The 115,343-nt window shown below is 71.7% G+C and carries 86 protein-coding genes and 2 pseudogenes (2 of these 88 running past the window's edge); 39 read left to right on the plus strand and 49 right to left on the minus strand.

Annotated features, from left to right (window positions below; translation table 11 throughout):
* Together OHB04_RS10265 and OHB04_RS10270 are read right to left on the minus strand one after the other, a co-directional pair.
* A protein-coding gene (locus tag OHB04_RS10265) for a S8 family peptidase (protein ID WP_326687362.1) crosses the window boundary here: on the minus strand, window positions 1–1,029 show its 5' portion. Its footprint begins 192 nt before the window's first position; 1,029 of the gene's 1,221 nt are visible here — the first part of the coding sequence; the start codon lies at window positions 1,027–1,029; its stop codon lies beyond the left edge, outside the window.
* A gap of 377 nt (window positions 1,030–1,406) precedes the next feature.
* Window positions 1,407–2,642 (minus strand): S8 family peptidase, encoded by a 1,236-nt coding sequence (locus tag OHB04_RS10270; RefSeq protein WP_326687363.1) that lies wholly within the window; start codon window positions 2,640–2,642, stop codon window positions 1,407–1,409.
* A gap of 284 nt (window positions 2,643–2,926) precedes the next feature.
* Here OHB04_RS10270 and OHB04_RS10275 point away from each other — a divergent pair, with 284 nt between their 5' ends.
* Complete coding sequence (locus tag OHB04_RS10275) at window positions 2,927–3,370, plus strand: helix-turn-helix transcriptional regulator (protein ID WP_326687364.1); 444 nt, start codon at window positions 2,927–2,929, stop codon at window positions 3,368–3,370.
* A gap of 10 nt (window positions 3,371–3,380) precedes the next feature.
* A complete protein-coding gene (locus tag OHB04_RS10280; protein WP_326687365.1) occupies window positions 3,381–3,791 on the plus strand; it encodes a VOC family protein in 411 nt (136 codons plus the stop codon).
* Window positions 3,792–3,841: 50 nt separating this feature from the next.
* On the opposite strand, the gene OHB04_RS10285 is transcribed toward OHB04_RS10280, so the two are convergent.
* Together OHB04_RS10285 and OHB04_RS10290 are read right to left on the minus strand one after the other, a co-directional pair.
* Entirely contained in the window at window positions 3,842–4,369 is a 528-nt protein-coding gene (locus OHB04_RS10285; protein ID WP_326687366.1) for a DUF1697 domain-containing protein, read from the minus strand.
* A gap of 145 nt (window positions 4,370–4,514) precedes the next feature.
* Window positions 4,515–5,717, minus strand: a complete 1,203-nt coding sequence (locus tag OHB04_RS10290; protein WP_405807573.1) for an SAV2148 family HEPN domain-containing protein — start codon at window positions 5,715–5,717, stop codon at window positions 4,515–4,517.
* A gap of 301 nt (window positions 5,718–6,018) precedes the next feature.
* Between OHB04_RS10290 and glgX the strand changes: the two genes are divergently transcribed.
* Entirely contained in the window at window positions 6,019–8,175 is a 2,157-nt protein-coding gene (gene glgX / locus OHB04_RS10295) for a glycogen debranching protein GlgX (RefSeq protein WP_326807327.1), read from the plus strand.
* Between the two features lie 78 nt (window positions 8,176–8,253).
* Here the strand turns inward: glgX and OHB04_RS10300 are convergent, their stop codons facing one another.
* The 4 genes from OHB04_RS10300 to argG form a co-directional block, all read right to left on the minus strand.
* A complete protein-coding gene (locus tag OHB04_RS10300) occupies window positions 8,254–9,585 on the minus strand; it encodes an exo-alpha-sialidase (protein ID WP_326807328.1) in 1,332 nt (443 codons plus the stop codon).
* A 166-nt stretch (window positions 9,586–9,751) separates the two neighbouring features.
* Entirely contained in the window at window positions 9,752–12,187 is a 2,436-nt protein-coding gene (locus OHB04_RS10305; RefSeq protein WP_326807329.1) for a hypothetical protein, read from the minus strand.
* Window positions 12,188–12,296: 109 nt separating this feature from the next.
* Entirely contained in the window at window positions 12,297–13,730 is a 1,434-nt protein-coding gene (locus OHB04_RS10310; protein WP_326807330.1) for an SWIM zinc finger family protein, read from the minus strand.
* A gap of 137 nt (window positions 13,731–13,867) precedes the next feature.
* Window positions 13,868–15,316, minus strand: coding sequence for an argininosuccinate synthase (argG, locus tag OHB04_RS10315; protein WP_326687371.1), 1,449 nt, complete (start codon window positions 15,314–15,316; stop codon window positions 13,868–13,870).
* Between the two features lie 199 nt (window positions 15,317–15,515).
* Between argG and treY the strand changes: the two genes are divergently transcribed.
* Window positions 15,516–18,131, plus strand: coding sequence for a malto-oligosyltrehalose synthase (gene treY / locus OHB04_RS10320; RefSeq protein ID WP_326807331.1), 2,616 nt, complete (start codon window positions 15,516–15,518; stop codon window positions 18,129–18,131).
* On the opposite strand, the gene OHB04_RS10325 is transcribed toward treY, so the two are convergent.
* Complete coding sequence (locus OHB04_RS10325; protein ID WP_326807332.1) at window positions 18,106–18,984, minus strand: LysR family transcriptional regulator; 879 nt, start codon at window positions 18,982–18,984, stop codon at window positions 18,106–18,108. The two genes, treY and OHB04_RS10325, sit on opposite strands and share 26 nt — an antisense overlap.
* 104 nt (window positions 18,985–19,088) lie before the next feature.
* On the opposite strand from OHB04_RS10325, the gene lpdA reads away from it, so the two are divergent.
* Window positions 19,089–20,576, plus strand: a complete 1,488-nt coding sequence (gene lpdA / locus OHB04_RS10330; RefSeq protein ID WP_326807333.1) for a dihydrolipoyl dehydrogenase — start codon at window positions 19,089–19,091, stop codon at window positions 20,574–20,576.
* Window positions 20,577–20,598: 22 nt separating this feature from the next.
* On the opposite strand, the gene OHB04_RS10335 is transcribed toward lpdA, so the two are convergent.
* Complete coding sequence (locus tag OHB04_RS10335; RefSeq protein WP_326807334.1) at window positions 20,599–20,832, minus strand: helix-turn-helix domain-containing protein; 234 nt, start codon at window positions 20,830–20,832, stop codon at window positions 20,599–20,601.
* A gap of 376 nt (window positions 20,833–21,208) precedes the next feature.
* Here OHB04_RS10335 and treZ point away from each other — a divergent pair, with 376 nt between their 5' ends.
* Window positions 21,209–22,978 carry a malto-oligosyltrehalose trehalohydrolase gene (gene treZ, locus OHB04_RS10340; protein ID WP_326807335.1) on the plus strand — a complete coding sequence of 590 codons (1,770 nt, stop codon included), beginning with the start codon at window positions 21,209–21,211 and terminating at the stop codon, window positions 22,976–22,978.
* 54 nt (window positions 22,979–23,032) lie between these two features.
* Here treZ and OHB04_RS10345 read toward each other — a convergent pair whose 3' ends face one another.
* From OHB04_RS10345 to OHB04_RS10360, 4 genes are all read right to left on the minus strand, one after another.
* Window positions 23,033–24,562 (minus strand): MFS transporter, encoded by a 1,530-nt coding sequence (locus tag OHB04_RS10345; protein WP_405807571.1) that lies wholly within the window; start codon window positions 24,560–24,562, stop codon window positions 23,033–23,035.
* Window positions 24,563–24,978: 416 nt separating this feature from the next.
* Entirely contained in the window at window positions 24,979–26,571 is a 1,593-nt protein-coding gene (locus OHB04_RS10350) for a nickel transporter (RefSeq protein ID WP_326807336.1), read from the minus strand.
* A complete protein-coding gene (locus tag OHB04_RS10355) occupies window positions 26,568–27,992 on the minus strand; it encodes a tetratricopeptide repeat protein (protein WP_326807337.1) in 1,425 nt (474 codons plus the stop codon). The genes OHB04_RS10350 and OHB04_RS10355 overlap by 4 nt, the downstream gene beginning before the upstream one ends.
* Window positions 27,989–29,455 (minus strand): DUF4331 domain-containing protein, encoded by a 1,467-nt coding sequence (locus OHB04_RS10360; RefSeq protein ID WP_326687379.1) that lies wholly within the window; start codon window positions 29,453–29,455, stop codon window positions 27,989–27,991. Before OHB04_RS10360 ends, OHB04_RS10355 begins: the two co-directional genes overlap by 4 nt.
* 480 nt (window positions 29,456–29,935) lie before the next feature.
* Between OHB04_RS10360 and OHB04_RS10365 the strand changes: the two genes are divergently transcribed.
* Complete coding sequence (locus OHB04_RS10365; protein ID WP_326687380.1) at window positions 29,936–30,652, plus strand: hypothetical protein; 717 nt, start codon at window positions 29,936–29,938, stop codon at window positions 30,650–30,652.
* A gap of 131 nt (window positions 30,653–30,783) precedes the next feature.
* On the opposite strand, the gene msrB is transcribed toward OHB04_RS10365, so the two are convergent.
* From msrB to OHB04_RS10385, 4 genes are all read right to left on the minus strand, one after another.
* Window positions 30,784–31,191, minus strand: coding sequence for a peptide-methionine (R)-S-oxide reductase MsrB (gene msrB / locus OHB04_RS10370; protein WP_326692662.1), 408 nt, complete (start codon window positions 31,189–31,191; stop codon window positions 30,784–30,786).
* A 47-nt stretch (window positions 31,192–31,238) separates the two neighbouring features.
* The gene (gene murC, locus OHB04_RS10375; protein WP_326687381.1) at window positions 31,239–32,654 is read right to left on the minus strand and encodes a UDP-N-acetylmuramate--L-alanine ligase; all 1,416 of its coding nucleotides are present in this window, start codon (window positions 32,652–32,654) and stop codon (window positions 31,239–31,241) included.
* Between the two features lie 122 nt (window positions 32,655–32,776).
* Window positions 32,777–33,244: an indole-3-glycerol phosphate synthase gene (locus OHB04_RS10380; RefSeq protein WP_326687382.1), complete on the minus strand. Its 468-nt coding sequence runs from the start codon at window positions 33,242–33,244 to the stop codon at window positions 32,777–32,779.
* A 121-nt stretch (window positions 33,245–33,365) separates the two neighbouring features.
* Window positions 33,366–34,169, minus strand: coding sequence for a pyrimidine reductase family protein (locus tag OHB04_RS10385; RefSeq protein WP_326687383.1), 804 nt, complete (start codon window positions 34,167–34,169; stop codon window positions 33,366–33,368).
* A 64-nt stretch (window positions 34,170–34,233) separates the two neighbouring features.
* Between OHB04_RS10385 and zapE the strand changes: the two genes are divergently transcribed.
* On the plus strand, window positions 34,234–35,373 hold the full coding sequence (gene zapE, locus OHB04_RS10390) for a cell division protein ZapE (RefSeq protein ID WP_326807338.1): 1,140 nt from the start codon (window positions 34,234–34,236) through the stop codon (window positions 35,371–35,373).
* A gap of 89 nt (window positions 35,374–35,462) precedes the next feature.
* A complete protein-coding gene (locus OHB04_RS10395; RefSeq protein WP_326687385.1) occupies window positions 35,463–36,857 on the plus strand; it encodes an alkaline phosphatase PhoX in 1,395 nt (464 codons plus the stop codon).
* Window positions 36,858–37,166: 309 nt separating this feature from the next.
* Here OHB04_RS10395 and OHB04_RS10400 read toward each other — a convergent pair whose 3' ends face one another.
* Both OHB04_RS10400 and OHB04_RS10405 read right to left on the minus strand, forming a co-directional pair.
* Window positions 37,167–37,835 carry an ABC transporter gene (locus OHB04_RS10400; RefSeq protein ID WP_326692663.1) on the minus strand — a complete coding sequence of 223 codons (669 nt, stop codon included), beginning with the start codon at window positions 37,833–37,835 and terminating at the stop codon, window positions 37,167–37,169.
* A gap of 5 nt (window positions 37,836–37,840) precedes the next feature.
* Entirely contained in the window at window positions 37,841–38,776 is a 936-nt protein-coding gene (locus OHB04_RS10405; protein ID WP_326807339.1) for an ABC transporter ATP-binding protein, read from the minus strand.
* 155 nt (window positions 38,777–38,931) lie between these two features.
* Between OHB04_RS10405 and OHB04_RS10410 the strand changes: the two genes are divergently transcribed.
* The 3 genes and pseudogenes from OHB04_RS10410 to OHB04_RS10420 all read left to right on the plus strand — a co-directional run bounded on the left by OHB04_RS10410 (window position 38,932) and on the right by OHB04_RS10420 (window position 43,012).
* Window positions 38,932–39,618: a peptidyl-tRNA hydrolase gene (locus OHB04_RS10410; protein ID WP_326692664.1), complete on the plus strand. Its 687-nt coding sequence runs from the start codon at window positions 38,932–38,934 to the stop codon at window positions 39,616–39,618.
* Window positions 39,619–39,766: 148 nt separating this feature from the next.
* Window positions 39,767–41,033: pseudogene (locus tag OHB04_RS10415) on the plus strand (DUF692 domain-containing protein).
* 290 nt (window positions 41,034–41,323) lie between these two features.
* Window positions 41,324–43,012 (plus strand): alpha/beta hydrolase, encoded by a 1,689-nt coding sequence (locus tag OHB04_RS10420; protein ID WP_326687387.1) that lies wholly within the window; start codon window positions 41,324–41,326, stop codon window positions 43,010–43,012.
* A gap of 73 nt (window positions 43,013–43,085) precedes the next feature.
* On the opposite strand, the gene hemQ is transcribed toward OHB04_RS10420, so the two are convergent.
* Window positions 43,086–43,802: a hydrogen peroxide-dependent heme synthase gene (gene hemQ, locus OHB04_RS10425; protein ID WP_326687388.1), complete on the minus strand. Its 717-nt coding sequence runs from the start codon at window positions 43,800–43,802 to the stop codon at window positions 43,086–43,088.
* Between the two features lie 4 nt (window positions 43,803–43,806).
* Window positions 43,807–45,288, minus strand: coding sequence for a protoporphyrinogen oxidase (gene hemG / locus OHB04_RS10430; protein WP_326807340.1), 1,482 nt, complete (start codon window positions 45,286–45,288; stop codon window positions 43,807–43,809).
* A gap of 124 nt (window positions 45,289–45,412) precedes the next feature.
* Between hemG and OHB04_RS10435 the strand changes: the two genes are divergently transcribed.
* Window positions 45,413–46,858: an FAD-dependent oxidoreductase gene (locus tag OHB04_RS10435; RefSeq protein ID WP_326807341.1), complete on the plus strand. Its 1,446-nt coding sequence runs from the start codon at window positions 45,413–45,415 to the stop codon at window positions 46,856–46,858.
* A 129-nt stretch (window positions 46,859–46,987) separates the two neighbouring features.
* On the opposite strand, the gene hemE is transcribed toward OHB04_RS10435, so the two are convergent.
* Window positions 46,988–48,103: a uroporphyrinogen decarboxylase gene (gene hemE, locus OHB04_RS10440; protein WP_326687391.1), complete on the minus strand. Its 1,116-nt coding sequence runs from the start codon at window positions 48,101–48,103 to the stop codon at window positions 46,988–46,990.
* 74 nt (window positions 48,104–48,177) lie between these two features.
* Between hemE and OHB04_RS10445 the strand changes: the two genes are divergently transcribed.
* From OHB04_RS10445 to OHB04_RS10465, 5 genes are all read left to right on the plus strand, one after another.
* Window positions 48,178–48,849, plus strand: coding sequence for a DUF3000 domain-containing protein (locus OHB04_RS10445; protein ID WP_326687392.1), 672 nt, complete (start codon window positions 48,178–48,180; stop codon window positions 48,847–48,849).
* A 313-nt stretch (window positions 48,850–49,162) separates the two neighbouring features.
* Window positions 49,163–49,840, plus strand: a complete 678-nt coding sequence (locus OHB04_RS10450; protein WP_274045401.1) for a LuxR C-terminal-related transcriptional regulator — start codon at window positions 49,163–49,165, stop codon at window positions 49,838–49,840.
* A 97-nt stretch (window positions 49,841–49,937) separates the two neighbouring features.
* Window positions 49,938–51,200, plus strand: coding sequence for a ribonuclease D (locus OHB04_RS10455; RefSeq protein WP_326687393.1), 1,263 nt, complete (start codon window positions 49,938–49,940; stop codon window positions 51,198–51,200).
* 291 nt (window positions 51,201–51,491) lie between these two features.
* Window positions 51,492–52,706, plus strand: a complete 1,215-nt coding sequence (locus OHB04_RS10460; protein ID WP_326687394.1) for a thiolase family protein — start codon at window positions 51,492–51,494, stop codon at window positions 52,704–52,706.
* Window positions 52,707–52,708: 2 nt separating this feature from the next.
* Window positions 52,709–54,832, plus strand: coding sequence for a 3-hydroxyacyl-CoA dehydrogenase NAD-binding domain-containing protein (locus tag OHB04_RS10465; RefSeq protein ID WP_326687395.1), 2,124 nt, complete (start codon window positions 52,709–52,711; stop codon window positions 54,830–54,832).
* Between the two features lie 109 nt (window positions 54,833–54,941).
* Here OHB04_RS10465 and OHB04_RS10470 read toward each other — a convergent pair whose 3' ends face one another.
* The 5 genes from OHB04_RS10470 to dxs all read right to left on the minus strand — a co-directional run bounded on the left by OHB04_RS10470 (window position 54,942) and on the right by dxs (window position 62,035).
* On the minus strand, window positions 54,942–55,448 hold the full coding sequence (locus OHB04_RS10470; protein WP_326687396.1) for a hypothetical protein: 507 nt from the start codon (window positions 55,446–55,448) through the stop codon (window positions 54,942–54,944).
* A gap of 34 nt (window positions 55,449–55,482) precedes the next feature.
* Entirely contained in the window at window positions 55,483–57,810 is a 2,328-nt protein-coding gene (locus OHB04_RS10475; protein WP_326687397.1) for a hypothetical protein, read from the minus strand.
* Window positions 57,807–58,259, minus strand: a complete 453-nt coding sequence (locus OHB04_RS10480; RefSeq protein ID WP_326687398.1) for a hypothetical protein — start codon at window positions 58,257–58,259, stop codon at window positions 57,807–57,809. The genes OHB04_RS10475 and OHB04_RS10480 overlap by 4 nt, the downstream gene beginning before the upstream one ends.
* A 141-nt stretch (window positions 58,260–58,400) precedes the next feature.
* Complete coding sequence (locus OHB04_RS10485; RefSeq protein WP_326687399.1) at window positions 58,401–59,930, minus strand: ArnT family glycosyltransferase; 1,530 nt, start codon at window positions 59,928–59,930, stop codon at window positions 58,401–58,403.
* A gap of 185 nt (window positions 59,931–60,115) precedes the next feature.
* On the minus strand, window positions 60,116–62,035 hold the full coding sequence (gene dxs / locus OHB04_RS10490) for a 1-deoxy-D-xylulose-5-phosphate synthase (RefSeq protein WP_326687400.1): 1,920 nt from the start codon (window positions 62,033–62,035) through the stop codon (window positions 60,116–60,118).
* A 327-nt stretch (window positions 62,036–62,362) separates the two neighbouring features.
* Here dxs and OHB04_RS10495 point away from each other — a divergent pair, with 327 nt between their 5' ends.
* Entirely contained in the window at window positions 62,363–62,644 is a 282-nt protein-coding gene (locus OHB04_RS10495) for a hypothetical protein (RefSeq protein ID WP_326687401.1), read from the plus strand.
* Between the two features lie 230 nt (window positions 62,645–62,874).
* On the opposite strand, the gene OHB04_RS10500 is transcribed toward OHB04_RS10495, so the two are convergent.
* The 10 genes from OHB04_RS10500 to ngcE form a co-directional block, all read right to left on the minus strand.
* Window positions 62,875–64,317 (minus strand): sugar ABC transporter permease, encoded by a 1,443-nt coding sequence (locus OHB04_RS10500; protein WP_326807342.1) that lies wholly within the window; start codon window positions 64,315–64,317, stop codon window positions 62,875–62,877.
* On the minus strand, window positions 64,314–65,102 hold the full coding sequence (locus OHB04_RS10505) for an ATP-binding cassette domain-containing protein (protein WP_326687403.1): 789 nt from the start codon (window positions 65,100–65,102) through the stop codon (window positions 64,314–64,316). The genes OHB04_RS10500 and OHB04_RS10505 overlap by 4 nt, the downstream gene beginning before the upstream one ends.
* Before the next feature lie 175 nt (window positions 65,103–65,277).
* Window positions 65,278–66,393 (minus strand): substrate-binding domain-containing protein, encoded by a 1,116-nt coding sequence (locus OHB04_RS10510; protein WP_326687404.1) that lies wholly within the window; start codon window positions 66,391–66,393, stop codon window positions 65,278–65,280.
* Between the two features lie 174 nt (window positions 66,394–66,567).
* Window positions 66,568–67,755, minus strand: a complete 1,188-nt coding sequence (locus tag OHB04_RS10515; protein ID WP_326692665.1) for an ROK family transcriptional regulator — start codon at window positions 67,753–67,755, stop codon at window positions 66,568–66,570.
* 191 nt (window positions 67,756–67,946) lie between these two features.
* Window positions 67,947–68,810, minus strand: coding sequence for a carbohydrate ABC transporter permease (locus OHB04_RS10520; RefSeq protein WP_326687405.1), 864 nt, complete (start codon window positions 68,808–68,810; stop codon window positions 67,947–67,949).
* On the minus strand, window positions 68,810–69,748 hold the full coding sequence (locus OHB04_RS10525) for a carbohydrate ABC transporter permease (protein ID WP_326687406.1): 939 nt from the start codon (window positions 69,746–69,748) through the stop codon (window positions 68,810–68,812). Before OHB04_RS10525 ends, OHB04_RS10520 begins: the two co-directional genes overlap by 1 nt.
* 50 nt (window positions 69,749–69,798) lie before the next feature.
* Window positions 69,799–71,058 (minus strand): extracellular solute-binding protein, encoded by a 1,260-nt coding sequence (locus OHB04_RS10530; RefSeq protein WP_326687407.1) that lies wholly within the window; start codon window positions 71,056–71,058, stop codon window positions 69,799–69,801.
* A 169-nt stretch (window positions 71,059–71,227) separates the two neighbouring features.
* The gene (locus OHB04_RS10535) at window positions 71,228–72,145 is read right to left on the minus strand and encodes a carbohydrate ABC transporter permease (protein ID WP_326687408.1); all 918 of its coding nucleotides are present in this window, start codon (window positions 72,143–72,145) and stop codon (window positions 71,228–71,230) included.
* Window positions 72,146–72,163: 18 nt separating this feature from the next.
* Window positions 72,164–73,087 (minus strand): carbohydrate ABC transporter permease, encoded by a 924-nt coding sequence (locus OHB04_RS10540; RefSeq protein ID WP_326692667.1) that lies wholly within the window; start codon window positions 73,085–73,087, stop codon window positions 72,164–72,166.
* A 190-nt stretch (window positions 73,088–73,277) separates the two neighbouring features.
* Window positions 73,278–74,705, minus strand: coding sequence for an N-acetylglucosamine/diacetylchitobiose ABC transporter substrate-binding protein (gene ngcE, locus OHB04_RS10545; RefSeq protein WP_326687409.1), 1,428 nt, complete (start codon window positions 74,703–74,705; stop codon window positions 73,278–73,280).
* A 513-nt stretch (window positions 74,706–75,218) separates the two neighbouring features.
* Here ngcE and OHB04_RS10550 point away from each other — a divergent pair.
* Window positions 75,219–78,656: a GH92 family glycosyl hydrolase gene (locus OHB04_RS10550; protein ID WP_326807343.1), complete on the plus strand. Its 3,438-nt coding sequence runs from the start codon at window positions 75,219–75,221 to the stop codon at window positions 78,654–78,656.
* Between the two features lie 37 nt (window positions 78,657–78,693).
* Here the strand turns inward: OHB04_RS10550 and OHB04_RS10555 are convergent, their stop codons facing one another.
* A complete protein-coding gene (locus tag OHB04_RS10555) occupies window positions 78,694–79,626 on the minus strand; it encodes a LysR family transcriptional regulator (RefSeq protein WP_326687411.1) in 933 nt (310 codons plus the stop codon).
* 98 nt (window positions 79,627–79,724) lie between these two features.
* Here OHB04_RS10555 and OHB04_RS10560 point away from each other — a divergent pair, with 98 nt between their 5' ends.
* The gene (locus OHB04_RS10560; RefSeq protein ID WP_326687412.1) at window positions 79,725–80,846 is read left to right on the plus strand and encodes a diaminopropionate ammonia-lyase; all 1,122 of its coding nucleotides are present in this window, start codon (window positions 79,725–79,727) and stop codon (window positions 80,844–80,846) included.
* A gap of 102 nt (window positions 80,847–80,948) precedes the next feature.
* Here OHB04_RS10560 and acnA read toward each other — a convergent pair whose 3' ends face one another.
* Window positions 80,949–83,669 (minus strand): aconitate hydratase AcnA, encoded by a 2,721-nt coding sequence (gene acnA / locus OHB04_RS10565; RefSeq protein WP_326687413.1) that lies wholly within the window; start codon window positions 83,667–83,669, stop codon window positions 80,949–80,951.
* A 408-nt stretch (window positions 83,670–84,077) separates the two neighbouring features.
* Between acnA and OHB04_RS10570 the strand changes: the two genes are divergently transcribed.
* The 7 genes and pseudogenes from OHB04_RS10570 (at window position 84,078) to OHB04_RS10600 (ending at window position 93,059) form a co-directional block, all read left to right on the plus strand.
* Complete coding sequence (locus OHB04_RS10570; RefSeq protein WP_405805930.1) at window positions 84,078–84,809, plus strand: TSUP family transporter; 732 nt, start codon at window positions 84,078–84,080, stop codon at window positions 84,807–84,809.
* A 228-nt stretch (window positions 84,810–85,037) separates the two neighbouring features.
* Window positions 85,038–86,336: an APC family permease gene (locus OHB04_RS10575; protein WP_326692669.1), complete on the plus strand. Its 1,299-nt coding sequence runs from the start codon at window positions 85,038–85,040 to the stop codon at window positions 86,334–86,336.
* A gap of 75 nt (window positions 86,337–86,411) precedes the next feature.
* Window positions 86,412–87,155, plus strand: a pseudogene (locus tag OHB04_RS10580) (MFS transporter); the annotation flags it as partial.
* A 109-nt stretch (window positions 87,156–87,264) separates the two neighbouring features.
* Window positions 87,265–88,794, plus strand: coding sequence for a helix-turn-helix domain-containing protein (locus tag OHB04_RS10585; protein ID WP_326687414.1), 1,530 nt, complete (start codon window positions 87,265–87,267; stop codon window positions 88,792–88,794).
* Between the two features lie 443 nt (window positions 88,795–89,237).
* Window positions 89,238–89,768, plus strand: a complete 531-nt coding sequence (locus tag OHB04_RS10590) for an EF-hand domain-containing protein (protein ID WP_326687415.1) — start codon at window positions 89,238–89,240, stop codon at window positions 89,766–89,768.
* 12 nt (window positions 89,769–89,780) lie between these two features.
* The gene (locus tag OHB04_RS10595; protein WP_326807344.1) at window positions 89,781–91,643 is read left to right on the plus strand and encodes an acyl-CoA dehydrogenase family protein; all 1,863 of its coding nucleotides are present in this window, start codon (window positions 89,781–89,783) and stop codon (window positions 91,641–91,643) included.
* 57 nt (window positions 91,644–91,700) lie between these two features.
* The gene (locus tag OHB04_RS10600) at window positions 91,701–93,059 is read left to right on the plus strand and encodes a cytochrome P450 (RefSeq protein WP_326807345.1); all 1,359 of its coding nucleotides are present in this window, start codon (window positions 91,701–91,703) and stop codon (window positions 93,057–93,059) included.
* An 85-nt stretch (window positions 93,060–93,144) separates the two neighbouring features.
* Here the strand turns inward: OHB04_RS10600 and OHB04_RS10605 are convergent, their stop codons facing one another.
* Both OHB04_RS10605 and OHB04_RS10610 read right to left on the minus strand, forming a co-directional pair.
* Window positions 93,145–93,819, minus strand: coding sequence for a response regulator transcription factor (locus OHB04_RS10605; protein ID WP_326809426.1), 675 nt, complete (start codon window positions 93,817–93,819; stop codon window positions 93,145–93,147).
* A gap of 137 nt (window positions 93,820–93,956) precedes the next feature.
* On the minus strand, window positions 93,957–95,315 hold the full coding sequence (locus tag OHB04_RS10610; protein ID WP_326687418.1) for a sensor histidine kinase: 1,359 nt from the start codon (window positions 95,313–95,315) through the stop codon (window positions 93,957–93,959).
* Between the two features lie 256 nt (window positions 95,316–95,571).
* Here OHB04_RS10610 and OHB04_RS10615 point away from each other — a divergent pair, with 256 nt between their 5' ends.
* On the plus strand, window positions 95,572–95,733 hold the full coding sequence (locus OHB04_RS10615; RefSeq protein ID WP_326687419.1) for a hypothetical protein: 162 nt from the start codon (window positions 95,572–95,574) through the stop codon (window positions 95,731–95,733).
* A gap of 117 nt (window positions 95,734–95,850) precedes the next feature.
* Here the strand turns inward: OHB04_RS10615 and OHB04_RS10620 are convergent, their stop codons facing one another.
* Window positions 95,851–97,170 (minus strand): MFS transporter, encoded by a 1,320-nt coding sequence (locus OHB04_RS10620; RefSeq protein WP_326807346.1) that lies wholly within the window; start codon window positions 97,168–97,170, stop codon window positions 95,851–95,853.
* A gap of 59 nt (window positions 97,171–97,229) precedes the next feature.
* Here OHB04_RS10620 and OHB04_RS10625 point away from each other — a divergent pair, with 59 nt between their 5' ends.
* The 3 genes from OHB04_RS10625 to OHB04_RS10635 all read left to right on the plus strand — a co-directional run bounded on the left by OHB04_RS10625 (window position 97,230) and on the right by OHB04_RS10635 (window position 101,904).
* Window positions 97,230–97,832 (plus strand): CGNR zinc finger domain-containing protein, encoded by a 603-nt coding sequence (locus tag OHB04_RS10625; protein ID WP_326687421.1) that lies wholly within the window; start codon window positions 97,230–97,232, stop codon window positions 97,830–97,832.
* 322 nt (window positions 97,833–98,154) lie between these two features.
* Window positions 98,155–98,499 carry a trypco2 family protein gene (locus OHB04_RS10630; RefSeq protein WP_326687422.1) on the plus strand — a complete coding sequence of 115 codons (345 nt, stop codon included), beginning with the start codon at window positions 98,155–98,157 and terminating at the stop codon, window positions 98,497–98,499.
* 15 nt (window positions 98,500–98,514) lie between these two features.
* Window positions 98,515–101,904, plus strand: coding sequence for an NACHT domain-containing protein (locus tag OHB04_RS10635; RefSeq protein ID WP_326807347.1), 3,390 nt, complete (start codon window positions 98,515–98,517; stop codon window positions 101,902–101,904).
* 39 nt (window positions 101,905–101,943) lie between these two features.
* Here OHB04_RS10635 and OHB04_RS10640 read toward each other — a convergent pair whose 3' ends face one another.
* The gene (locus tag OHB04_RS10640; protein WP_326807348.1) at window positions 101,944–102,354 is read right to left on the minus strand and encodes a RidA family protein; all 411 of its coding nucleotides are present in this window, start codon (window positions 102,352–102,354) and stop codon (window positions 101,944–101,946) included.
* Complete coding sequence (locus OHB04_RS10645) at window positions 102,351–103,520, minus strand: acyl-CoA dehydrogenase family protein (protein ID WP_442814808.1); 1,170 nt, start codon at window positions 103,518–103,520, stop codon at window positions 102,351–102,353. The genes OHB04_RS10640 and OHB04_RS10645 overlap by 4 nt, the downstream gene beginning before the upstream one ends.
* A gap of 236 nt (window positions 103,521–103,756) precedes the next feature.
* Between OHB04_RS10645 and OHB04_RS10650 the strand changes: the two genes are divergently transcribed.
* Window positions 103,757–105,469, plus strand: coding sequence for an AMP-binding protein (locus tag OHB04_RS10650; RefSeq protein ID WP_326687425.1), 1,713 nt, complete (start codon window positions 103,757–103,759; stop codon window positions 105,467–105,469).
* Window positions 105,470–105,474: 5 nt separating this feature from the next.
* The gene (locus OHB04_RS10655; RefSeq protein ID WP_326687426.1) at window positions 105,475–106,317 is read left to right on the plus strand and encodes a PaaX family transcriptional regulator; all 843 of its coding nucleotides are present in this window, start codon (window positions 105,475–105,477) and stop codon (window positions 106,315–106,317) included.
* A gap of 116 nt (window positions 106,318–106,433) precedes the next feature.
* Here the strand turns inward: OHB04_RS10655 and OHB04_RS10660 are convergent, their stop codons facing one another.
* The 4 genes from OHB04_RS10660 to OHB04_RS10675 form a co-directional block, all read right to left on the minus strand.
* The gene (locus OHB04_RS10660; protein ID WP_326687427.1) at window positions 106,434–106,796 is read right to left on the minus strand and encodes a DUF3099 domain-containing protein; all 363 of its coding nucleotides are present in this window, start codon (window positions 106,794–106,796) and stop codon (window positions 106,434–106,436) included.
* Window positions 106,797–106,861: 65 nt separating this feature from the next.
* Window positions 106,862–107,602, minus strand: coding sequence for a hypothetical protein (locus OHB04_RS10665; protein ID WP_326687428.1), 741 nt, complete (start codon window positions 107,600–107,602; stop codon window positions 106,862–106,864).
* Window positions 107,603–107,903: 301 nt separating this feature from the next.
* Window positions 107,904–110,225, minus strand: coding sequence for a bifunctional salicylyl-CoA 5-hydroxylase/oxidoreductase (locus OHB04_RS10670; protein WP_326807349.1), 2,322 nt, complete (start codon window positions 110,223–110,225; stop codon window positions 107,904–107,906).
* Window positions 110,226–110,285: 60 nt separating this feature from the next.
* The gene (locus OHB04_RS10675; RefSeq protein WP_326687430.1) at window positions 110,286–111,113 is read right to left on the minus strand and encodes an enoyl-CoA hydratase family protein; all 828 of its coding nucleotides are present in this window, start codon (window positions 111,111–111,113) and stop codon (window positions 110,286–110,288) included.
* Window positions 111,114–111,320: 207 nt separating this feature from the next.
* On the opposite strand from OHB04_RS10675, the gene OHB04_RS10680 reads away from it, so the two are divergent.
* The 5 genes from OHB04_RS10680 to mmuM form a co-directional block, all read left to right on the plus strand.
* Window positions 111,321–112,658 carry an ATP-binding protein gene (locus tag OHB04_RS10680; RefSeq protein ID WP_326687431.1) on the plus strand — a complete coding sequence of 446 codons (1,338 nt, stop codon included), beginning with the start codon at window positions 111,321–111,323 and terminating at the stop codon, window positions 112,656–112,658.
* Window positions 112,655–113,044, plus strand: coding sequence for a nucleotide pyrophosphohydrolase (locus OHB04_RS10685; protein WP_326687432.1), 390 nt, complete (start codon window positions 112,655–112,657; stop codon window positions 113,042–113,044). Before OHB04_RS10680 ends, OHB04_RS10685 begins: the two co-directional genes overlap by 4 nt.
* 105 nt (window positions 113,045–113,149) lie before the next feature.
* Complete coding sequence (locus tag OHB04_RS10690; RefSeq protein ID WP_326807350.1) at window positions 113,150–113,608, plus strand: DUF6099 family protein; 459 nt, start codon at window positions 113,150–113,152, stop codon at window positions 113,606–113,608.
* 133 nt (window positions 113,609–113,741) lie between these two features.
* Complete coding sequence (locus OHB04_RS10695; RefSeq protein WP_326687434.1) at window positions 113,742–114,665, plus strand: LLM class F420-dependent oxidoreductase; 924 nt, start codon at window positions 113,742–113,744, stop codon at window positions 114,663–114,665.
* Window positions 114,666–114,725: 60 nt separating this feature from the next.
* Window positions 114,726–115,343 carry the 5' portion of a homocysteine S-methyltransferase gene (gene mmuM / locus OHB04_RS10700; RefSeq protein WP_326687435.1) on the plus strand. Its footprint extends 327 nt past the window's final position, so the window shows 618 of its 945 coding nt (coding positions 1–618); the start codon lies at window positions 114,726–114,728; its stop codon lies off the right edge, out of view.

Below are 115,343 nucleotides of genomic sequence, written 5' to 3' on the forward strand. Positions count from 1 at the left end.
GGTGTCGCTCTTGTTGCTGGCCGAGACGATGTTGACGCCGGGCGCGTACAGGTCCACGAGCTTGCCGTAGTTGGAGAACGACGCCTGCTTGTCCGTCTTGTCGCTGGCCGCGACCGTCAGCGCCTGGGGGACGCGGGCCGGGGAGGCGGTGTTGGAGTCGGCGCTCTCGTTGCCCGCGGAGACGGCGTAGGTGACCCCGGAGGACACCGAGCGCTTGACGGCGGCGTCCAGCGCGGCGTCCTTGTTGCCGCCCAGGCTCATGTTGGCGACCGAGGGGCCCTTGTGGTTCTTGGTTACCCAGTCGACGCCGTCGACGGCCAGCGCGGTGGTGCCCGATCCGTTGTTGTCGAGCACGCGCACGCCGACGACCTTGGCCTTCTTGGCGACGCCGTACTTCGTTCCCGCGACGGTGCCCGCCACGTGGGTACCGTGCCCGTTGCCGTCCTGCGCCGTCTTGTCCTTGTCCACGGCGTCGTAGCCGTAGGAGGCGCGGCCCCCGAAGTCCTTGTGGCTGATGCGCACGCCGGTGTCGATGACGTACGCGGTCACGCCCTTACCGGCGCCGGCCGGGTAGGTGTACTTCTTGTTCAGCGTCCGGGACTTCTGGTCGATGCGGTCCAGGCCCCAGGGCGGGCTGGTCTGGGTGCCGGTGGTGTGGATGCGCTGGTTCTGGTAGACCTTCGCGACCTTGTCGTCCGCGGCCAGACGGCGGGCCTCCTGCGCGGTGAGCCCGGCGGCGTGGAAACCGTGGACGGCCGAGGTGTAGGTGCGCTTGACCGCGCCGCCGTACTCCTTGGCCAGGCCCTTGCTGTCGCTCTCGGCCTGGACGCCGGTGCCCTGGCCGCCCTTGAGCATCACGATGTAGCTGCCCTTGACCGCGTCCTTCGCACCCGCCCCGACGACCGTGCCCTCGGCGGGCGCCGCGCCCGCGGGGAGAGTCAGAAGCGTCGCGCCGCCCGCGACGGCCACCGCCGCTCCGATGGCCAGGGATATCCGGCGCTTCTTGTTACGGGACACGTGAGTTGCCATGCCGAGGGAGCCTCTCGTGGAGATGTGTGGGGGAATCGATGATCCGTTCAAGGATTCGTTCGAAACCCTGGCGGATTGGCGCGCGCAGCTCAAGTTCTCCCGCAGGTTGTGATGTACGCAACGCGCGTCGCCTGCATCAAGACCACCCAAAGGCGACGGATCCCCATGCTTCGCGCCCTGAGAGGCGCCCGGGGTGGCGGGGGTTGAGGTGGCCGGCGCCCGGGGTGGCCGGCGTTCGAGGCGGCGGCGTTCGAGGCGGCGGCGTTCTAGACGGCGGCGTTCTAGACGGCGGCGTTCGGCGAGAGAGAACCGCGCCGCCCCCGTGCGGGAGCGGCGCGGTCAACGCGCGTTCAGATCGGTGCGCGGTGCGCGCCGGCTCACTTCACGACGCGCACCAGCTTGTTCGGGGTGCCCGGGGTCGCGTTGGAGATGGCACCCGAGGTCGCGCCCTTGGTCAGCGCGGCGGCGACCTGCGCGGGGGTGGCCGTCTTGTGCTCGGCCAGGTAGACCGCGGCGGCGCCCGAGACGTGCGGCGCGGCCATCGAGGTGCCGTAGCCCGCCATGTAGGCGGTGTCGCTCTTGTTGCTGGCGGAGACGACGTCGATGCCCGGCGCGTAGAGGTCGACGATCTTGCCGTAGCTGGAGAAGCTGGTCTGCTTGTCCTTCTGGTCGCTCGCCGCGACGGTGATCGCCTCGGGGACCCGCGCGGGGGAGCCGGTGGCGGCGTCGTTGCTGCGGTTGCCCGCCGAGGCGACGCAGGTGATGCCCGACTTGACGGCGTTCTTGACGGCAGTGTCCACCGCGTAGTCCTGGAAGCCGCCGATGCTCATGTTGGCGACGGCCGGGCCCTTGCCCTTGGCGTGCTTGGTCATCCACTCGACACCGGCGACGACATCCGCGTTGGTGCCCTTGTTGTCGTTGCCGAGCACGCGCACCGCGACGACCTTGGCCTTCTTGGCGATGCCGTACTTGGTGCCGGCGATGGTGCCGGAGACGTGCGTGCCGTGGTTGGCGCCGTCCTGCGCAGTGGCGTCGTCGTCGCGCACGTCGTAGCCGTAGGAGGCGCGGCCCCCGAAGTCCTTGTGGCTGATGCGCACGCCACTGTCGATGACGTAGACGGTGACGCCCTTACCGGCGCTGTCGGGGTAGGTGTACTTCTTGTTCAGCGTCTTGGACGTCTGGTCGACGCGGTCCTGGCCCCAGGAGGGCGGGTTGGTCTGGGTGGCCTGGCCGCTGAACTCCTTGACCTGGACGACCTTGTCGACCTTGTCGTCGGCGGCGAGACGGCGGGCGTCCTGGGCGGAGAGCCCCTTGGCGGAGTAGCCCTTGAAGACGGACTGGTAGGTGTGGTCGACGTTGCCGCCGTACTCCTTGGTGAGGCTCTTGGCCTGGGTGGTGGCCTGGATGCCGGCGCCCTTGGTGCCGCCGCCCTTGAGCATCACGATGTAGTTGCCCTTGACGGCACCCTTCGCGTCGGCCCCGATGACGGTGCCTTCGGCAGGGGACGCACCGGCGGGGAGCGTCAGCAAGGTCGCCCCTCCGGCGACGGCGACAGCCGCACCGACCGCGAGGGATATCCGGCGCTTCTTGTTACGGGACACATGGTTTGCCATGCCGAAGGGGCCTCCGAAGTGTACGAATGAAAGATCCCTGCGGGATCGATTCGAAACCCTGTCGGATTGCCGTGCACGGCTCAAGCCGGGTGAGCGACTGTGACGCTCACAACATCAAAAGGTGACACGGGTCTCCCATCAAACGGGAGAAAACACCCACCTCGAAGACAACTTTCATCACAGAAACCCCACTTGCGGAATGCCGTCCTGCGCGGCGGACGGCGCTGAACCCGCCGCCGCACGTGCGCTGGGCAACTCCGGCGCGCCGTGGCACGATCGCTCAGGTGACCAGCAGACCGGCTCCGGCGCAGCATCTGCGCGACCTCGCGCGGCTGCGCCGCGTCCGTGACCGGATGGACCGGGAGTACGCGCAGCCGCTGGACGTCGAGGCCCTCGCCCGTGGCGTGAACATGTCGGCCGGACACCTCAGCCGCCAGTTCCGGCTCGCCTACGGCGAATCGCCGTACGGCTATCTGATGACACGGCGGATCGAGCGCGCGATGGCGCTGCTGCGCCGTGGCGACCTGAGCGTCACCGAGGTCTGTTTCGCGGTCGGCTGCTCGTCGCTGGGCACCTTCAGTACTCGCTTCAGCGAGTTGGTCGGCGTGCCGCCCAGCGTCTACCGGCGCCAGGGGGCGGACGTCACGGCGGGGATGCCGCCCTGCGTGGCGAAACAGGTGACCAGACCGGTCAGGAATCGAGAAGCCTCCGCCACGCAGCCGCACTAGCTTGAGCGCCATGGACATCACCATTCACGCAAGCGTCCTCCCGCAGGACGACCCGGACGCCGCCCTGGCCTTCTACCGCGACACTCTCGGCTTCGAGGTGCGCAGCGACGTCGGAAGCGGCACGATGCGCTGGATCACCGTCGGCCCCGCCGACCAGCCTGGCACATCCATCCTGCTGGCACCGCCGGCCGCCGACCCCGGGATCACCGACGAGGAGCGCCGCACCATCGTCGAGATGATGGCCAAGGGCACCTACGGCTGGATCCTCCTGGCCACCAAAGACCTCGACGCCACCTTCGAGAAGGTGCAGGGCAGCGACGCCGAGGTCGTCCAGGAGCCGACCGAGCAGCCGTACGGCGTGCGCGACTGCGCCTTCCGCGACCCGGCCGGCAATCAGATCCGCATCCAGCAGCTGCGCTGAGCCGTGCGCGCCGGAAGCCCTCCCGTCACCAACGAGCCGGGACAACACGCCTAGCTCGTCAGCTCGATCAGGCGCTCGACCGTACGCCAGTTGCGGCCCGTCATGGTGAGCCTCGGCCGCACGGCGGCCAGCGCGTCGGCCAGCTTGCTGCGGCCCATGCCACCGGGGAAGTAGCAGTAGACGGCCCGGCCCACGTGCCGGAACTCATCCGGCGCGTAGGCCGCCGCGTCGATCCCGGCGAAGTGGTCGGGCGCCGGCTCCTCCTCGATGAAGAGCACCAGCACCTTGGCCGGATCCAGCCCCGAGACCGGAAGGGGGCAGGCGGCGGCGACGGCGCGCAGCTCGTCCGAGGTGCGCACCAGACAGGGCACCGTGAAGCCGAAGTGCTCGGCGACGGCGCTCTCCAGCGTGGGGCCCGGGTCGGCGTCGTCCGTGCTGAAGACGGCGTTGCCGCTCTGGAGGTAGGTGCGCACATCGCTCCAGCCCAGCCCGGTCATGACCGCACGCAGCTCGGCCATGGGGACCTTCTTGTGTCCCCCCACATTGATCCCGCGCAGCAGCGCCGCGTAGCTCGTCATGTCCGACAAGGTACGGGTCCTCCCCCACGCCGACCACCAGCCGGCCATCAGCCGGCCGCTTCGGGGACCCGGCTGGGCTAGGTCCTGTCGTCACATTCCCGCCTGCCCCGCCCTCGGGGCGACGATGGGAATGTGACGACAGGGCCTAGGACACCGGGCGGGAGTCCGCCCAGAAGGACTCGAATTCCTCGCGGTAGACGGGGAAGAGCCCGCTGTCGGCCTCGTCCCGCGCCTTGTGCACCAGCTCCCGGCGGGCCCCGCGCAGCACGAGGACGGGCGTCTCCATGCCGCGCGCGTGGCGCAGATACGACTGGACGACCGCCAGGCCGTCGGCCCCGTCGGCGTCGACCATGTAGGCGGTGAAGCGCGGCGTCTCGTCGAACACGTGGATCTCGAAGGCCCCGGTGTCCCGCAGCCGCGAGCGGACCCGGCGCATGTGGAGGATGTTCGTCTCCACGGAGCGCGCCAGCTCCCCCTTTTTCAGGCCCAGTTCGCGCTCGCGCCGGCGCACCGCGCTGCTGGCGGGGTTCAAGAAGAGCAGCCGCACCCGGCAGCCGGACTCGGCCAGCCGCACCAGGCGCCTGCCGCTGTAGTTCTGCACCAGCAGGTTCAGCCCTATCCCGATGGCGTCCAGGCGGCGCGCGCCGCCGAACAGGTCCTCGGCGGGCAGCTGCCGCTGGAGCCGTACGCGGTCGGCGTGCACCCCGACCACATCGGCGAAGCGGTCCCCCACCAGCTCCTCGACGGCGTCGGCCGGCAGCCGCTCGCCCGAGGGCGCGCCGTCGGCCGAGGCGCCCAGCAACTCCAGCAGCCGGTGGCACATCCGCTCGGCCTGCGCGAGCACCGTCTCCGACAGCGCGCGGTTGCGGGCGACGGCGCTGCGCGCGACCTCCAGCTCGTCCAGGGCGAGTTCGACCTCGCGGCGGTCCTCGAAGTACGGCTCGAAGCACGGCCAGTGCTGCACCATCAGCTCGCGCAGCTGCGGCAGCGTCAGGAACGAGAGGATGTTGTCGTCGGCCGGGTCGAGCAGATAGCCCTTGCGGCGGCTGACCTCCCGTACGGCGACGGCCCGCTGCACCCACTCCTGGCCGGCGGGCCCGGCGGCGGCGATGACCCACTCCTCACCGTGCACCGGCTCATAGATCGGCCGCAGGACGGCGGCGACGACGGAGCGCGTGCGCTGTTCGACCAGGTTCAGCCAGACATAGGCGCGGCCCGCGCGCTGCGCCCTGGTGCGTACCTCCGCCCAGGCGTCCTCGCTCCAGCCCAGGTCGGCCCCGATCTCCATGGGGCGGGCCAGCGGGACGGTGCCCGGCTGGAGACCGGCCCGCTCGCCCAGCCCGTCCACCGGCTCGCCGGCCGTGCCGGTCTCCCCGGCGACGCCGCCGTCCGGCCCCGGCCCCTCGCCACCGTCTCCTGGGGGGAGTTCAAGCCCTCCCGCACCCAACTGCGCACCGCCTTCCACACCCCGGTGTTCGATCAAGGAAGACTACTGCGGCCATACGGGCGGTGCACCCGGAACCCCTGTCAACTTCCCTCCCCCGCCCCCGCGCGCGGGGGAAGATGACTTCCGGGTCCGCCACTCGCGCGGCGGACCCGTGAGGGGCATACCGACACGAAGACCACGACGACCGGGAAGAGACATCCCTATGCAGGTCTGGCCGGGACACGCGTACCCGCTGGGAGCGAACTACGACGGCGCCGGCACCAACTTCGCGGTCTTCTCCGAGGCCGCCGAGCGGGTCGAGCTGTGCCTGCTGCACGAGGACGGCTCCGAGACGGCCGTGGAGCTGCGCGAGTCCGACGGATTCGTACGGCACGCCTATCTGCCCGGGGTGCTGCCCGGCCAGCGCTACGGCTTCCGCGTCCACGGCCCGTACACCCCCGAGAGCGGCCAGCGCTGCAACAGCGCCAAGCTGCTGCTGGACCCCTACGCCAAGGCCGTCAGCGGAGCCGTCGACTGGAACGAGGCCGTCTACGGCTACCACTTCGGCGCCCCCGAGCAGCGCAACGACCTGGATTCCGCGCCGCACACCATGACCTCCGTGGTGATCAACCCGTACTTCGACTGGGGCGATGACCGCAGCCCCCGCACGGACTACCACCACACGGTGCTCTACGAGGCCCATGTGAAGGGTCTCACCATGCGTCACCCCGAGCTGCCCGAGGAGCTGCGCGGCACATACGCGGCGCTCGCCCACCCGGCGGTCATCGCCCACCTGACGGAGCTGGGGGTCACGGCGCTGGAGCTGATGCCCGTGCACCAGTCCGTCACCGACCACCGGCTCGCCGACCAGGGCCTGGTCAACTACTGGGGCTACAACACGATCGGCTTCTTCGCCCCGCACAACGCCTACGCCTCCTGGGGCGAGCGCGGGCAGCAGGTGCAGGAGTTCAAGCACGCGGTGCGCGCCCTGCACCAGGCGGGGATCGAGGTCATCCTCGACGTCGTCTACAACCACACGGCGGAAGGCAACCACCTCGGTCCCACGCTCTCCTTCCGGGGGCTCGACAATGCCTCGTATTACCGCCTCGCGGACGATCCCCGCTACTACACGGACACGACCGGCACGGGGAATTCACTGCTCATGCGCAGCCCCCACGTGCTCCAGCTCATCATGGACTCGCTGCGCTACTGGGTGGCCGAGATGCATGTGGACGGCTTCCGCTTCGACCTGGCGGCCACCCTCGCCCGGCAGTTCCACGAGGTGGACCGGCTCTCCTCCTTCTTCGACCTCGTCCAGCAGGACCCGGTCGTCAGCCAGGTCAAGCTGATCGCCGAGCCGTGGGACGTGGGCGAGGGCGGCTACCAGGTGGGCAACTTCCCGCCCCTGTGGACGGAGTGGAACGGACGCTACCGCGACACCGTGCGCGACCTGTGGCGGGGCGAGCCGCGTACGCTCGCCGAGTTCGGCTCGCGGCTGACCGGCTCCGCCGACCTGTACCAGGACGACGGACGGCGCCCCCTGGCCTCCATCAACTTCGTGACCTGCCACGACGGCTTCACCCTGCGCGACCTCGTCTCGTACGACGAGAAGCACAACGAGGCCAACGGCGAGGGCAACAGGGACGGCGAGAGCTACAACCGCTCCTGGAACTGCGGGGCCGAAGGCGAGAGCGACGACCCCGAGGTGCTGGCCCTGCGCCACCGCCAGCAGCGCAACCTCATCGCCACCTTGATGCTGTCCCAGGGCGTGCCCATGCTCAGCCACGGCGACGAGTTCGGCCGCACCCAGCGCGGCAACAACAACGCGTACTGCCAGGACGGCCCGCTCACCTGGGTGCGCTGGCCCGGCGACGAAGCCTCGGAGCACGGCGCACCGGCGGACGCGGATACGGGCGGGCCCGACCAGGCGCTGTGCGACTTCGTCCGCGCGATGGTGCGGCTGCGCCGCGACCACCCCGTCTTCCGCCGCCGCCGCTTCTTCCACGGCGGCCCCACCGAAGACATGCACGACGAGCTGTCGGACATCGCGTGGTTCACGCCCCAGGGCGAGGAGATGAACCCGGGCGACTGGCAGGAGGCCCAGGCCGGCTCCCTGACGGTCTTCCTCAACGGCAACGCGATCTCCGAGCCCGGCGAGCAGGGCGAGCGCATCACCGACGACTCGTTCCTGCTGCTGTTCAACGCCGAGGCCGAGCCTCTCGACTTCGTGATCCCGGTCGACCACGGCCGCGAGTGGGAACTGATCGTGAACACCGCCGAGGAAACCGTCCACCCGGCGGGAGCCCGCCCGAAGATCCCCGCCGGCGCCCACCTCCCCCTCCCACCCCGGGCGATGGCACTGCTGCGGCGCCCGCAGTAGACCTCGCCGCCCGGCCGTCACGGCAGAACGTGGGCCGTCAGCCGTCAGCCGTCAGCCGTCACGGCAGAGCGTGGGCCGTCACAGCACACGCGCTCCGACGTAGGGCATGCACTGGCCTCCGACCGTGTCCGTGGCCACTTCCAGGACCTGGCTGCCGTCGGACGACGGCAGCAGGCTGGAGCTGTAGTTGGGGCAGGGGCCGAGCTTGGTGGTCTTCACGGAGACCGGCGCGGGGATCTTTCGCCACGGCCCCCGGCCGCCCTTGCTGTTGGTCCAGATCACCCGGCCGCTGTCCGGAGCTCGGCTGCCGTCCGCCCGGTACATCGCCTGGCCCACCAGGAACAGCTTGCCCTGGGGGTTCCCCTTCTCGGGGGCCCAGGCCAGCGTGGGCGCGTGTTTGAAGTATTCGCCGTCCGCCGTCTCGGGGCGGAACCCCAGATGGGTGGGGTCGCCCCAGTTCCATCCGTCGGAGGACGTGCGGTAGTGCGTCACACAGTCGAACTGCCCCGCCGGAGCACAGATCTCGTACGTCATCAGATAGCTCCCGCCCGGCAGCCGGCGCACCACCGACATTCCGGGCCGGTCCGCGTGCGGAGTGCTGGCCACGGTGTCGCGCGGCCGACTCCACGAGACGCCGTCCTCGGACCGGGCAGCGACGAGTTTCTGGCTGTGCGCCGGGTCGGTCTCGTCGGAGTAGTGGCAGACCAGGTTCCCCTCGGCGTCCACGGAGAACTCCGGCTCCCACAGCCCACCGGTGCCGGAGGCGGTGGCCACGGTGGACACATAGGACCAGCTGCGGGCCAGGTCGGTGCTCTTGAAGACCCGGACCGACATACGGCGGTCCTTCTCATCCTGCCCGAACGAGGCTGCCCACAGCAGCGTGCCGGCCGGCATGTCCCCGATCCGCTGCGGCAGTTCGTACAGCGTGGCGCAGCACAGGCCCCGGCCCTTCGCCGCCTTCGGGTCGGCGAGGGTGCCCGCCCGGTGGAAGCGGGCGCCGTCGTCGGTGCTCTCCTGGAAGTCCCCGAGCGCGTCGCCGCCCGGGTGGGTCACGGTGGAGACCAGCACCCGCCCGTTGTCCCGGCCGTTGTGCTCAAGACGGATCGCTCGGGGGTACATGGCGCTGCCCTTCTGGAGCAGGGCCCGCCCGGGTCCGGGCAGCTTCGGAGCGGGCTTGTCCTTGCCTTTGTCCTTGTCCTTGGAACGTTTGTCCTTGTCCTCGGGCCGCTGGGAAGCTCCCTCGTCGTTGTCCTTGTGCCGTTGGGATGCGCCCTGATCCTTCTTGCCGTCGGACGGGCCGTTCGTTCCGAGTGTGATGAACAGGACCCCGGCAGCGAGCAGGGCCAGCAACAGCGGCAGGATGACCACGGGTCTGCGAAGGCCTGGGGGGAAGGGGAGTCTCCCGAGCATGGTTCTTCCTGATCTGTGGGGGGCTTGTCCACAACGCCGTAGGGCGCCGCGAACCTGGTCATAGCCTGCAACAGCGGCCGGAGGCCTGAGCCGGCGGGTTCCGGTCCGGGGCGACGGGGAGCCCCTCCACCGCCGAGGACGGGGGCGCCGCAGCGCCCCCGGTCTGTCATCCGTCCAGGACGTCGCGCAGTCGGCGGGCCTCCTTCACCAGGCGGGACTTCGGCGGCCGGGACGCCACCTCCGCCAGGCCGGGTATCTCCCCGCACGCCCCGGCTCGGGCGGCGATGTCCGTTGCCAGCGCCAGCAGATCGCTCAGGCCGTGGATGCGCGCGCCGGACTCCAGCAGCCGCGGCAGCAGCCCCGACAGCACCGGCCACACCACTCTCACCCCCACCGCCGCCGAGGCGTCCCTCAGCCCGGACGCGAGGCGGGAGGCCACCGGCACCCTCAGCTCATCGAGGGCCGCCGTCAGCCGCGCCGAGTCCAACTCCCCGCGCGAGACCATGACGACCAGCGCGTCCACCGCGGCCGTCCGGTCCTCGCGGCGGTCCTCGTTCAGCCCCTCGGCCAGTACGCGGTGCATGGCCTCGCCCTTGATGCCGGGCAGCGCCGCAACCCGCTCCAGCCTCCGGCAGTCCACACGCGCGCCGCTGCGGCGCACGCGGTACCACGCCCACTCGGCCTGGACCTCCGGGTCGCAGGGGAGGTCCTCCGGGCCGCAGGGGAACACCGAGGGGGCTTCGACGGGGCTGCGCCCCTCGGTGGGGCCGGGTCCGGCCAGCAGGGCGGCGAACGGCTCGGGGTAGGCGGCCGGATCCGTGTCCCGTCCGCCCGTCCGGAGCCGGTCCGCGAGGCGGCGCCCCGCGGACGAGGCCAGCGCGCCGGCGGCCTCCCGCACGCCCGGATCGTCCTCCGGGGCGACCCGCAGCAGCGCCTGCGCCAGATCCACCGGCCCGGGCTCCACCTCCAGCCGCTCGTACTCGGCGATCCGGGCGACGAGTTCGGCCGCCGCCACCGTGCCGTTGTCGTGTGTGGCGGTGGCCAGCAAGAACGGGGTCGGGGCACTCCGCTGGAGCCGGCCGACCAGCTCCCGGCCCCGCATCTCCATCAGCGTGTCGTAGATCGACGGCCCGCCCGGATACCGCACCCCGCACACGACCGCCGCGACCCCCAGGAGGTTCCACGGTTCGTGCCCGGCCTGGGAGAACCAGTCGAGGTGATCGGCGATCCCCGCCCGCAGCGCGTCCGCGAGCCCCTCGTGGTCCCGGTGGGCGTGGCGCACCAGGCGGTCCAGCAGGGCGTCCTCGAACGGGCCGTCGTCCTGGTGGCGGCGCCACCAGACGCGGAGGGCCGCGGCGACGTCCTCCGGGGTGTCGTCCTCCGGGCCCTCCAGCCGCGCCGCCTCCGGCGGCGGGGGCGGGGCGATGTCGGGCTCGCGCTCCGGGCCCGCGGACGGCGCGGGCGCCTCGGCGCTCCGCGGCAGATGACGGGCGATCAGCCGATCGATCCGCTCCCGCAGCGCCGCGTCCTCCAGCGCGTCCCGTGCCTCCGCCAGCGCCTCGACCGCGGCGCCCGCTGTCGCCGGCTCCTGTCCGACAGCCCGGCCCAGCCAGGCCAGTTGGGCCCGGACCAGCTTCTTCTCCGGGCGGAGCAGCACATCGCGCGACACCTCGACGACCCGGGCGGGCGCCAGCACCCCGCCCAGCACCTGCTGCGCGTGGGCTGCGACCGTGGACGGGCCGTCCAGCAGCAGGCGGACGTAGTCGTCCTCGTACTTCGCGCACTCCTCCGCCGAGGGCGCGAGCTTCTCCAGCGTCCACAGCCGGAACCGGACATCCGCAGCCGCTCCGGTGCCGCGGACCAGCGAGGCGAGCACGGCGTCGTGGAGGCGGCCGGCGTCGAGGGTGCCGTCGGCGGCGAGCGCCGCGAGCGCGGCAGGCCAGGAGTAGTCCGGATCGTCGCGGGGGGACGGGCTCAGACTCGAATAGCCCCGCACCCCGTCGATCTCGAACAGGCGGTGGGCGAGGGGCCGCAGGAACGGGTCGTCCGCGAGGATGACGGCGAGCGGACGCTCGTCCCAGGTCGGCGGGGTGGTGTCGATGTTGTAGCGGCCGGCCGCCTCCCGGACCCACGTGAGGACGAACGCGTCCGTGGCCGGGACGGGGCAGCCGGAGCGCCGGATCAGCTCGACAACCAGGTGGTAGTAGGGCAGTTCACCCTCATCGAGGCGGCCGTCGGCGATCCGGCGGACGAGTTCGGCCTGGAAGCCGGTGTCGCGGGTGTCGGGCCCGTCGGCGAACAGACAGGCGATCAGGGCCGCGTCGGGCCGCCAGCCCGGGATGCTGGGGACCCGGGTCTTGCCCTTGAGCAGCCACTCGGCGACGGCCGGAGCGGTGGCCAGGCACCCCGCGCCGGCGAGCTGGACCGCGATGCGGCGCGGGTCGTCGTAGGTCCACAGGGTGACCCTGCTGAGCGACGCGCGGGCGGCCTTCAGCTCGGGAACGGCGGCGCGGCGCTCGGCCGCGGTCATGGCGGCCAGGGCATCGGGAACGGCGCGGTAGTCGCCGTTGTCGATGAGCGTGAACAGCGGGTGGTCGGACATGTGCGGTGGCACTCCCCCGTGCGGTGGTTCGGTATGTGATCGGTGAGGTGGGGCGGATCGTGGTGGGACGGTGCGCGCCGGGCGCGCACCGCGCGGGTGCGTCAGGTGGTCAGCGGCCCTGGGCCGCTCCGGTGCTGCCGGGGGCGGTCGCCCCGGTTCCCGCGCCGTCCGCGGCGATGCGCACGGCGAGGGCGTGGCTACAGGGCCCGCGGCTGCCCTGGTGCTCGGCCCACCACTGGCACGTACACGACGGCACCCTCCGCGTGGTTCCGGCGGCGCCCCGCACCCGGTGCGTGCGCCCGTCGGCCGCCGTGACCTCAGCGAGGGCCGGGCCCAGGCCGCGCACGCCGCCCGCGGCGACGATCGCGCGTGCGGCCCGCAGCCGCGGGTTGTGATCCTCGGCCCGGCCGGGGACGAACGGCAGCTCGCGGTGGAAGTACGCAGCCGCGGCGGGGTCGTAGCCCACGCGGCCGTCCGCTCCGAGCCGGGTGAGCGCGGCGCGGGTGCGTTCGACCGTCAGCCCTGCCTCGGCAGCCAGCTCGGCGGTGTCGATCCGGGAGTCCCAGGCGAGCAGGACGGACAGCAGCTCGGCGTCGGCCTCGACGTCCGGCCCCGCGAGATCGTCCAACACCGCTCCCTCCCCCGAGAACCCCCGGCCCGTCTCGGGCGACAGCGTGAGCGTCAGCCGGAGACCGGCCGGGAGGGATATCTCCCACGCCGCGGCCTGCGTGGCGCTGCGGGCGGTCACCGGCGGCCCGTAGAGGCGGAGGCCGCGCGCGTGGCGCAGCACGCGGCGCAGCGCGGTGAGGCGCTGCGGTCCTGACAGGCACACGGCCCCCGGCACGGGCCGGGACGTGGTGCGCAGCCGCCCGTGGTGGGCGACGACCCACTCCGCGCCGCGCGAGGCGTTGCCGGAACCGGCCCGCGGGAGGGTGCGCAGGAAGCGGAGCGCCTCGGCGGCGGGCAGCTCGGCGCGGAGGTCGAACCGGGAGGCGATGACCTGGGTCTCGGCGAAGCCGCGTATCCAGCGGTCGGGCAGCGGGACCTTCTTCTCGACGATCCGGTCGCCGCCCGTTCGGACGGCGAGTTCGTCGGGACCGACGGTGAGGCCAAGCGGCTCACGGGCGGTCAGCCGCCCGAGGGCGTCCCGCAGCGGGAGGTTCACGTCGACGTTCGTGGTACCGCGGCCGACCTCCCCGCCGTCCAGCCCGGCCGGGGGCACGTCCAGCCGGGCGTGCACGCCGCAGCAGCCGGAGAACGACTCGAACCGCAGCCGGCCGCCCCCGGCCGTGACCACGGGATCGAGGCTCGCGGCCCCGCTCAGCCGCGGATCGTAGTACCGGGCGGCGGCCACGTCGGCGACGGCGAGCAGCGCCACGGCGGACGCCTCGGGTTCGGTGAGGGCCCCGTCGAAGAAGCGGGGGTTCGCGGCGGCGGCCCCGGCCGGGGTGCGTCCTCCGCTGGTCTGTAGGGCGAGGGCGTGCACCGCGGCGTCGAAGGCGGACGGGGCACGGTAGTTGTACGTCGTGGTAGCTGCGGGCATGTGACGGAACATTAAACCCGGGCTCTGACACCCCCGTTGCCCGCGCCCACCGTCCCACGCCCGAGCCGCCACTGCCCGGCGCACCGGCGCACCGCCCGGGTACCGGCCGCCCAGGTGCGGACGGCCGGTGCCCGGTCTCAGTCCGTGCCGGACTCCATCGCGGCGCGGTCCAGCATCGACTCCTCGTCCGTGACCTCGCCGCGCGAGGCGATCGCCTGCGCGTCGCCCACGTCCATGGCGCCGATCAGGCCGGTCGAGGCCGCCTGCGCGGCGCCGATCAGCGTCGGGTGCGCTGTGCCGACCATGCCCAGGCCCGCGTACTGCTCGAGCCGCTCACGGGAGTCGGCGATGTCCAGGTTCCGCATGGTGAGCTGGCCGATCCGGTCCATCGGGCCGAACGCCGAGTCCTCGGTGCGCTCCATGGAGAGCTTGTCCGGGTGGTAGCTGAGCGTCCGGCCCCGGGTGTCGAGGACCGAGTAGTCCTCGCCGCGCCGCAGCCGCAGGGTCACCTCGCCGGTGATCGCCGCGCCGACCCAGCGCTGGAGCGACTCGCGCACCATCAGCGCCTGGGGGTCCAGCCAGCGGCCCTCGTAGAGCAGCCGGCCGAGCCGCCGGCCCTCGTTGTGGTACGCGGCGACGGTGTCCTCGTTGTGGATCGCGTTGACCAGGCGCTCGTAGACGATGTGCAGCAGCGCCATGCCGGGCGCCTCGTAGATGCCGCGGCTCTTGGCCTCGATCACCCGGTTCTCGATCTGGTCGGACATGCCCAGACCGTGCCGGCCGCCGATCGCGTTGACCTCCATGACGAGGTCGACCGGAGAGGCGAACTCCTTGCCGTTGACGGTGACCGGGCGGCCCTGGTCGAAGCCGACCGTCACATCCTCCGGAGCGACCTCCACCGACGGGTCCCAGAACCGCACGCCCATGATCGGGTCGACCGTCTCGATGCCGGTGTCGAGGTGCTCCAGGGTCTTGGCCTCGTGTGTGGCGCCCCAGATGTTGGCGTCCGTGGAATACGCCTTCTCCGTCGAGTCGCGGTACGGCAGCCCGTGTGCGAGCAGCCACTCCGACATCTCCTTGCGGCCCCCGAGCTCCGTGACGAAGTCCGCGTCCAGCCAGGGCTTGTAGATCCGCAGGTGCGGGTTGGCGAGCAGCCCGTAGCGGTAGAACCGCTCGATGTCGTTGCCCTTGAACGTGGAGCCGTCGCCCCAGATCTGCACCCTGTCCTCGAGCATGGCCCGCACCAGCAGCGTGCCGGTCACGGCACGGCCCAGCGGCGTGGTGTTGAAGTACGGGCGCCCACCGGACCTGATGTGGAACGCGCCGCACGCGAGCGCCGCCAGCCCCTCCTCGACCAGCGCGGCACGGCAGTCGACGAGCCGGGTGATCTCGGCGCCGTACGCGGAGGCACGGCCGGGCACGGAGGCGATGTCGGGCTCGTCGTACTGGCCGATGTCGGCGGTGTACGTGCACGGGACGGCGCCCTTGTCGCGCATCCAGGCGACGGCGACCGAGGTGTCGAGCCCGCCGGAGAAGGCGATGCCGACGCGCTCGCCGGCGGGGAGGGAGGTGAGGACCTTGGACATGGCAAGACTATGCAACATTACGCATGATCATGCAACATCGGGAGGTGAGACGGCTACCCCGGGGGGGGCCGAGCACCCCGGAGCCGGGGTGGCGGGGGGCCGCCGCTGCTCCGGCCATCGCCTGGGATCACCTCTTTCGGATCACCGCCCGGCACGGGCAGAAGGCAAGAATGGGCTCCGCCGGGGTACGTACGTTCGCATGACACGTGAGGGCACCGTTCCCGCACATCCGAGCCCGTATCCCCGCCCACCCGTCACCCCCACCGCGACCTACCGCCTCCAGCTCCAGCCCGGCTTCCCGTTCGCCGCCGCCGAGCGCGCCGTGCCGTACCTGGCCCGGCTGAGGGTCTCGCATCTGCACCTGTCCCCCGTGCTGAGGGCGGTGCCGGGCTCCACGCACGGCTACGACGTCACCGACCACGGCACGGTGCGCGAGGAGCTGGGCGGGGAGCGCGGGCTGCGGGCGCTGTCGGCGACGGCCCGCGCGCACGGGCTGGGCCTGGTCCTGGACATCGTGCCGAACCACATGGCCGTCCCCGAAGACCTGCGGCTGAACCACCCGCTGTGGGAACTGCTGCGCGAGGGCCCGTCCTCCCCGTGGGCGCGCTGGTTCGACATCGACTGGGCGGCGGGCGGCGGACGTGTCCTGCTGCCGGTACTCGGGGAGCGGCTGCACGAGGCGCTGCCCCGGATGCGGGTCGAGGCGGGCACCCTGCGCTACGGGGAGCAGGTCTTCCCGTTGCGCGGGGGCACCCAGCACCTGCCACTGCCCGAGCTGTGCGAGGCACAGCACTACCGCCTGGCGTGGTGGCGGCTGGGCAGGACGGAGCTGAACTACCGCCGCTTCTTCACCATTTCGGGTCTCATCGGAGTGCGGGTGGAGGACCCCGCGGTCTTCACCGCGACCCACCGCAAGGTCCTCCAGCTCCTCCACGAGGGCGTCGCCGACGGGCTGCGTGTCGACCATCCGGACGGCCTCGTGGACCCGGGCGGCTATCTGCGGCGGCTGCACGAGGCGACCGGCGGGCGCTGGACCGTCGTGGAGAAGATCCTGGCCGACGGCGAGACCCTGCCCGCCTCCTGGCCGGTCGCGGGCACGACCGGGTACGACGCGCTGCGGCACCTCGACGGCCTGTTCACCGACCCGGCGGGCCACGCGCGTCTGACGGGGCAGTTCCGCGACTTCACCGGGGTGCGCGCGGACCGGGGCGGCGAGTGGGAGGCGACGCGCAGCCGCTGCGCCTACCGCGTCGTCGTACACGATCTGGCGGCGGAGACGGAGCGCCTCACCCGCGCGGCCGTCCGCGCGTGCGCCGCCTCGCCCGCCCTGGCACAGCGCGATCACGCGCCCTGGACCCTGCGGGCCGCGCTGCGCGAGCTGCTCGTACGGCTGCCGGTCTACCGCCCGTACACCGCGCACCGCCGCCCGCCGGACGAGGTCGACGCCGCGCTGCTGGAGCGGGCGGCGGAGGGGGCGCGTACCGCGTTCCGGGTGCCGGAGGAGGCGGCGGCCGTCGAGGCGGTGCGGGAGCTGGCGCTGGGCACCGTGGAGGGCGGCCCTGACGCGGCGGAGTTCCCCGCGCGCTTCGCACAGCTCTCCTCCGCGCTGCGCGCCAAGTCCGAGGAGGACGCCGCCTTCTACCGCCATGTGCCGCTGCTGTCGGCCTGCGAGGTCGGCGGGGATCCGGGGCGGCCCGCGCTGCCGCCCGAGGAGTTCCACGCCTACTGTGCGCGCACCCAGCGGGACCGGCCCACGGGCGCGACCGTCCTCTCCACGCACGACACCAAGCGCAGCGGCGACGCGCGCGCGGCGCTCGCGGTGCTGAGCGAGTGCCCGGAGCGGTGGGCCGAACTGCTGCACGAGGCGGAGACGGCCCCGGAAGAGGCGGAAACGGCTCCAGCGGGGGAAGCGGCGGCCGTCCCCGAAGCCCCCGACCCGCACACGGCGTGGACGTACTGGCAGACCGCGCTCGCCCTGGGCACCCACCCGCCGCCGCCCGAACGGCTCGCGCCCGCGCTGCTGAAGGCCGTACGGGAGGCCGGGCTGCGCACCAACTGGACCGAGGGCGACGCCGATTACGAGCGGGCCGTCACCCGCTTCGCCGAGACCGCCGGGCAGGGCCCGGGAGCGCGGGCGCTGGCGACGCTGGCCACCGACCTCGCGCCGTACGTGCGGGCCAACGTGCTCGGCGCGACGCTGCTGCACCTGACGATGCCCGGCGTGCCCGACCTGTACCAGGACACCGAGCGCGTCTACCGGGCGCTCGTCGACCCGGACAACCGCTCCCCCGCGACGCTCGACGGCGACGGGGGCCCGGAGCGGGACGGCGCGCGGCAGAGCGGCTCCGAGCGGGAGGGCCCGGGTCGAGAGAGCGACGCCGACGCCGAGAAAGCGCGGCTGACGGCGGCGGCACTGCGGCTGCGCGCCCGGCGCCCGGAGCTGTTCGGGGACGCGGCGTGGTACGAGCCGGTGCACGCGCGGGGCGCGGCGGCCGAGCACTGTGTGGCGTTCGTGCGCTCCGGCGCCGTCCTCACCGCCGTCACCCGGCTGTCCCTGCGGCTGACGCGGGGCGGCGGCTGGGACGACACCCATGTCGATCTCCCGCCGGGCAGCTGGCACGACCAACTGCCCCTGGGGACAGGCGTCCCCGGACGGACGCTGACCGGGACCGTCCCCCTGTCGCGGCTCTTCGAGACGGCGCCGGTAGCCCTCCTGACCCGCGCGCAGCCGCCCACGGATGCGGAGCCGCCCACGGAAGGGGCGCTGTCCACGGAAGAGAACGGCGCCCTCAAGGGTCCGTCAGCAGCCGGATGAACGCCTCGGCGGCGCCGGTCGGCTCGGAGCGGGCGTAGGCCGTCAGGGGGCGGCGCCAGGGCGGGCCGATCGGCACCAGCTGGGCCGAGGGCACGATCGCGGGCGCCAGGAACGCCGACATCAGGCAGATCCCGGCGCCCGCCGCGGCCAGCCGGGCCGCCGTCGTCGGGTGCTCGACGCGCACGGCCGTACGGGGCACGAAGCCGGCCTGTGCGCACACGTGGTCGAGGAACTGCCGCCCGTCCACCCACGGCTCCATCCCGCACCGCACCCAGCCCCGGTCGGCCAGCTCCGTCAGCTCCACCGGCTCGTCGGCCGGCCTGCCGCACAGCGGGTCGTCGGCCGGGACCACCAGCGCGATCTCCTCCTCCCCGACCTGCCACGAGGGGCCGGGCCAGCGCGCCGGGCGGTAGCCGACGGCCAGGTCGGCGATGCCGCGCGCCATGTGTTCGCGCAGCTCCTCCTCGGTGGCGTACTCGCGCAGCCGCAGCGTCACCTCGGGGTACCGCCGCCGCATCCGCGCGACGGCCTCGGTCAGCACGCCGACGGCCAGCCCGTGCACCGTCGCGATCTCCAGCTCGCCGCCGTCCACGCCCGCCGCCGCGCGGGCCGCCCTGCGGGCCTGCCGGGCGCTGCGGACGGCGAGTTCGGCATCGGGAAGAAAGGCCCGGCCCATCGGCGTGAGCCGCACCCCGCGCGGCAGCCGCTCCAGCAGCGGGCCGCCCACCTCCCGCTCCAGGGCCTTGATCTGGTGGGAGAGCGCGGACTGGGTGACGTGCAGCGCCTCGGCGGCGCGGGTGAAGGAGGACTCCTCGATGACGGTCACGAGGTATTCCATCTGGCGCAGGCTCACGCTCTCACTCCCCCACTCCCTCCCCCGTGGCATGAAGAACGTTCATCGCTTTCATAGAAACATTGTGTTGGACTCATCGCGCGGGCGGGGCGGACGCTGGCCCCATGAGCGAGAACAGCACGGATGTGATCGTCATCGGCGGCGGAACAGGCGGCTACAGCACGGCACTTCGCGCCGCCCACCTGGGCCTGGATGTGACGCTCGTGGAGCGCGACCTGGTCGGCGGCACCTGTCTGCACCGTGGCTGTGTGCCGAGCAAGGCGATGCTGCACGCGGCGGAACTCGTCGACGGCGTCGCCGAGGCGCGCGAGCGCTGGGGCGTCAAGGCGACGCTGGAGGGCGTCGACTGGCCGGCGCTGACCGCCACCCGCGACGACATCGTCTCCCGCAACCACAGGGGCGTGGAGGGCCAGCTCTCCCGCGCGGGCGTCACGGTCGTGCGCGGCACCGCCACGCTCACCGGGCCGCGCGGCGTCCGGGTGACGGACGCGGGGAGTACAGGCGGCGCGGGCGTCCAGGGGTGGACGGCGCGGCGCGGCATCGTGCTGGCGACCGGGTCAAGGCCGCGCACCCTGCCGGGACTTGAGCCGGACGGACAGCACGTGGTCACCAGCGACGACGCCCTCTTCGCACCCGGTCTGCCGAAGAGCGTGCTGGTGCTGGGCGGCGGCGCGATCGGCGTCGAGTACGCCTCCTTCCACCGTTCCATGGGCGCCGAAGTCACCCTCGTCGAGGCGGCCGAGCGGCTGCTGCCACTGGAGGACGAGGACGTGAGCCGCCAGCTGACCCGGGCCCTGAAGAAGCGCGGCATCACCGTGCTGACGGGCGCCAGGATGCTGGACGCGCACCGCGTGGACGCCCGCCGCGCGGACGCCCGCCGTGTGGACGCCGCAACCGGAGGCGGGCCGGGCATCGAGGCCAGGGTGCGCCCGGCGCGCGGCGCCGAGACGGTGATCGCCGCCGAGCGGCTGCTCGTCGCGGTCGGCAGGGTGCCGGTCACCGACGGCCTCGGCCTGGCGGCGGCCGGGCTCACCACCGACGCGCGCGGGTACGTACCGCCCGCCGACCTGTCGACGCTCAGCACGGCGGTACCCGGCCTCCACGTCGTCGGCGATCTGCTGCCGCCGCCCTCGCTGGGCCTGGCGCACGCCTCGTTCGCCGAGGGCCTGCTGGTCGCGGAGACGCTGGCGGGGCTCCCGTCCCGGCCGGTCGACTACGCGGCCGTCCCCCGCGTGACGTACTCCAGCCCGCAGACCGCCTCGGTGGGCCTGAGCGAGGCCGAGGCGCGGGCCGCGGGGTACGAAGTGGCGGCCAACGTCATGCCGTTGACCGCCACGGCGAAGGGCATGGTGCACGGCCAGGGCGGCATGGTGAAGGCCGTCGCCGAGCGGGGGGCGCAGGGGCGCGTCCTCGGCGTCCACCTGGTCGGGCCGCATGTCTCCGAGATGATCGCCGAGTCCCAGCTGGCGGTGGCCTGGGACGCCTCGCCCGCCGACATCGCCCAGCACGTGCACCCCCACCCGACGCTGAGCGAGGCCGTGGGCGAGACCTTCTTGACCCTGGCGGGCCGAGGACTCCACCAGCACGCCTGACCTGTACGCGGCGTCCGGCTCGTCAGTTGCGCCGCGCCCGGAACCGCTGCTCCCTGGCGCGGAGCGCGAGCGCGATGAGAGCCGCGTCCTCGGGGCGGCGTACGTCGCGGCCGGTGAGCTCGTGGAACCGGTTGAAGCGCTGCTGCACCGTGTTGCGGTGGCAGTACAGCGCGGCGGCCGTGTCCACGATGGAGCCGCTGCCGGCCAGATGCACCTGTACGGTCTCCAGCAGGCGCGTGGTCTCGACATCGGCCACACCGACAGCGTTCAGCCCGGCCCAGCACGTCCTGGGCGAGTTCGCCGCTCAGCTCCTCGGTCCGGTGGACCAGTACGTCCAGCCAGCTGTCCTCCAGCTTCCGCGGCCCGGATTCGCCCGCCGGAAGCACCCTCGCCGTGGCGGTGGCGAGCTGCACCGCGCGCGGTACGGAGGCCAGCCCGTCCACCACGGGGGACACCCCGCACGCCACGTCGCTCAGCTGGGCCAGCACGTTCTGTGGTGTGACCCGGCTGCAAGATCCCCTTCCTCGTCCTCATGCGCCAGTACTGGCGCCGCGGTGAGGTCGTCATGCCGCCCATGAGCCGGGCCCCGTCGCGCCCCTCTCAAAGCGCCGCGCACGCTCTTTAATGGAAGCATGCTGTTCGAGGTGTGGGCACCACACGCGGAGACCGTCACCCTGCACATCGCGCCCGGCCGCACCCACGCCATGGCGCACTCGCCCACACACCAGGGCTGGTGGCAGACCGAGGCGGCGGCCGGGGACGGAAGCCGCTACGGCTTCGCGCCGGACGGCGGCCCGGCACTGCCCGACCCGCGCTCCCGCCGCCAGCCCGACGGGCCCGAGGGGCTGAGCGCGGTGGTGGACCACGACGCGTACACCTGGCGGCACCCGTGGCGCGGGCTGCCGCTGCCCGGCGCCGTCCTCTACGAGCTGCACGTGGGCACCTTCACCCGCGAGGGCACCTTCGAGGCCGCCGCCGAACGGCTCGGGCACCTGGCGGGGCTGGGCGTCACCCATGTCGAACTGATGCCCGTCTGCCCGTTCCCCGGCACGCACGGCTGGGGCTACGACGGGGTCGCGCTGTGGGCGGTGCACGAGCCCTACGGCGGGCCCGAGGGGCTGAAGCGGTTCGTGGACGCGGCACACGGGCAGGGACTCGGCGTCGTCCTCGACGTCGTACACAACCACCTGGGGCCCTCCGGCAACCAGCTGCCCGCCTTCGGGCCGTACTTCACCGAGCGCCACCAGACACCGTGGGGCGCGGCCGTCAACCTGGACGCGCCCGGCTCCGACGAGGTGCGCTCCTATCTGATCGGCAGCGCCCTGGCCTTCCTGCGGGACTACCAGCTCGACGGGCTGCGGCTGGACGCGGTGCACGCGCTGGCCGACACCCGCGCCCAGCACTTCCTCGCAGAGCTGTCCGAGGCGGTGGACACGCTGGCCGCGCACACCGGACGGCCGCTGTTCCTGATCGCCGAGTCCGACCTGAACGACCCGCGCACCACGGCCCCGCGCAGCGTCAACGGCCACGGGCTGCACGCGCAGTGGAACGACGACTTCCACCACGCGCTGCACACCGCCTTGACGGGCGAATCCCACGGCTACTACGCGGACTTCGCGCACGCCCCGCTCACCGCGCTCGCCAAGACACTGACCGGGGCCTTCTTCCACGACGGCGGACACTCCACCTTCCGGGGCCGCCGGCACGGCCGCCCGGTGCTGCGCCCGGGAGCCGCGGGCGTCCCCGCGTACCGCTTCCTGGCGTACGCGCAGACCCACGACCAGATCGGCAACCGCGCGCTGGGCGAGCGGCTGGCCGCCCTCGCCACCCCCGGGGCGCTCGCCTGCGCCGCGGCGCTCGTCCTGCTCGCACCGGGGACGCCGCAGCTGTTCATGGGCGAGGAGTGGGGGGCGCGCACCCCCTGGCAGTACTTCACCGACCACCAGGACCCCGAGCTGGCCGAGGCGGTGCGGCAGGGGCGGCGCAGGGAGTTCGCCGCGCACGGGTGGCCGACGGAGTCGGTGCCCGACCCGCAGGACCCGGCGACCCGCGCGCGCTCGTGCCTGGAGTGGAGCGAGCCCGAACAGGCCCCGCACGACCGGCTCCTGGACTGGCACCGCACCCTGATCCGGCTGCGGCACGCCCACCCGGTGCTGGCGCACCTGCCGCTGGGCGAGGCGCGGGTGGAGCATCCGGGCCCGGCGGTGGAAGCGGAGACAGAGCGGTGGCTGCTGCTGCGCAACGGCCCGCTCCACGTCGCCGCGAACCTCTCCCCGGATCGCGGGGCCCACATCCGGCTCCCCTCGCCGCACCCGGTGCTCCTGGCGTCCTGGGACGCGGAGGCGCGGCTGGCGGACGGGACGCTGAGCCTGCCGCCGGAGTCGGCGGCCGTGCTCGGATAGCGCGGCGGGGGCGGGCCGTCGCCTTCCCCGCCCCGTCACACGGCCGGGGGTCCGCTACCCGCGCCCGTCCACGACCAGTTCGGTGGCGGCCCGCTCCCCCTCGTCCGCATGGCCTTCCTGCTGGCCGCCCCGCTGGACCGGCTGCGTGCCGGTGGGCACCTGCTGGACTCCTGGACCGGTGGAGGACGGCAGGAAGGCGGCGATGAGCAGGCCGACGACGGCGGCTCCGGCCGCGATCAGGAAGGCGGTGCGGAAGCCCTCCAGGCTGGGCACCTGCGTGGGGCCGAGCGGGCTGCTCATCTTGGCCAGGACGACGCCGACGACGGCGCTGGAGGTCGAGGTGCCGATCGACCGCATCAGCGTGTTCAGGCCGTTGGCGGCGCCCGATTCGGACGGGTCGACGGCGCCGAGGATCAGCGCGGGCATCGCGGAGTAGGCGATCCCGATGCCGACCCCGATCAGCACGGCCAGTACGACGGTCTGCCACACCGCGCCCACCAGCAGCGTGCCCAGCAGATAGGAGCCCGCCAGGATCACCAGCCCGGTCATCAGCGACACCTTGGGCCCGCGCGCGGCGGACAACCGGGCAGAGAAGGAGGAGACGAGCATCATCGCGATACCCATCGGCGCCACGCACAGCCCGGAGACGACCATGGACTGGCCCAGCCCGTAGCCCGTGGACCTCGGCAGCTGGAGGAGCTGCGGGAGGACGAGCGTGAGCGCGTAGAAGGCCAGCCCGACCATGATCGAGGCGAGGTTGGTGAGCAGCACCTGACGGCGGGCCGTCGTCCGCAGGTCCACCAGCGGGTCCTGGAGCCGCAGCTCCAGCAGCCCCCACAGCACGAAGATCACGGCGGAGGCGCCGAACAGCCCCAGCACCAGCGGGCTGCCCCAGCCCCAGTCGCCGCCCTTGGAGATCGGCAGCAGCAGCGTCACCAGCCCCGCCGTCAGCCCGAGGGTGCCCAGCACGTCGAAGCGGCCGGGCGTGCGCAGCGGCGACTCGGGCACCAGGAAGCGGACGAGCGCCATGGCGAGCAGACCGATGCCTGCGGCGCCGAAGAAGAGGACGTGCCAGTCGGTGTACTGCGCGACGTACGCGGCCAGCGGCATTCCCAGCGCACCGCCGACACCCAGCGAGGAGCTCATGAACGCCATGGCCGAACCGAGCCGCTCGGGCGGGAGTTCGTCCCGCATGATGCTGATGCCCAGCGGGATGGCCCCCATGGCGAACCCCTGCACGGCCCGTCCCGCGACCATGGGCACCAGCTCGGAGGTGAGGCCGCAGATCAGCGAGCCCAGCACCATCATCCCCAGGCTGAAGAGCACCAGCCGCCGCTTGCCGTACAGATCGCCGAGCCTGCCCATGATCGGGGTCGCGACGGCACCCGACAGCAGGGTGGAGGTGATCACCCACGAGGCGTTGGAGGTGGACGTGCCCAGGAGCGAGGGCAGTTGAGCGATGATGGGCACGATCAGGGTCTGCATCACGGCGACGGAGATGCCCCCGAAGGCCAGCACCGGCACGAGCCACCGCCCGCCCCGCTCCGCGCCCTTCTGGCGGGCCCCGCCCACGGCCGTGCCTATGCCACCGGAACCGTCAGTGGTCTCTCCCACGCTCTCCCCCACGCCCTTTCCTCATGTTCTGCTGTTGTTCGACGTTCTTGTCGAAGTTCTTGTCGACGTTCTCGCACTGTCCGAAGCTCTCGGCGGCTCACAGCCCACGGCCCACAGCGACGCCGCCCACACACACCACACCCGGCGCACACCGCCACAGCCATCTTCATGCAGCCTACAAATGAACTGTCCCCGCACGGCCGGTATTCCGCCATGAGAGATGAGGCGCACAAAGGCATCCTTGACCGGGCCTCGCACGCTCCTAGACCCAAGGCCGCCCCGCGCACGACCGGCGCACCCGATGCCAGCCGCGGCCAGGGCGTGGCCGGGCAGTGGTCAGCAGCGCAGCACGCAGCGGGACGGACCGCCCGGCCCGGACCACTCTGTCAGAGGGCAACCAGACTGCGCAGAACCAGGCCCAGGCCGACAAGGAGCACCGCCAGCGCGGTGAGGAGAGTGCCGTAGCGCATGTAGCGGCGCAGCGCGGGAAGTCGGCGCTCCCCCAGCATGGCGAGTCGGCTGCCGCCCCCGGAGAGCAGCAGTCCGGCGGCCGTGAGGGTGGTGGCCATGCCGAGGCCGTAACCGAGGACGAGCAGCACTCCGAAGAACGTACGGCTCAGGGCGACGGCGCCGAGCAGGACCACGAGTGCCGACGGGCTCGGCACCAGTCCGCCCGCCAGTCCGACTCCGAGAAGCGAGGACAGCCGGAGGCCGCGCGCGCCGTCGCGGGTGTGACCGTGCATGCGGTCGGGCTCATGGGAGTGGTCGGGTGTGTGAGCGTGCTCCCGCGCATGGCCGTGGCTGTGATCATGGCTGTGTCCGTGGTGCCGGTGGCCAGGGCCGGGGTGCCTGTGAGTGTGTCCGTGGTGGTGCCGGCCGGCCGTCGGGGCGTCGGCGCTGAGGGCGCGCGCTGCGGTTATCACGAGTCCGGTGCCGATGGCCGCGATGATCACCCCGCTGATCGCGCCCAGCCAGCCCAGCAGCTGTTCGCCCAGCAGGCCGCCGGAGACGGTCAGCACCAGTCCCACCGCCAGCACACCCGCTGTGTGGGTCGCGGTCACCGTCGCGCCGACCGTGAGGGCCGCGCGTACCCCGCCCTCCCGGCGGGCCAGGCACGCGGCGACGGCGAGCTTGGCATGGCCGGGGAGCGCCGCGTGGCCCGCGCCGAGGAGCACGGTCAGCAGGATGGCGAGCAATCCCACTGGAGGGGTCAGGTCGTGTCCGGTGGCAAGGGAGGTGAGCCGCTGCTCCAGCGCGGGGAAAAGGACGGCGCCCTCGGCCTGCGAGGGGGCCGCGCCCGGCTCGGCGTCCTCTGTTGCGGTCCCGCCGCCCTTGCCGTCCGGAACCGTCTTGAGGCTGGCGCCGGTCTGATTCAGCGGCTCGTCGGCCGCGTCGGACGGGTAGTCACGCAGCCCGTCGCTCGAACTCCGGGCCGGAACATCGGACTTGGCGAGGTTCACACCCAGCCCGGTGGCGGTGATCTCCTTCCAGCCCGTCCGCGCCGCCTCGGCGCCGGAGGTGAAGGTCACCTCGGCGGAATCCGACAGGTCGGCGACGGCACGCAGTCGGCAGGTCAGCCGGGTGATGGGCAGGCCGGCCGCGCCCTTCCTGTAGAGGAGTCGGCTGCCGCGCACCTGCCACGGCCGACGCTCCCCGTCCACCGACAGGTCCATCGCGCGGGCGAGCCGGGTGCAGCGGACCTTCGCCGAGTGTGCCGCCTCGGCGCGCGAGACGGTGCCGTCGCCGTTCCGGTCGGCCGTCTCGCGGTTCTGCGCGGTGGGAATCTCCGCGCTGTCGACGACTGCCACGTCCTCGACCCGGTCAGGGAACAGCCGCAGCCCGTCATGGTGGTTGAGGCTGAAGTTGCCCAGGGGGTGTGCGTGCGCTGCCGGTGCGGCGGACGTACCGAGCAGCAGCGCGGTGAACACCACCATGACGCAGCGGGCGGCCCGGGGTGCCAGGCGGAAGGGGCTGATCAACTGTGGTCACCCTTCTCCGCGCCGCGCGCCTGCGCATCGCGGCCCGGTCCGTCCTGCGTCTTCCCGGGACACACCCGCGCGCACGCCGCGCTCTCCCGTCCGCCGAGCATCTTGACGGCCTTGGGGGCGTGGTAGGGCGAGAAGTGCGGGTTGAGCGCCAGGGCCTGGCGGAGGTGACGGTCGGCCTCCGGTCGTCCGAGCGCATGCTCGATCGCGCCCCGGTGGTAGCGGAACAGCGCGCTCTTCCACCCCGTACGGGCCGCCTGCCGGGCGTAGGTCAGGGCCTCCTCGTCGTGCCCGGCTCGGTGCAGCGCCCAGCCGAGCGCGTCGGCCACGATGACGCCCCGGGAGCGTTTCCACTCGTCACGCAGCAGCCCCACGGCCCTGCCCGGGTCGCCGTGGTCGGCCTCGTACAGCGCGAGGTGCGGGTCGACCGTGCCGCCCTGGTCGCGCACCATCTTCAGCTGCGCTTCGAGCGCGGCGTGCTGCCCTGCACCGACGCGCTTGCCCCGCTGCCCGCCGGGGTGTTCGGCCAACCGCAGCTCGGTGGCCTCGGCGAGGAACTGCGGCAGCGGCGTCCGCGCGGCCAGCCGGTCGTAGAGGGCCAGCGCCCTGTCGGTACGACCGTGCGCGGCGTGCACCCGCGCGAGGCCGGAGGCGCCGTACGGGTGGCCGGGCACGACTCGTACGGCGCGCCGAAAGTGCCGCTGGGCACGCACCACTTCCCCCTGCGACCAGGCCAGCTCGCCGAGCCTCGCTTCGGCGAACGCGGTCTCGCCCGGTGTCTCGGCGCTCCGCTCCGCCCGGCGGAGCGCCACCGCCGCGTCTCGAACCCGGCCGTGTGTCTCCAGGTCGTAGGCGGCCCTGCTGTACGCGGCGGCGGTCGGAGCCAGATCGAGCATCCGCTGCACGGCGGTCCGCGCGGCGCGGTAGTGGCCGAGCTGGATCTCGGCGTCGGCCAGTACCCCGTAGCCACCGGGGCGTTCGGGCGCCATCCGGGTGCCGCGCAGCCCGTACGCGCGCCCTTCGGTGAACTCGTGGCGGGCATTGGCGAGTTGCCCGTTGCCGGTGACGGCCGCGTAGTTGTCCTCGGGCCGGAGCGCGAGGGAGCGGCGGAGAGCTTTGCCCGCGGCGTCCAAGCGCCCGGTGTCGAGGGTGGTACGTGCCCGTTCGATTTCGGCCTGGGCCAGTCCGGACCAGGCCACGGGGTCCTTCGGGTCCCGGTCCACAGCCCGCTGCGCGGCGCGGACCGCGCTGTCCGCGTCCGGCGACGGTGGTGCGCCCGGCCCGGCGCGTCCTGCGCGCGGACCGGCGCCGTCGGTGGTGTCGCCGGTGAGGCCGCCGGGCCCGAGAGCCAGGAGTCCCAGGACGCACACGCCGACGGCTGCCGCTCCGCCCGCGGCGGCTGTCCTCCGCCTCACAGTGCCGCGTGTGGGGAGTTGAGGTACGGGAAGGTGTCCTTGGCGTCGGCGGGCTGGAGCTTCAGGCTCGGGGTCGGCAGCAGGTGCTTGGCCGAGGGGCCGGCGGGTTCACCCTCCAGCAAGCGGATCAGCGGGCCGTCGATGGTGTCGTTCAGCCGGCGGCCGTTGGGGAAGCCCTGCCGGTCACCATCGAGGACACCATCCGGCTTCGGGTTCCGGGAGACCGGTGTGGTGAGGTTGAGCCGCAGTTCCTCGGCCGGGACGATCTTCGACGAGTCGGCGTCGGCGTTCATCGTGTGGGTGTTCAGGTCGTAGCCGAACGTCGCGCCGTTGTCCTTGCCGATACCGCGCAGGAAGAGCGCCTCGATGTCCTTGCGTGGAGCCACGGGCGCCTTGAATCCCTCGGCGCGCTCGATGCGGTGTGGCGGGACCGGGTCGTTGACGGCGTCGAGGAAGTCCTGTTCCAGGTGGTCGTCCTTGGGCTCGCGCTGCTGGAAGCGGTCCTCGGGGCCGCCTGGCTTGGCCAGACCGATGGTGGAACCGAAGACGCCGAACGCCACGTGCGGATGGCCCTGCCGGGACACCTGGTGGAAGGGCGCGTTCTGCCGGGACAAGCTCTTGTCGAGGTTGGCGCCCGGACGGGAGACCGAGGCCCACACGCCCACCACCGGGTTGCGCCGCGGGTCCTCGCTCAGTGCGATGTCTTCCTTGGGCACCTGGAGGACGAGGCTGTTGACGTTGAGCACGGACAGCGGCTGTGCGTCGGGGAGCCAGCCGCGCACTGGCCCGGCCGAACCGGCCGTATAGAGCCCGAAGGTTTCGCTGTCGGCCTTGAACGCCTCGGCGGACTGGCCCGCCAGCGTCCGCCCGCCACCCGGCAGGTCACGGGTGGCTTCCCTGCGCAGCTTCGCGTAGTTGGGCATGAGCACGTTGCCCGCGTGCGTGGGGGCGGCGATGCCGTCGCGGACCAGTGTCTCGGGTTCCTTGTTCCCGCGAATCCGCTCCAAGACATACGTCTGACGCACGCCCAGCGAGCGGTCCTCGAGCGACCGCACCGGCATCGGACCGACCTTGGGCTGGCCGGGGAACCTCCGCCGATCGTCCTCCTTGAACGTCCAGCGGTATGCGGTGTCCGGCTTCCCGTCGCCGTCCGCGTCCGTGTTGATCTCGTAGCGAGCGCCGTTCGCGAAGGGGTAGTCGGCCACGGAGTTGGTGGCGTTGCCCGGGAGTTGGAAGGGACGCACGTTGGCGATGAGGGTGACCGCGTCCTGCGCGTCCGGACTGGTGAACGCGTAAACATCGGTGATGTCGGCGGCAGTGTCGGCCACCGACGAGGGGGCGTCGACATGGCCGCCCGCCCGGCTGCTGGGGATGAGCGGGCCCGCGAGGGCGGCGCCGGCCACGGCGGTGGCAGCACCGACGACGGCGAAGCGGCGGCGAGAAGCTCTGCCGGTCCGGAACATACGGCACTCCATTCGGTGGGGTGAGAGAAGGGCGATGAGCCACAGCGTGGCGTGCATAACGATCCGCTCGCTATGCACACCGCGTTCTAGCCATACAAACCGTCCGAACGGGGGAATTCCAGCGTGGCGCGTGTACCGACGCGCGGCACTTCGAGGAGACCAACTCGACGGATTTAAAGGCGACTTGCACATCGAGCGGTCGCGCGTCAAGGCGACGATAACCCACTCGGATGATGAGCTTCCCCCAACGTGTCACGTTTCCGCGCACGGCTATCGCACTGCATAAGCATGCGGTCATCCTCGTGGACCATGCAGGCTGGCGATGGCGGCGGCGCGACCCACGCGTCGTGTCGGAGCCCGTCGGCTCACGGGCGTGGTGCCTGGTCGGGATCAGGCACAGCTCCGGCTTCGCGGGCCCCGGGGCCGGACACCACGACCACCCCGTACGTCTTCCCGCTCTCTCGTTCCGGAAGGGATTTCATGTCCAAGCTCGGATTCCGCCGTCTCGTCGTCCTGGCCGCCACCGCCGCCCTCGCCCTGCCGCTCGGTCTCGCGCAGGCCGGCGCCGCCACCCCGGCAAAAGCCGAAGCCGCGCGCTCCTCGGCACCGGCCGCCCCGTTCCCCGGCGCGTACCTCTCGCCCTGGGGCGACGCCGACGTCGCGATCGCACCGCAGGCCCAGAAGTGGCTGGAGCGAGAGGGCATCACCTTGAAGGCGATCAGCCCCTTCAAGATGCACGCGGACGGCAAGGGCTTCAGCATGCCGATCGGCGCCACGGCGGGCGACGGACTCGACTCCAAGGGCCGCATCTTCTATCCGGGCGGCCTGAAGCTGCACCATGCCGCCTCCGGCCAGACTGTCACCCTCAAGCCGACCTGGATCCGCGTCATGCCGCGCCCTGGGTACGCGGCGGGCGTGGAGCTGAACGGAAGGACCATCTCGGAGGAGACACAGATCGCCGACACCCACTACGACGAGGTGATGACGAGCGCCCGTCCCAGCCCGACTGGCTGGCGCCTGGAGAAGGTGCCCTTCTACTTCACCCAGGACGCCAAGGACCTGATCGAGAAGTACAGCGACATCAACGCACCGGAGCCCGGCACGCCGTTCGGCACACTGTCGCCGAACTTCGACTACATCCCCACCAAGTCGTCCTCGGACATGCCCGGCCCCAGCCTCCCGGGGCTGCCCGGCTGACCTTTCGCTGACCGCCGCCAGCCCCGGGCGAGGGCGCCCACCGACCGTCCCGGAAGCCGGATCCAATCAGGCGGGTGCCCTCGCCCCCTGCCTGCCCGAACCACATTCGACAGGCCCGCGCCGGATGCTCGCTAATCTCCGTCTGAAACCAGCTTCAGGGAGACCGAGTTGATGCAGTACCGCTGGTCCGTGGGTGTGGCGTAGCCCTCGCCCTCGAAGACGTGGCCGAGGTGGGAGCCGCAGCGGGCGCAGCGTACCTCTGTGCGGATCATGCCCATCGACCGGTCCGTCAGCAGCTCGACGGCCTCGGACCGGGCCGGGTCGTAGAAGCTGGGCCAGCCGCAGTGGGAGGCGAACTTGGTGTCGGAGCGGAACAGCTCGGCGCCGCAGGCCCGGCACGCGTAGGCGCCCGTGGTCTCCGTGTCCGTGTACTCGCCGGTGAAGGCGCGCTCGGTGCCGCCCTCGCGCAGCACCTGGTATTCCTCCGGGCTCAGCTCCGCGCGCCACTGCTCCTCGGGCTTGTCGATCTCGTATGCCATCTCGGCTCCTCCGCGCTCGTTGCCGTCCAGGGCCGCCGTCGGCGGGGTCACTCCGCCAGCCTGCCGAGAATCCTCGGCCCCAGCTCGGTGACGTCTCCGGCTCCCATGGTGAGAACGAGATCGCCCGGCCCCGCCATTCCCACGACCGCCTCGACGGCCTCATCGGGTGCCCCGGCGGCGCTGACCGCCGCCCCGGCCGCGCGTGCGGCCTCGGTGATCAGGGCGCTGGTCACGCCCGGGATCGGGTCCTCGCGGGCGGGATAGACGGGCAGCACGACGGAGCCGTCGGCCAGCGCCAGGGCCTGGCCCATCTCCTTGCCCAGCTCCTGGGTGCGGCTGAAGAGGTGCGGCTGGAAGAGCACCAGCACGCGCCCCCCGGCGGCGCCGCCCCTGATGGCCTCCAGGTCGGCGGCCATCTCGGTGGGGTGGTGCGCGTAGGAGTCGATGACCTGCACGCCGCGCGCCTCGCCCTTGAGCTGGAGGCGGCGCTTGACGCCGGTGTACGAGGCGATCGCGCCGGCCAGCCCGTCGGCCGGCACACCCAGCGCGGCACCGGCCGTGAGCGCCGCGACGGCGTTGAGGGCGTAGTGCCTGCCGGGCACGGACACGCCGAAGGTCAGCTCCTGGCCGTCGAGGAGGACGGTGACCTCGCTGGTCAGTCCCTTCGGGGTGATCTTCAGGACCCGTACGTCGGCGTCGTCCGCCTCGCCATACGTACGGACGCTGAGCGCGCGGGTACCAGCGGCGTCCCGCACCCGGCGGGCCAGCTCGCGGGCGCCCTCGTGGTCGGCGGAGATCACCAGGGTGCCGCCGTCCGCGATGCGCCCGGCGAAGATCTCGAAGGACTCGTAGATCTCTTCCATGGACGCGTAGTTGGCGTGGTGATCCAGCTCGACGTTGAGGACGACGGCGACCTCCGGCGCGTACTTGTGGAAGCTGCGGTCGCTTTCGTCCGCCTCGGCGACGAAGATCTCGCCCGTGCCCTGGTGGGCGTTGGAGCCGGGGCCGTCCAGGTCGCCGCCGATGGCGTACGAGGGGTCCAGGCCCATGGACCCGAGGCTGACCGCGAGCATGGAGGTGGTCGTCGTCTTGCCGTGCGTCCCGGCAACGGCCAGCGGCCGGAGGCCGTCCATCAGCCCGGCGAGCGCGTCCGAGCGGTGCACCACGGGCAGGCCGCGCCGCCCCGCCTCGACGATCTCCGGGTTGTCCTCCCGGATGGCGCTGGAGACGACGACGGCGGTGGCGTCGGGGGCGAGGTGCGCGGCTTGGTGGCCGATGTGGACGGTGACGCCCAGGTCGCGCAGCGCCACGGCCGTCGCCGACTCCCGCGCGTCGCTGCCCGCGACCGTCGCCCCGCGCCGCGCCAGGATCTTCGCGATCCCCGACATCCCCGCTCCGCCGATCCCGATGAAGTGCGGCCGTTCCATGGCGGGCGGCAGGGCGGGGGTGGCGGCGGCGGTCATACGGGCGTCTCCAGAACTCGGCGAACGGCTGAGGGGGTGCGGCTCACCTTATGCGGTCGGCCGCCCCTCTCCCCAGCTCCCCGGTCCGCGAGCGCCGGTCCGTGCGCGCCGGTCCGTGCGCGTCAGTCCGTGTGCGCGAACAGCTTCAGCACCGGGACGCCCACCTTGTGGCGGGCGCGGGAGGCCCAGTCGCGGTGGAAGAACTCCTCCACCAGGTGGGGCGCGGTCAGCACGATGACCTCGTCGGCGTCCGTCTGCTCGGCGACGGAGGTGAGCAGGTCGAGGGGGTGCTCCTCGATGATCTGGCCGACAGCCTCGCAGCCGGCGTCTCTCAGACGTTTGAGCGACAGCTCCAGTGCCTGCTCGGCGGGCCCGAGCGCCTCGCCGCCCTCGGGCTCCTCGCCCTCGCGCGCGGCGTCCTCCAGCTCGCCGAGCGCCACGTCGTCCAGCGCCCGCAACAGCAGGTCCTGGTCGCCGCGCGGCTGCATGAGCACGACGAAGGAGACGGTCTCCTCGCCGTGCAGCGTCGTCACCAGCTCGACGTCGGCGGACACCAGAGGCTTCTCGATCATCAACACGGTCGTGATCACGACGGGTGTCCTTCCTGTCTGCGTGAGTGGGGGTCTCGGCCCCGGAAGAGAAACCATCCTGCCCCGTGTGCACAGGGGCCTGCGCTTGTCAGTCTGCCCAGCGGGGGGTAAGCGGAACGTGTCATTCCGCTGATTGCCGGTAGCGACGGTAACGCGTGAAGAGGAAGCCGTCCTCCTCCAGGACCCCGTCGAGCGTGAACTCGTCGGGCACCGGGAGGACCGGCCCCTTGGTGATCCGCGGGGCGTCGCCGACGGTGATCCTTGGCGCAAGGGAAAGACATAGCTCGTCGAGTACCCCGGCTGCGGCGAAACCTCCCAGCAGAGTCGGGCCCCCCTCCGTCAACTGCCGCCCCAGGCCCCGCGCGGCGAGGGCCTCGGGCACCCGCGCCGGGTCCACCGCGGCGCCCTCACCCGCGAACACGACCTCGGCACCCGCCTCCCTCGCCAGCGCGAGCCGCGCCGGCGGCGCGCTCACGCCGGTCACCAGCAAGGTCGGCACCACGGGCTCGGTGAACAGCGGCAGCGAGAAATCCAGCTCCAGACCGGCGCTCACCACGGCGATGGCGGGCGCCGGGGGCTGCCCGGCAGCGGCCCGCCGCTCGGCGAAGGCCGCCCGGGGCTTGGCGGGACGGTAGCCCTCCTGCCGTACGGTCTGGGCGCCGACCACGACCACATCGGCGAGCGCCCGCAGCACACCGAAGATCCCCATGTCGGCCTTGGAGGAGAGGGGCTGGGAGCGCCCGCCGTGGTGGATGGCGCCGTCCAGTGACGCCACCATGTTGCCGCGCAGCCACGCTCCGGAGGCACCCGAGGCGCCCGCGGCACGCTCCTCCAAGGGCGGGTAGGCGTACTCCTCGGCGATCTCCTCAAGGCTCCACTCGGGCGCCGGTGCGGGGGCTGAGCTGGATGGGAACAGGCGTCGCATAGGCCGCAGTGTGGCACGGAGCACGCCCGGTGGGCGGGGCACCCGCAGGGATGGGCGGACTAGCATGACAATCGTGTCAACCACCGAAGCGCGCGTGCCCGCCCCCGGATCCGGCCCGGACTCCCCCTCACACCGAGACGGCCGAGGCGAGGCCCCCGTGGCGCTCGGTGCCCGCGAGCCGCTGGTTCCCGCGGACCGGCTCGTGGCCGAGATGGTGCCGCCCCCGCGCTTCGACGGCGTGCGCTTCTCCACGTACATACCCGACCCGGGGCAGCCGAGCCAGACCGAGGCGGTACGGGTGCTCAGCGCCTTCGCCGAGGGCCTGGGCGGCGGCACCGGGGCACCCCGGAGCAGCCGGAAGCGATGGTTCCGGCGCGAGCCGAAGGCCGTCGCACCCGCCGGGCCGCGCGGCGTCTACCTGGACGGCGGCTACGGCGTCGGCAAGACCCACCTGCTGGCCTCCCTGTGGCACGCGGCATCGGCGGCCCCCGAGCGCAAGGCGTTCGGCACCTTCGTCGAGCTGACCAACCTCGTGGGCGCCCTCGGCTTCCAGCAGACGGTGCGCACCCTCAGCGGCCACCAGTTGCTGTGCATCGACGAGTTCGAGCTGGACGACCCGGGCGACACGGTGCTCGTCTCCAGCCTGCTGGCACGCCTGGTGGAGAACGGGGTCGCGCTCGCGGCCACCTCCAACACCCTGCCTGGCAAGCTGGGCGAGGGCCGCTTCGCCGCCGCCGACTTCCTGCGCGAGATACAGGGCCTCTCGGCGCGCTTCCGCCCCCTGCGCATCGACGGCGAGGACTACCGGCACCGGGGACTGCCCGAGGCCCCCGAGCCCTACAGCGACGACGAGGTGACCGCCGCGGCGCGGCGCACACCGGGCGCCTCCCTCGACGGCTTCCCCGCGCTCCTCGGCCACCTCTCCACGGTCCATCCGAGCCGCTACGGCGCGCTCGTCGACGGCGTCGAGGCCGTGTGCCTGACGGACGTCACGCCGGTGCCCGACCAGTCGACGGCGCTGCGGCTGGTGGTGCTGGCCGACCGGCTCTACGACCGCGAGGTGCCGGTCCTCGCCTCCGGGGTGCCCTTCGACGAGCTCTTCAGCGAGGAGATGCTCCGGGGCGGATACCGCAAGAAGTACTTCCGGGCCATATCCCGGCTGACCGCCCTCGCTCGGGACGGCAAGGAACTGGTCAGGGCATAACGCCGAGTTGTGTCGCGGGCGGTGTGCGCCCGCCCCGCTGCGTGGTACACACACCGGGTCACCTGTCCGCCAACAGGGAAGAGTGCCCGATGACCACGACACGACGTCAAGCACTGGCGAGAGCCGGCGCCGCGGGGGCGGCCGTCGCCTTCAGCGGCGCGCTCTCCGAACTGTTCGCGGGGACCGCCGCGGCCCAGGCCACCGGCGGCAGCGCCGGCTACGGCCCGCTCGTCCCCGACCCCGACGGCCTGCTCGACCTGCCCAAGGGCTTCCGCTACAAGGTGCTCTCCCGCGAGGGCGACCCGCTCCCCTCCGGCGAGGGCAAGGTACCCAGCAACTGCGACGGTATGGCCGCCTTCGCCGCGTCGCGCTCGCACGACGACCGGCACGGCAAGGGCACCACCTGGCTGGTGCGCAACCACGAGAACCGGATGGACGGGCGGGTCCCCGTACCCACCGTCAAGGGCCTCACCTACGACCCGGCGGCCAAGGGCGGCTGCACCGTCCTGGAGCTGGACCGGCACAACAACGTGCTGACCGAACGCGTCGGCATCGCGGGCACCTCCACCAACTGCGCGGGCGGCCCCAGCCTCTGGGACACCTGGCTGACCTGCGAAGAGACCGAGTTCAAAGCCGGGGAAGAGGGCCATACCAAGGACCACGGCTACATCTTCGAGGTCGGGTTCGACCGCCGCCGCCCCACCTCCGTCGAACCCCTGACCGCGATGGGCCGCTTCCAGCACGAGGCCGTCGCCTTCGACCCGCACACCGGCGTCGTCTACGAGACCGAGGACGCCTTCGAGAAGCCGTTCGGGCTCTTCTACCGCTTCCTGCCCAAGAAGCCCAAGGGCGGCTACGGCTCGCTCCACGCGGGCGGCAGGCTGGAGGCCATGCGGGTGCCGGGCGTGCCCGACCTGTCGGCCGTCACCGAGACGGGCAAGACCTTCGACGGCGTCGAATGGGTCGAGGTCCCCGACCCGCTCGCCAAGGAAACCCCCGTCCGCCTCCAGGACTTCGGCAAGGGCGGCATCACCCACGCCCAGAAGCTGGAGGGGGTCTACTGGGGCGGCTCGTGCGTGTACTTCGTCTCCAGCTACGCGCGCAGCGCGGAGGGCTCGCAGGGCGACCACTTCGGGCAGATCTGGCGCTACGACCCGAAGCGGCGCAGCCTCACGCTGGTCATCCTCTTCGGCCCCGGCACGGACCTCCAGCTTCCCGGTGAGGAGCCGGACAACATCTGCCTCGCCCCCAGCGGCGGCCTGATGGTGTGCGAGGACGGCGCCGGAGCGCAGCACGTCTTCGGGCTCACCCGCCAGGGGAAGGTCTACGCGATGGCCCGCGGCGCGCAGAACCTCGGCACGCCGGAAGAGCCGGAGTGGGGCGAGTTCGCGGGCGTCACCTTCTCCCCCGACCACCGCACGATGTACGTCAACTGCTACACCCCCGGCACGACCTTCGCCATCACCGGCCCCTGGCACCACTGACCGCTGCGCGGTCGTTTTCCCGCTGAATGGTTGCCCTCCCCCTTGAGACCGGGGGGAGGGCCCCCTGTCCCCGGCGGACGATGGGCAGGCCGCGGTGACGGCGGAGAGGGCACGCGGCGCGTGGCCGCCGTGACGGCGGAGAGGGCACGCGGCGCGCGTGGCCGCTCGCCGTCCCGGCGGAAGAGGGTCTTTCCCGCCTCAACGGCGCCCGCTCCCGCGACGACGGTCCGGCGGCACGACGATCCCGCCGAACCCCCGCCATCCCGGCCGCCCGCCGTCGCGGCGGGAAAAGGTCGCGGCGGGAAAAAGCTACGCGCGGTGGCGGGTCGTCAGGGCGGCTGCTGTGGCGGTTGTCAGGGCCAGGGCCAGGGCGGTCAGGAGGGGGAACCACGGGGCATGGGGGGTGCCTTCGGATGAGGCTCGGACCAGGCCGGTGACGGCCGCGTTCGCGGGGGACGCACCGAGGGCGAGGGTCAGGATGGTGCCGAGCAGCGTGGTGCTGACGGCCCGGCCGGGCGACCGCACCAACGGCCGGTTGCACAGGGTGCCGACCGCCACTCCGGCGAACACACAGGTGAGCACCGCGCACAGCCCCGCGACGGTCGCCATCGCGACCGGCACGGAGGCGGTGCCGTTGGTCGTCTTCGGGGCGCTGATCGCGACGACGACCCCCACCCCCGCACAGCCGAGCACCGCCGCGAACACCCCGCCTGCGGCGACCGCGGCCAGGTGCGCACGGGTGGGCCCCGCCGCGGCCGACGCGCAGTGCCGCGCCGCGTCGGGCTCACTCGTCACACAGATCCGTACCAGCCAGGCGGCGGGCGGCAGGAGCAGGGCGGCGACGAGGCCGAGCGAGTCGAGCAGCGGTTCTCCTGGCCGTACGCCGACCGAGAGCAGCCCCGCGTACAGCAGCAGCGGTGCCAGCCACCGCTGGGACCGCAGGAGCAGGGCGAGTTGATAGCGCACGAGCGCACCCATGACGGTCACGCCTGCCCCCTCGCCCCGCGCACGGGGTGTACTGAGCGCACATGCCAGGGCGGCCGGGCCCCCAGCAGGGCCCGCAGCGCCGCGTCGGACTCCGTGGCGGGCACCGTCAGCGACAGCAGTCCGTCCGGATGCAACGTGCCCCGCGCACCATCCGGCAGTGCGCCGGGCACTCCGGCTCCGGGCGCCCCCTCTGCCTCGATACGCGTCAGCGCGATCCCTCCAGCGCCCCCCATACCTCCCATATCCACCGTGCCCCTCGCGCTCCGGGCGTTCCCCGCGTTTCCCACGCTTCCCGTGTCCCCCGCGCCCGGCACGGACGCGGAACGCCCCTCTTTGATGCGCAGCGAGGCATCCGGCTCGCCCGCGAGGCGCCGGGGGTCGTGGTCGACGAAGACGACGGCGCCGCCGTCCGCGACCCGTTCGCGCACCGCCTCGTCCAAGGTGGCGCGCGCGGGCTGGTCCAGCCCGGTCCACGCCTCGTCGAGCAGCAGCAGTCCGGGGCGGCCGAGCAGCCCCTGGGCGACGGCGACCTTCTGGCTGCTGCCCTTGGACAGCTCGCGCAGTCGCGTGTGCGCGTACTCCTGGGCGTCGAACCGTTCGAGGAGCTCCCGTCCGGCGTCGGCCGCCGCGCGCGAGCGCAGCCCGCGTACCCGGCCGAGGTGCGTGAGGTAGGCGAGCGCGGTCAGCGGCAGCGCGGCGGGAAAGCGCTCCGGCACATATCCGCGTGCTGGCGCCCGGCCGCTGATGCGCCCGGCGCTGGGCGCGTCGATGCCCGCGAGCAGCCGCAGCAGAGTCGACTTCCCGCTTCCGTTGCCGCCTTCGACGCGCAGGAGTCCGCCGCCGCGCAGCTCCAGATCGACCTCGCGCAACACCCAGGGACCGCCGCGCCCGTAGCGGCGGCCGACGCCTTCAAGTCGTATCGCCCAGCTCATGAGGGCACGTTAGCCGCTGGCAGACTGGACGTGTGACCGATTCCCCTGCCACACCGTCCACTCCGCCCGACTCGTCCGACGCGTCGCATCCGACCGACGCGTCGCATCCGACCGACGCGTCCGAAGCATCCGACCCGTCCGACCCGTCCGACCCGCTGGCACAGCCCGACCAGTACGCGCTGCCGCTGGTGGTCCGCGTCGAACGCGGCACGCCGCCCGCGCGTACGGACGCCATGGAGACGGCCGCCCGCGCCGTGCTGAGCCTGCTCGCCGATCCGCGTACCACCGAGGAGACCGGCGCGTGGCACAAGCGGGTGCGGCTGTGGGAGGAGCGCGCCATCCGGAAGGTCGTACGGCGGGCGCGCGGCGCGGAGTGGCGGCGCGCGGAGCCGTTGGAGGGGCTCACGGTGACGGGCGCCTCGGCGGAGGTCCGGGCCTTCCCGCCGGTGCCGCTGGACGGCTGGCCCAAGGAACTGGCGCGGCTCCAGGTCTCGGGCACCGACCTGACGGACCCGGAGCCTCCGGGTCCGCCCGCCGAAGGTGTTCCCGTCCTGTGGCTGAACCCCCGTCTGGAGATGTCCGCCGGCAAGGCGATGGCCCAAGCCGCACACGGCGCCCAGCTCGCCTGGTGGCGGCTGGACGGCGCCCGTCGCGCGGCCTGGCACGACGCGGACTTCCCCCTCGCGGTGCGCCCCGCACGCGACGACGCACACTGGGCCGCACTGGTCGGCAGCGGGCTGCCGGTCGTACGGGACGCGGGCTTCACGGAGATCGCCCCGGGATCGTGCACGGTCGTCGCCGAACACCCGGCGGACGACGCGGACGGACCGGGGCAGGAGTAGAGGCCCAGGCCCAGGCGGGGCCAGGGCCGAAGTCGGGGCTGAAGCTCAAATCGCCCTCTGAACCGCGCCGTACGAGGATTCGTCTCCTGTGAACAGAGCAGGAGCACTGGCATCCGTGCGCGGCGGCGAAGGGAAGGGCGACATGGACATGGTCCGCCAAGGGGAGCGGCTGGGGCGGCTGGGCACCGGTATCGGCTGGCGGCCCGAGATCGCGGACGCCATCGAGGACCCGGACACGCTGCCGGGCATCGAGTGGGTCGAGGCGGTCGCCGAAAACCTCTGCCCCGGCCATCTGCCCGACTCCCTCCAGAGGCTGCTCGCCCGGGGCACGACCGTCGTCCCGCACGGCGTCTCCCTCGGCCTCGGCGGCGCCGAGCGGCCCGACCCCGGCCGGCTGCGGGCCCTCGCCGAGTGCGCCGAGGCGCTCGGCGCACCGCTGGTGACCGAGCACATCGCGTTCGTCCGCGCGGGCGGACCCGGGACCGGCGCGCCCCGCATGGAGGCCGGGCACCTGCTGCCGGTGCCCCGTACCCGCGACGCGCTGGACGTCCTGTGCGAGAACGTACGCATCGCCCAGGACGCGCTCCCCGTACCGCTGGCCGTCGAGAACATCGCCGCGCTCCTCAACTGGCCCGACGAGGAGATGAGCGAGGGCGCCTTCCTCGCGGAGCTGGTGGAGCGCACCGGCGTCGGACTGCTGATCGACGTCGCCAACCTGCACACCAACCACGTCAACCGCAGCGAGGACCCCGCCGCCGCACTCGACCGGCTCCCGCTGGAGGCGCTCGCCTACGTGCACGTCGCGGGCGGTGTCGAGCGGGGCGGCGTCTGGCACGACAGCCACGGGCACCCCGTGACGCAGCCCGTGCTCGACGTGCTGGCCGAGCTGTGCGCCCGCACGGTGCCGCCCGGGGTGCTGCTGGAGCGCGACGAGGACTTTCCGCCCGCGACGGAGCTGGCCCGCGAGCTGGCGACGATCCGCGCCACCGTGGAAGGCGCCGCGCATGTCTGAGCCCGCCTTGGGGCCCGCCGCTGTGCCCGCCTCCACCGATGCCGCGCGCATGCGGCTGGCCGAGGCACAGACCGCGCTGCTGAGCGCACTGGTCGCCGGGGCCCCGGCGCCGGACGGCTTCGACCGCGTCCGGCTCGACGTCCAGCGCAGGGCGCTGGGCGCCAAGCGGGCGGACGTCGTCGCCAAGGTCGCCCCCGAACTGCCCGTCATCCTCGGCGAAGCCGAGTACCGCACGGCGTTCGCGGCGTACGCCGCGGGCCGCCCCATGACCGCGAACTACCGCTGGGACGCCCTGCATTTCGCCGCCCACGTCTTGCGGAATGTCCGCCTCCCCCGCGCCCGACGCAAGCTCTTGAAACGCTGGCACGCGGAAAGAGCCGCCCCCACCCCACCCCGCTCCTGAGAGACCCTCTTCCCGCTGCGGCGAAAAGGTGCGGGCCCCACCCAAGAGGTGCCCCGACCATTGATCGTGAGGCTCGCCCGCTGATCGTGAGGCTCGCCCGCGCGGCCGGCGCGAGGCACAAAATGGGCCGCTCCGCAGGTTGGGGAGGGCGGGTGGAGGAGGTGGAGGCTCTTACGGGGGGTCCCCCGCGACATCTTCGGGCGGTGCTTTACATCGCCTGATAAGCGGATGAGCATCCAAATCGGCGTGCCCTCCGGCACAGCTGACGGTGCGACGAACGGGGAGCCCCAGTGCGCGCAGCAGCGATCCACGCAGCGATCCATTCGACAGCCGGCGCCCTGGCCCTCACGCTGGCGGCGGCCGTCCCCGCCGGAGCCCTGTCCGGGACGCCGGAAACGCCAGGAACGCCGGCGCCACAGGCACAGGCACAGGCACTCGGACCGCAGGCGAGCCCTCCCGACAGCGCCCCGCAGTCGCTGGGCGTGCTGACGGCCGCCGCCCAGGCCGCCGAGGCGGGCATCAACTGGACGAAGTGCCCGGCCACCGAGCACCTCCCCCAGCCCATCGAGTGCGGCACCGTCTCCGTACCGGTCGACTACGCCGCGCCGCACGGCGACAAGATCGCCCTCACGGTGAGCAGGGCCAAGGCCACCGGCGAGGCCGGGCAGCGGCTGGGCCCGCTGGTGTACAACCCGGGCGGACCCGGCGGCAACGGGATGAGCTTCCCGCTGTACGGCAAGCTCGTCGGCGGCGTATGGAAGCGCCTCAACGCCCGCTACGACTTCGTGGGCTTCGCGCCGCGCGGCGTCGGCCGCTCGGGACCCCTCTCGTGCCAGGACCCCAAGCGTTTCCTGACGTCGCCGAACGTCTCGCCCCGGCACCCGTCGTCCGCGTTCAAGCAGAAGATGAACAAGCAGGCGGCGGCGTACGCGCAAGGCTGTGCCCGGACCCAGGGCAGCCGGCTGCCGCACTACACGACGCCGAACAACGCCCGCGACCTCGATGTGCTGCGCGCCGCGCTGGGCCAGCGGAAGCTGAACTATCTCGGCGTCTCCTACGGCACCTACATCGGCTCGGTCTACGCCACGCTCTTCCCCGGCCATGTGCGCCGCCTGGTGCTGGACAGCGTCGTCAACCCGTCGCCGGACAGCGTCTGGTACCAGGCGAACCTGGACCAGAACCGCGCGTTCGAGACCCGCTGGAGCGACTGGAAGCAGTGGGTGGCCCAGCACGGGGCGACCTACGGGCTGGGCAGTACGCCACGGCAGGTGCAGCGGGCCTTCGACGAGGTCAGGGCCGCCGTCGACCGCAAGCCGGCGGGCGGCAAGGTGGGGTCCAAGGAGCTGGTGGCCGCCTATCTGGACACCGGGTACGCCGACTCGACCTGGGCACCGGCCGCGAGCGCGCTCTCCCGCTTCCGCAAGGGCGATCCCAAGCCGCTGGTGAAGATGGCGGCGCCGCAGCCGGCGTCGGCGAAGGGCGAGGAGAACGGCAACGCCGTCTACAACGCGGTCGAGTGCCAGGACGCGCCCTGGCCGCGCGACTGGGAGCGCTGGGAGCGGGACAACACCGCGTCTGCGAGGATCGCGCCGTTCAACACCTGGGAAAACGTCTGGATGAACTTGCCGTGCGCCTATTGGAAGACCACGCCCTCCCAGCCGCTGGATGTGCGCACACAGCCGGGCCAGCTGCCGCCGGTGCTGCTGGTGGCCGCGACGCGTGACGCGGCGACGCCGTACGAGGGCGCGGTGGAGACCCACCGGCGGCTGCCGGGCTCGTCCCTGGTGACGGAGAACGGCGCGGGCAACCACGGAGTGACCGGCGGCAACAAGTGCGCCGACGAGCACGTGGAGCGCTATCTGCTGGAGGGCAAGACGCCGGGCGACCAGGCGGAGTGCCCGGCGCGTCCGGCACCCCGCCCGAAAGCGAAGCAGCCCGTCAAGATGAAGCCCGTCTCCAACGCCAGGGCGTCCCGCTAGCCCGGGCGGGCCGGGCCGGCGGGTCGGGTCGGGTCGGCGGATCGGGCAGCGGGGGCAGCCGCCGGCCCAGGCTCTAGGCCAGCCCGGAGACCAGCTCGGCGAGCGGCTTGCGGCGGCCGGTGTAGAACGGGATCTCCTCGCGTACGTGCCGCCGCGCCTCCGAGCCGCGCAGGTGCCGCATCAGGTCGACGATGCGGTGCAGTTCGTCGGCCTCGAAGGCGAGCACCCACTCGTAGTCGCCCAGCGAGAAGGCGGGCACGGTGTTGGCGCGTACGTCGGGGAAGCCGCGGGCCATCTTGCCGTGGTCGGCGAGCATCCGGCGGCGATCCTCGTCGGGCAGCAGGTACCACTCGAGGGAGCGCACGAAGGGGTAGACGCTCACATAGGCGCGCGGCTCCTCGTCGGCGAGGAAGGCCGGGATGTGCGACTTGTTGAACTCGGCGGGGCGGTGCAGCGCCATGTTCGACCAGACGGGCTCCAGGGCACGGCCCAGCCTGGTGCGGCGGAAGCGGTTGTACGCCTCCTGGAGCGCCTCGGACTCCTCGGCGTGCCACCAGATCATCACGTCCGCGTCGGCGCGCAGCCCGGAGACGTCGTAGGTGCCGCGCACCACCACGTCCTTGGCGGCGAGCTGGCCGAACAGCTCTTCGACCTCGTCCGCGTATCCGGCGCGGTCCTCGGGCAGGACGTCGCGCAGCCGGAAGACCGACCACAGCGTGTAGCGGATGACCTCGTTGAGGTCCTTGGCCTTCTTGCCCGCGTTGGCGGGCTTCTGCGGTGTCTCGGTCATGGCGCTATTCTCGCTCGCTCTTCTCCCCCGCCCGCGCGAGGGTCGCCTCTGTGGTCCCGGTCAGGAGGTGACCGGCTGCTCGCCGCCCGCTCGCGACGCAGGCCGGGATGCCCACGCCCGCGTAGGCGGCCCCCGCCAGGGCCAGTCCGGGCACGGCGGCGACGGCGGCGACGGCGGCCTCGATGTCCGCGACCCGGTCCAGGTGCCCGACCGGGTACTGCGGGAGGCCGTCGTACCAGCGTGTGACGACGGAGTCGACGGGGGTCGCCGCCAGCCCGGTCGCGGTGCGCAGGTCGCCCAGGGACAGCTCGACCAGTTCCGCGTCGTCGCGGGCCAGCACCGCTTCCTCGCCGAAGCGGCCCAGCGAGGTGCGCAGCACGAACAGCGAGGGGTCCTGGGCCGCGACCCAGCCCCACTTGTGGGTGGAGAAGGTGGCCGCCTTGATGGAGCGGCCGTCGACCGGGGGCACCAGGAAGCCACTGCCGTCGGGGAGTTCCCCGGCCTCGGACCTGCGGAAGGCCAGGGTGACCAGGGCCATCGAGGCGTACTCGATCCGGTCGAGTTTCGCCGAGGCCGTAGGGGCCGCCGGGGCCAGGAGCCGGGCGGCGGCGGGCGCGGGTACGGCCACCACGACGGCGTCGGCGCTCACCGTCCCGTGGTCGGTCACCGCCGTCCAGGCCGCCGGTCCGGCGGACGTCGCGCCGCGCGGTTCGCGTACGGGGGTGCCGCGGCGCAGCTCGCGTACGGGGGTGCTCAGGCGGATGTCGGCGCCCCGCGCCGCACACGCGTCCGCCACGGCCCCGGGCAGCCGGCCGATGCCGCCTTCGAGGCCCATGAAGACCGGGCCCTGGGGCGCGCGGGCCGTGCGCTGCACCGAGGCGGCGCGCTCCTGCACGGCGCGCACTCCGGCCAGCAGGGAACGCTTGTCACGCGCGGCCTCGAAGAGCTGCGGTACGGCGGCGCGCATCGAGATGCGGTACGCGTCACCCGCGTACACCCCGCCCAGCAGGGGCTCCACGAGCCGGTCGACGACCTCGCGGCCGAGCCGCTCGGCGACATAGGCGCCCACCGCCACATCGTCACCGATCTCGGTGCGGGGCAGCCGGCCGTCCTCGGCGATGCGGGCGAGCCCGTCGGGCGAGAGGACGCCGCCGAGCGCGGCGGGGTCACCGGGGACGCCCATCACATGCCCCTTGGGCATGGGGCGCACGGCGCCGCGCGTCCACAGGGCGCCGCCGGAGACCGAGGGCGGCTGGAGCTGGTCGCCGAGCCCGACGGCGCGGGCGAGTTCGACCGCCTCGGGGCGCCGCGCCAGCATGGACTCCGCACCCAGGTCGACGGCGGCGGTGCCGGCGACGCTCCCGGCGTGCAGCTTGCCGCCGAGCCGTGCCGATGCCTCCAGCAGGGTCACCCGCGCGCCGTCCGCCAGCAGTTGGTGCGCGGCGGCCAGGCCGGAGATGCCGCCTCCGATGACAAGTACGTGCATATGGGCAGTCTCGCAGAGTGGTACGGCCCGGCGTCCGCCGCCCCGGTCGACGCCCCGCGTTCCGGCATCCGCGCTTAGCGTGTGCGGTGGCAGAGCGTTCGATCCGGCGAAGGGAGCATCCGGGATGGCGGCAGCGGAGCGGATGGTGGTCATCGGCGGCGATGCGGTGGGCATGTCCGCCGCGTCCCGGGCACGCAGGCTCAAGAAGCCGGAGGAGCTGGAGATCGTGGCCTTCGAGCGGGGCCGGTTCGCCTCGTTCTCCGCCTGCGGCATTCCGTACTGGGTGGGCGGCCAGGTGGGAGCTCGCGACGACCTGATCGCGCGCACGCCCGAGGAGCACCGCGCTCGCGGCATCGACCTGCGGATGCGCACCGAGGTGACCGAGCTGGACGTGGCGGGCCGGCGGGTGCGCGTGGTGGAGCGGGACGGTGACGGCGGCGAAGGTGGGGGCGGCGACGGGCGGTGGGTCGGCTACGACCACCTCGTGCTGGCCACCGGCGCCCGCCCGGTGCGCCCGCCGCTGCCCGGCATCGACGCGGAGGGCGTCCACGGCGTCCAGACGCTCGACGACGGCGAGGCGCTGATCGCCACGCTGGAGGGCGCGGAGGCACGCCCGGGCGCCGGCGCCGGCGCCGCCGCCCGGAGCTACGGTGACGGCAGGCGCCGGGCCGTGGTCGTGGGCGCCGGCTACATCGGCGTGGAGATGGCGGAGGCGTTCGTCAACCGCGGCTATCACGTCACGGTCGTCGACAAGGGCGAGCAGCCGATGTCCACGCTCGACCCGGACATGGGCGAGCTGGTGTACGAGGCGATGTGCTCGATGGGCATCGAGACGGTGCGCGGCGCGACGGTCACCGAGATCCTCACCGACGAGCGCGGCCGGGCCCGGGGCGTGGCCACCCGGGACGCCGAGTACCCGGCCGATGTGGTGGTGCTGGGCCTGGGCGTACGCCCCGAGACGGAGCTGGCCCGCGCGGCGGGGCTGCCGCTGGGCGAGTCCGGCGGACTGCTGACGGACCTGGCGATGCGGGTGCGGGGCCAGGAGAACATCTGGGCGGGCGGCGACTGCGCCGAGGTCCTCAACCTCGTCTCGGGCCGCACCCAGCACGTGCCGCTGGGCACGCACGCCAACAAGCACGGCCAGGTCATCGGCTCCAACATCGGCGGGGACTACGCGACGTTCCCCGGAGTGGTGGGCACGGCGGTCAGCAAGGTGTGCGACCTGGAGATCGCGCGCACCGGGCTGCTGGAGCGTCAGGCGGCGGCTGTCGGGCTGCGGTTCGAGAGCGTCGTCATCGAGTCGACGACCCGGGCCGGCTACTACCCTGGCACCAAGCCGATGCGGGTCAAGATGATCGCCGAACGCCGCTCGGGCCGCCTGCTCGGGGTGCAGATCGTCGGCAGGGAGAACGCGGGCAAGCGCGTGGACATCGCCGCCGTCGCCCTCCACACCGGCTTGACGGTCGAGCAGCTGACGGCACTGGACCTCGGCTACGCCCCGCCCTTCTCCCCGGTCTGGGACCCGGTCCTGGTAGCGGCCCGCAAGGCCTCATCGGTACTCCGCACGTGACGCCCCTTCCTTCCCGCCGCAACGGCGAACACCCCGACGCCGGAGCCCGGCGGTGCCCCCCGCAGGTGTCTTCTATTCCGCCGGACCGCCGTCGTGGCGGGCCGCCGCTGCGGCGGGGAGATGTGCGGGTCAGCGAGCGGCCGTGTGCTCGTGAACGTAGGACACCAGGTCCGTCAGGGCCTGGGGGTCGGTGTCGGGGAGGACCCCGTGGCCGAGGTTGAAGATGTGGCCCTCCAGGTCGCGCGCCGAGTCCAGAACGCGCCCGGCCTGCCGCTCGACGGCCTCGCGCGGGGCGAAGAGGACTGCGGGGTCGAGGTTGCCCTGGATCGCCTTGCCGGGGCCGACGCGCCGGGCCGCCTCGTCCAGCGGCACCCGCCAGTCGGCGCCGACGACGTCGGCTCCGGCCTCGCCGAGCTGTCCGAGCAGCTCGCCGGTGCCGACGCCGAAGTGGATACGGGGCACGCCGTAGGAGGCGACGGCGTCGAAGACCTTCGCGGAGGCGGGCCGGACCAGGCGGCGGTAGTCCTCGGGGGCGAGCGCGCCCACCCACGAGTCGAAGAGCTGCACGGCGGAGGCGCCCGCCTCGATCTGCACCTTCAAGAACGCCGCGGTGATGTCCGCGAGCCGGTCGAGCAGGTCGGCCCACAGCTGCGGGTCGCCGTACATCAGCGCCTTGGTGTGCTCGTGGTTCTTGGAGGGGCCGCCCTCGACGAGATAGCTGGCCAGTGTGAAGGGCGCCCCGGCGAAGCCGATGAGCGGGGTGGCACCCAGCTCCCGGGTGAGGATGCCGATCGCCTCGGTCACATAGGCGACGTCCTCGGGCTCCAGCTTCCGCAGCCGCTCCAGATCCGCGCGGCTGCGGATCGGCCTTTCGACGACGGGACCGACGCCCGGCTTGATGTCGAGATCGACGCCGATGGCCTTGAGCGGAACGACGATGTCGCTGAAATAGATCGCCGCGTCCACTCCGTGCCGCCGCACGGGCTGGAGAGTGATCTCGGCGACGAGATCGGGCCGCATGCACGAGTCCAGCATCGCGATGCCCTCGCGCAGCTTGCGGTACTCGGGAAGCGAACGTCCCGCCTGCCGCATGAACCACACCGGGGTATGCGGCACGGGCTCACGGCGGCACGCGCGAAGAAACACGGAATCCCGCACACCCGGGGCATTTCGCACCTGCTGTGCCCCCGAGGGCGCGTCCTGTGTCTGCGTCGGCTGGCCCGTCGGGCGGTCGTTTCCACTCACGCCCTGAAGTCTCCCACGGCCGAACGGGGTGTCCCTACCGCCCTGAAGCACGGCCTCCGCCTACTCTTCGGCCCATGACAGCGGCTCGGACGGCGAAGGCGGGAGGCTCCGGCGGAGTGGAAGGTACGGAGGGGACGGGCAGCTCTGGTGGCGGCGGTGGGGAGTCCTTCCCTCCCACTTTCCGTGTGGCGGTCACAGCGTTGAGCGAGGCGCGCACGCGCCCCGAGATCCGCATCGCGCCGCTGCCGGCGCCACGGCGGCTGGCGCCGTACGCCTTCGCGCTGGAGGCGGCCGTGACCGAGCCGGAGGACGCGGGGCAGGAGCTGGCCGACGGCCGCTTCGTCCTGCTGCACGACCCGGAGGGCCAGGAGTCCTGGCAGGGCACGTTCCGCGTGGTCACCCTGGGCCGGGCCGAGTTGGAGGCGGAGATCGCGAGCGACCCGCTGCTGCCGGAAGTGACCTGGACATGGCTGACCGGGGCGCTGGAGGCGCGCGGCGCGGGCTACGCGGAGCCGAGCGGGACCGTGACGCGCTCCAGCTCGGCCTTCTTCGGCGGGCTCGCCGAGCGCACAGCCGAGGAGGTGCTGGAGATCCGGGCGAGCTGGACCCCCGAGGGGGGCACGCCGGATGCCGCCGCGCATCTGGCCGCGTGGTGCGAACTCCTCTGCCAGTGCGCCGGGTTGCCCCCGGAGTCGGGTGACGCGTCCTCCGTCGTCCAGCTCCCCCAGCGCCGGGGCCCGCACTAGACCCGCACGTCTTCGCGGACACCTGAGCCGCGGCAGCGAGAGAAGATCTCGCTGCCGCGGCTTTTCCGTTGCCGGTTCCATGCCATGCGGGTCTCTGTGTAGACAAATGTCACGACGGTCTCTGTGTAGACAAAGGAATGTTTCTGCCCCGGGAAATGACTCAAGAAACGGGAATCAAGAAATCCGGGTCACTAATTCGTGATCTTTCTCTAAAGCCATGCGGAGGAGCTGCCGAAGGAGTCTGTGACCCTTCCACGCGGAATACCCGACTCGCTCGGTTCCGTCCCCCCAGCCCCTCTCCTCAGGAGGCCCGGTGTCTGTTCTCCTTGAGCACCCCACAAGCCTGGTCGCCTACCGCCCGAACAAGCCGACGGCCATGGTCGTCGTTGCCGACCCCCGCGTCCGTTCGACCGTGACCCGCCACCTGTGGGCTCTCGGTGTGAGGGACGTGATCGAGGCGTCGTCGATCGCGGAGGCCCGTCCCCGAGTCGGCAATCCACGTGACATCTGCGTGGCCGACGTACATCTCCCCGACGGATCGGGGCTCAGTCTGCTGTCCGAGACCAGGGCGGCGGGCTGGCCGAACGGCCTGGCGCTGTCGGCCGCCGACGACATCGGTGCCGTACGCAACGCCCTGGCGGGCGGCGTCAAGGGCTATGTCGTCACCGGTACCAGAACCAACCTGGGCGGCCCGATGCCCACCCGGCACGGCGCGGCCCCCATCGGCGCGGCGGCTGCCCGTATGCACCGCAGGCCGGGCGGCGGTCCCGGCGGCCCCGGGCACCCCGGCGGCTACCGCGAGCTGTCCGGCCGCGAGGTCGAGGTGCTGCGCCTGGTCGCCGAAGGCCAGTCGAACAAGGCCATCGGCGTCTCGATGGGCCTGTCCGCACTGACCGTCAAGAGCCACCTGGCGCGCATCGCCCGCAAGCTGGGCACCGGTGACCGCGCCGGGATGGTGGCCGTGGCTCTGCGCACGGGCATCATCCACTGACCCTTCCGTTTTCCCTCCGGGGCAGCCGATGCGCCCGCCGACGTAACGTTCCGTCGGTGGGCGCTTGGCATTGCGTGCTCGCGGATACCCTTGACTGGTGACCGACGCCCAAGAGACCGCATCAGCGACCGCAGCTCAGGACCCCTCCCAGGACTCCGGTCCGGCGCCGGTCCCTCTCTTGGAGCCACGCGAGGGCATCCCACCCGTCACCGTGACGGAAGAGGAGCTGGCGCGACTCACCGCGGCCTTCGCCGAAGGTACGGGGCCGCTGGCCGTCGACGCCGAGCGCGCTTCCGGATACCGCTACGGGCAGCGCGCCTATCTGGTGCAGCTGCGCCGCCAGGGTGCGGGCACCGCGCTGATCGACCCCGTGGCCTGTCCCGACCTGTCGGGGCTGGACGCGGCGCTGGCCGGCACCGAGTGGGTACTGCACGCGGCCAGTCAGGATCTGCCGTGTCTGCGTGAGATAGGTATGCGGCCCACCAGGCTGTTCGACACCGAGCTGGCCGGGCGCATCGCCGGGTTCGCGCGGGTGGGCCTGGGCGCGATGGTGGAGAACGTCCTCGGTTACGCCCTGGAGAAGGGCCACTCCGCCGTCGACTGGTCCACCAGGCCGCTGCCCGAGCCCTGGCTGCGGTACGCGGCGCTGGATGTGGAGCTGCTGGTCGACCTGCGCGACGCGCTGGAGGCCGAGCTGGAGGGGCAGGGGAAGCTGGAGTGGGCCCGCGAGGAGTTCGCGGCGATCGCGTCGGCTCCCGCACCCCCGCCGCGCAAGGACCCCTGGCGGCGCACCTCGGGCATGCACAAGGTGCGGCGGCGCAGACAGATGGCCGTCGTACGGGAGCTGTGGCTTGCGCGCGACACGGTCGCGCGCAAGCGGGACGTCTCCCCGGGCAAGGTGCTCACCGACGCGGCGATCGTGGAGGCGGCGCTGGCGATGCCGCCCAACGCCCGTGCGCTGTCCGCCCTTCCGGGCTTCGGGCAGCGGATGGGGCGCAAGCAGCTGGAGCAGTGGCAGGGCGCGGTCGAGCGGGCTCGGGCGCTGCCCGAGTCGGAGCTGCCGCAGCAGAGCCAGGTCCTGGGCGGACCGCCGCCGCCGCGGTCGTGGGCCGACAAGGACCCGGCGGCGGCGGCCCGGCTGACCGCGGCGCGCGCCGCGGTCACCGAGCACGCCGAGGAGCTGAACCTGCCGCAGGAGAATCTGCTGACGCCGGATACCGTGCGGCGGCTTTGCTGGGAGCCGCCGGGTGAGCTGTCGCTCTCGGCTGTCGCCGAGGCGTTGCGGGGGCTTGGCGCGCGGGAGTGGCAGATCTCGCAGACGGCAGAACTGCTGCGGGCAGCTCTGACCGTTTCCGAGTAGGTTGCCTCACCCTGATGGGTGCTGTGCCCTTTCTGACCCGCCCCTTTGAGGGCTTCGCCCTCTAACCAATGGCCTCGCCGGCCGGGCGTTGGGGCGGAGCCGCCCGGCCGGCGAAGCCAAGGGGGTTGGGGGGCGAAGCCCCCGACAACGGCGGGGACCCAAGGGGCGAAGCCCCAAGACGGGGCACAGGGGCGAAGCCCCGAAGAGAGGGAGGGGCACCCTCTTGCCAAGAGGTTACCCACAAGTAGCATGGGGTCGACAGACCCCGCCCGCACCTGGAGGAGAGCCAACGTGCCCCGTACCGCAAGGGACGTCGTCTTCGTCGACGGCGTTCGCACACCGTTCGGCAAGGCGGGCCCCAAGGGCATCTACCACGAGACCCGCGCCGACGACATGGTCGTCAAGTGCATCCGTGAGCTGCTGCGCCGCAACCCTGACCTGCCTCCGGAGCGCATCGACGAGGTCGCACTCGCCGCGACCACCCAGATCGGCGACCAGGGCCTGACCCTGGGCCGTACGGCCGGGATCCTGGCCGGGCTGCCGCAGTCGGTGCCCGGATACTCGATCGACCGGATGTGCGCCGGCGCGATGACGGCGGTCACCACCACCTCCGGCTCGATCGCCTTCGGCGCCTACGACATCGTGGTGGCCGGCGGCGTCGAGCACATGGGCCGGCACCCGATGGGCGAGGGCGTGGACCCCAACCCGCGCTTCGTCTCGGAGAAGCTCGTCGACCAGTCGGCCCTGTTCATGGGCATGACCGCCGAGAACCTGCACGACCGGTTCCCGCACCTGACCAAGGAGCGTGCCGACGCCTTCGCGGTCGCCAGTCAGGAGAAGGCCGCCAAGGCGTACGCCAACGGCCACATCCAGGCCGATCTGGTACCCGTCTCCATCCGGCGCACCACCCCCGAGGGCGGGGAGACCGGCTGGGGGCTGGCCACCGCGGACGAGCCGATGCGGCCGGGCACCACGCTGGAGAACCTGGCCGGGCTCAAGACTCCCTTCCGTGCGCACGGCCGGGTCACCCCGGGCAACGCGGCGGGGCTCAACGACGGCGCGACCGCCTCGCTGGTCGCCGCCGAGGACGTGGCCCAGGAGCTGGGCCTGCCGGTCAAGATGCGGCTGGTCTCCTACGCCTTCGCCGGGGTGGAGCCGGAGGTCATGGGCATCGGCCCGGTCCCCGCCACCGAGAAGGCGCTCGCCAAGGCCGGGCTGTCGATCGACGACATCGGCCTGTTCGAGATCAACGAGGCGTTCGCCGTCCAGGTCCTCTCGCTGCTGGACCACTACGGCATCGCCGATGACGACCCGCGCGTCAACCAGTACGGCGGCGCCATCGCCTTCGGGCACCCGCTGGCCTCCTCCGGCGTGCGGCTGATGACGCAGCTCGCCCGCCAGTTCGAGCAGCAGCCGCACGTCCGCTACGGCATCACCACCATGTGCGTCGGCTTCGGCATGGGCGGGACCGTCATCTGGGAGAACCCCCACTGGGAGGGCAAGTAAGCATGAGCACCACCGCTGAGCTGCTGAGGGGCGCGGCCGAGCTGTTCCCGGACGAGGTCGTCACCGAGGCGCACGTACGCCATCTCGACCTCCCCTACGGAGCGGGCAGGTTCGCCCTCATCACGCTGGACAACGGGCTGGACCACACCAAGCCCACCACCTTCGGCCCGCAGTCGCTGGCCAACCTGGACGCGGCGATCGACCAGGTCGAGAAGGAGGCCGCGGACGGGCAGATCAACGGCGTCGGCATCACCGGCAAGCCGTTCATCTTCGCCGTCGGCGCGGACCTCAAGGGCGTGGAGATCCTGGGCCGCCACGAGGACGCCGTCGCCATCGGCAAGGGTGGCCATGATGTCTTCAAGCGCCTCGCCGACGTCGCCGTCCCCACCTTCGCCTACTACAACGGCGCGGCGATGGGCGGCGGCGTCGAGGTCGGGCTGCACTGCACCTACCGCACCGTCTCCGCCGCGCTGCCGGCCTTCTCGCTGCCCGAGGTCTTCCTCGGCCTGGTGCCCGGCTGGGGCGGCTGCGCGCTGCTGCCGAACCTGATCGGCGCCGACCGCGCGGTCAGCGTCATCATCGAGAATTCCCTCAACCAGAACCGCCAGCTCAAGGGCCAGCAGGTCTACGAACTCGGCATCGCGGACGCGCTGTTCGAGGGCGCGGACTTCCTGGAGGAGTCGCTGCGCTGGACCGCGGCCGTCCTCAAGGGCGAGCTCGAGGTCGTACGCCCCGAGGTCGACCGCGGTGAGGCGTGGGACGCGGCTGTCGAGCGCGGCAAGCAGATCGCCGACAGCAAGGTGCACGGAGCGGCGCCCGCCGCCTACCGGGCGCTGGAGATCATCGCCGCCGCCAAGAGCGGCGACCTGCGGCAGGGCTTCGACGCCGAGACGCAGGCGCTCGCCGATCTCATCATGGGCGGCGAACTGCGCAGCGGGATCTACGCCTTCAACCTGGTGCAGAAGCGTGCCAAGCGTCCGGCGGGCGCCCCGCCCAAGGACCTGGCACGGCCGGTCACCAAGGTCGGCGTCGTCGGCGCCGGGCTGATGGCCTCCCAGCTCGGGCTGCTGTTCGCCCGCCGTCTGGAGGTGCCGGTCGTGCTGACCGACATCGACCAGGAGCGGGTCGACAAGGGCGTGGCCTACTGCCACGAGGAGATCGACAAGCTGCTGCTGAAGGGCCGCGTCAACCAGGACAAGGCCAACCGCCTCAAGGCGCTGGTGACCGGTTCGCTCGACAAGGCGGCGGCCTTCTCCGACGCGGACTTCGTCATCGAGGCCGTCTTCGAGGAGATGGGCGTCAAGCAGAAGGTGTTCGCCGAGGTCGAGGCGGTCGTGCCGGAGCACGCCATCCTCGCCACCAACACCTCCTCGCTGTCCCTCAGCGAGATGGCCTCCCAGCTCAAGCACCCCGAGCGGGTCGTGGGCTTCCACTTCTTCAACCCCGTCGCGATCCTCCCGCTGCTGGAGATCGTGCGCGGCGAGAAGACCGACGACGCCTCCCTGGCCACCGCGTTCGGCGTGGCCAAGAAGCTGAAGAAGACGGCCGTGCTGGTCAAGGACGCGCCCGCCTTCGTCGTCAACCGGGTGCTGACCCGGTTCCTCGGCGAGGTGCTGCGCTCCATCGACGAGGGCACCCCGGTGGAGGTCGCCGACCGCGCGCTCGCGCCGCTCGGGCTGCCGATGTCGCCGATGGTGCTGCTGGAGCTGGTGGGTCCGGCCGTCGCGCACCATGTCGCGGGCACGCTGCACGCCGCGTACCCGGACCGCTTCGCGGTCTCGGACAACCTCGGCCGGGTCGTCGAGGCCGGCAAGCGCAACCTGTACGTGCCCGGCACCCAGGAGCTGGACGCGGCCGTCTCAGCGCTGTTCGAGGTCGGGGACGTGGTCCTCACCGAGGAGCAGGTACGGGACCGGGCGCTCGACGCGATCGCCGAGGAGATCCGGCTCATGCTGGACGAGGGCGTCGTCGCCGAGGCCCAGGATGTCGACCTGTGCCTGATCACCGGCGCCGGGTGGCCGTTCCACCTCGGCGGCGTGACCCCCTACCTCGACCGCGAGGGCGTCAGCGAGCGCGTGACGGGCCACCGCTTCCTGCCTCCGGGAGTCGCCAGCGTTCCGGAGTGATGCCGCTCCCCCTGTGCCGGAGGGGCTGATTTTCAGCCCCTCCGGCGCTTGAGGAGCGGGGGTTTGGGGGCGGAGCCCCCAAAAGAAACAGGAAGGGGCGGGGCAGGGGCTAATCGCAGTGCAGCTCGCGAGCCATCCGCTCGGTCACCGCACGGAGGACCTTCATTGCGGCACGGGCGCGAGGCGCGTCCGCGACATCCGCGTGAGTGTCCGTGTAGGGCACGCGAATGTGACCCGCAAGTGTGAACCCGCCGCACCCGAAGGGCAAAAGCGCCTCCGCCGGGGCGCTGCGTTCCCGCGGAGTGAGGCTGCGCTCCGGGTGGACGTACTCCACCTCGAAGAGGGGGTCCTGCTCGGACCCGCCGGAGGCGTAGACCCGGCACACCAGGCTCCGTGACGTAGCCGTGTCCGCGTGCCGACGCACCTTCCGCGCGGCCTCCGCGAAGGACAGGCGCGGGGTCTGCCGGTAGACCTCGTCGCGGCTGAGGTCGTCCAGGGCGCGGACGGCGCCGGAGTCCAGCGAGCCTCCGCACAGCTCCTTCGCGGGCGTGCCCCCGTCGTCCGGCGACGACGACGAGCAGCCGGCGAGGAGAGCGAGGGCAAGAGCCAGCGGCACGCCCGCACACCCCGCGAGCCGCGCCCGGCGCCGCTCAGCCCGGGTAGGGCGCACGGCCTTCGAACGCGTTGCCCTGCGGGCCGATGGCCAGGTATTTGCCCTTGATGTCGTCGGCGAGGTCACCCTCGGGGTCCATTCCCTGTCCGCTCGCCGGCAGGTTCTTGCCTGCCAGGTACTGGTCGGCCGCGGCGCCGAGATCGCGCTCGCCGCGGGCGAAGAACTGGTCCTTGTCGGTGGGCGGCTGCGGCGTGTCGGGGCCGCCGAAGACCGCGTCCTCGTGGAAGAGCTTGGTGAACTCCACGCCTCCCGCCTGGGCGATGGGCACCACCACGCCCCAGGGCCCGCTCCTGCCGACGACGCTCAGCACGCCCTGGGCGACGGCCGGGGCTCCGGCGCTCATGCCGACCCGGGTCCAGTTCGCCGACTGCTGGTAGGAGTCCTGGGCTTCCTTGGAGTCGGCCGTGTACTGGGCCTCGATCTGCTGGACGCGGGCGTGGTCGAGAGTGCCGCGGGCCTCCGCCTCGGTGAGCAGCACCCGGCGTCCCGTTGCCCAGTCCTCGGGGCTCTCGGACGGTGGGCGGTCGCTGAACCGGTCGAGGGTGTAGAGGTGTTCGGCCTGGTTCATGACGGCGTGCGAGGTCTCGTTCTGGCCGAGGACGCTGAGGAAATCGACGGCCTGGTCCCTGCCGAAGTCGGCGTGGCCCTGGTAGGCGGGCGGGAACGCGTCGGTGTGCTGGAGGCCGTCGCCGACGCCGGAGATGCCGCGGTTGATGTCGTCCACGTAGGCGCCGCCCATCGCGCCGAGTCCGGCGGCCATCGCGGGCTGGTCGTGCAGGAGCTTGGGGCCGTCCTCGCCGCCGTAGACGTGGACGACCTGCTCCATCACCCCGGCGGTCGCAGCCGTGCGCCGGTCGCCGCCGTGCTCGAACAGCTCCGGGTCCTTGCCCGCGAGCACCTGGTCGTCCCAGGCGTAGCCGGTGGTGGCGGCGGTGAGGGCGTGGCTGAGGGCCTCGTGTCCTGGCAGCTGGCGGGGGGCGGCTGCCGTGTTGCCGTCGAAGATCCAGTTGCGGTCCTGGGTGAGGTACTTGAAGTGGTCGTTCAGCTCGCTGTCCCGGTCGACCACGCCGTCTCCCCCGGCGGGGCGGCCGAAGAAGTCGGTGGATGCCTCCGGGTTGTGGCCCAGGCCCTCCAGGAAGCCGGTCATCGCGTCGTGGCCGGTGTCGCCGCGCTTTCCGAGGAGGTTGAGGGAGTCGGTGTCGGCGGAGTTGGCCCAGTAGGCGAAGCCCTCGCGGGTGTTGAGCTTCTTGTCCCAGGCGGTGAGCTTGTCGCCGTAGTCGTTGAGGAAGCCGGAGTCGTACTTCCCGGAGCGCATCAGGTTGCTCATGACCTGGAAGCCGTAGGGGTGGGTGGTGCCGCCGCTCTCCAGGCGCTGGTCGCCCAGCTTGATCATGTCGTGCTGCCACTGCTTCATGGCGGGGGTGCCGGAGTTCGTGGCGGTGGCCAAGGTGGTGCCCAGCTCCTCCTGGAGCACCTTGGCCGACTTCCGCCACGCCTTGTCGTCGATGTCGGTGTCCGGGTACAGCACGTTGTGCGGGTGGGTGGCGTTGTACCAGAGCTTGAGGGTCTTCTCCGGGCCCAGCCGGGTGGAGAACTCCTCGGAGAAGAGCGGGTCCTGGCTGTGCCGGGCCACCAGTGCGGTGAGCCTGGTCAACTGGCCGGTGTCCATGCGGCCGTTCTCGGTCCGGGCCAGGCGCAGCGCCTCCTTGAGGTCCCTGGCGGACTGCTTACGGGCCGCTTCCAGGCTGTCGTACGCCTTGTCGTTGAAGCCGCGCTCCGTGCCGTTGACGTCGGTCGTCAGGGCCTGGGCGAGGTCGGCGTCGGCCTGGGTGGCCCGCTCCAGAGCGGCGCGGGTGCGGTCCCGGTAGGAGGCGAAGGTGTCCTGGTACGCCTTGTTGAGCTCGGCCTCGTGGCCCGCCTCGTCCTCGCCGGTCTCCAGATAGACCGAGCCGTCGTGCTTGTTGAGCCGCAGGTATTTGTGGCCCGCCAGCTCGTCCTCGATGTCCTTGAGGGCCTTCTTGGCCGAGCGGAACTTCTCCAGGCCCTGGCTCAGGACGGTGTGCACCCGGCGGGCCTCCTCCTCGGCGGCCAGCAGCTGCTCCCTGACCTTGCCGAACCTGCGCCCCGCGGCGTCGGCCGCCTCGCCCTCGAACTGGGAGCCGGCCAGGCCCTTGGTGACCTCGGTGCCGAAGTTGGTGCCGACCTGCTCGAACTTGCCGGGCGCCTGCTTCCACTTGGCGACGGCCTCGCTGAGCGGGGTGAGGTCGGCGTGCCGTACGTCCGGGTAGCTGAGCCGTTCGCTCATGAGCGGGCGCCCTCGCCTGCGCGGCTCACCTCGTGGGCGCGCTTGTGGTCCTCGGTGGTGAAGCTGTCGGCGGCCGTGCGCAGGGCCGCCGCGGTGTGGGTGAACTGCTGCCTGGCGTGGGCCATCTGGTCCTTCCAGCGCTCCTGGAAGGTGGCGATGGCGGCGTCGGTCAAGAAGCCCTTGAGGCTGCCGGTGATCTGCCCGGTCTCCCGCGTCACCTCGTCGTCGGCCTTCATGAACTGGCCCCGTACGGTCTCGGCCCGTCCCGCTCTGGTACGCAGCAGTGGCGCGGTGACATGGAGCTTCTTGTGCCTGCCCCCGGGGCCACCGCCGCTCCCGCCCGTGCCGCAGGAGCCGGAGCCGCCCGCGCCCGCGAGGCGCATGAAGGTGGACTCCTCCGGCACATACGCGGCCTTGAGCCCTGCCCACTCCTGCTCGAAAGACACCATGACCTCCCCCGGTCCTACTGCTGTTGGCGCGCAGCCGAATCTATGCGCCGAGGGGAAACATCAGGTGATCAATCAGCGTGGCGGAGCTGTCCGGCTCGGGCCCGGTAGGCATCCTGACCGCTCAGTGAGGTGAACGCGCCGTCAACGAGGTGAACGCGTGGTGCGCACGTAGAAGTCGCTGCCGTCGATGGTCGCCACCTTCTCGTAGTGGCGGCCGATGTGCCGCCGCAGGGTGGGCATGCGCTCGGTGCCGTAGTTCTTGTCGCGTGAGTCGTCGACGATCAGCTCGGGCGGACGGTGCCGCAGCTCGCGCCGGAAGTGCGGCCAGGCGCCCGTCATCGCGTACTTCTCCCCCACCCGCGCCCCGTCGCGGCCCCCGCTGAAGTTGGTGAGGAAACCGGCGGTCAGATAGCGCGAGGCGGGGGCGCGCTCGGCCAGCCAGTACCCCTCCGGGTGCATGCCCCACAGCAGCACCCGGTCGTCCCGTCCGGTGTACGCGCGCACCGTGTCGGCGACCCGGTGGGCGTGATCGAGTTCGGTACGGCTGGCGGTGAAGCCCCAGCCGACATAGGCGCAGGCGAGGAACGCGGTGGCCGTCAGCGCCGCTGTCGCGGCCCGCGCGCCGACCTCGTGCAGCGCGGCGGCGCCCAGCAGGGCGAGCGCGGGGACGAGCTGGAGGAAGTAGTGGCCGAAGAACTGGAGCCCCACCATGGCCGCCGCCAGCGAGGCCGCCAGCCACAGCCACAGGTCCGCGGCGTTCGAGAGGCGGCGCGCGCGTCCTCGGGAGAAGACGACGGAGACCAGCGCGATCAGCAGCGGCAAGAACGCCAGCGTCAGCAGTCCGAGCCCGCCGAGCGCGCGCAGCAGCGGGTTCAGGCCCGCTCCGTCGGCGGAGAGGTAGGAGCCGGAGCCGGTGGCGATCCAGTACACGAACCGTCCTGGCCCGAACGCGAGAGCGGCGCTCGCGACCGGGAGCACCGCTCCGGCGGTCAGCCGCGCGAAGGCGCCCCAGCCCGCGCGCGTCTGCCACCACAGCAGCAAGACCGGCAGCAGCACGGCGCCGCCGGTCTGCTTGGAGAGCACCGCTCCGGCGAGGGCGAGCCCCGCGCCCGCCCACCGCGCGCGCTCCGCGCACCAGATCGCCGCCACGGTCCACGGCAGCATGAACACCTCGAACGTGGCGGCCTGGGTGTCCTCCGGAACGAGCCCCACCGACAGCAGGACGTAGCAGATGCCGGCGCGCCAGGCCGCGCGCTCGCCCCAGCGGCGGAACGCGATCGAGGCGACGAGCCCGGCCCCCACCAGCACGGCCACCAGCGCCGCCACCCGCACCGGCCACAGCGAGTGGCCCCCGAAGAGGCTGAAGGCTCCTTGGTAGAGCCAGGGCACGAGGGGTGGTTTGCGGTCCACGACGGTGTCGTAGAGGACGCCACCGTCGGCGAGTTGGCGTGCCTGGGTGGCGAGGAAGCCCTCGTCGGGGTTCCAGAGGGTTCGGGTGAAGGAGGGAAGGCGGGTGAGGACGGTGATGAGGGCGAGGACGGGGAAGAGCCGCGTCCAGAAGGCGGGGATCCCCGCGTGGTCCGGCGCCGTGTCGGCCGCGCGGGGCCGCGGTGACGGAATCCGGGCTTCCCTTTTACCCGGTGCGTGGCGCTCGGCGGAGGACTGCGACATACGCCCCAACCTAGCGGTCGACCCCACACGATGGGCCTCGGCCCCGGGTCCGGCCCTCAAGTGCCGGACGGGCTGATTTCAGCCTGTCCGGGACTTGAGGACGAGCGCGAGCGATCAACGCACGACGGCGCGGAACTCGCCCACGAACAGCAACGGACAACAGCGAGGGCGCCCCTCAAAAGCGGTCAATCGCGGGCCACTTGGGCCCGCTCCGCGTCGAAGCGGCCGTCGAGGCGGGCGACCAGGCCCGTGACCTGGCGGGCGATGTCCGGAGCCGTGAGGCCGATCTCGGTCATGATTTCCTGCCTGGTCGCGTGGTCCAGGAACCGCTCGGGGATGCCGAAGTCACGCAGCGGCACGTCCACGCCCGCGTCGCGCAGGGCTTGGGCGACCGCCGAGCCGACGCCGCCGGCGCGGCTGTTGTCCTCGACGGTGACCACGACGCGGTGCTGCTCGGCCAGCGGCGGCAGCGACTCGTCGACGGGCTTGACCCAGCGCGGGTCCACGACGGTGGCCGAAATCCCCTGCTTGTCGAGCAGGTCGGCGATCTCCAGGCACATCGGTGCCAGCGCGCCCACGGAGACGAGCAGCACGTCCGGCCGCCGCACCTCGGCGGCCGGCTCGCGCAGCACATCCATGCCGCCGACGCGCCGCAGGGCGGGTACGGCGGGGCCGACGGCGCCCTTGGAGTAGCGCACCACGGTGGGGGCGTCGTCCACCTCGACGGCCTCGCGCAGCTGGGCGCGTACCTGGTCGGCGTCGCGCGGAGCTGCCAGCCGGAGGCCGGGCACGCACTGGAGGAGGGACATGTCCCACATACCGTTGTGCGAGGCGCCGTCCGAGCCGGTGATCCCGGCGCGGTCCAGCACGAAGGTGACCCCGCACTTGTGCAGCGCGACGTCCATCAGGAGCTGGTCGAAGGCGCGGTTGAGGAAGGTGGCGTAGACGGCGAAGACCGGATGCAGGCCACCGGTGGCGAGCCCGGCGGCGGAGACCGCTCCGTGCTGTTCGGCGATGCCCACGTCGTAGACCCGCTCGGGGAACTCCTGCGCGAAGGCGTGGAGTCCGACGGGCCGCATCATCGCGGCGGTGATGGCGACGATGTCCTCGCGCTCCCGCCCGAGCTTGACCATTTCCTCACCGAAGACCGAAGTCCAGTCGGCACCCGAGGACTTGACCGGCAGCCCGGTGTCGGGGTGGATGACCGGAACGGCGTGGAACTGGTCGGCCTCGTCCTGACGCGCGGGCTGGTAACCGCGGCCCTTCTCGGTGAGGCAGTGCACCAGCACGGGCCCGCCGAAGCGCTTGGCGCGCTGGAGCGCGGATTCGACGGCGGCGATGTCGTGGCCGTCGATGGGGCCGACGTACTTCAGGCCGAGGTCCTCGAACATGCCCTGCGGCGCGATGAAGTCCTTGAGGCCCTTCTTGGCGCCGTGCAGCGTCTCGTACAGCGGCCTGCCGACCACGGGGGTGCGGTTGAGCATGTCCTTGCCGCGGGCCAGGAAGCGCTCGTAGCCGTCGGTGGTGCGCAAGGTGGCCAGGTGGTTGGCGAGGCCGCCGATGGTGGGCGAGTAGGAGCGCTCGTTGTCGTTGACGACGATCACCAGCGGACGGTCCTTGGCCGCGGCGATGTTGTTCAACGCCTCCCAGGCCATACCACCGGTCAGCGCCCCGTCACCGATGACCGCCACCACATGGTCCCCGGCACCGCGCACCTCGTTGGCCTTGGCCAGACCGTCCGCCCAGCCCAGCACCGTGGAAGCGTGGGAATTCTCGATCACATCGTGCTCGGACTCCGCACGCGAGGGATAACCCGACAGCCCGCCCCTCGCCCGCAGCTTGGAGAAGTCCCGCCGCCCCGTCAGCAGCTTGTGGACATAGGACTGGTGCCCGGTGTCCCACAGGATGCGATCGGCCGGCGACTCGAAAACCCGGTGCAAAGCGATGGTCAGTTCGACCACGCCGAGGTTCGGACCCAGGTGGCCGCCGGTCTTGGCGACCGCGTCGACCAGGAAGGTGCGGATCTCCTCGGCCAGCGTCTCAAGCTGCTCCGGGCTGAGCCGGTCCAGATCGCGTGGTCCCCTGATGCCGGTCAGCAACGCCACCCGTACCTCCTTGCTTCAAGCGTGATCGAACGCTATCGAGCCGTCTTCACCGAACCGTGCCGATCCGTCGAGTCTAATGTTCCACCGGCGTCCGGGTTCACCGGTGGGTGCCATCTCAGTCACACGATTGCCCTCCCCTGCCCGGGAGCGCGACCCACGAGCAACGAGGGTACGGGTGTCCGGACCAGGTGCACCCGTTCGGTGACGCAGGAAGGGCCGTGGATTGCGGGCTTACGGCGAGCATGCTCGGATCTGGTACAGATGCCTATAAAACGGTCATCGATTTCGCCCGTTATGCCGGAAACATTCGAACGCTCAGGAGGTTCTATGCGGAACCGACTCACCCGCTTCATCGCGATCGCGGCCCTGTCCGCCGCGCCCCTCGCGATGACGTTGCCCACCGCACAGGCGCAGGACGCCGCCCCGGCCTCGGTCGCCGACGACAAGCCCGAGAAGTCGGAGAAGTCGGAGAAGAAGACAGCGAAGAAGACGGCCAAGAAGGAGAAGCCCGACCCCGCGTGGAAGGAGGCGTACGAGCGGCTGCACGAGCCGAGGGAGAAGTCCGAGCAGATCGAACTCGCGCGGGAACGCAAGCAGGCCGGGCGTTAACGGCCGTCGGGCCTGGGGCTGACGCCGTGCGTCAGCACCAGGCCCGACCGGTACGCCCCCTTCGGGGCTGTGTCATACATGCGGCTCCGCCGCGATGGGGATCCCCCCTGTTCTGGGGGGGGTACCTCCCTGCCCGAAGAGCTTGGGGGCGCAGTCGCACCCGCAGCCGCAGCCGCACGACGGAGCCTCTCCGCACTCCCCGCGGAGCGTCCGCACTCCCCTCGGAGCGCTTAGGCGCGGCCCGCCGTCTTCTGGGTCCTGCGCGAGACGGAGTCGATGACGACGGCCGCCAGCAGCACCGCGCCGGTGATCATGTCCCGGACGGCGGAGCCGGTGCCCAGCAGGGCCATGCCGGAGTTGATCGACTGGATGACGAGCGCGCCCAGCAGCGCCGACCAGGTCTTGCCGCGTCCGCCGAAGAGGCTGGTGCCTCCGATGACGGCGGCGGCGATGCAGTTCATCAGGAGGCTGCCGGCCCCGGAGGACTGGTTGGCCGCGTTGATCTGTGAGGCGAAGAACATGCCGCCGATCGCCGCCATGGTGCCGGCGAGGGAGTAGACGGTGATGCGGATCATGGGCACGTTGATGCCGGCCCGGCCCGCGGCCTCGCTGCTGCCGCCGACCGCGAAGACCTTGCGGCCGTAGCTGGTACGGCGCAGCACGAAGTCACCGATCACCACGACGCCGATGAAGATCACGACGGCGAGCGGCAGGCCCTTGTAGGAGTTGAAGACGAACGCCGCGGCGTAGGCGGGAACGGCGAGCACCACCGTGCGCAGCACGATCTCGCTGAGCGGCCTGCTGGGCACCCCGACGGCTTTGCGCCGGCGGGCGTCCAGCAGGGACAGGCCCAGGAAGGCCAGCACACAGACGGTGGCCAGACCCATGGCGGCGGCCTTGTCGGCGAAGTAGTGGTTGGTGAGCTGCGCCACCACACCGTCGTCGTCGAGGTTGATGGTGCCGCTGGGGCCCAGGATCTGGAGCATCAGCCCGTTCCAGCCCAGCAGGCCGGCCAGGGTCACCACGAAGGCGGGTACGCCGATCCTCGCGAAGAAGAAGCCGTGCACGGCGCCCGCGGCCATCCCGGTGAGGATGGCGAGGACCAGTGCGAGGACCTCGTTCATGCCGTGGTTGATGTTGAGAACGGCCAGTACGGCGGCCGACATGCCGCTGACCGACCCGACGGACAGGTCGATCTCGCCGAGGATCAGTACGAAGACGATGCCGACGGCGATCAGTCCGGTCCCGGCGCTCTGGATGAACAGGTCGCTGAGGTTGTTGGCGCTCAGGAACGCCGAGTCCTGGAGCTGGAAGACGATCGCGATGACGATCAGCCCGACGATGACGGGTATGGAGCCCAGCTCGCCGGTGCGCAGCCTGCGCAGCAGGTCGTTCGCGTAGCCCTTGAAACCCTCCTGGCGCACCAGCAGGCGGGGGTCGACGGCAGTGACGGCGCCGGGCGCGGCGCCCTGGTTGCCACTGGCTGCCCCGTCCTCCGGAGCTGGATTCTCGTCGGCCTTCTCGGCCTTCTCGGTCTTTGCGGCCTTGACGGCCTTCTCGGCCTTGTCAGTCCTGACGGCCTCGTCGGCGTTCTCGTCCGCCGTGCCGACGGCGGTGCCCTCGTCGGGGGACTGGGCGCCTTCGTTGCCGTCGGTAGGAGTCCCGGTGGTCACTTCTCCACCTCCGTGATGCGGGCCTCGCGGCGGGTGACGACGTTGTCGGTGGCGCCGGTGATGGCCGAGACGATGTCTTCCTGGGTGGTCTCGCTCACCTTGAAGGTGCCGTTGTTGCGGCCGAGGCGGAGCACCGCGACCCGGTCGCTGACGGCCCTGACCTCGGCCATGTTGTGGCTGATGAGGATGACGCCGAGGTCCCGCTCGCACAGCCGCTCGACCAGGTCGAGGACCTGTGCGGTCTGCTCGACGCCGAGTGCGGCGGTGGGCTCGTCGAGGATGACGACGCGGGGCTCGCCCAGCAGCGAGCGGGCGATGGCGACGGTCTGCCGCTGTCCTCCGGACAGCGAGGCGACCGGGATGCGGACGCTGGGTATGCGGATGGAGAGCGTGGAGAGCAGCTCGCGGGCGCGGCGCTCCATCTCGATCTCGTCAAGGACACCGCGCGACTTGATCTCGTTGCCGAGGAAGAGGTTGCCGACGACGTCGAGGTTGTCGCACAGCGCGAGGTCCTGGTAGACGGTCGCGATGCCGAGGTCCTGGGCGTCGTGCGGCCTGTCGATACGGACGGGCCTGCCGTCCCATTCGATGGTGCCCTCGTCGGCGGGGCCGACGCCGGCTATGGCTTTGACCAGGGTGGACTTTCCTGCGCCGTTGTCGCCTACGAGCGCGACGACCTCGCCGGGGTGGATCTCCAGCTCGACATCCGTCAGCGCCTGGACGGCGCCGAACCGCTTGGAGATCCCGCGCAACGCCAGCACGGGCGTAGCGGACACGTGAATCATCTCCTTCGCCGCCTGACCGATGTGCCCGGCGGAGGGGGGTGAGCGTGCCGGCGCCCCCGTCACGGCGGGGTGGAAGGGCGGGGGCGCCGGAGGATGGGACCGGGGGCTGGGCGGGCCCGGGGCGGGGCCGCTGCGCCCGGTGGGGCCGTGGCCGGGAAGGCCACGGCCGGGGGGACTACTTGATGGACGCCTTGTCGCAGGCGTCCTTGAACTTGGCGGTGCAGATCTCCTTGGCCGTGAAGAAGCCCGACTTGCCGACGTACTTCTTGATGTCGTCCTTGACCAGCGGCAGCGGCGTGACGATCTTCGTCGGCACGGCCTTCTCCGACTCGCTGTCGGTCTTGGAGGTGGCGATGTCGTCGAGCTTCTCGCCGCGCGCCAGGGCGACGGCGAACTCGGCCGCCGCGGAGGTCTCGGGCACGTACGGCTTGTAGACGCTCATGAACTGCTCGCCCTTCAGGATGCGCTGTACGGCGTTGAGTTCAGCGTCCTGGCCGGTGACCGGGGGCATCTCGTCCTTGCTGTATCCGGCGCCCTTGAGGGCCGTGATGATGCCGCCGGCCATGCCGTCGTTGGCGGAGTAGACACCGGCGATCTTGCCCTTGCCGAGGGAGGAGATGGCGCCCTTCATGTTCTCGTTGGCGTTCTCCGGCTTCCACTCCTTGGTGTCGTACTCCTTGCCGACCTTCACCTTGCCGTCGAGGACGGAGTGGGCGCCGTCCTTGTACATCTTGGCGTTGGGGTCGGTCACGGAGCCGTTCATCATGACGATCTTGCCCTTGTCGGCCTTGTCGCCCATCTCCTTGAGGAGGGAGGTGGCCTGGATCTTGCCGACCCGGGGGTTGTCGACCGAGGTGTACGCCTTGATGGGGCCCTCGGCGAGGCGGTCGTAGGCGACGACGGGGATGTCACGGTCGTCGGCCTTCTTGACCGAGCTGGATATGGACTTGGCGTCCACGGCGTCCACGATCAGCGCGTCGACCTTCTTGGTGATCATCGTGTCGACCTGCTGCTGCTGGAGGTTGGCGTCCTGCTTGGCGTTGGAGTAAAGGATCTTGGTGTCCTTGCCCGCCAGCTCCTTGATCTTCTTCTCCAGCAGCGGCTTGTCGAAGCGCTCGTAGCGCGCCGTCTGGTTCTCGGGGAGCAGGAGGCCGATGGTCAGCGGCCCCTTCTTGTCCTTCTTGCTGTCCCCTTTGTCACCGGCTTCGTCCGCGCTGCCACAGGCGGCCGTGACAAGGGCGAGCGAGAGCGTGACGGTGCCGAACACGATGCCGCGCAGTGCTGCGTGCATGGACTACCTCCCTGACGGGGCCGCGCCGTCGCGACCGAGGTAGCCGGAAGTCAACTCTCAAGCGATCCTTCGGTCAATAAGTAAATCCTTAACGAGATGGCAACGATGCCATTCGTTACGGCAATGAACACAGCAAGGTGTGACATGCCGCCGTAACCCCGGCGTTCGAAAGCGTCAGAGGACGGCAGCCGCCGTGGCGTCCAGCAAGGTGGCGTCACCCATCTCGTTGAGCACCAGCGCGAGCGCGCCCAACACCTCGGCGCGGCTGCCCAGTTCGCCGGGGAGGACCTTCAACTGGCGGGCCGCGCTGGGGATGGAGTAGCGCGCCACCGAGTCCCGCACGGGATCCAGCACCAGGTCCCCGGCCTCGGCCAGGTCGCCGCCGAGCACGACACGGGAGGGGTTGAGGAGGTTGCAGAGGCTGGCGACACCGCTGCCGATGTGCCGCCCGATGTCGGCGACCACCCGGCGGCAGCCCGGGTCGCCCTCGCCCGCCAGCCGCACCACGCGGGCCATGGTCAGATCGGTGCCGTGGCTGGAGTGCAGCAGCGGCAGCACGTAGCGGGCGGCCGTGAAGGTCTCCAGGCAGCCGCGGTTTCCGCAGCGGCAGACCGGGCCCGACTCGTCCAGGGTGATGTGGCCGATCTCGCCGGCCGTGCCGCCCGGGCCCCGGTAGATCTGGCCGTTGATCACGAGTCCGGCGCCCACGCCGCTGGCGACCTTGATGTAGGCGAGGTCCTCGGCGCCGTGGCCCGCGCCCCAGACCTGCTCGCCGAGGGCTCCGAGGTTGGCGTCGTTGTCGACGTAGACGGGCACGCCCGTCCGGGCGGCCAGCTCGTCGCGCGGGTTGGTGCCCGCCCAGCCCGGCAGGATCGCGGTGGAGCCGAGCACGCCGGTGCCGATGTCGATGGGACCCGGCACGCCCAGGCCGATGCCGATGACCTTGGCGGGGCTGATGCCGCTCTCGCTGACCAGCCGGTGCACCAGGCGCTCGGCCCGGTCGAAGCCCTGGTCGGCCGAGGCGTCGACGTCGATGGGCTCCGCGTCCTCGGCCAGCACCTTGTGGGCGAGGTTGCCCACGGCCACCCGCAGGTGGGAGTGGCCGAAGTCGACGCCGACGACGATCCCGGCGTCGGCGCTGAGCGCGACCGCGCGGGCCCTGCGCCCGCCGGAGGAGGTGGGCGTGACCTCGACCGTCCCGGCGTCCTTCAGCTCCCGCACGATGTTGGAGACGGTCGCGGCCGACAGCCCCGTCGTCCTGGCGATCTCCGCCTGGGTGAGCGAGCCCGCCATTCGTACGGCACGCACGACCCGCTCGAGGTTCGCCCGGTGCAGCGAGGACTGCGATCCCGGAGTCTCCACCACTGTTCACTCCCCGCTTGTCTCCAACATCTGAACTCTAAGCAGAGCCCCAGCGGTTCCCCCCGTCAAGTCCTTGAGCACAGCTGGGCGGGGCGGGCGCTCGTTTGTGTCGGCATTCTACGGAGGTGAGCGGGCATGACGTGACGGGTCCCCGGCCTTGGCCGGGGACCCGCGCGGACTCGCTGTCTACGTCACTTCACGGAACCGGCGGTCAGTCCGGAGACCACGTGCCGCTCGATGAAGGCGAACAGGACGATCACCGGGACGATCGCGACGACGGAGGCGGCGAACAGGTAGTTCCACTGCACGTTGTAGGCACCGATGAAATTGTTGATGCCCACGGTCAGCGGCTGTTTGTCGGGCTCCGTGGAGAGCGTCAGCCCCATCACGAACTCGTTCCACGACGTGATGAAGGTGAAGATCACCGCGGTGACGACGCCCGGCAGTGCCAGCGGCAGCGTGACCTTGATCATCGCTCCGAAGCGGCTGAGGCCGTCGACCATGGCGGCCTCCTCCAGCTCCGGGGGGATCGACCCGATGTAGGCGGTCAGGATCCAGACGGCGAAGGCGAGGTTGAACGCGGCGTTGCACAGGATCAGCGTCCAGACCGAGTTGAGCATCTCCAGCTGGTGGAACTCGCGGTACAGGCCCACCAGCAGGGACGTCGGCTGGAACATCTGGGTGACCAGCACCAGCAGCAGGAACAGCTTCCTGCCCCGGTAGCGCATCCGCGCCGTGTAGTAGGCGGCGGGCAGCGAGACCAGCAGCACCAGCACCGTGGCACCGGCCGCGACCAGCAACGTCACCTGGAGATTGTCGCCGAGCGACGACTCCTTCCAGACGTCGATGAGGTTCGACCACTCCAGCTTGCTCGGCAGATACGTGCGGTCCCGCAGCTCGTTCGCCGGCCGGAGCGCGGTGATGATCATTTCGAGGTACGGCGCCAGGAAGACGGCGGCGAGCAGCCAGGCGGAGGCGGCGATGACGACAGTGCGCGGCCTGAAGGTCCGCTTCGGTGGCCGGACGGTCCGGGCGCTCGGGGTTGCGGTCGTCATCAATCCTCCTTGTTCCATCGGCTGACCTTCAAGAAGATCAGCACCAGCACCACGACCATCGCGAAGTTGACCACGGACATCGCCCCGGACTCGCCGATGTCCGTCTCCTTCAGCTTGTACATGAACACCGTGCTGGTCGCGGTGTCGCTCCCCGGTCCGCCCTGCGTCATGGACCAGATGATGGGGAAGGAGTTGAAGACGTTGATGAGGTTGATGACCACGCCGACCAGGAAGGCCGGGCGCAGCAGCGGGAGCGTGATCCCCCGGTAGGTCTGCCAGGCACCGGCGCCGTCGATCCGCGCCGCCTCGTACACCTCACCGGGGATGGTCTGGAGACCGGCCAGCAGGGTGTAGGTGGTGAAGGGCAGCGAGACGAAGACGGCGACAAACATCATCCACGGCCAGGCGGTGCCCGGAGTGCCGAGCCAGTCCTTGGACTTGTCGATGATGCCGAGGTCGATCATCACGGTGTTGAGGACGCCCGCAGTACTGTTGAGCATCCACTTGAAGCCGATGGCCGTCATCAGCACGGACGCGGCCCAGGGGGCGATGAGCGCCCATCTGGTGACGTTGCGGCCGGGGAAGCGCTGGTTGAAGAGCTGGGCGAGGCCCAGCGAGAGCAGCATGGTGACGCCGACGACCACGACGGTCCACAGCACCGTCCAGATCAGTACATGGCCGAAGTCGGTCTCGTCGAACAGCTTCTTGAACTTGTCCGTACCGGCCGAGCCGCGGACGACACCCGCGATGCTGATGTTCAGGAACGAGGTCCTGATCAGCTCGAAGACGGGCCAGATGACCACGCCCAGGATCAGCAGGACGACAGGGGCAATCCAGGGAAGCGGGCCCAGCCGGGCCAGGCCGCTCTTACGGCCTGGCCGGGCGGGGAGCCCACCCCGTACCCGGCCCCTGCTGGCCGGGGACGGTGGGGCCTTCATTGACACAAGGACTCCTTGCGATGCGGAAGTGCGTCGGACCAGTCAGCGGCCTACTTGTTCGAGGCCGCTTCTTCCGCCTTCTTCTGCAGGTCGCCGAGGATCTTCTTCGGGTCCTCCTGGACGGCCTTGCCACCGGTCTTCTTCATCTCGGCCGAGACGACGTCCCAGGCCGGGTCGCCGAGCGGGTAGAACTTCGCGTTCGGCAGCTCCTTGAAGAAGGGCTCCAGGTCCTTGTGCTTCCCGCTGGACTGCATGTCCTGGAGGGTGTCCTTGGTAACCGGCATGAAGTTGTACATCTCGTCGAACTTCTTCATCTTCTTGGAGTAGGTGAAGTCGAGGAACTTCTTGACCTGCTCCTTCTTGCCGCCGTCCTTGAAGGCCATCATCCAGTCGGCGACGCCGAGGGTGGACTTCAGCGGGCCGTTCTTGCCCGGGATGGTGGTGACGCCGTAGTCGACCTTGCCCTCCTTGGCCATCGAGACCAGGCTCGGGTGGCCGTTGAGCATGCCCGCCTTGCCGGCGGCGAAGTCCCCGAAGGCGGTCTTGCGGTCCGTGGTGGCCGGGTTGTCGTAGGTGAGCTTGGGCTTCACCAGGTTGTCCTGGAGCCACTTGAAGGTCTCGACGTTGGCCTTGCTGTCGACCGTGTACTTGCCGCCGCTGTCGGTGAAGCCCCCGCCGTTGCCCATCTCCCAGATCATGGACTCGCCCTGGGTCTCCTCGGGGCCGAGGGGGAGGGCGTAGGGGGTGTCGGCGGCCTTGGACGACTTGATCTTCTTCGCGGCGTCGGCCACCTCGTCCCAGGTCTTGGGCGGTGACTTGATGCCGGCCTTCTTGAAGACCTTCTTGTTGTAGAAGAGCACGCGGGTGGAGGAGACCCACGGGATGCCGTACTGGGTGCCGTCCACCTCGCCGGCCTTGGCGAACGAGCCGATGAGGTTGCCGCGCGTCTTGGGTGACATCACCTCGTCGGCCTTGTAGAGCAGGTCGTCGGCCACCTTGTCGGCGTAGCCGCCGGTCTGGAGCAGGTCCGGAACGTTTCCGCTCTGGATCATCGTCTTGACCTGCTTGTCGATCTCGTTCCAGTTGATGACCTGGACGTCGACCTTGATGCCCTTGTTCTTCTTCTCGAAGTCCTTGGCGACATCGTTCCAGTAGATCTTGGAAGCGTTCGAGGCCTTGTCGCCGTAGTCGGCGGCAACCAGCTTGATGGTGTTCTTGTCGCCCGAGTCCCCGCTGTCACCGCCGCAGGCCGTAGCGCCCAGTGCCATGGCGAGCGCTGCGGCGCCGGCCGCCACTGCTCTTCTGTTCATGTTGCTCAACCCTTCGACATCGGTGTCGACTTGCCCGCAAGTGCAGCCCCCGAGCGCCCTCGCGAGATGATCCTCGCGGCGCTGTGGCGCAGAGACTACTCACGGCACTTTCAGCCGCAACAGGTCTAGGCCACTTTCGTGGCCAAGCTGAAATGACCCCTGATCGCGACTATTTGAGAGCCCCCGCTGTGAGCCCCGCCTGCACCTGGCGCTGGAAGACCGCGTAGACCACGAGCACCGGCGCCATGGCGATGGTCAGCCCCGCGAACAGGGCCCCCCAGTCCCCCCGGTAGCCCTGCGCCACGGCGAGCGAGGCGAGGCCCTGGGGGAGGACGTAGTTGTCCTCGTTCTCGCTGTTGAGCAGCAGCGGCAGCAGGTACTGGTTCCACTGGCCGAGGAAGTTGAAGATGCCGATGCTGATCAGTCCCGGCTTGGCCATCGGCAGCATGATCTGGAAGAACGTCCGGGTGTGCGAGGCCCCGTCGACCATCGCCGCCTCCTGGACGCCGCTGGGCAGCGTGCGGAAGAAGGAGGTCAGGAAGAAGGTGGTGAAGGGCAGCGAGTAGGCGATGTACGCGATCATCAGACCCGGCCGGGTGTCCAGCAGCCCGAAGTTGTCCATCATCTTGAACAGCGGGATCAGAGCCAGAATAACGGGAAACATCATGCCGCCCGCGAACAGCAGGAAGATGAACCGGTTCCCCACGAACGTGAAGCGCGCGATGACGTACGCCGCCATCGAGCCCAGCAGCATCGTGCCGGTGAGCGAACCCAGCAGGATCATCACGGAGTTGAGCGCGTAGCGCCCGATCTTCGCCTCCGTCCACGCGTGGCTGAAGTTCTCCCAGCGCAGCGAGTCGGGGAGGCCCATGGGGTCGCTGAGGATGTCGCCCGAGGCCCGGAAGGCGGTGATCGCGATCCAGACCAGCGGGCCGGCCGCCAGTACGACCCACACGACGAGAAAGGCGTGCGAGAAGACGTTCAAGGTGGCGCCCTCGGACACCTTGCCGGGGCCGCTCCCCCGCTGCGCTGCGCCCTCGGAGGGAGTGCCGCCGTCGGCGGGGGCCGTGGTCGAGGCTGTGGTCATGATGTGGCTCCCGCTGTCTCAGTATTCGATCCGGTCGCGGTTCCCGAGCCTCATGATGATCAACGAGAAGATCACGCTCAGGACGAGGAGGACGACGCCGATGGAGGTGGCGTAGCCGAACTGCCCCTCCTGGAACTCCTTGTAGAGGTACACCGGCAGGACGTTCAACGGGTGATCCAGCCCGACCATGACCTGGACGACCGCGAACGAGTCGAGCGCCTGGATCCCCATGTACACCCAGCCGGTGCGCACGGTGTCCCAGATCAGCGGCAGCGTCACCTGGAAGAAGGTCTTGGCACGGCCGGCCCCGTCCAGCAGCGCCGCCTCGTAGATGTCCTTGGGTATGGACCCCATCGCCGCGGAGAAGAGCACCACGTAGAAGCCGACGAAGCTCCAGCACAGCACGACGAGAACGGCGAAGAGCGCCAGCTTGTAGTCCCCGCCCAGCCAGGACTGCTCGGCGCTGTCGAGTCCGACCGCGCCGAGCACCCCGTTCAGCAGTCCGGCCCGGGTGTTGAAGACCCGCCCCCACACCACCGCGATGATGGCGATGGACAGGACCTGCGGGAAGAAGTAGACGACCTTGTAGAACGAGGAGCCCGCCACACCCGCGATGGCCTGGCCCTTCCGGTGCCGGCCGCCCGCGGTGATCATGAAGGCGAAGAAGACGCCCAGCGCAAGCGTGACGAGCGGAGCGAGGAGGAGGAGCAGGAAACTACTGCGCGCCGAGGTCCAGAACCGCTCGTCGTTCCACATCTTGACGTAGTTGTCGAACCCGATGAAATTCTGCCCCGCGCCGCCGGTCCAGTCCGTGAACGAGAAGAAGATCGCCTGGATGAAGGGCCAGATGACGAATATCGCGTAGAACAGCAGCGGGAGGGACAAGAACCCCACGATGAAACGGTACCGGTCCACGGTGCGGTACCGGCGGTCGTACCGCACCCGCGCGGGAGTGAACCGGGGCGGTATGAGAACCGAGACGATCAACAGAACCCACTGCACCAGCGGGTTCCTCTTCCGGGGGGCGCCGCCCTTTTTCTTGGACGGAGATTCCCCCGCCGGCACTTGAGTCTTCACACCGCTCCGATTCCGCCCGCGCCGATCATTCCGTGTGGCTGATCGTTCCCGTGTCTCAGGACTTCTTGATCTTCTGGATGTCGGGGTCCTTGGCGACCCGGTCCGCGCCCTTCTGCATGGCGTTCATGGCGTCCTTGGCGGACGCCTCACCGGTCATGAACGTGCGCATGGCCCCGTTGAAGTCCTGCTCGAACAGCTCGGGGTACCACTCCTTGAAGAACGCGATAACAATGTTCTTCCCGGCGGCCTTGAGGGCTTTCTGCGAGCTTGCGACGCCCGGCGGCAGGTCCATTCCGTCGATCGCGCCCCTGACGGCGGGAATCGCGGAGACCTCCTTGAAGAAGTTGCGGGTCGACTCCTTGCTGTAGAACATCCGCAGCCACTCCAAGCCCCCCTGGAGGTTCTTGGCCTTGGCGGGGACCACGAACGGCTCACCGGGCGGGGAGAAGAGCGTGCCGAAGGGCATGGCGTCGCCCTTGTCGAGCGAGGGCGTCGCACCGACAGTCATGCGGAAGCCCTTGGGCGTGGTGTCCTTGGCCTCGTTCTCCACCCAGGAGCCGTCGGGTACGAAGACGCACTTGCCCTTCGTCCAGGCGGTCTGCATCTCGACGTGGCCCTGCTGGCTGTCGAAGCCGCCCAGGACGTACTTCTTGGCGACCACTTCCTCCCACGCCTCGAAGACGGACTTCACCGCGTCGCTCTTCCAGGCGTTCGGCTCCAGGTTGTCCATCGCCTCGATGGCCTTGCGCCCGCCTACCTGGGCGAACATGGCGAACATGGTGAAGAACATGTAGCGGGGGTGGCCGCCGGGGTACGCCCAGCCGTGGAGGCCCTTCGACTTCGCCTTCTTGCACAGGGCGAGCATCTCGTCCCAGGTCTTCGGATATTCGGTCTCCAGCGTCTCCTCCAGCATCTTGGCGGAGTACCAGTTGCCGTAGACCGTCGTGGAGATGTTGAGCTGGTAGCAGCCGTCGGTGCCGAACCGGCCCATGTCCTCCATGCCGGGGATCAGGGTGTCGCGGACGGTGATGGAGGGGTCGTCCCAGGAGGGGGCGTCCAGCAGCTCGGTGAGGTCGGCGACCTGCTTGTTCTTCACCAGCTTGCCGATGTCCATGTTGTCGTCGCCCGAGTTGTTGACGACGTCCGGCGGGTCACCCTTGACGATGCGCGGGCGCACCAGGGTGGAAATCTTCTCGGTGGCCTTCTGGTTCGGCTTGGCCTTGGGATAGCGCTTCTCGTACATGTCGGTGACGAACTGCGCGTACTTGTCCTTGTAGCCGCCCTTGAAGATATAAACCTGAAGGGCCGCGTCCTCTTTCACCGCCAGCGGATTCTTCTTCGTTTTCTTGCCCTTTTCGGCCTTGTCGTCGTCCCCGCCGCTGCTGGCGCAGGAGGTGAGTGCGCCGATCGCGGGTACCGCGAAAAGACCGGCCGCGGTGGCCTTCTTCATCACATCACGACGGTTGACGCTGGTGGATCCCATGCTCAAGTCCTCGCCTTCTCCAGGACTCAGGCGGTGTACCGGTCTCCCGTCAACTCGCCACTGGCGAAGGGCCCGACACCGCGGGTCAGTTGAAGCTAGTGCCGTGACCGGCAATGTTCGCCCGGAAGGAGCGTCGTCCGGTGCGTGCGATCGCAAGGCGGCCGGAAGTCCTTGTAGCGGAGCTACCAGGGCTTTTGACCAACGCGGCGAGCGTGCTGGGCGGCGCGACAGGGCAAAGCTTGCCGGGAGGGGCACTAGGTCGTGCAGGCCGTACGGGTGGTGCGCCAGTGAAACGGCCCCGCGCGCGCGGTTACCGTTCGAGGTGCGGACAGGTATAGTCCACTCCTCGCCAACGGGGCAAGATCGAAAGCGTTTCCACCCGCCATCTTTCCCGAGTTGAGACCTCTGCGGCTTCACACCTCTTCCGCACCCTTGACACCAATGAGCCCAGGTACATTACTGAGCTCTGTAATTCACACGCTGACAACGTTGTCTGCCTGCTGAGGGGTCCGCGTGCCACGCAGAGATCTGTCCCGCTTCAGACCGTTGCGGCGGGGCGCCAGACGCCCCGCCGTCGTCGTGATCCTGGCCCTCCTGGCCGCCACGGCGGCACAGTCCACCGCCACCGGCGCCCCGGACCCGGGGACCGGCCCGAAGGCCGGGGACTTCGCCTCCTCCTTCGAGGCGGACGATCCGCCGCCCGACTGGCTCGACACCGTCGAGACCGGCCCAGACGGCAAGCCCCGCGCCGATGGCGTCACCCCCCAAGACGCCCCCGGCGCACCCGGCATGACGACCCGTCCGGGCGACGGGCCCGCCTCCTCCCCCACCGCCAAGACCGGCGCGGGCTTCACCGGCAAGCACGCGCTGCGCTACGCGGGCAGCCACACGGCGCCGGGCCGCGGCTACGCGTACAACAAGGTCTTCGACGTCGACCTGCCCGTCGTCCGCGACACCGTGCTCTCCTACCGGATCTTCCCGGAGATGAGCGGCGAGGACCGCTCCTACTCGGCGACCCACGCCGCCGTCGACCTCGTCTTCACCGACGGCACCTATCTGAGCGACCTGCGCGCCACCGACCAGCACGGTGTGCGGCTGAGCCCGCGCGGCCAGGGCGAGGGCAAGACGCTGCACGTCAACCAGTGGAACAACCGCGAGTCGCGGATCGGCGAGGTCGCCGAGGGCAGGACCGTCGACCGCGTCCTGGTCGGCTACGACGCGCCCAAGGGCTCCGCCGATGGCCCGCGCCCCTTCAGCGGCTGGATCGACGACGTCGAGGTCGCGCCTCAGCGCCCCGAGGCCCCCAAGGCGCACCTGGCCGACCACGTCGTCACCAATCGCGGCACCAACTCCAGCGGCGAGTTCTCCCGGGGGAACAACTTCCCCGCCACCGCCGTCCCGCACGGCTTCAACTTCTGGACGCCGGTGACCAACGCGGGCTCCAAGGACTGGCTGTACGAGTACGCGCGCAAGAATACCGACGACAACCCGCCAAACCTCCCCACCCTCCAGGCGTTCAGCGCCAGCCACGAGCCCAGCCCCTGGATGGGCGACCGGCAGACCTTCCAGGTCATGCCGTCGGCCGCCGAAGGCACCCCGGACCCCTCCCGCACGGCCCGCGCCCTGCCCTTCCGTCACTCGAAGGAGACGGCCAGGCCGCACCACTACGGGGTGACCTTCGAGAACGGGCTGCGCACCGAGATCGCGCCGACCGACCACGCGGCGATGATGCGCTTCACCTTCCCCAAGAACGACGCCAGCGTGATCTTCGACAACGTCGACGACAACGCGGGCCTCACCCTGGATGAGAAGCGGGGCATCGTCAGCGGCTACTCGGACGTCAAGAGCGGAGGGTCGACAGGCGCCACCCGGATGTTCGTCTACGCCGAGTTCGACGCGCCCACCACCGGCGGCGGCAAGCTCGAAGGCGGCGGCGGCAAGGACGCGACCGGCTATCTGCGCTTCGACGCGGGCGCCGACCGCACCGTCTCCATGCGCATCGCCACCTCGCTCCTCAGCGTCGGCCAGGCCAAGGCGAACCTGGGCGGCGAGATCCCCGCCGGCCGCTCGTTCGACCAGGTCAAGGACAAGGCGCGGGCCCAGTGGGACGACCTGCTGGACGTCATCGAGGTCGAGGGCGCCACCCCCGACCAGCTCACCACGCTCTACTCCAACCTCTACCGGCTCTACCTCTACCCCAACTCCGGGCACGAGAAGGTCGCCGGGAAGACGCGCTACGCCAGCCCCTTCTCCCCGGCGGAGAAACCGGACACCCCCACCGAGACCGGCTCGAAGATCGTCGACGGCGAGGTCTACGTCAACAACGGCTTCTGGGACACCTACCGCACCACCTGGCCCGCCTACTCCTTCCTCAGCCCCAAGCGGGCCGGGAAGATGGTCGACGGCTTCGTCCAGCAGTACAAGGACGGCGGCTGGATCTCCCGCTGGTCCTCGCCCGGCTACGCGGACCTGATGACGGGCACCTCCTCGGACGTGGCCTTCGCCGACGCGTACGCCAAGGGCGTGGACTTCGACACCAAGTCCGCGTACGACGCGGCGCTCAAGAACGCCACCGTCGCCCCGCCCTCCTCCGGCGTCGGCCGCAAGGGCATGAGCACCTCCCCCTTCCTGGGCTACACCAGCACGCAGACCAAGGAGGGCATGTCCTGGGCGCTGGAGGGCTATCTCAACGACTTCGGCATCGCCCGCATGGGCGAGGCGCTCTACAAGAAGACCGGTGAGCGGCGCTACAAGGAGGAGTCCGACTACTTCCTCGAGCGCGCCCAGAACTACGTACACCTCTACGACAAGAAGATCGGCTTCTTCCAGGGCCGCAACGAGAACGGCACCTGGCGGCTGAACCCCGACGCCTACGATCCGCGCGTGTGGGGCCACGACTACACCGAGACCAACGGCTGGAACTTCGCCTTCACCGCACCGCAGGACACCCGCGGCCTGGCCAACCTCTACGGCGGGCGCGCCGGGCTGGCCAAGAAGCTGGACAGCTACTTCGCCACCCCGGAGACAGCGGAGAAGAAGTACGCGGGCAGCTACGGCAACGTCATCCACGAGATGACCGAGGCGCGCGACGTGCGCATGGGCATGTACGGGCACAGCAACCAGCCCTCCCACCACATCGCCTACACCTACGACGCGGCAGGGCAGCCCTGGAAGACCCAGGAGAAGGTCCGCGAGGTCCTCTCCCGGCTCTACACCGGCAGCGAGATCGGCCAGGGCTACCCCGGCGACGAGGACAACGGGGAGATGTCCGCCTGGTACGTCTTCAGCTCGCTCGGCTTCTACCCCCTGGTCATGGGCTCGCCCGAATACGCCGTCGGCTCGCCCCTGTTCACCAAGGCGACGGTGCGTCTGGAGGGGGGCCGCGACCTGGTGATCAAGGCGCCGCGCAACAGCGCCAAGAACGTCTACGTCCAGGGGCTGAAGGTCAACGGCAAGACGTGGACCTCCACCGCGCTCCCCCACAAGCTCCTCGCCAAGGGCGGCACGCTGGAGTTCGACATGGGGCCGAAGCCCTCGAAGTGGGGCAGCGGGAAGAAGGCGGGGCCCACCTCGATCACCCGGGGCGACGCGGCGCCCTCGCCCCAGCGCGACGTCACCGAGCCGGACGGCTCCCCGCTGCTGGACAACACCTCCGGCACCGCAGCGGAGTTGACCCCGGCCCCGCTGACCGTTCGGAAGGGCGCCGAGGCCACCTCCTACACGCTCACCTCCGACGACCGCACCAAGGCCCCCGGCGGCTGGAAACTGGAGGGCTCCCACGACGGTGAGAGCTGGCGCACGGTCGACCGGCGGGCGGGAGAGACCTTCCGCTGGGACAAGCAGACCCGCGTCTTCGAGATCGACCGTCCCGGCCGCTACGAGCGGTACCGCCTCACCCCCGACAAGGAAGGCGCACGGCTCGCGGAGGTGGAACTCCTCGCCAGACCCTGACCCCCGCCCCTCCCTACGACGGCGCCCCGTCCCCGGATCAGCCCGGGGGCGGGGCGCCGTTCGTGCCGGGGGTCCGCCCCGAGACGGCCTCCTGGAGCGCTTGGCGGAAGGCCGCCACGGCCGGGTGGCGGCTGCCGCCACGGCGCACCGCGATGATCAGCTTGCGGTGGTGCTGGCCGTACGGCAGGTCGTGCAGCGGCAGGGTCGGCGGGAAGCCGTGCCACAGCAGGTCCGGCAGCATCGCGGCGGCGTGGCCCCGCTCCGCGAGCCGCAGGTGCAGCAGCAGATCGCTGGACTCGAAGCGCACGTCGGGCTCGAACCCCGCGTCCCGGCACAGCGTCGTCGCCCGGTGCCGGGCCGGCGTGCCCTCGGGTTCCATCACCCAGGGCCGGTCCGCCAGCGAACGCAACGCCTCCTGGGGGCTGTCCGAGGGCGAAAGGGCGGGGTGGGCCAGCCGCAGGGGGTCGTCGCAGAGCTCTTCCTGCTCCAGTTCGGCGGGGCGCGGGATGGGGCTTCCGGGGTACTCCTCGGACAGGACCATGTCGAAGTCGTGGGTGAGCAGCGCCGGGAGGGCCTCCTCCGGCTCCGCCTGGGTGACATGCACCCGCAGCCGCGGAAGAGTGTCCCGGACGGTGGTCAGCGCGGGGGGCAGCAGTGCGAGGGCCGCCGTCTGGAAGGAGGCGACGCGCAGCGTGCCGGAGACCTCGGTGAGGGAGAGCGCGAGTTCCGCCTCGGCCCGCTCCAGCCGCTCCAGCACGGCCTCCACATGCCCGACGAGGATCTCCGCCTGCGCGGTGAGCCGGACGCGCCGGCCCACGGGCTCCAGCAGCTTCACCCCCACCTCCCGCTCCAGCTGGGACAGCTGCTGGGAGACGGAGGAGGGGCTGTAGGCCAAGGCCGTGGCTACGGCCGCGAGGGTGCCGCGGAGCTTCAGCTCGCGCAGCAACCGCAGCCGGTGGAGGTCGAACATCCGGCATCTCCTCGCAAGCGATAGTTCAGATTTTCTGATGAGTATAGACCGAAAAGCTTTGCTGGACCGATGGGGAGTGGTGATCACAAGCTTGTCCCATGACCGAGACAAGCACCTCCCGCTCGCTGACCTGGTACGCACACCCCGCCGCGCGGAACTGGACCTGCGCGCCGGCCTCCGGCGAGGTTCAGGCGTTCCACTCCGGCCTGCCCGCCTACTCCCCCACCCCGCTGGCCGAACTCCCCCGGTTGGCCGAGGAGTTGGGGGTCGGACGGGTCTTGGCCAAGGACGAGTCGGCCCGGCTGGGGCTGCCTGCCTTCAAGGCGCTGGGCACCTCCTGGGCGGTGCACCGCATCCTCGCCGAGCGCGCCGACGGCGGGCGCGGGGCCGGCCCGCTGACGCTGGTCACGGCCACGGACGGCAACCACGGCAGGGCGCTGGCCCGGATGGCCCGCCTGTTCGGGCAGCGGGCCCACGTCTTCGTTCCCCGCGGGCTCCACCCGGCCGCCGTCTCCGCCATCGCCGCCGAAGGAGCGCGGGTCACCGTCGTCGACGGGCCCTACGACGACGCGGTACGGGCTGCCGCCGAGGCGGTCACCGCGCCGGACGCGGTCCTCGTCCAGGACGCGGGCCGGCCGGGCTACGAGCGGATTCCCGGCTGGATCGTTGAGGGCTACTCCACGCTCTTCACCGAGATCGACGCCCAGCTCGCCGCCACCGGCGCCGCCTCGCCCGGCCTCCTGGCCGTACCCGTCGGGGTGGGATCGCTGGCCCAGGCCGCCGTCACCCACTACCGCAGCCGCCCAGCCGACGGGCCACCCGCCGCCCTGCTGTCCGTCGAGCCCGAGGCGGCGCCCTGCGTCCTGGAGAGCCTCCACCGCCGGGAGGCGGTCAGCGTCACCACCGGCGAGACGGCCATGGCGGGGCTGAACTGCGGGATCCCGTCGCACCTCGCCTGGCCCCACCTGCGCGACGGCCTGGACGCGGCCGTGACCGTCACCGACGCCGAAAGCCGTACCGCGGCCCGTGACCTGGGCGCCCTCGGCGTTCCCGCGGGCCCCTGCGGCGCCGCCTCGCTCGCCGGTATCCGCGCCGCCCTCACCGGCCCCGACGCCGGCACCCGCCGCGCCGCGCTGGACCTCGGCCCGGAATCGACCGTCGTCCTGCTGAGCACCGAAGGCAACGCCGCCAACCCGCGCTTCCTGGATCCCCGGTCATGACCCTCGCCAAGCCCTGGCCGGCTCCGCACAGCGCGACGGGCCGCACCCCTTTCCCAGGGGTGCGGCCCGTCGGTGTGCGGGTTGCGGTGGCGCCGCCAGGCGTCAGGCGCGGATCAGGGAGCGGAGGACGTACTGGAGGATGCCGCCGTTGCGGTAGTAGTCGGCCTCGCCGGGGGTGTCGATGCGGACCTTGGCGTCGAACTCGACGCCACTGTCCGTCGTCACCTTGACGGTCCCGGGGATGCCACCGTCGTTCAGCGCGGTGACGCCCGAGATGGCGAAGGTCTCCTCGCCGCTCAGGCCCAGCTCCTCCGCCGAGGCGCCCTCGGGGAACTGGAGCGGGAGGACGCCCATGCCGATGAGGTTCGATCGGTGGATGCGCTCGTAGGACTCGGCGATGACGGCGCGCACGCCCAGCAGCGCGGTGCCCTTGGCCGCCCAGTCGCGGGAGGAGCCGGAGCCGTACTCCTTGCCCGCGAGGATGACCAGCGGGGTGCCCTGCGCCTGGTAGTTCTGCGAGGCGTCGTAGATGAAGGAGACCGGGCCGCCCTCCTGCGTGAAGTCACGCGTGAAGCCGCCCTCGGTGCCGGGTGCGATCTGGTTGCGCAGCCGGATGTTGGCGAAGGTGCCGCGGATCATGACCTCGTGGTTGCCGCGGCGCGAGCCGTAGGAGTTGAAGTCGCGGCGCTCGACACCGTGCGAGGTGAGGTACTTGCCCGCCGGGGTGTCGGCCTTGATGGCACCGGCCGGGGAGATGTGGTCGGTGGTGACCGAGTCGCCCAGCTTGGCGAGCACGCGGGCGCCGGAGATGTCGGTGACCGGCGCCGGGTCCATGCCCATGCCGTCGAAGTACGGGGGCTTGCGGACGTAGGTGGACCCCGCGTCCCACTCGAAGGTGTTGCCGGTCGGGATCGGCAGGGCCTGCCACTGGGCGTCGCCGGCGAAGACGTCGGCGTAGTCCTTGGTGAACATCTCCTGGCCGATGGCGGAGGCGACGACCTCCTCGATCTCCTGCTCGGAGGGCCACAGGTCCTCCAGGTAGACCGGGTTGCCCTCCTGGTCGATGCCGAGCGCCTCGGTGGTGATGTCCACCTTCATGGAGCCGGCGATCGCGTAGGCGACGACCAGCGGCGGGGACGCCAGGTAGTTCATCTTGACGTCGGGGTTGATCCGGCCCTCGAAGTTGCGGTTGCCGGACAGGACGGCGGCGACGGCGAGGTCGTTGTCGTTGACCGCCTGGGAGACCTCCTCGGGCAGCGGGCCCGAGTTGCCGATGCAGGTGGTGCAGCCGTAGCCGACGAGGTTGAAGCCGAGCTTGTCCAGGTAGGGCGTCAGGCCCGCGCGGTCGTAGTAGTCCATGACGACCTGGGAGCCGGGGGCCAGGGTGGTCTTGACCCAGGGCTTGCGGGTGAGGCCCTTCTCCACCGCCTTCTTGGCGACGAGCGCGGCGCCGACCATGACGTACGGGTTGGAGGTGTTGGTGCACGAGGTGATCGCCGCGACGGCGACGGCGCCGTGGTCGATCTCGTACGTGTTGCCGTCGGGGCCCGTCACCTGGACCGGCTTGGTGGGCACGCCGTTGGAGACGGCCGGGGCGTCGGAGGCCGGGAAGGACTCCTTGCCCGCCTCGTCGGTGTCGGCCTCGGAGACGTAGTTGACGACGTCCTGGCCGAACTTCTGCTTGGCGTCCGCGAGCGCGATGCGGTCCTGCGGGCGCTTGGGGCCGGCGATGGAGGGGACGACCAGGCCCAGGTCCAGCTCCAGGTACTCGCTGTACTCGGGCTCGTGGGCGGGGTCGTGCCACATGCCCTGCGCCTTGGCGTACGCCTCGACCAGCGCGAGCTGGTCCTCGCTGCGGCCGGTCAGCTTCAGGTAGTTGAGGGTCTCCTGGTCGATCGGGAAGATCGCCGCGGTGGAGCCGAACTCCGGCGACATGTTACCGATCGTGGCGCGGTTGGCCAGCGGCACGGCGCCGACGCCCTCGCCGTAGAACTCCACGAACTTGCCGACCACACCGTGCTTGCGCAGCATCTCGGTGATGGTGAGCACCAGGTCGGTGGCGGTGGTGCCGGTGGGCAGCTCGCCGGTGAGCTTGAAGCCGACGACGCGCGGGATCAGCATGGAGACGGGCTGGCCCAGCATCGCGGCCTCGGCCTCGATGCCGCCGACGCCCCAGCCGAGTACGCCGAGGCCGTTGACCATGGTGGTGTGCGAGTCGGTGCCCACCAGGGTGTCGGGGTACGCCTGGCCGCCTCGCACCATGACGGTGCGGGCAAGGTGCTCGATGTTGACCTGGTGGACGATGCCGGTGCCGGGCGGGACGACCTTGAACTCGTCGAAGGCGGTCTGGCCCCAGCGCAGGAACTGGTAGCGCTCGCGGTTGCGGCCGTACTCCAGCTCGACGTTCTGGGAGAAGGCCTCCGGGGTGCCGAAGCGGTCGGCGATGACGGAGTGGTCGATGACCAGCTCGGCCGGGGCCAGCGGGTTGATCTTCGCGGGGTCGCCGCCCAGCTCCTTGACGGCCTCACGCATGGTGGCGAGGTCGACGACGCACGGCACACCGGTGAAGTCCTGCATGATCACGCGGGCGGGCGTGAACTGGATCTCGTGGCTGGGCTGGGCCTTGGGGTCCCAGTCGCCGAGCGTCCTGATGTGGTCGGCGGTGATGTTCGCGCCGTCTTCGGTGCGGAGCAGGTTCTCCAGCAGGACCTTCAGGCTGTACGGCAGGCGGGCGGAACCCTCTACTTTGTCCAGCTTGAAGATTTCGTACGACTCGTCGCCCACCTGCAGCGTGCTGCGGGCGTCGAAGCTGTTCGCCGACACGACAGTCTCCTTCAGTGCCTTGAGTGCATCGGCCGCCGGTGCGCTATGGTGAGCGGAACACGAAGTTAGGTAAGCCTTACCAACCCTGCTCGCCCTGCGACAGCGACCGCGACGTATGCCGTCGCCAGTTATCTCGATGTCGAGATAACTCTAGTACACGACCGTCTGACGGTCATGCGCTGCCCCCTGGCCCGTCGCGTGGCGAGGACGCCCGGGCGCCGGGACGCCCACTGTCGTCCCGGTTCCCGAGGGGACGGGCGGTGCCGCGGTTGCCCGCGACAGGACCTGCGGCAAGCGGCATTCCGCACGGCAACTCGACTCCGGATCCGCCGAACCCATAGATCTTTCGCCCCGGCCGGGTGAAGGCTGTCCGGGTCGGTTGTACGGCACATCCATGAGGAGCCGTCGGTGGTGGACAGCTGGGCACCCGAACTCGCGCTGAGCGGAATCGTCCTCCTGGGGGCGGCTGTCCAGTGGCTCACGGGGATGGGATTCGCGCTCGTCGCGGTCCCCGCGCTGGTGCTTCTCCTGGGCCCGGCCGAAGGCGTGGTGCTGGCCAACTGCGCCGCCGGGGCCATCAGCGCGGTGGGCCTCGCCGACGGCTGGCGCCGGGTGCGCTTGCGCGCGATGGGACCTTTGGTGATCGCGTGCGCCTGCACCGTCCCCGCCGGCTCGTGGGTCGCCGCCCGCCTGCCCGAGGCGGCCTTACTGTCCGGGATGGGCGCCCTGGTGACCCTGGCCGTGCTGCTCGTGATGAGCGGCGCCCGGGTTCCGTCTCTTCAAGGGGGGCACGGCGCCTTGCTGGCGGGGGGCTTGGGCGGCTTCATGAATTCCTCCGCCGGGGTGGGCGGCCCGCCCGTCTCCCTCTACGCCGTGAACGCGGGCTGGACGGCATCCGAGTTCGTGCCGAACGCGCTGTTCTACGGGGTAGTGGTCAACATGTTCTCCGTCGCGGCCAACGGCGTCCCCCACCTCACAGCGGCCGATTGGCTGATGACCGTCGGCGGACTGACGGTGGGCGCCTTGGCCGGGAAGGCGCTCGCAGCGCGAGTCCCGGATCACCGTGCCCGGCTCCTCGTGCTGTGGCTGGCGCTGGCGGGCGGGCTGACCACGATGGGCAAAGGGCTGTGGGGAACGTGACCGCGAGCCCCGGAGCGGCCGGACGCCGTTCGACACGTGCGGGCGAAAGACTCGCGCCTCCATGGACCCTTGGCCCCGGCTGTGCACAGTGGTCGCGTGTCTCCTACCGGTCCGACGGCCGCCGAGCCGCCAGAAGAGCCCGCAGAGCCCAAAGACCCCGCACGGCCGAACGGCCCCGCGGAGTCGACCGACCCCGCAGAGTCCCAAGAGCCCCCGCTCAAGCGTGCGATCGGCCCCAAGCTGCTGATCCTCTTTGTGATCGGCGACATCCTGGGCACCGGCATCTACGCCACCACGGGCAAGGTCGCGGGCAAGGTCGGCGGCGCGCTGTGGCTGCCGTTCGCGATCGGCTTCGTCGTGGCGCTGCTGACGGCGGCCTCGTACGTGGAGCTGGTCGGCAAGTATCCGAAGGCGGCGGGCGCGGCCCTCTACGCCCAGCGCGCGTTCAAGGTGCCGTTCTTGACCTTCATCATCGCGTTCATGGTGATGTGTTCGGGGCTGTCCTCCGCCAGCGCGGCGGCGCTCGCCTTCAGCGGTGACTACCTCGACGAGCTGACGCACGGCGCGGTGCCCTCCACCCTGGTGGCCATCGCCTTCGTGCTGGGGCTGGCGGCGCTGAACCTGCGCGGGGTCTCGGAGTCGGTCAAGACCAATGTGGTGCTGACGCTCGTCGAGGTGGCCGGGCTGATGATCATCCTCGCCATCGGCGTCTACGCGGTGGCCACCGGGGACGGCGAGCCCGCCCGGCTGGGTGACCTGGACGCGGGCGGCTCCGGATACGCGCTGATCTCAGGCGTGCTGGGGGCGACGGCGCTCAGCTTCTTCGCGTTCGTCGGCTTCGAGGACTCGGTCAACATGGCCGAGGAGACGATCGACCCGCAGCGCACCTTCCCCCGTGGCATCTTCGTCGGCGTCGTGGTGACCGGCACCATCTACGTCCTGGTGGCGCTGGTCTCCTCGCTGCTGGTGGCGCCGGGGACGCTGGAGAAGTCGAGCGGGCCGCTGCTGGAGGTGGTCAAGGCGGGCGGGATCGACTTCCCGCACGAACTCTTCGCCGTCATCGCCCTGTTCGCCGTCACCAACTCCGCGCTCATCAACATCATGATGGCCTCGCGGCTGTGCTACGGCATGGCCAACGAGCGGATCCTGCCGCGCGCCATGGGCCGCGTCCTGCCCCGGCGCCGCACCCCGGTGACCGGGATCGTCTTCGTGACGGTACTGGCGGTGGGCCTGGTCGCGACGGGCGAGATCGAGGGGCTGGGCGACACCACCTCGTTCCTGCTGCTGTGCGTGTTCACCGTCGTCAACGTCGCCGTCCTGGTGCTGCGCCGCGACCCCGTGGAGCACCGGCACTTCCGCGTCCCCACCGCACTGCCCGTACTGGGAGCCGTCACCGCGCTGATCCTGGCGAGCCCGCTCGCCGACCGCTCGGCCGACGTCTATGTGCGGGCGGGGGTGCTGGTGCTCATCGGCATCGGGCTGTGGATCGTGAACAAGCTGGTACTCAAGGCGCGCGGCGAGGACTGAGCGGAGCGAACGGAGCGGGTCCGGGCTCCGCTCCCCGCTACCCCGCGTCCGGGCCGTCCGCCACGTCCTCCGGCCGACCCGCTGCTGCCGCCCAGGCTGCTGCGGCCCCGCGAGGTGTCCGGAGCGCTGGGCACCCACGCACTGCTGGTCGCCGGGATGTTCAGCTTCCAGTTCCTGGCCGTGCTCTACATGCAGCGGATACTCGGCTTCGACCAGGTCGGCACCGGGCTGGGCATCCTCCCCGTGCCGCTGCTGATCGGGCCGCTGTCGCTGACCGCGGCGCCGCGCCTGATCGCGCGCCTGGGCGCCCGGCCCGTCCTGCTCGTCGCACTGGCGCTGATCGCGCTCGGCCTCGCACTGCTGGGCCAGGTATCGGCGGACGGAAGCTACGGGACCGACGTCTTCCCCGCGATGCTGCCGCTGGGCGCCGGTTTCGGGCTGGCGATGCCGGCGCTGGCGGGGCTGGCGATGTCGGGCGCGGCACCCGCGGACTCCGGGACGGCCTCGGGGATGTTCAACACCGTGCAGCAGGTCGGCAGTGCGCTCGGCCTGGCCGTCCTCAGCACCCTGGCCGCCACCCGAACGGACACGCTGCTGGAGCACGGACAGCACTCCCCCGCCGCGCTCACCGGCGGCTACCAACTCGCCTTCCGCGTCGCCGCCGGAATCGTCGTCGCCGCCCTGGCAGTGGCGACGCTGACGCTGCGACGGACAGGACGCGCCGAAGAGCCCGCCCCCGCCGCACAGACTGCGGGCACGCAAGCCGCACAGACTGCGGGCACGCAAGCCCCACAGTCCGCGGGCACGCAGGCCACATAGAGCGCGGGTGCGCAAGCCGGATGCGGCATTCGGGCGGTTACCCAGGGGTCCCGCGTGGCGCGGGGCCCCCGGTGAGCCGGTATCTCACATCTGAGATAGAGTCCTCGTCATGACCGATGACTACCTCGGCCGTATCGGCCAGTTGATCCGCGATGCCCGCCAGCACAGGGGCTGGACGCAGTCGCAACTCGCGGAGGCGCTCGGCACCAGCCAGAGCGCGGTCAACAGGATCGAGCGGGGGAACCAGAACATCAGCCTTGAGATGATCGCCCGCATCTCCGAGGCCCTCGACAGCGAGATTGTCTCGCTGGGCTATTCGGGCCCGATGCATCTGCGAGTCGTCGGCGGACGCCGGCTCTCCGGCAGCATCGACGTCAAGACGAGCAAGAACGCGTGTGTGGCGCTGCTGTGCGCCTCGCTGCTCAACTCGGGCCGTACGGTGCTGCGCAGGGTCGCCCGCATCGAGGAGGTCTACCGCATTCTGGAGGTCCTCTCCTCCGTGGGGGTGCGCACCCGCTGGATCAACGGCGGTGCCGACCTGGAGATCGTGCCGCCCGCCGAGCTGGACCTCGACTCCATCGACCAGGAGGCGGCGCGGCGCACGCGGAGCATCATCATGTTCCTCGGCCCGCTGCTGCACCGTATGGACCGCTTCCGCATTCCCTACGCGGGCGGTTGCGACCTGGGCACCCGCACCGTCGAGCCGCACATGAGCGCGCTGCGCCACTTCGGGCTCGCGGTGACGGCCACGGAGGGCATCTACCACGCCGAGGTGGAGGCGGGCGTCGCGCCGAAGCGGCCGATCGTGCTGACCGAGCGCGGGGACACCGTCACCGAGAACGCGCTGCTGGCCGCCGCCCGGCACGACGGCGTGACCGTCATCCGCAACGCCTCGTCCAACTACATGGTCCAGGACCTGTGCTTCTTCCTGGAGCAGTTGGGCGTCCGCGTGGAGGGCATCGGTTCGACGACGCTGACCGTGCACGGCGTCCCCGTCATCGACACGGACGTGGACTACTCCCCCTCCGAGGACCCGGTCGAGGCCATGAGCCTGGTCGCCGCGGCGATCGTCACCGAGTCGGAGCTGACGGTGCGCCGGGTGCCGGCGGAGTTCATGGAGATCGAGCTGGCCGTGCTGGAGGAGATGGGCCTCGACTTCGACCGCAGCGCGGAATACGCGGCCGACAACGGGCGCACCCGGCTGACGGATGTGACGGTACGGCCCTCCAAGCTGGAGGCGCCCATCGACAAGATCCACCCGATGCCGTTCCCGGGCCTGAACATCGACAACGTCCCCTTCTTCGCCGCCATCGCCGCGGTCGCCCAGGGCAAGACGCTCATCCACGACTGGGTCTACGACAACCGCGCCATCTACCTGACCGACCTCAACCGGCTCGGCGGCAGGCTCCAGTTGCTCGACCCCCACCGCGTCCTGGTCGAGGGCCCGACGCGCTGGCGCGCCGCCGAGATGATGTGCCCACCCGCGCTGCGCCCCGCCGTGGTGGTGCTGCTGGCCATGCTGGCGGCGGAGGGTACGTCCGTGCTGCGGAACGTGTACGTCATCAACCGGGGTTACGAGGAACTGGCGGAGCGGCTCAACGAGGTCGGCGCGCAGATCGAGACGTTCCGCGACATCTGACCGGCGGGCGCCGCCACCCCCCGCCTGTCCGACCTGCGCGATCGCGGGTCCGAAGGGGATGTGGCGGCGCCTGTGGGACTTCGCGGGGACTTTGGGCCGAAACCAGGCTGCTCCCCGGCCGTCCGGTCGGCGCGAAGACCGCGTCGATGGCGGCGCTTCTCCGTGCGCCCGCACGGGGTCCCTCCGTGGTGGTCTCCGGCGCCGGTAGCGTTCCGGCCCTGGCCGCGCGCACGGTCGGCACCCGCTCGGGCGGCCACGCCTCGGCCCTCCCAGGCGTCGCACTCGCCCCCCAGAACCACCGCGGCAAGCGAGTCTTACCGGCGGGATGTGTCGGCCACTTGAGATTGGTTTTTCACTCGAAGGAGGGCCGTATGAGGGGTGGATTCGCCCAATCGGCCCCCAGTATTCTCTAATCCGTTTCAGTTTCGGCACTGGAGGATCACGTGGGCGCACTGCTGGATCAGAAGTACGAAAAGCTCTTCTCTCTGCTGGACGCCAATGACGACGGCGTGATCGCCGAAGACGATTTCGAACTGATGGCCAGTCGCGTGCTGGCCGACTTCGACGAGGAGCGCACGGCGAAAAGGGAGAAGTACGCCGGCGAGATGATGAACTATTGGCGGGCTCTGCAGGAGACCGCCGACGCCGACGGCGACGGCCGAATCGACAAGGACGAGTTCCGCCTGGCCCTGCACCAGATGAGCGGTAATTTCGACACGCTGATCGGCCCGCTCTACTCGGCCGGATTCCACCTCGCCGACCGGGATGACGACGGTGCGGTCGGCAAGAAGGACTTCGTCACGGTCCTCGTCGCCATCGGTGTCCCCACGGCCGAGGCCGGGGCGGCCTTCGACCGGTTGGCCGAGCAAGGCGGGCAGCTGACGAAGGACCAGCTGATGACCGCAGCCCAGCAGTACTACCGCAACGAGGACCCGGCCGACAAGGCGAGCCATCTGCTCTTCGGCGCGCTGTGAGGTAACCCCATAGTGGACGTGATCGCTGTGGTGGGAACGGGCGCAGCCAACGGCAGCGTCGTCCTGGCGGACCGGGTGCGGGTACCGCTTCTGACCGAGGTGCTCTTCGACGGGCGTTTCGACGATCTGCACAGCCCCTGGACGGAGCTGTTCCGCCGGGAAATTTTCCGTTACCGCGACGGCTTGTCGCCTTCAGAGCGTTCCGAACTCGCTTATGAGCGATTGCGGGTCGTCAATGAAGAAATCGAGTCCGTCGAGGACTTGGTCGCGGCGACGGACCGGCTGGTGTCGCTGCACGAGTGGTTAGGTGTGGTCGACGGCACACTGACCACCTTGGCGACCATCCACTACAACCTGTTCCTGGGCAGCCTCCTCCAACTCGACCCCCGACGCACGGTGGACCTCTTACCGTTCGTCCGGTTGCGGCGGTACGGCACCGTTCTGATCACCGAACTCGGCTACGGAAACAACGCCGCCGAGTTGGAGACCACGGCGACCTACCGGCCGGAGAACGACACCTTCGTTCTGCACACACCGTCGCCCGGCGCTCAGAAGTTCATGCCCAACACCGGCCCCGTCGGCGGGCGCAAGAGCGGTTTGGTCGCGGCCAGGCTGATCGTCCGCGAACAGAACTGCGGCGTGTTCTTGTTCCTCGTGCCGCTGCGTGACGACCAGGGGCCGCTCCCCGGTATCCGGGTGCGCCCGCTCTCGGAGACGCCCGGGTCGGCGGTCGATCACGCCATCACCTCGTTCGACCGGGTGACCCTGCCGCGTGCGGCGCTGCTGGCCGGCGATCACGCGGAGCTGACCGCCGAAGGGGCCTTCCGCAGCCCGATCGGCAGTCGGCGCCGCCGGTTCCTGCGGTCCATCCAGCGGGTCACCGCAGGCAAGCTCTGCCTGAGCGCGGCGGCGCTGGGCGGAGCCAGGGCGTCCCTCACCATCGCCGTACGGTACGGCCATCGTCGGCACACTTTCGCCCCGGCGAGCAGGTCCGGCGTTCCGCTCTTCGCCTACCGCTGTCACCAGACCAGGCTGCTCGGGGCTGCGGCCCGCGCCTACGCGGCGACGTTCCTGCTGCGCGAGACCACCCACCGCTGTGCGGGCCGAAACGAGACCGGGTCCGCCGAGGCGGAGGTCCTCGTCGCAGCGACGAAGGGCTGGATCACGTGGCAGGCCAGGGACATCGTGATCGAGTGCCGGGAGCGCTGCGGCGCCCAGGGGCTGCTGTCGGCCAACCGCGTCGTCGACCTGCTCACACCGATCGAGAGCACCATCACGGCCGAAGGGGACAACCTGGTCATCTGGACGAAGGCCGCCGCCGACATGCTGACCGGGCGCGGCTACAGCCCGCCCGCCGCCCCCACCGCGCGAAGCGGCCCGCTGACCGACTGCGCACTCCTGCTCGATCTGCTCGCGTGCCACGAGCTGTACTGCCTCCAGCACGCCCGCAGGCAGCTCGGCCGGTCCAGCTCCGGCCCGATGGACCGCTGGAACCACGCGGTGAACCCCGCTCTCGACCTCGTCGACGCGTACGCCACCCGGCGGGCCGCCCAGGCGTTCCTGGCCTCCGCCGTGCGCGTCGGCGACGACGCCACCCGGAGCTTGCTGGAGCGGGTTTTTCAGCTGTTCGTCCTGCAACGCCTCGCCCCCCACGCGGGCCTGCTGCTGGCGGACGGACACCTCACCGCCGAAGCGGTCCGGGACCTGGCCCCCGCCGTGGACCGCGTCAGTGCCGGACTGGCCCCCCACGCGCTCACCCTCGTGGAGGCGTTCGCCGTTCCGGACGCGATCCTCCAGGCCCCCATCGCCACCGACGGCTACGACGCCGCCTACGACGACCCGGCAGGGCCCTGGCAGCCGGCACCAGTTGGCTGAGCCGGGCCGGAAACAGCCTCGCCTCCCCCGTCCACCATTCCGAGGAGCACCCCGGCCATGAGCGACGCGTTCACCCGGGAGCCGTCCTGGGCCCCCCGGCTCTTCCCACCGGCCGCCCGTGCGCCGCGGGCCGTGCAGACGGCCCGGATGCTTCTGGACCCCCAGGGGTACGCGCGCTCCCTGCGCCGCCGATTCGGGCCGGTCTTCTCGCTCCGCACGTTCCCCTACCGCGGTGCGCTGGTGTGCGCGGCCGATGCCACGGCCAACCGCGCGGTGCTGACCGACCACAAGCGGTTCACCGGCGGTGACGCCGCAGGGCTGCTGGCGCCCGCGGTCGGCGCCGGATCGCTGATCTGCACGCCACCACCCCTGCACCTGGACCATCGCAAGCTCCTGCTGCCCCCCTTCCACGGGTCGCGGATCACCTGCTGGACGCAGCGGGTGCGGGAGCTGGTGCACGCCGAGCTGCCCGACCTGCTGTCCGGCGACAGCGTGCCCGTACGGCCGTGGGCGCAGCGGCTGACGCTCGACGTCATCCTGAGAGTCGTCTTCGGCCTGACGGACCCGTCCCGAACCGCGACCTTCCGTCAGGCGCTGAACGCGTTCGTCGGCATGGGCAACCTCGCCGTACTGTTCCTGCCCAAGCCGCTACGGCACGATCTCGGGCCGCTCTCGCCTGGTGGCCGCTTCCAACGGCTCCGCGCCGCCGTACGGGAGCTGACCCGCGAGGAGATCGCCGCACGCCGGGCCGCGCCCGGCCACGCCCACCGCGACGACGTACTGTCCATGCTGCTCGACGCGCGCGGCGAGCACGGCGCCAGGCTGGATGACGCACAGCTCCTGGACGAACTGACCGGTCTTGTCATGGCCGGTTACGAGACCACGGCGACCACGATCGCCTGGACACTGCACCTGCTCGCCCACCATCCCGCCGCTCGCGACGCCCTTGTCTCCGACCTGGACGCGGGGTCGGACCGCTTGCTCAAGGCGACGGTGAAGGAGTCCGGCCGGCTGCGTCCCGCTGTCTACAACGCCATGCGCACCGCAGCGCACGACACGGAGCTCGGCGGCCATCCGGTGCCGCAACACGCCTTCGTCGCCGCGCTGTTCCCGCTCACCCACCTCGACCCCGAGCTATGGCCACAACCGGATGCCTTCCGGCCCGAGCGCCACCTGGACACAGACCCGGTGCCCTACTCGCTGACGCCGTTCGGTGGCGGCGTGCGGCGCTGCATCGGGGTGTCGCTGGCCCAGCTCGAAATCGAGACCGTCCTGAGAGAGATCCTCGCGGTGGCCGTCCCCGAGCCGGCCGGTCCTCTGGAGCCCGCGAGGCTGGTGTCGGTGACGCTCGTCCCCTCCCGGGGCGGACGGGTCCGGCTCCGCCGGCGGCGGCTCTCTCCGCAAGCGCGTCTGTGAGCCCACGCCGGTTCGCCAGGGGCCCTCCCGGCGGTCGGCGGGTCCGGTGGTGCGCGTGCTCAGCGTGGTCCGGCGGTGCGCGTGCTCAGCGTGGCCCGGTGGTGCCGTCCACGGCGCCCGCCCGGTAGGCGAGGACGACGGCCTGGACGCGGTCGCGCAGGTCCAGTTTGGTGAGGATGCGGGACACGTACGTCTTCACCGTCTCGCCGCTGAGCACCAGCGCGGCGGCGATCTCGGCGTTCGAGAGTCCCGCGCTGATCAGCTTCAGCACCTCGTGCTCGCGAGGTGTGAGGACTTTGAGCCGTTCCCGTTCGGGCGACGGCGGGGCGGCGGCGGGCTGTACCCGCCCGGCGAACTCCCCGATGAGCGCCCGGGTCACGGACGGTGAGAGCAGGGACTCGCCGCGCGCGATGGTGCGGACGCCGTTGACGAGTTCCACCGGCGGGGCGTCCTTGAGCAGGAAGCCGCTGGCCCCGGCACGCAAGGCCTCGTACACGTACTCGTCCACGTTGAAGGTCGTGACGACGAGGATCTTCGTACGGGCGGGCGAATCGGGCCCGGCCAGGCGGCGGGTGGCCTCGATACCGTCGAGCAGCGGCATCCGGATGTCCATCACCGCGACGTCGGGCCTCAGTTCCTCGGCGGCCTCGATCGCCGCACGTCCGTCGGCGGCCTCCCCCACGACCTCCATGTCGGGCTGGGCGGAGAAGATCGTGACGTAGCCGGCGCGCACCAGGGCCTGGTCCTCGCAGATCAGCACGCGGATGGGGGCGGCGGTGACGGCGGGGACGGCAGCGGTGCTCGCGGGATCGGCGACAGTGCTCGCGCTGACGGCCGGTGGGGTCGGACGATCGGCCGGCGGTGGGGGCGAAGGATCGGCCGGTGGGGTCGGGGCGGTCATGAGGCACCTTCGGTGGGAATGCCGGCGCGGACGGCGAAGCCGCCCCCGGGCCGGGGGCCTGCCGTGAAGTCGCCGCCGAGCATACCCACGCGTTCGCGGAGCCCGCCCAGGCCCCTGCCGCCCGACACGTGCGCGCTCTCCCGCGCGGGTCCGGGGCCGTCGTCGCCGGGCCGCCCGTCGTCCGGACCCTCGTTGGTGACCTCGACGTCCAGGCGGTCGCGCCCGTAGCGGACCGCGACAAGAGTGGGGTGCCCCGCGGCGTACTTCACGGCGTTGGTGAGGGCTTCCTGGACGAGGCGGTACATCGCGAGTTCGGCGCCGATGGGCAGGGACGGGCGTTCGCCCTCCTCGGCCAGTTCGACGGGCTGGCCGGTCATGCGGGTCTGCTCGACCAGGTCACGCAGGTCACCACGGGCCGGGGCGCGCTGCCCGGGTTCCGACTCACCGGTGGCCTCCAACACGCCGAGCAGGTAACGCAGTTCGGCGAGGGCACGGCGGCCGGTGCCGCTGATCGCGGTCAGCGCCTCGGTGACCCGGTCCGGGGACGCGGTGAGGAACGGCGCCGCGTCGGACTGCACGACCATCGCGGTCACATGGTGGGTCACCACGTCGTGCAACTCCCGTGCCAGTCTGCCGCGTTCGGCTGCGGTGGCGGCCAGCGCCGTCAGCCGTCGCCGCTCGGCCTCGTCGGCGCGCCGCGCCCGCACGAACGCCCCCGCTCCCCAGAACGCGGCGAGGGCCAGACCGAAGACGGCGTAATCGTCGAGCCGCTGCGGAGAGCCGAGCGCGTCGAGGACGACGCAGAAGGCGACGTACGCCGCGAACGACGGCACGGCCAGCAGCCTGCGCAGCCGGCCTTGGTAGGCGCCCATGGAGTACAGCGCGACGTAGACCCCCATGCTGCCGAACGTCTGCGGGCAGCCCGACGCCTGGTGGACGGCGAAGGAGGAACCCACGAGGGCGAGACAGACGGCGGGCAGCCTGGTGCGCAGGACGAGCGGCAGGGTCTGGCCGAGGGTCAGCGCGACACTGAGCACACTCGCGTGGCGGGTGGGCAGGTCGCCGAACCGCGCACCGACGCTGGCGAGGGGCTCGGCGAACGACAGCACGGTGAGCACGAGCGCGAACTCCACGTCCCGCACACGGCGTGGCCGCGACCGCCACCACTCCGACAGCGACCGCCACAGCTCGGACACCGTCGCCGTCACGCGGTCGAGGGCGTCACGGGGGCGGGCCGGCTCGGCAGTGCGGACCGGCTCGGCGGTGTGGGCCGGGCCGGTGCTGCCGCCGTCCGGGGCAGGGCTGGGGCGGAGTGCGGTCCGGCCGGGGCGGGACGGCGTCGTGTCGGGTTTCACGGAGTTCCTACGGATGCGAGCCGACGGGGCGGCGGGTGGCCGGGCTGCCACAGGACACGGAGTGGGCGGGTGAGCAGGGTGCGCGCCGAACATACCTTCGCGCACCGGGCCTGACGTCCCCCGTGAGTGGACAGTTGCCGGTCCCCGCGCGGGGGAGGGCCGGCGCAACCCGGCGGGGGCTCGGGGTCGTTCGGCGGGGCGCTGACGACGCCGGGCGTGATGAACTGCGTGGCGGTCATGGAGGAACTCGCCTTCCGTGGCGCGACGTTCCGGATTCTGGAGGAGAGGACGGACCTGGGGCGCGCCGGCGGCATCGGGCCTGGTCTTCGGTGTGCTGCACCTGGTCAACCCGGACGCCACAGTCTGGGGCGCGTTCGCCATCGCCGTGGAGGCGGGCCTGCTGTTCGGCGCGGTCTAGGCGGCGACCCGCTCCCTGTGGCCGCCGATCGGGCTGCACCCGGGCTGAAACGTGGCGGAGGACGGCATCTACGGCACGACCGTCCCGGGCTCCGCCGGCGACCGCCCCCACCGCAGGTCAGGGGGGCGGTCGGTCTCTTTTCCGGCAGCTGAGGCGGAGCAGAAGCGCTCCCGCCAGCTGAAGGGCGGCGACCGTCAGCAGGAGGAGGGGTGGGGGCAGTCCTGATGCCGCGCCTGCCAGGGCGGCCCCGGCTGCTGCCGCCGACTGCTTGAGGCCCGCGCCCAGGGTGAAGACCTGGGTGTGGGCCGCTGCCGGTGCGTGGTCGGCCCGGATGCGCAAGGTGGTGCTCAGCAGCGGTCCGTCCCCCACTCCCGCGAGCGCGAACAGCGCGACGGCCGCCGCGAACGAGGGGACCGCCGCGGCGCCGGCCAGCGCCGCGCCGGTGCTGAAGAGGCTGAGCGCGGCGAGCTGTTCGGGCCTGATGCGCGGGGGCCGGCGCGCCAGCGCCACCGCGCCGGAGAGCGCACCGAGCGCGAACACGGTCATCAACAGCCCGCCGCCGCCCGCGTCGCCCGCTTCCGCCGCGAGGAGCACCGAAGTGACGGGGAGCCCCCCGACGCCGAGGAACGCGACGGAGGTTGCCGCCGTGATGGCGCGGAGGGGCGGGATCCGCCAGAGGGCGAGGAGGCCGGTGGTGAGGCGGACCCGCAGTGGGGGCGCGGGGTGGGGCGGGGGTGGGGGCTCGGACTCGGACTCGGGCGGGGGTGGGGGCCCGGACTCGGACTCGGGCTCGGGCGGGGGCTGGGGCTGGGGCGGGGGCTGGGGCGGGGGCTGGGGCGGCTCGGCGGGGCGCTTTCGCTTCGGTGCGCGCCATGGGCCCGGCGCGTGGGCGCTGGGCAGCGGCAGGGCCGGGGTCAGCAGAGCCGCGCAGGCCGCCGAGGCGGCCAGGAGGGTGGTCGCGAGTGCCGGGGTGAGGGTGAGAGCGACCGCGCTGACAGCGGCGGGGGCCGTGACCGAGGCGGCGTTGTAGGTGGCGGCGTCCAAGGCGTAGACGCGGGTGCGGGCCGCGGGCCGGGACGCGAGCCCGGTGAGCAGGCTGGAGAGGCCGCCGGTGACGACCGGGCCGCAACTGCCGCCCGCGACCGCGACGGTCAGCGTGAGCGCCGTCGGCGCACGGCCCAGCAGGACGCCGAGGAGGGCGATGGCGGTGGCGAAGACGGCGAGCGCCGCCCCGTAGAAGAGGCGGGGTCTGCGGGCCCGTTCGGCGAGCGCGCCCGCCACGGGGGCGGCGGCCACGTGCGGGGCCATCCAGGCGGTGAGCACGTACGCGCCCTGCGCCGCGCTTCCGGTGCGCTCCAGCGCGAGCAGTGTGAGGGCGAGGGCCATGCCCTCGTCGGCGAGGCGCGCCAAGGCGGCGGTGGCCAGATACGCCCGCATCGACAGCCCCCTCGGTAACGGGTTAATAGTCTAAGCCGTTACACGTAGACTTGTCAGCCATGAGCGGAGCGCGAAAGTGGCCCGGTGCCGGTGCCGACGACGGAGACGGAGACGCAGACGGAGACGGGTTCCGGCCCGGGGAGCGGCTGATCGAGCTGGCCAACGCCGTACGCGCCGACCCCGGACTGTCCCGGGACGCGCTGGCCGAGGTGCTGGCGCGGCACGGCGAGCGGGCCGAGGACCTGGCGGGCCTCACCGAACGGGAGGCCGTCGCGCTGCGCGCCGCTGCCGCACGGCTGACCGAGCAGGTGCTCACCGAGACCGACACGGACCGCGCCGCACTCGCGCTCAACTCCGCGCTGGAGAGGTGCGGGGCCCGCCCCCGGCTGAGCCGTCACGACGGTCACGCCTGGCACTTGCACGTGGACCGGGGCGACGACGCGAGCTGGGCCGAGTGGTTCACCGCCACGAGCGCCCTGGCGCTGGCCCGGCTGCTGAGCGAGCGGGGGCGCCCGGCGTGGGGCGAGTGCGCGGCCTCGGGCTGCGTCACCCTCTTTCTCGCCACGGGCCCCGGCGCCCCGCGCCGCTACTGCTGCCCCGCCTGCGCCTCCCGCGCCCGCGTCGCGGCGCACCGGCGCAGGAAGCGCCAGGAAGGGGCGTAGCGGGTCCCGCCAGGAAGGGGCGTAGCGGCGCCCACCAGGAAGGGGCGTCGCGGTCGCGGACCCCCTTCCGATTCGCGTGAATCCCCCTTGCCCGGTTCGCTTTCCGGCGCGTGTCCTGGTCCGGTTGCGGCAGGGACACCGAGCCGGGGCCAGGATGCATCCGGGGTCGGTCGAGTTGACGGGGAGGGCGGCAGGCCGGCGGCGCAGACGCGCCAGGCCCGAGGCGAGTCCCGGAGCACTGAGGCCGGCGACCGCGCGGGAGCCCCATCGCCTGATCCCGAACTCATGGCGTCGGCAACGGCGTTGGCATAGCGTTGACCAGGTGAGTGACGACTTCACCGGGATCGACGGGATCGAGCTGGCGGACGCTGTTCAGGCCGTACGCGATGAATTGCTCACCGCCGCGGCGCGCGGGACCGGTCGCGACCTGCGCTTCGAGGTGGGGGACATCAATCTGGAGTTCACGGTCGAGCTGCGCCGCGACGCGCGTGTGAAGTCCGGTGTGCGTGCGTGGGTGATCTCGGCCGACGCCGACGCCGGCCGGTCCACGGCCCGCACCCACAAGGTCAGCTTCACTCTCAGGCCCAAGGACGCCCGCATGGGCGGTGGCTGGGAGGTTGGCAATGACGGCCCCGCCGACACCTCCGCCTTCGGCACCACCGGGTAAGGCGGGTGACACCCCATGTCCGGCCCCCGCAAGGAGCGCATCGCCGCCGTCCTCGACACCCGTCGCCAGGGCAGCGGATATCTCCTCACCCCACGGCTGGTCCTCACCGCCGCCCATGTCGTCGTCGGCAGCGACAGCATTCATGTCATCGTCCCCGGTGGCCGTGGACGGATCCCCTGCCGGACGGTCTGGGAGGGAACCCACGAGAACTGCGATGTGGCACTGCTGCTGGCCGCCGATGACCTGGTAGCGCCCGAGACCGCCGCCGACTGGGCGCCGGTCCGCTGGGGCCAGACCAGCGACCTGCGACCGCGCCCCGACTGCCAGGCGGTCGGCTTCCCCGTCGTTCAGCGCGCGGCGTCGGGGCAGCTCGACAGCGAGCAGTTGATCGGGACGCTCAAGCCCGGGTCGAGCATCGTGCGTGGCAGGTATGTGGTCGACCTCGTCCATACGCCTCCCGCGCCGCAGCAGGACGGCGGCTCCCCCTGGGCGGGGATGTCCGGAGCGGCCCTCTTCGACGGAGAGCTGCTGGTGGGCGTGGTGACCATCGACCCCGACGGCTGGCAGCACGGCCGTCTTACGGCCGTCCCGGCAACCGCGATCCATATCGTCGCGGGCTTCTACGACGCCTACCTCGAACACTTCGGAGAACTGCCCACCCTGGAAGGAGAGGCACGGAAACGCGCGCCACGAACCGGCTTCGAATCCGACTACCGCTCGTACGTCGAGCAGAACTACGGCGAACTCCGCATCTTCGGACTCGACTTCAGCCGCGGTGACCATGCGCAATGGCCTCTCGACACCGCCTACCTGAGCCTGGAGCTGTCCCATCAGAGCAGCCAGGACCGCGCCGACTTGCTGGAAGCCGCCCCCAGGCATGAGGTGTCCAGCGGCCGTCAGCGCGTCGAGGCCGCCCTCTCCGGGAGGCGTCGGGTGCTGCTCCGCGGTCTGGCCGGATCAGGGAAGACCACCCTCATCCAGTGGCTGGCCATCACGGCCGCCCGGGACGCCTTCAGCTACCGGCTCGGCCATCTCGACGACTGCGTGCCCTTCGTGCTGCCGCTCCGCACACTCATCAGGCACGGCGAGCTGCCCAGCCCCGGGGAGTTCCTGGCCGCCACCGGGACTCCGCTCAGCCAGCCGCCCGGTTGGGCGGAGCGGATGATGCGCGACGGGCGTGCGCTGCTCCTCATCGACGGCGTGGACGAGATCCCCGAACGCGACCGTGAGCGGACCCAGCAATGGCTCACCGCGCTGCTCGCCGCCTACCCGGACTGCACCTGTGTCGTCACCACCCGCCCCGCCGCCGTGAGCGAGGGCTGGCTGGCGCGCCGGGACTTCACCGAACTGAATCTGCTCCCTATGAACCGGCAGGACGTTGAGGCATTCGTAGGGCGCTGGCACCTGGCCGCGTTCGGGGAGGGCGCCGAGGCCGGTACGGAGCCGGAGCGGGACCGGTACGCCGAGCGCCTGCTGGACACCCTGCGCCGCAAGCGGGACCTGGCCCGGCTCGCCGCCAACCCGCTGATGTGCGCGATGATCTGCGCGCTGCACCGCGACCGCCGTACCTATCTGCCGGAGAGCCGGATGGAGCTGTACGGTGCGGCGCTGACCATGCTGCTTGTCCGCCGCGACAAGGAACGCGATGTGGGCGCCCCGGAGGGCTTCGACATCCCGGAGGACGCGCAGCGTCAGCTCCTCCAGGAGTTCGCCTGGTGGCTGATCCGCAACGGCCAGACCGAGGCGGAGCAGGACAGGGTGGTCAGGCTGATCGAGCGACTGCTGCCCGCCATGCCCGGTGTGGCCCCGCCCGAACGGGCGCGGGATGTCTTCCGCTACCTGCTGCGCCGCAGCGGCCTGCTGCGCGAACCCACCCCGCAGACCGTCGACTTCGTCCACCGCACCTTCCAGGACTACCTCGGAGCGAAGGCGGCGGTCGAGGCCCAGGACCTCCCGCAGGTCGCGGAGCATGCCGCTGACCCCCAGTGGGAGGACGTGGTCAGGATGGCCGTGGGTCACGGTCGTCCCGAGGAACGGGCCACGCTGATCAGCGGGCTGCTCGAGCGGGGAGACGACACGCGGGATGACGAGATCCGCACCCGGCTGCACCTTCTCGCCGCCGCCAGTCTGGAACACGCCACCATGCTGGCGCCGACGGTGCGGCGCGAGGCGGAGGAACGGGCGGCCGGTCTGATCCCTCCACGGGATTTCGAAGCGGCGGAGAAGCTGGCCGGGGCGGGCCCGGTCGTGCTGGATCTCCTTCCGGGACCGGATCAGCTCGACGACGGGGAGGCCGCGGCCACCGTGGAGACGGCCGCGCGGATCGGTGGCGAGCATGCCTTCCACATTCTGCGGCAATTCCGAGACCATCCGGATGCCCTTGTACGGGAGAGCCTGGTGGGCGCCTGGAGCTCGTTCGACGACCATCGCTTCGTCGATGAGCTGCTGTCCGTGATGGACTTGACCGACGCACACCTCACCGTTGGTACGGATTCCCAGCTCAACGCTCTCGACCGGGTCGGACGAGTAAGAACTCTGGAGATCAACGGCTCATTTTCGAAGAAGCTCATGCTGCCCGGTCTGCTCGCTACGGGGCCCACCGAGCTGCGGCTGGTCAGCAACGACTCCTTCCGCGGTCTCGACTTTCTGGACACGTGTGCGCCACGCCTTCGCTCACTGGGACTCCTCGACTGCGGCAGCCTCAAGGATTACTCGGGTATCTCCGACACGAATATCGAACACCTACAGCTGGAAATGATGCCGGTAGGTCCCGACATGAGCCCGCTCGCCGAACTGCGGAGTTTGACATCGATCTCCATCAACAGCCGCCGGCCTTGGGGAGCCCTGGCGGACCTTCCCTTGCCTTCAGGCATGCTGAGCCTCAGCCTGGGGCCGTCGACTCTGAGCGCATCGTCCCTCGACGGCATCGACCGCTGGCCGGGGCTCAGGAAGCTTCACCTGTCCGCCGATGCCGATTCCCCCTTCGCTCCGGACGAGTTGAGGAAGCTGGTGGCGCTGCCCGAGCTCAACGAGCTCGAGATGGATCTCACCCAACTGTCCCATCTCGCGGAGCTTCACCTGCCGCGGCTTCCGCAAATCCAGTCTCTGCTGCTCAGGGCGGAAACTGGAAGCCGCACAGGTTTCAGCGAACTCCTGGACGTGTTTCCCAACCTCAGAGTGCTGGTCGTGCAGCTGGATCATCCGTCTTCATCGACCCTGGAGGCGGATGTGTCGGCTTTGCAGGACGTCCTCGCCTCTTCCGTCACGATCACCACGGCCGGGAAGGTCCGGCTGACCGGAGAAGAAACCCTCCCCCGCGGCAGTCAAGTGAAGATCCACGGCGGCAGGGCTCCCCGCGCACCCCTCACCGGAATGGCCCGCTTCCGCCTTCGACGTTCCCGCTGACCTCACCGACCGGGATCCAGTACGCCACCACCGGGACTCTCAGGGCAGGACCGCGATGCCGTCCAGCTCGATCCAGGCCGTCTCGTCCCACAGGCGGACGACGCCGACGACCGCCATCGCGGGGTAGTCGCGGCCCGCCAACTCGCGCCACACCCGGCCCAGTTCGGATGCGTGACGGCGATAGGCGGCGACGTCGGTGGTGTAGACGGTCACCCGGGTGAGGTCGGCGGGGGTGCCGCCGGAGGCGGTCAGGGCCGCCAAGAGGTTGGAGAGGGCCAGCCGGAACTGGCCGGGGAAGGTGTCGGCGGCGACCCGGCCCCCGCCGTCCAGCGCCGTCTGGCCGGCCAGGAACACCAGCCGCGAGCCCGAGGCCGTCACGGCATGGGAAAAGCCGCTGGGCGGGGACAGCTCGGCGGGGTTGACGCGGTGCACGGCGCGTTCCGTGGTCACTTGTACAGCTCCTTCGCGATCAGGGAGCGCTGCACCTCGCTGGCGCCCTCGTAGATACGGGGCGCGCGCACCTCGCGGTAGAGGTGTTCGAGGAGGTGCCCGCGCCGGAGCGCCGCGGCGCCGTGGATCTGGACGGCGGTGTCGACGACGTACTGGGCCGTCTCGGTCGCCATCAGCTTCGCCATGGCCGAACGCCGCGCGATGTCGTCCCCCTTGCCGCCGTCCCTGTCGTACGCGCAGGCCGCCGCGTACACCAGCAGCCGCGCCGCCTCCGTGCGGGTCGCCATCTCCGCCAGCTGGTGGGCGACGGACTGGAGGTCGCGCAGCACGCCGCCGAAGGCCGGACGCTCGTCGGCGTGGCGCAGCGAGGCGTCCAGCGCCGCCTGCGCCATGCCGACGGCGAAGGCGCCCACGCTCGGGCGGAAGAGGTTGAGGGTGCGCATGGCCACGCCGAAGCCGCGCCCCGGCTCCCCCAGCAGGTCGCCGCGGGTCACCGGCACGGCGTCGAAGGTGAGGGTGCCCAGCGGGTGCGGAGAGAGCATCTCCAGGCTCTCGCCGCTCAGTCCGGCCCGCTCGGCGGGCACCAGGAAGGCGGTGACGCCGTGCGAGCCGGGTGCCTCACCGGTACGGGCGAAGACGGTGTAGAAGTCGGCGTAGGGCGCGTTGGAGATCCAGGTCTTGGTGCCCGTCAGCCGCCATCCGTCGGGGCCGTCGGGCTCGGCGTGCAGAGCGAGCGCCGCGGCGTCGCTGCCCGCGCCGGGCTCGCTCAGCGCGAAGGCCGCGACGGCGCATCCGGTGGCGGCGGCAGGGAGCCAGCGGGCCCGCTGCTCGTCGGTGCCCACGTCCGCGACGGGCCCGGCGCCGAGCCCCTGAAGGGCCAGTGCCGTCTCGGCCTCGGGGCAGGAGTAGGCCAACGACTCGCGCAGCAGGCACAGTTCGAGGGCGCTGATGCCCTGGCGCCGCGCCGGGAGCGGCACGGCGCGGGCGAGCAGGTCCAAGGCCCCCAGCTCCTCCAGGAGCCGGAGGTTGACGCGGCCCGGTTCGCCTTCGGCGGCCAGCGGGCTCAGTCGTTCGGCGCCCAGTGCGCGCAGCCGGGCGCACCATTCGCGCTGCTCGGGCGCCAGCTCGAAAGACGGCACTGCGGGCATGTCCGGGGTGGCGGACATGGCGGCTCCCTCCCGTACGGCGGCTCGGCCGCTGCGGACCGCTCTCGCGGACCGCCCGTCGCGGACCACCGGTCGCGGAACGCCTCTCTATCGCGGAGTATTGACTGTCGTCACCATCACGTTACGCTCAACGGCACACCGCCGCGCCGGGAAACACCATCTTCCGGCAGCTCGTCGGCAGCTTCCGAAGCCCTTCCGAAAGCCACTCCGCACGGCCGCGAGGGGGCAGACCGGCCATGGAACCGACTCCGTCAGCGCACCTCGACACCTTCGCCCGCGACCACCTGCCCCCGCCCGAACAGTGGCCAAGGCTCCTGCTGGACGATCCGGCGCTCCAATACCCCGCGCGCCTCAACTGCGGTACCGAGCTGCTGGATCGTACCGTCGGAAGGCTGGGCGCGGACCGTCCCGCCTTCCACACCGGCGGCATGCCCCCGCCCGGCCCGGAGCCGGGGAACGCGCCCGGCAGCCCCTCCCCCAGGCGCACCTGGTCGTACGGCGAACTGCGCGCCACCGTCGACCGGCTGGCGCACGTGCTCACCGGCGAGCTGGGCGTCGTCCCCGGCAACCGCGTCCTGCTGCGCGGCCCCACCACCCCGGAGCTGGCCGCCTGCTGGCTGGCGGTGATGAAGGCCGGGGCCGTCGCGGTCACCGTCCTGGCGGCCCAGCGCGCGCACGAGCTGAGCACCATCTGCCGTATCGCGCGGGTCAGCCACGCGCTGTGCGACGCGCGCGTGGCCGGGGAACTGGAACGCGCTGCGGTACCGGGGCTGCGCACCGGGCTGTTCGGCGGCGGCGGTGAGGCCGACGTGCTGCGGCTCGCGGCCGGAAAGCCCGACACGTTCGAGGCGGTGGCCACGGCGGCCGACGACGTGGCGCTGATCGCCTTCACCTCCGGCACCACGGGACGCCCGAAGGGCTGTGCGCACTTCCACCGGGACGTGCTGGCCGTGGCCGACACCTTCTCCGCACGGGTGCTGCGCCCGCGCCCGGAGGACGTGTTCACCGGAACCCCGCCGCTGGGCTTCACCTTCGGGCTCGGCGGCCTGGTGCTCTTCCCCCTGCGGGCCGGAGCCTCCGCGCTGCTGGACCAGTGGAGCGGGGCCGGACAGCTGCTGGAGGTGGTGGGGGAGCACCGCATATCCGTGCTGTTCACCGCGCCCACGGCCTACCGCGCGATGCTGGCGCAGCTGGAGAAGCCCGGCGGGCGCGGCCCCTACGACCTGTCCTCGCTGCGCCGCTGCGTCTCGGCCGGCGAGCATCTGCCCGCCGCCACCTGGGAGTCCTGGTACGAGCGCACCGGGCTGCGGATCATCGACGGGATCGGCGCGACGGAGATGCTGCACATCTTCATCTCCGCCTCCGACGAGGCGATACGGCCGGGCCGCACGGGCGTTCCCGTACCCGGGTTCGAGGCGCGGATAGTGGCGGCGGACGGCAGCACACCGCTGCCGGACGGCACGCCGGGGCTGCTCGCGGTGCGCGGCCCGGTGGGCTGCCGCTACCTCGCCGACGAGCGCCAGCGCGCGTACGTGCACGACGGCTGGAACCTCACCGGCGACACCTATGTGCGCGACGACGAGGGCTACTTCCGCTATCTCGCCCGCGCCGACGACATGATCATCTCGGCGGGCTACAACATCGCGGGCCCCGAGGTCGAGGAGGCGCTGCTGCGCCACCCCGAGGTGCGCGAGGCCGCGGTGGTGGGGCGCCCGGACGAGAAACGGGGCCAGATCGTGGTCGCCCATGTGGTCCTGGCGCCGGAGGCACCCCGGGGGAGTGACATGGCCGAAACCCTGCGCCGGTTCACGCTTTCGGAGCTGGCGCCGTACAAGTGTCCCCGGGAGATCGTCTTTGCGCAGTCGCTTCCGCGCACCCCTACGGGCAAACTCCAGCGGTTCCGGCTGCGGGAGCCCGGACTTGGCCCTCCCGAACCCGATCTAGAGTGACGGGCGTGGCACAGAACGCGTCCCCCTCCTTGACCAGGGCTTCTCCCGGCTCGCTCATCCTCACCTTCTACGGCGCCTACGGGCGCGGCCTCAACAGCGCGGGAACCGTACCCGTCGCGACACTGATCCGCCTGCTCGGCGCCGTGGGTGTCGACCCGCCCTCCGTGCGCTCGGCCGTCTCCCGGCTCAAACGGCGCGGGCTGCTGACCGCCGACAACCCCGGGAGCAAGGCCGCCGGATACCGCCCGTCCCCGGCGGCCACCCAACTGCTCGAAGACGGCGACGATCGCATCTACGCGCGGCCCGAGCCGGACGGCACCTGGCTGCTGGCCGTCTTCTCCGTCCCCGAAAGCGAACGCCAGCGACGGCACGTGCTGCGCTCGCGGCTGGCCCGGCTGGGCTTCGGCAACGCGGCGCCCGGCATCTGGATCGCGCCATCGCATCTGGAGGAGGAGACCCGCCATACGCTCGACCGGCTCGAACTGACGCCGTATGTCGACCTGTTCCGGGGCGGGCATGTGGGCTTCGAGCCGACGGCCGGGGCGGTGGCCCGCTGGTGGGACCTGGAGGCGATCGCCGAGCGGCACCGCGCGTTCCTCCAGGCGCACGAGCCGGTGCTGCGCGCCTGGTCGCGGCGACGCCGCACCCCGCCGGAGGCGGCGTACCGCGACTATCTGCCCGCGCTGGACGCCTGGCGCCGGCTGCCCTACGCCGACCCCGGCCTGCCACCCTCGCTGCTCCCGGCGCGGTGGCCCGGCGAGCGTGCGGCGAAGGTCTTCTTCGCGCTGCACGAGAAGCTGCGGGACGCGGGGCGCGCCTACGTGGAAGAGACCGCCGCCGCGCGCTGAGGTGCGGCGCGTACGGCGCCGTCGAGGCAGGCGGTGTGCGCGGAGCTCGGCGGCTCAGCACCTCACCAGCGCCTGACGCCTCAGCGGCACCTGACGCCTCGGTGGCGCCCGCTGCCTCAGCGGCCTCCGCCGGGCCGTCGCCCGCCCCGGCGGCCCCGGCCGCCGTCCCCGCGTCCGCCGCGCTGCTGGCCCGGGATGGCGGACGGGGGTGTGGACGTGGGCCGGGAGGGAGGCCCGGAGCCGGGCCCCTCGGAGCCTGAACCGGGGCCGGAGCCGGCGGGCGGCTCGTCCCACCAGCGGTCGTCGGGCTCGCGCCGGTTGGCGATGATCGCGGCGACCGGCGGGATCACCATGGCGACCACGCACATCGCGACAGCCGCCGGCACCGACCACAAGCGCACGAAGCCCCAGGCGCTGACGAACAGCACCAGGCAGACCGCCATCAGCGCGAAATAGCGCCGCCGCCGCCGTGCGTACATAACTCCACCGTACGGCGGCCCCGGCCGCCCGGCAGTCGGACGGGGCCCAGCAGGACGGCGGGGCCTCAGTCGGCCGGGCGGGAGGCGAAGCCGGCGGCCAGCTTCTCGATGGCGTCGGCCGTGCCCTCCGGGTCGGTGACCAGACCCAGGTGGTGGGAGGTGCGGCGCAGCACTCGGTGGCCGATGGCCTCGGCCCGGATCGCCGTCTCCTCGTACGCCGGGCTGAAGCGCAGATACGCCGCACGGGAGTGGTCGGAGTCGACAGCCGCGTCGGGAGCGCGCTCCTCGAAGTAGTCGAGGGGCAGGCGCGGGATGCCCGCGCGGAACCACGCCCGCACATCCGGGTCGGGCAGCGCCCCGACCAGCGTCTCCTCGGGGAACCACTCGTCCCAGGGCGGCAGCACTCCGTCGTGGGCGAGCGCGCGCACCTGGGCGCGCAGGTCCTCGGGCACCGCTTGGAGCCAGCTCTGGCCGGGGTGCGGCCACTGGGCGTCCGCGTACACCGTCCCGGCGACGGGCCGGCCCCCGGCCGCGAGGCGCTCGCCCAGCGCGGGCAGCAGCGTCCCGGCGCCGCTGTGGCCGACGAGGACGACGGGGCGCTCGTCGGGGCACGGTGCCGCCTGCTCGGCAGCGGCGGTCAGCAGCTTCGGGTAGTAGGGCCCGTCGCCTTTGAGGGCTTTGGTCAGTGAGGGAACGCTGACGGTACGCCCCCGTGCGCGCAGTGCGTCCGCGACGGGCCTCCAGATGACGTCTCCGGTCAGCGGGCTGTGCACCAGCACCAGTTCGGCCTGGTTCCGAGCGGGCACGTTCGTCCCCTTCCGGGATCTCAGCAGGTGATCTGCTCACAGGTGACGTCCGCCGGCGTGCCCCGTGAATGGCTGACGGAGTCGGCCCAGCCTAGACCCGCCGGGAGGCCCCGTACCTGGTGGATCGCTACATCCCGGCCGGTATGACGCGGCGCCCGCGCCGGGTGGCGGCGGCATCCGTGGTGCGCGCCGACGGCTCCGGGCCTGCTCACAGCCTCACAACAGCCGCCCAGCCGGGCGCGCCGGCTCCCGCTCGCGCGGTGCCGGGACCGGCGCGGGGCCGCACGACACTACCGAAGCTTTACAGAGCGAGCCGTGGCTTGGGGGCGTCCGTGCGGCCGGTGGGCGGTCTGCGGCTGCCCGCCTGATACGGCTCGGGCCAGGGGGCGCCGGGCCCGCTGTAGCCCTGTTCGGCGGCGGCGTGCAGGGTCCAGTGCGGGTCGTAGAGGTGCGGTCTGGCCAGCGCGCACAGGTCGGCGCGGCCCGCCAGGACCAGCGAGTTGACGTCGTCCCAGGAGGAGAGGGCGCCGACGGCGATGACGGGGACGCCCAGGACGTTGCGTATCCGGTCGGCGTACGGGGTCTGGTAGGAGCGGCCGAAGTCGGGGCGCTCCTCGGCGACGACCTGTCCGGTGGACACGTCGATGGCGTCGGCGCCGTGCTCGGCGAAGGCCGCCGCGACGCGCAGCGCTTCCTCGCCCGTGGTGCCGCCGGGAGCCCAGTCGGTGGCCGAGATCCGGACGGTCATGGGGCGCTCGGCGGGCCACACCTCGCGCACCGCGTCGAAGACCTCCAGCGGGTAGCGCAGCCGCGCGGTCAGGGAGCCGCCGTAGGCGTCGGTGCGCCGGTTGGTGAGCGGGGAGAGGAAGCCGGACAGCAGGTAGCCGTGTGCGCAGTGCAACTCCAGCAGGTCGAACCCTGCGCGGGCCGCCCGGCGTGCCGACTCGGTGAACTCGTCCCGTACGCCAGCCATCTGATCGGCCGTCAGCTCCTGCGGGGTCTGGCTGACCCCTGGGCGGTAGGGCAGCGGCGAGGGGGCCACCAGGGGCCAGTTGCCCTCCGGCAGCGGGTCGTCGATGCCCTCCCACATGAGCCTCGTCGAGCCCTTGCGCCCGGAGTGGCCGAGCTGGAGACCGATCGCGGCGGTCGGCGACTGGGCGTGCGCGAACGTGGTCACGCGGCGCCAGGCCTCCTCCTGCTCGTCCGTCCACAGCCCGGCGCAGCCAGGGGTGATCCGGCCGGTGGGCGAGACGCACACCATCTCGGTCATGGTCAGCCCGGCGCCGCCGAGCGCGCGGGCGCCCAGGTGGACGAGGTGGAAGTCCCCCGGGACCCCGTCCCGCGACTTGTACATGTCCATCGGGGAGACGACGACGCGGTTTCGCAGCGTCAGTCCGCGCAGCCGGAAGGGGGTGAACATCGGCGGCGTGCCGGGCGGGATCCCGGCCTCCCGCTCGGTGGCCGCGACGAAGCCGGGGTCGCGCAGGCGCAGGTTGTCGTGGGTGACGCGGCGGCTGCGGGTGAGCAGGTTGAAGGCGAACCGGTGGGGAGGCTGCGCGGTGTACCCCTCCAGCTCCTCGAACCAGGTCAGGCTCGCCCGCGCGGCGCGCTGCGTGGACTGCACGACGGGCTTGCGCTCGGCCTCGTAGGCGGCCAGCGCCTCGGGAAGCGTGGGCTGTTCGCGTACGCAGGCGGCGAGCGCGAGGGCGTCCTCGACGGCGAGCTTGGTGCCGGAGCCGATGGAGAAGTGCGCGGTGTGCGCGGCGTCCCCGAGCAAGGCGATGTTGCCGTGCGACCAGCGGTCGTTGACGACGGTGCGGAAGGCCGTCCACTGGGAGTTGTTGCCGCGCAGGGGGCGACCGGCGAGGGTCTCGGGGAAGAGCTTGGCGCAGCGCTCGGCCGAGGCGCGCTCGTCCAGCCGGTCGAACCCGGCGGCCCGCCACACCTCTTCGCGCGCCTCGACGATGACGGTGGAGGCACCCCGCTCCTCCCCCGCGGTGCCGGGCGAGTGTCGGGCGTAAGGGTAGGCGTGCAGCTGGAAGATGCCGTGTCCGGTCTCGGCGATCTCGAAGCGGAAGGCGTCGAGCGCGAAGTCGGCGGCCAGCCAGATGTAGCGGCAGCGGTGGGTGACCGGCGTGGGCCGGAAGACGTCGGCGTGGGCCGCGCGGGTGGCGCTGTGCACACCGTCGGCGGCCACCACCAGGTCGTGCCCGCAGGCCAGTTCGGCGGCGGGGGGCGCCGGGGTGCGGAAGCGCAGGGTGACACCCAGCTCGCGGCAGCGCGCGTGCAAGGCGGCCAGCAGGGTGCGGCGGGAGAGCGCGGCGAAGCCGTGGCCCGAGGAGGTCAGGGTGTGGCCGCGGTGGACGACGTCGATGTCGTCCCAGCGGACCATGTGGCCGCGCAGCGTGGCGTAGACGTCCGGGTCGGCGTTCTCGATGCCGCCGAGGGTCTCGTCGGACAGGACGACGCCGAAGCCGAACGTGTCGTCGGGCGCGTTGCGTTCGTAGACGGTGACCTCGCGCTTCGGATCCAGCCGCTTGAGGAGGACGGCCGCGTACAGCCCCCCGGGCCCACCCCCGACGACGGCGACCCGCAGGGCCCGCGCGGGCGCCGCCGCGCTCACGGACGCCACCACGCCACGGGTGCCGCCGCGCTCACGGACGCTGCCCCACTCACGGCCGCCTCACCTTCCCTGCCAGACGGGAGGCCGCTTCGCGGTGAAGGCGGCGTGGAATTCGGCGTAGTCCTCGCCGTGCATCAGCATCGCCTGGGTGGCGGCGTCCAGTTCGACCGCGCCGGACAGCGGCAGGTCCAGCTCCGCGGTGAGCAGCGCCTTGGTCTGGGCGTGGGCGAGCGCGGGGCCGTCCGCCAGCCGCCTGGCCAGGGCTTGCGCGGCCTTCGCCGTCCCGCCCTCGTCGACGAGCTGGCTGATCAGCCCGATGCGTTCGGCCTCCGGGGCGCGGACGGGCTCGCCGAGCATCAGGACGCGGGTGGCGTGGCCGAGGCCGATGACGCGGGGCAGCAGGTAGGCGGCGCCCATGTCGCCGCCGGAGAGGCCGACCTTGGTGAACAGGAACGAGAAGCGCGCCGTGGGGTCGGCCACCCGGAAGTCCGAGGCCAGCGCGAGCACGGCCCCCGCGCCGGCCGCCGCCCCGTGCACGGCGGCGACGACGGGGAACGGCGCCTCCCTGAGAGCGCGTACGACCTGCCCGGTCATCCGGTTGAAGTCCAGCAGCTGGGCCGTGTCCATCTCCAGGGTGGCGCCGATGATCTCGTCCACGTCGCCGCCCGAGCAGAAGGCGCGGCCCTCGCCGCCGAGCACGAGCGCGCGCGGGCGGTCGCGGTGGGACAGTTCGGCGAGCAGGTCACGCAGATCGGCGTACGCCTCGAAGGTGAGCGCGTTCAGCTTGGCGGGGCGCGCGAGCGTGACGGTGGTGACGCCGTCGTCCTCGGTCACCTTCAGGTGCCGCCACTCGCTGGTGCGCCGGGCGGATCCGGAGAACGGGCTCATCTCGGGGCCTCCGTCGGTGAGGTGCCTCGGCCGCGCGCACGGGCCGCCACGCGTCGAACGTATCACTGCTTCGTGACTGCCGTCACGAGTACGCGATAGACAGGCCGCCGGGTGAAGTACCTTGCCGTGTGCGCCACTTCGCCCGATCGGGCGAGCCCGGGGGCGCCGTAACGGTTCGCCGCCTGGAGCCGCGCATACGGTCCGGACATGCACGCGCCTCCCCCTCCGCCCCCGTCCCCTCCGTCTTCTTCGGACCGGCCGATCACCCCTGTCACGGCCCCCGCAACCGCGCCCGGCGGCGCCCCGGCCCTCAGCGAGCTGCGGCTGTCCGCCTACCGGGGGCTGCGGGCGCGTACGGTCCCGCTCAGCCGGGTCACGGTGCTGACGGGGCCGAGCGGCAGCGGCAAGTCGACCGTCCTGGAGGCCTACGAGGCGCTCGCCGGGCTCGGCAGGGGCGCGGCGCTGAGCGACGTCTTCCCCGCCGCACCCGCCCCGCTCGCCGCATCCGCCACATCCGTGGTGCCCGCCGCCCGCCCGTCCGCCGCGTCCACGCCCGCATCCCTCGCGCCCACGCCTGCCGCGCCCGGTGGCTCCTCGCCCTACGTCCCGCAGGCGGCGCTCCCCGACCGGGGAGGGCGGCGCGGCTTCCGGCTGGGCTGCACGGTGGTGGGCCCGGCGGGCCCCGTGCGCTTCGACGTCGCGGTCCAGGCCGAACCCGAACTGCGCGTGGTGGGCGAGCGGCTGACGGGCGCGGGTGGCGAGACCCTGCTGTCCACGGCGCTGCGCGATCCGGCCCGGCGCGCGGTGGAGGTCACCTGGCACACCGGGAACGCCACGCGGGTCCTGCGTACGCCCTTTCCCGACGACCGGCTGGCCGTTCCGCTGCTGCCGCTTCACGTCGCGGGCGCGACGGCGGCGCAGCGCACGGTGCTGGCGGCGGCCGAACAGGTCGTCGTGGCCCTGCGCGGGGTCTTCGCCTGTGACCCGGTGCCCGCGCGGATGCGCGGGCCGGTCGCGGAGGGGGACGGGCTGCTGCGCGGCTGCTGCGAGAACCTCGCCGCCGTGGTGGGCCGTACCCGCGCCGAGTGCTCCTCGCGCCATGCCGCGCTGCTGGGCGTCCTGCGCGCGGGCTGTGCGGGCCCGGTGGCCGAGCTGCGGGCCGAGCCGGGTGGGCGCGGGCTGGTGCGCGCGCTCGTCGAGCGGGGCGCGGACCGGGCGGTGACGCCGCTGGAGTGGCTCGGCGACGCGGAGCTGCGGTACGCGGCGCTGGCGCTGGTGCTGCTGACGGGGCCCGGGGTGCTGTCGGTGGACCCGGTCAGCGAGGTACCGGCGGCGCGGCAGGCGCTGACGGTGCTCGCCGACGGCCTGGACCGCGATCTGGACGGCGCCCAGACGCGCCAACTGCTGTCGCTGGCGGCCCGGATGGGCGCGCGCGGGCATGTGCGGCTGCTGGCGACGGGCCCGGACTCGGGCCCGCTGGCCCGGGAGGCGGCACGGGAGCGGGCGCGGGCGGAGGGCGTGTCCCTGGTAGACCTGGGGGCGTGAGCGATTCTTCCCACAGCAATGGGCACCCCTCCCCTCCGTCCCCGCGGCCTCGTACCGTCGCCGGACTCCAGCGCAGGCTGGCCGAGTTCGCGGCGGCGCGCGACTGGGGGCAATACCACACGCCCAAGAATCTGGCGGCGGCGCTGAGCGTCGAGGCGGGCGAACTGGTCGAGATTTTCCAGTGGCTGACCCCGGAGCAATCGGCCCGGGTGATGGCCGATACGGAGTCGGCCGCGAGGGTCGAGGACGAGGTCGCGGATGTACTCGCCTACCTCCTCCAGTTCTGCGAAGTACTGGGGGTCGATGCACTCGCCGCACTGGAAGCAAAGATCGAGAGGAACGAAAAGCGTTTCCCGACCCCCGGAACCGGTCACTCTATGGAGTGAAGAAGTTCTTTTCACACTCCTTTTTGTCCACAGAAATCCGAAACCCCCTGGCGGAGCTGGCCATTGACAGTCACGCTGGGTAGCGACCAGTGAGGGGGAAGGCAGATGGATGCTGTACGGCTCATCGCTGCGACGCGGCGCGCTCTCGCGCTCAGCGTGGCCGTGCCCGACATCATGGCGGCGGCCTGGCAGGCGCAGGCGCTCGCCGGGGCGGTCGGCAGCCATCTCGCGGTCAGCGGCCCGGCCGCGGCACGGGCCGAAGCACTAGGACTGAGCGAAGCGGGAAGCCGGGCCTGCGGACCCCGGCACCATCCGGCGCTGTGCCCCCGCGGAATCCGGGCCGCACAGCTGTCGAAGATCGAGGATCCGCGGCGCGCCCTGGACGACCTGGGCGCGCTGCTCGGCGAGGTCGGCGTGGCCCTGGTGGGCATCGCGGTCACGGCGGAGGACGAGACGCTGTACTGGCAGTGCATGGAGACCATCGACGCGGTCGACGAGACCGGCGAGCGCGTCGCGGCCATCTTGCGCACGCTCTCCCTGCGCGAGCGCGGAAGCGTGGCGTAGGGCGCCGCGACGTCGCGTAGGGCTCCGCGATGTGACGTAGGGCGCCGCGGGCGGAAGGTGGTCCCGGCGCCGTCCGTGCGGGCGACCCCGCCTGGTTCCAGGTCGCGGCCCTCCACCAGGCAAGATGGAGGGCATGCGACTGCGAATCTTCACGGAGCCCCAGCAGGGGGCCGACTACGACACACTCCTCAAGGTCGCCAAGGCCACCGAGGACCTCGGCTTCGACGCCTTTTACCGCTCCGACCACTATCTGGCCATGGGCGACGCGGACGGCCTGCCGGGCCCCACCGATGCCTGGATCACCCTTGCGGGACTGGCCAGGGAGACCAGCCGGATCCGGCTGGGCACCCTCATGACGGCCGGCACCTTCCGGCTGCCGGGAGCGCTGGCGATCCAGGTCGCCCAGGTCGACGCCATGTCCGGGGGCCGGGTCGACTTCGGCCTGGGCTCGGGCTGGTACGAGGACGAGCACACCGCCTACGGCATCCCCTTCCCCAAGGAGAAGTTCGGGCGCCTGGAGGAGCAGCTCGCCATCATCACCGGGCTGTGGGAGACGCCGGTGGGCGAGAAGTTCAGCTACGAGGGCTCCTACTACCAGCTCAAGGACTCCCCCGCGCTGCCCAAGCCGTACCAGGAGCGCATCCCGGTCCTCGTCGGCGGCTTCGGCGCCAAGCGCACCCCGCGCCTGGCCGCGCGGTACGCCGACGAGTTCAACGTCCCCTTCGGCTCCCTGGCCGACAGCGAGCGGCAGTTCGACCGGGTCCGCGCCGCAGCCGAGGAGCAGGGCCGCGCGGCCTCGGACCTGGTGTACTCGAACGCGCTGGTGGCCTGCGTCGGCAAGGACGACGCCGAGGTGGCCCGCCGTGCGGCGGCCATCGGACGCGACGTGGCCGAGCTGAAGGAAAACGGCCTGGCGGGTACGCCCGCCGAGGTCATCGACAAGGCCGGCCAGTACGGCGAACTGGGCTCCTCGCGGCTCTACCTCCAGATCCTGGACCTGAGCGACCTGGACCATCTCACCCTGATCGCCGACCAGGTGCAATCCCAGCTCTCATGAGCGGCCATGTGTACGTGAGCGGCCGTACGTACGTGAGCGGCCCTGCGTACGTTCGCGGACATGCGTAACGCTCCCGCCACCCCGCTCGCCGGGGCGCTGGCCGACGGCGTCGTCCTGCTGGACGGGGGCCTGTCCAATCAGCTGGAGGACCAGGGCAACGACCTGGCCGACGAGCTGTGGTCGGCCAGGCTGCTGGCCGAGGACCCCGCGCAGATCGAGGCCGCACACGCCGCGTATGTGCGGGCAGGGGCGCGGGTGCTGATCACCAGCAGCTACCAGGCGTCCTTCGAGGGGTTCGCGCGGCGGGGTCTGGGGGCCGACGACGCCAGGGAGCTCTTCCGCCGCAGCGTCCGCCTCGCCCGCTCGGCGGGCCGCGCCGAAGCCCGCGCCGAAGTCCGCGTCGCGGGGGCCGGGCCGGTGTGGGTCGCCGGTTCCGTCGGCCCGTACGGCGCGGTGCTGGCCGACGGGAGCGAGTACCGGGGCCGGTACGGGCTGAGCGTGCGCGAGTTGACCGCCTTCCACCGGCCCCGGGTCGAGGCGCTGGCCGAGGCGGAGCCCGATGTCCTGGCGCTGGAGACGGTGCCGGACGTGGCCGAGGCCGAGGCGCTGCTGGGTGCCGTGGCCGGGTGCGGGCTGCCGGTGTGGCTGAGCTTCACCGTCGCCGGAGGCCGCACCCGC

The sequence above is a fragment of the Streptomyces sp. NBC_01775 genome, assembly GCF_035917675.1.
Taxonomy (GTDB): domain Bacteria; phylum Actinomycetota; class Actinomycetes; order Streptomycetales; family Streptomycetaceae; genus Streptomyces.

Excerpts from the sequence above, each read along its gene's own strand:
- OHB04_RS10270 (WP_326687363.1), bottom strand. The coding sequence starts at position 2,642 with ATGGCAAACCATGTGTCCCGTAACAAGAAGCGCCGGATATCCCTCGCG.
- OHB04_RS10280 (WP_326687365.1), top strand. The coding sequence starts at position 3,381 with ATGGACATCACCATTCACGCAAGCGTCCTCCCGCAGGACGACCCGGAC.
- OHB04_RS10285 (WP_326687366.1), bottom strand. The coding sequence starts at position 4,369 with ATGACGAGCTACGCGGCGCTGCTGCGCGGGATCAATGTGGGGGGACAC.
- glgX (WP_326807327.1), top strand. The coding sequence starts at position 6,019 with ATGCAGGTCTGGCCGGGACACGCGTACCCGCTGGGAGCGAACTACGAC.
- OHB04_RS10300 (WP_326807328.1), bottom strand. The coding sequence starts at position 9,585 with ATGCTCGGGAGACTCCCCTTCCCCCCAGGCCTTCGCAGACCCGTGGTC.
- OHB04_RS10305 (WP_326807329.1), bottom strand. The coding sequence starts at position 12,187 with ATGTCCGACCACCCGCTGTTCACGCTCATCGACAACGGCGACTACCGC.
- OHB04_RS10310 (WP_326807330.1), bottom strand. The coding sequence starts at position 13,730 with ATGCCCGCAGCTACCACGACGTACAACTACCGTGCCCCGTCCGCCTTC.
- argG (WP_326687371.1), bottom strand. The coding sequence starts at position 15,316 with ATGTCCAAGGTCCTCACCTCCCTCCCCGCCGGCGAGCGCGTCGGCATC.
- treY (WP_326807331.1), top strand. The coding sequence starts at position 15,516 with ATGACACGTGAGGGCACCGTTCCCGCACATCCGAGCCCGTATCCCCGC.
- lpdA (WP_326807333.1), top strand. The coding sequence starts at position 19,089 with ATGAGCGAGAACAGCACGGATGTGATCGTCATCGGCGGCGGAACAGGC.
- treZ (WP_326807335.1), top strand. The coding sequence starts at position 21,209 with ATGCTGTTCGAGGTGTGGGCACCACACGCGGAGACCGTCACCCTGCAC.
- OHB04_RS10360 (WP_326687379.1), bottom strand. The coding sequence starts at position 29,455 with ATGTTCCGGACCGGCAGAGCTTCTCGCCGCCGCTTCGCCGTCGTCGGT.
- OHB04_RS10365 (WP_326687380.1), top strand. The coding sequence starts at position 29,936 with ATGTCCAAGCTCGGATTCCGCCGTCTCGTCGTCCTGGCCGCCACCGCC.
- msrB (WP_326692662.1), bottom strand. The coding sequence starts at position 31,191 with ATGGCATACGAGATCGACAAGCCCGAGGAGCAGTGGCGCGCGGAGCTG.
- murC (WP_326687381.1), bottom strand. The coding sequence starts at position 32,654 with ATGACCGCCGCCGCCACCCCCGCCCTGCCGCCCGCCATGGAACGGCCG.
- OHB04_RS10385 (WP_326687383.1), bottom strand. The coding sequence starts at position 34,169 with ATGCGACGCCTGTTCCCATCCAGCTCAGCCCCCGCACCGGCGCCCGAG.
- zapE (WP_326807338.1), top strand. The coding sequence starts at position 34,234 with ATGACAATCGTGTCAACCACCGAAGCGCGCGTGCCCGCCCCCGGATCC.
- OHB04_RS10395 (WP_326687385.1), top strand. The coding sequence starts at position 35,463 with ATGACCACGACACGACGTCAAGCACTGGCGAGAGCCGGCGCCGCGGGG.
- OHB04_RS10400 (WP_326692663.1), bottom strand. The coding sequence starts at position 37,835 with ATGGGTGCGCTCGTGCGCTATCAACTCGCCCTGCTCCTGCGGTCCCAG.
- OHB04_RS10405 (WP_326807339.1), bottom strand. The coding sequence starts at position 38,776 with ATGAGCTGGGCGATACGACTTGAAGGCGTCGGCCGCCGCTACGGGCGC.
- hemQ (WP_326687388.1), bottom strand. The coding sequence starts at position 43,802 with ATGACCGAGACACCGCAGAAGCCCGCCAACGCGGGCAAGAAGGCCAAG.
- hemG (WP_326807340.1), bottom strand. The coding sequence starts at position 45,288 with ATGCACGTACTTGTCATCGGAGGCGGCATCTCCGGCCTGGCCGCCGCG.
- OHB04_RS10435 (WP_326807341.1), top strand. The coding sequence starts at position 45,413 with ATGGCGGCAGCGGAGCGGATGGTGGTCATCGGCGGCGATGCGGTGGGC.
- OHB04_RS10445 (WP_326687392.1), top strand. The coding sequence starts at position 48,178 with ATGACAGCGGCTCGGACGGCGAAGGCGGGAGGCTCCGGCGGAGTGGAA.
- OHB04_RS10465 (WP_326687395.1), top strand. The coding sequence starts at position 52,709 with ATGAGCACCACCGCTGAGCTGCTGAGGGGCGCGGCCGAGCTGTTCCCG.
- OHB04_RS10475 (WP_326687397.1), bottom strand. The coding sequence starts at position 57,810 with ATGAGCGAACGGCTCAGCTACCCGGACGTACGGCACGCCGACCTCACC.
- OHB04_RS10480 (WP_326687398.1), bottom strand. The coding sequence starts at position 58,259 with ATGGTGTCTTTCGAGCAGGAGTGGGCAGGGCTCAAGGCCGCGTATGTG.
- OHB04_RS10485 (WP_326687399.1), bottom strand. The coding sequence starts at position 59,930 with ATGTCGCAGTCCTCCGCCGAGCGCCACGCACCGGGTAAAAGGGAAGCC.
- OHB04_RS10495 (WP_326687401.1), top strand. The coding sequence starts at position 62,363 with ATGCGGAACCGACTCACCCGCTTCATCGCGATCGCGGCCCTGTCCGCC.
- OHB04_RS10505 (WP_326687403.1), bottom strand. The coding sequence starts at position 65,102 with ATGATTCACGTGTCCGCTACGCCCGTGCTGGCGTTGCGCGGGATCTCC.
- OHB04_RS10510 (WP_326687404.1), bottom strand. The coding sequence starts at position 66,393 with ATGCACGCAGCACTGCGCGGCATCGTGTTCGGCACCGTCACGCTCTCG.
- OHB04_RS10520 (WP_326687405.1), bottom strand. The coding sequence starts at position 68,810 with ATGACGACCGCAACCCCGAGCGCCCGGACCGTCCGGCCACCGAAGCGG.
- OHB04_RS10525 (WP_326687406.1), bottom strand. The coding sequence starts at position 69,748 with ATGAAGGCCCCACCGTCCCCGGCCAGCAGGGGCCGGGTACGGGGTGGG.
- OHB04_RS10530 (WP_326687407.1), bottom strand. The coding sequence starts at position 71,058 with ATGAACAGAAGAGCAGTGGCGGCCGGCGCCGCAGCGCTCGCCATGGCA.
- OHB04_RS10535 (WP_326687408.1), bottom strand. The coding sequence starts at position 72,145 with ATGACCACAGCCTCGACCACGGCCCCCGCCGACGGCGGCACTCCCTCC.
- ngcE (WP_326687409.1), bottom strand. The coding sequence starts at position 74,705 with ATGGGATCCACCAGCGTCAACCGTCGTGATGTGATGAAGAAGGCCACC.
- OHB04_RS10555 (WP_326687411.1), bottom strand. The coding sequence starts at position 79,626 with ATGTTCGACCTCCACCGGCTGCGGTTGCTGCGCGAGCTGAAGCTCCGC.
- OHB04_RS10560 (WP_326687412.1), top strand. The coding sequence starts at position 79,725 with ATGACCGAGACAAGCACCTCCCGCTCGCTGACCTGGTACGCACACCCC.
- OHB04_RS10585 (WP_326687414.1), top strand. The coding sequence starts at position 87,265 with ATGACCGATGACTACCTCGGCCGTATCGGCCAGTTGATCCGCGATGCC.
- OHB04_RS10600 (WP_326807345.1), top strand. The coding sequence starts at position 91,701 with ATGAGCGACGCGTTCACCCGGGAGCCGTCCTGGGCCCCCCGGCTCTTC.
- OHB04_RS10620 (WP_326807346.1), bottom strand. The coding sequence starts at position 97,170 with ATGCGGGCGTATCTGGCCACCGCCGCCTTGGCGCGCCTCGCCGACGAG.
- OHB04_RS10625 (WP_326687421.1), top strand. The coding sequence starts at position 97,230 with ATGAGCGGAGCGCGAAAGTGGCCCGGTGCCGGTGCCGACGACGGAGAC.
- OHB04_RS10635 (WP_326807347.1), top strand. The coding sequence starts at position 98,515 with ATGTCCGGCCCCCGCAAGGAGCGCATCGCCGCCGTCCTCGACACCCGT.
- OHB04_RS10645 (WP_442814808.1), bottom strand. The coding sequence starts at position 103,520 with ATGTCCGCCACCCCGGACATGCCCGCAGTGCCGTCTTTCGAGCTGGCG.
- OHB04_RS10650 (WP_326687425.1), top strand. The coding sequence starts at position 103,757 with ATGGAACCGACTCCGTCAGCGCACCTCGACACCTTCGCCCGCGACCAC.
- OHB04_RS10660 (WP_326687427.1), bottom strand. The coding sequence starts at position 106,796 with ATGTACGCACGGCGGCGGCGGCGCTATTTCGCGCTGATGGCGGTCTGC.
- OHB04_RS10675 (WP_326687430.1), bottom strand. The coding sequence starts at position 111,113 with ATGAGCCCGTTCTCCGGATCCGCCCGGCGCACCAGCGAGTGGCGGCAC.
- OHB04_RS10680 (WP_326687431.1), top strand. The coding sequence starts at position 111,321 with ATGCACGCGCCTCCCCCTCCGCCCCCGTCCCCTCCGTCTTCTTCGGAC.
- OHB04_RS10690 (WP_326807350.1), top strand. The coding sequence starts at position 113,150 with ATGGATGCTGTACGGCTCATCGCTGCGACGCGGCGCGCTCTCGCGCTC.
- OHB04_RS10695 (WP_326687434.1), top strand. The coding sequence starts at position 113,742 with ATGCGACTGCGAATCTTCACGGAGCCCCAGCAGGGGGCCGACTACGAC.